We start from the raw sequence: 113932 nt of genomic DNA on the forward strand, positions 1-113932 counted from the left end.
TCAGACCACTAGTGGATTGAATTTGACGTTTGAATCCCGACTGAATGAGATGCCGTTTCAAACGTCAAATTCGAAAAATCCACTAGATACATAAAGTTGCTAGTGGTCTTTTTGATTCCGACATTTGCTCGCCGCCTGTATCAGAGGGATGCAAATGTCGGAATCAGACCACTAGTGGATTGAATTTGACGTTTGAATCCCGACTGAATGAGATGCCGTTTCAAACGTCAAATTCGAAAAATCCACTAGATACATAAAAATCCACTAGATACATAAAGTTGCTAGTGGTCTTTTTGATTCCGACATTTGCCCGGCGCCCGTATCAGAGGGATGCAAATGTCGGAATCAGACCACTAGGATCGACAAAGGTGTTCCGGTTCGCTCATCCTTGACCAGTTTGGTCACGATGTAGGTGAAATAGCGTTCGATACCGATATTCTGGTCGAGAAGACGATCTATCAGCCGCTGATAGGCATCGATGTCACGGGCCATGATCATCAGGAAATAATCGACGCCGCCGCCGACCGACCAGCACGACACGATTTCGGGAACGGCCGCAATCGCGCGCTCAAAACGCTCGAAATCGCTCTGGCGATGGTTGCCGAGCGTGATCTGCACCATCACATGCGCGATGGGCGCGATTTTGCGATAGGCAATGCCCGCATGGTAACCCGTGACAATGCCCGCTTCCTCAAGCTTGCGCAGCCGCAGCCAGCAAGGTGTGGGTGACAGCCCGACCTTTTCCGCCAGCGCGATCTTGGTGATCCGCGCATTTCCCTGCACCGCTTCAAGAATGCGAAGATCAACAGCGTCGAGCTTGAGGGCGGGTTTCATTCTACCGGTCCAATATGAGTGCGCATCTACTCCATTCTCCTTGGCACGGCCATAAACTCTATTCAAGGCCAGGTCGCAAAAAGTCGTTACAAGCCATGATTGTAATGATCCAATATAATCATTGACATGATCTATTTGGTCTTTCACACATAGTAGCAACGATAAAAATCAAACATATGGGGAACGAGGATGCGGCCTTATGGTTTCGCAAGGGGTGCGTTATTGCGCCTTGTTTCGGCTCGTCTGTCACGTCGCCCGGTCATGGGGCCATGGGGTCATGGGGCGCAACGTTTTCCCATGTGTTTCAGAGCATTTCCAGCAAAAGCGGAAACCGGTTTTGCGTTCGGAAATGCGTAAAAACAAATAGATAGCGCAGTAAGAGGCAGGCGACGTGTCCGATATTGTTGGTCTGGGTGACATAGAAAAAGCGCGCGATCGGCTGCGAGGCCATATCGAGCGGACGCCGCTTGTGCGCTCCAAAAGCCTGAGCGACCATTCAGGCGCGCCTGTCTTTCTCAAGCTCGAAAATCTACAGCCGACTGGCAGCTTCAAACTGCGCGGTGCGACCAACGCTATTCTCGGCATGTCGCCGGACGAGCGGAAGAACGGGCTTGTGACCGCTTCCACCGGCAATCACGGACGGGCGCTGGCTCATGCCGCATCCGCTCAAGGGCTGACGGCCACGATCTGCCTGTCATCGCTTGTGCCGCGCAACAAGGTCGAGGCCATTCGCGATCTTGGCGCTGACATCCGCATCGTTGGAAAATCGCAGGACGATGCCATGGAGGAAGTCGCGCGCCTTGTCGCAGACGAAGGCATGAATGCCGTTCCGCCTTTTGACGACCCGCGCGTGATCGCCGGTCAGGGAACCATCGGGCTGGAAATTATCGATGATCTTCCCGACGTGGAAAACGTTCTTATTCCGCTTTCTGGCGGCGGTTTGGCGGCAGGCATCGCGGCGGCGGTCAAGGCGAAGCGCCCGCAGACCCGGATTATCGGCATTTCCATGCGAAGGGGCGCTGCGATGGATGCCAGCCTGAAGGCAGGCACGCCGGTCAATGTGGAGGAACTGGATACGCTTGCGGATTCCCTTGGCGGCGGCATCGGGCTTCAAAACCGCTGGACCTTTGCCATGTGCAGGGCGCTGCTGGACGATGTTGTCCTTCTCGATGAAGAAGAAATCGCCGCGGGCATAAGACATGCCGCATTGCAGGAAGGCCAGATTATCGAGGGCGCTGCGGCGGTCGGCATCGGCGCTCTGCTCGGCGGGAAAATCCGCCCGACCGGGCCAGCCGCCATCATCATGTCCGGCGGCAATATCGACCCGGAACAACATCGTGCAATCATGGAAGAACGCTATCGGAGGGCAGGCTGATGGCCGAAATGCGAATCCTGACCGAAGCCGATCTGCGCGCGATCATATCGCTCGATCTCGAAAGCATTGCCTGTGTTGAAGATGCGTTTCGCGCGCTTGCGGGCGGCGGCGTCAGTATGCCGCCCATCCTGCGGCTCGATATCCCGGCCGAACGCGGGGAAGTGGATGTCAAAACCGCCTATATTCCCGGCCTCGACAGCTTCGCCATCAAGGTAAGCCCCGGATTTTTCAACAACCCATCCATCGGCCTGCCGTCCACCAACGGGCTGATGATCCAGTTTTCCGCAAAAACCGGGCTGATCGAGGCGCTGTTGCTGGACAATGGTTATCTGACCGATGTGCGCACGGCTGCGGCAGGCGCAGTCGCCGCAAAATATCTGGCCCGCGATAATGCAAGCGTGGCTACGATTTTCGGTGCCGGAATGCAGGCGAAATTACAGTTGCAGGCGCTCGCGCTGGTGCGTCCGATCACCGAAGCCCGCATCTGGGCGCGCGATCATGATAAGGCGGAACATGTAGCGCGAGAGCTGACGGAAAAGCTCGGCTTCCCGGTCAAAGCGATCGAGGATGCACGAGATGCCTGTCGCGGCTCCGATATCGTCGTCACGACGACACCTTCGGAAAGCCCGCTCATCAAAGCCGATTGGCTGGAGGCGGGACAGCATATTACGGCCATGGGCTCGGACGCCGAGCACAAGAACGAACTTGATCCGGCGATTTTCGGACTTCCGGTCATCTATGTCGCGGACAGTCTGAACCAGACCCGCAGGCTTGGGGAACTGCATCACGCCATAACGACCGGCGTCGTCAAGGCCGATGCGCCTTTCCCCGAACTTGGCCGGATCATCCTGGATGCAGATACGGTGCAACGCGACCCCGATGCCATCACAGTGTGCGATCTGACGGGGACCGGCGTTCAGGACACGGCCATCGCCCGCCTCGCCACACAACGCGCTAGCCTTCGCGATGCCGGGGCAAAGATTGATTCAAGCAAAAACGCAGGAGCCAGCCGATGAGTGGGGAACTCAATTTCACCCGCGCGGAATATGATCAGCGAATTGCCCGGACACGCCGCGCCATGGAGAAAGCGGGTTTTGACGTCATCATCGTCACCGACCCTTCCAACATGCATTGGCTGACGGGTTATGACGGCTGGTCCTTTTATGTCCATCAGTGCGTCGTGCTGGCCATGGACGGCGAGCCGATCTGGTATGGTCGCGGGCAGGACGGCAATGGCGCAAAACGCACGGCGTGGATCAGTCATGACAGCATCGTCGGCTATCCCGATCATTATGTGCAGTCGCTTGAACGGCACCCGATGGATCTGCTGGCTTCCATTCTCGAAGAGAAGGGCTGGGGCAACAAGACCATTGCCGTCGAATTCGATAATTACTGGTACACCGCAGCCGCCCATCACGCTTTGCAGAAGCATCTGCCGAATGCGCGGTTCAAGGATGCGCAAGGGCTCGTCAACTGGCAGCGGGCTGTCAAAAGCCCGACCGAAATAGATTATATGCGCAAGGCTGGCCGCATCGTGGAAGCCATGCACCGGCGTATCGTCGAAAAGATTGAGCCGGGTATGCGCAAATGCGATCTCGTGGCCGAAATCTACGATGCCGGAACGCGCGGCGTTGATGATTTTGGCGGCGATTATCCGGCAATCGTTCCGCTTTTGCCATCGGGCGCCGATGCTTCGGCACCGCATCTCACCTGGAACGACCTGCCGATGAAATCGGGCGAGGGTACGTTCTTCGAGATCGCCGGGTGCTATAAACGATATCACTGCCCGTTGTCGCGCACCGTATTTCTCGGCAAGCCGACACAGGCCTTCCTCGATGCCGAAAAAGCGACGCTGGAGGGGATGGAAGCCGGGCTTGCGGCAGCGCGTCCGGGCAATACATGCGAGGACATTGCCAATGGTTTCTTCGCGGTGCTGAAGAAATACGGGATCGTCAAGGACAACCGCACCGGCTATTCGATCGGTTTGTCTTACCCGCCGGATTGGGGCGAGCGCACGATGAGCCTGCGTCCCGGCGATCGCACGGAACTGCAACCGGGCATGACTTTCCACTTCATGACAGGTCTCTGGCTGGAGACGATGGGCCTCGAAATTACCGAGAGCATCGTCATTACGCAAACCGGCGTCGAATGCCTGTCGAACGTGCCGCGCAAGCTGGTCGTAAAGGATTAGAGCATGATCCCAAAAAGTGGGAACCGGTTTTTGGAAAAGATCATGCTCAAACAAAAGGTTAGAGCGGGATTGTGTTTCAACTTAAATGCATACCACTCTAGGACGGCAACATGATGCACGCTTCGCCTCCTTCCCGTCCTTCACCGATCACGCCGACCGTCGATCTCAATCGCGACGGCGTGCAGCATGGCCATCTGCGTCTGCCATGGTCGCGGGATGATTCCGCCTGGGGATCGTTGATGTTGCCAATTTGCGTGATCCGCAATGGTGACGGCCCTACCGCTCTTCTGACAGGCGGCAATCACGGCGACGAATATGAAGGTCCGGTGGCGCTTTACGATCTTGCCGCCAATCTCAGGCCCGAGCAGATCAATGGCCGCGTCATTATCGTGCCTGCGATGAATTTCCCCGCTTTTCTGGCGGGAACGCGGACCTCTCCCATCGACAAGGGCAATCTCAACCGCAGCTTTCCGGGACGCCCGGATGGTTCGGTCACGGAAAAGATCGCGGACTATTTCACCCGCTATCTCTTGCCCGCCGCCGACATCGTGATGGATTTCCATTCAGGCGGGCGGACACTGGATTTTATTCCCTATGCCGCAGCCCATGCATTGCCGGATACGGCGCAGGAAACCCGCTGCTTCGCCGCCGTCAAAGCCTTTTCCGCACCGTTTTCCATGCGGATGATGGAGATCGATGCCGTTGGCATGTACGATACCACCGCCGAAGAAGCCGGAAAGGTCTTCGTGACCACCGAGCTTTCCGGTGGCGGCACGATTTCGGCCCGCACGGCTGGAATTGCCAAGCGCGGCATTCGCAATCTTTTGCGACATGCGGGGATTCTGGAAGGTGCGGTCGAGTTGTCGCCGACCACCTGGCTCGATATGCCGTCGCAGGAATGTTTCGGCTTTGCCGATGCGGACGGCCTTTTGGAGCCTCTGGTTGATTTGGGCGCTAAGCTTCGCAAAGGTGATCTCATCGCCCGCGTTCATCCCGTGACGCGCACGGGAGCCGCGCCGCAGGAATATCGTGCGGCACTCGACGGCATACTCGCTGCCCGTCATTTCCCGGGCCTGATCAAAATGGGCGATTGCCTGTCAGTCATCGCGACAATCAGCGAGGAGCCAACGTCGCAATAAGCCGACAATACCACCGAATTGACAAGCCGGAGCAACAGACAACCGGCATTCATACAGAGGAGTGAACACCATGCGCATGAAACTGAACTCAATCTCGACACTGCTTTCCGCCGCAGCCTTCCTGGCACTGGCCGTCCCGTCACAGGCCGTCACGATCGATGACCTGAAAAGCGCCGGATTTGTCCGGGGGGCAACCGCAAACGAAGTGCCCTATGGCTATATGGACGCAAGCGGAGCGGCCAAGGGGATCGGTCCCGATGTCGCCCTGGCCATTTTCAAGAAGCTCGGCATTGAGGAAGTCGACTGGACCGTCACGCCATTCGGCTCGCTCATCCCCGGCCTGAAGGCAAAACGCTTTGAATTCGTTGCCGCGGAACAGAATGTCCTGCCGGACCGCTGCAAGCAGGTCCAGTTCACGGTCGCAAATTCCAGCTATGGCGAAGGTCTTCTGGTGCCGAAAGGCAATCCGAAGAACATCCATTCCTATGATGACATCAAGAAAGATCCATCGCTGAAAGTGGCCATCGTCTCGGGTGCGGACCAGATCGATTTCCTGCATGGAATGGGGATCGATGAATCCCAGATCGTCATGATCCAGGGCAATGCCGATGCGCCTTCGACGGTGCAGACGGGCCGCGCCGACGCCTATGCGGCGACAGAATTGACCGTTGCCAAGCTCGTTGAAAATTCGCCCCAGCTCGAACAAGCGAGCCCTTTCACCGACCCGGTCGTGGATGGAAAATCCGCGCGCAGTTTCGGTGCCTTCAGCTTCCGCCCGGAAGACAAGGAATTCTATGAGGCCTTCAACAACGAACTGATCGCGTTCAAGAAGACCGACGACTACAAGAAAATCCTGATGACCTACGGGCTAAGCGAAGAAAGTGTTGAAGCCGCGCGCACCGTCGATACGGCGAGCCTCTGCAACGCAAAGTAATGCACCTTGCCGTCTGCCGGGCCTGAGAGCCTGTTCCAAAAGTCGCCATGAGCGGCTGCAAATGGCAATTTCTTGCGTTCCGGTGCTCATGTACCCAAAAGTACATTGCGCTCCGGTACTCGGAAATCACCATTTTCGCGCGCGCATGTCGCTTTTTGATTCAGTCTCTGAGGACGGCCCGGCAGGTTTATCTCAGACGGGAGAGGACCATATGCACTGGACGGAATATCTTCCCGCCCTTTTCAAAGGGGCCCAAGTCACGGTTGTCCTTGCACTCAGTTCGATGGCCATCGGTGCGATGCTGGCATTCGCGGCGGGCATTGCCCGATTTGCCGGCGGGCCGATCCTGTCTGCGATTGCGGTGATCTATATCGAGATTTTTCGCGGGACATCGCTGCTGGTACAGCTTTTCTGGCTTTACTACGCCTTGCCCCTGATCGGCATTTCCTTCGATCCGATCACCACCGGCATTATGGGGCTTGGCCTCAATATCGGCGCCTACGGCGCGGAAGTGGTGCGCGGCGCATTGCAGGCAGTGCCGGAGGCGCAGCATGAAGCGGCGCGCGCGCTCAATTTCAGCAAGGTCCACACCCTGTTTCATATCGTGCTGCCGCAGGCTGTTGTCGAAATGATGCCTGCTTTCGGCAATCTCGCCATACACAATCTCAAGGACACTGCCCTTGCATCCCTGATCGCGATCAGCGACCTGACGTTCCAGGCGCAGCGCCTGCGCAATCTGACGCTCGACAATGTGACGATCTACTCACTGACATTGCTTGGCTATTTCGCCATGGCGCTTGTCCTTGCCGCAGCCATTCGCTGGATCGAACGACGTCTTCGTCGCGGAACAATGGCCGGAGGTTTCGCATGATTTACGGTTACGCCTGGGACACCTCGTCCACGCTATCCTTCGCCATTTCCATACTGCCGATTCTGGCAATCGGCCTGACGGTTACCCTCAAGGCGGCTGCGACCGGCTTTGCCATCGCGCTGGTGCTTGGCCTTGTCTTTGCGCTGCTGCGCCGCAGCCCATACGCGATCATCTCATGGCCGACGGTTGTCGTCGTCGAGTTTCTTCGCGACACGCCGCTGCTGGTCCAGCTGTTTTTCCTCTATTACGTCTTGCCGGTCTACGGGATCGTGCTGCCCGCATTCCTGACCGGCGCTCTGGCGCTCGGCCTGCAATATTCGGCCTACACATCCGAGGTCTATCGCGGTGGCATCGACGCCATTCCACGCGGCCAGTGGGAAGCGGCGCGCGCGCTGAACCTCACCGCCTGGCGCACCTACCGCGATATCGTCATCCCGCAGGCCGTGCCCCGCATCATCCCTGCGATGGGGAACTATCTTGTCTCCATGTTGAAAGAAACGCCGGTCCTGTCGGTCGTCAGCATCGTTGACATGCTCAATCTTGCCAATCTGATCGGCGACCGCACCTTTGAATATCTGGTGCCGCTATCGATGGTCGGTTTGATCTTCCTCGTCCTGACGCTCATCTGCTCGGCGCTCATACGCCTGCTCGAACGCACACTTCCAAAGAACGGGATCGCTCTCAAATGACCCAGGAAATTATCCGCTTTCAGGACGTAACCAAGCGCTTCGGCGCGCTGACGGTGCTGGATCGCTTCAATTTCTCGGTCGAGACGGGCGAGAAAGTCACGCTGATCGGCCCATCCGGCTCTGGAAAATCGACGGTTCTGCGCATCCTGATGACGCTGGAACCATTTCAGGAAGGCACGCTGGAACTTGCTGGAATGTCCTATCACGAACCAAACGGCAAAGGATATTTTCAGGCGAGCGAAGCGCATTTGCGCAAGATCAGATCGCATGTCGGCATGGTCTTCCAGAGCTTCAATCTGTTCCCGCATATGTCGGTTCTGCGCAACATCGTCGAAGCGCCGATTCATGTCCTTGGCATGAAGCGGGCAGAGGCCGAAGCGCGGGCGCTCGATCTGCTATCCCTCGTCGGGCTTGCGGACAAGAAGGATCACTATCCCTCACAGCTTTCCGGCGGGCAGCAGCAACGTGTCGCGATTGCGCGCTCGCTGGCAATGCGTCCGCGCGTCTTGCTGTTCGATGAGCCGACATCGGCGCTCGATCCGCAGCTTGTGGGCGAAGTCCTGTCGGTCATTCGCAGTCTGGCGCAGGAGCACGACCTGACAATGCTCCTCGTCACGCATGAAATGCGTTTCGCGCGCGAAGTCTCCGACCGCGTCTGCTTCTTTGACAAGGGACGCATCTGCGAGCAGGGCAGGCCGGAAGAAATATTCCAGTCTCCGAAAGAAGAACGGACCAAGGAGTTTCTCCAGTCCGTCCTCTGAGAGCCTTCTCTGATTTCAGGCGATGGAACTCACATCATAAACCGGCGGCAATTGCGCGAAGGTTTCGCGGATTGTTTCCAGCGTGGTCTGCAGGGCGGGGCGCGAAAGCCGTCCGCCAAGACAGATGCGGACGCCGCCATTGCCATGGTCGCCGCCCGCGACAAACGGATCGGAAGGCGTGACGGCCACCCCCTTGCCGGCCAGCGCCCGGACCAGCCCGTCCTCCGACCAGTTGCGGGGGATTTTCAGCCAGGCGCACAGAGACAGCGAATTGCTTCCGGCGACATGCGAACCGAGAATATCGGTTACCTGTGCCTGACGCGAACGCAACTCGTTGCGCTGGATTTCGATAAGTTGCGCGACCGTGCCGTCCTCTATCCAGCGGCTGGCCATCTCGCTCACGAGATTTACACCGCTCCAGCTCGTGACACGCAGGATGGAGGTCACGCGGATGGAATATTGCGTCGGAACGACGAGATAGCCGGTCCGCAGGCCTGTCATGACCGATTTGGTGAAACTCGTTACGAAGAAACCCAGTTCCGGCAGCAGTTCCGGCATCGAGGGCAGTTTTTCTTCGAGAATGGGTTTGTAAACTTCATCTTCGATGACACAGACATCGTATCGTCGCGCAATGTCGGCAATGGCAATGCGACGCTCCGCTCCCATGAGATGGCTGGTCGGGTTGCCCAATGACGGTATCATGACCAGCGCCCGAACATCGCCCGCCTTGCAGGAAGCTTCAAAAGCATCGGGGAGGATGCCCTGATCGTCGGTCGGAAGGCCACGCAGCGTGAAACCGAGCACATTTGCCAGCCCGATTATGCCGTGGTCGGTCAGGCTCTCCGTCAAGACGACCTCACCGGGCTGAACCACCGCCGCGACGGCGAGAAACAGCCCGTGCGCCGCGCCGTTCGTAATGATGATCCGGCCCGGATCGACATCCACCGACAGGCCGCGCAACCAGTCCCGCGCCACGGCCCGGTGCCGGTCCAGCCCGGCTATGGGGCGACAGGGACGCATGAAGCTCGCATTGTCGGACTGGCTCATTTCCTCAAACAGCCGACGCGACGCACGCTCATGCGCCTCGGTATAGACGGCGCGAATGATGGAAAGATCCGCGGCTCCGTTCGGGTCACGATCGAGCATGAAACGATCGGCCTTTTCCGTCACCCGATTGCAGACATAGGTTCCACGCCCGACCTCACCGCGCAGATAACCGCGCCGCTCGGCTTCCTTGTAGCTGATGCTGACGGTTTGCACGGACAGCCCGAGCTTGTGGGCGAGATCGCGATGGGTCGGCATACGGGTTGCGGGCCGGAGCAGGCCTTTCTCGATATCGTCGACGATTTTCTCCGTCAAAAGCCGGTGCTTGGTCACTCCCTTGCGCATTTCCAACACGGGTTCCCACATGCGTTCGCCAGCTCCATCATAACAAATCCTGATTGACCTGTTATATCGGAAAAAGATCATGACAATCTATAGCGTCAAGCCGAAAAGCGTGAAACGGCTTTGGGATAAGGCGCGTAAAGACAGAAGGCTGGAACGGCTCCAATGACACCCCTTTAACCGGAACCGCTCGAACCCTGACATCGGGATTTATTTTTTGCGGCTGAGAAATGCCATGACCGCTTCGCGGGTTTCATCCGAGGTGAGGCGCTCCCTAAAATATTTCGCTTCGCGGGCGATACGCTCGGAAACCTTCTCGGCAGGCATACGCATCAGGGCACGGGCGATCTGCATGGCCTGCGGCGGCTTTGCGGCGATTTCCGCCGCCGCCTTCAATACTTCCGCCTCCAGCGCGTCCTCGTCCACGATCTGGTAGACGATGCCCGCTTCCTGCGCCGCTTCCGCCGTAAAGCCATGGCCGAGCGCCAGAAGCGCGAAGGCTTTCTGGCGTCCCATCAGCGCTGGCGCAAGCAGGCTGGATGCGGCTTCCGGAACAAGTCCCAGATCGACAAAGGGTGTGCGAAACAATGCGCGCGACGTGGCGAATGTCAGATCGCAATGAAGATGGATGGTGGTGCCGATGCCGATGGCAAGTCCGTCCACGCCCGAAACGATCGGTTTTCCGGTTTCCGCCAGCGGAATGAGAAAGTCCAGAATTTCGCCGCCGAAGCTGCTGTCGCCTGTGGCAGCTGCCATGAAATCCTGCATGTCATTGCCGGATGAGAACGCACCCGGCGTGCCGAGAAACACATGCGCGCGCACCGCGTCATCGGCATCGCCGTCCTTCAGGGCCTTTGCCATGGCCGCATACATGGCGCGGGTGATGGCGTTCTTCTTTTCGGGCCGGTTGAGGCGGATGATCTGCACCGCACCTATGCGCTCGATCAGGATATGCTCGTTCATGCTCACGCCTCCAGCGCGGATTTGGCGGCGGCGAGGCTGGCGGCGCCGGTGATGACGGTATCCTTCAGCGACGAAACTTCGGCCAGCATGTTTTCCGCAAAGAAGCGGCAAAGCACGGCGCGCCCGGCATCTTCACCGGCGAGAGCGGCGCGGGCGAGATAGGCCCCGCCGGAAACGAGCGACAGGAGGCGCTGATAGGGTGTCGCACCGGCGAGCGCTTCTTCGGCGCGGCCTTCGCCTGCCGCTTTTTGCAACCAGTCGGTCGCCTCGCGCGCTTCCATGATGGCCCTCGAAAGACGCGCACCGGTTTCACCCAGTTCGGGACGGTTGGAAGCGGTTGCCTTGTCGGCGTCCTGCTGCAATTCCGAGAGGAAGCCCTTGATGTGCTCGCCATTGCCGAGCGGCAGCTTGCGCATCACCAGATCGATGGCCTGAATGCCGTTGGTGCCTTCATAGATCGGCGTGATGCGCGCATCGCGCAGCAATTGCGCCGCGCCCGTTTCCTCGATGAAGCCCATGCCGCCATGAATCTGGACGCCGAGCGAGGCGACATCCACACCGGTATCGGTGGCGAAGCTTTTGGCGAGCGGGGTCAGCAACCCGGCGCGGTCCGACCAGAACTGTGCGTCCGCACCGTCCGTCGCATGGCTCATGTCGATGGCGTGGGCGCAAGCATAGGTGATGGAACGGGCAACCTGCGTCAGCGCCTTCATGGTCAGCAACATGCGCTGCACGTCCGGGTGTTCGATGATCGGGCTCATGCCGTCTTTCGGGTTCGCGCCGAGCGCACGACCCTGCTTGCGTTCCCTGGCATAGTCGAGCGCCTGCTGATAGGCCGCTTCCGCCACGCCGACGCCCTGAATGCCGACCAGAAGGCGAGCATTGTTCATCATGGTGAACATGCAGGCCAGCCCGCGATTTTCCTCGCCGATCAGATAGCCGACCGCACCCTGTTCCTCGCCCTTCGCGAAGCCGTCTCCATAGATCATGGTGCAGGTGGGGGAGGCGTGGATACCCATCTTGTGTTCAAGGCCTGAGCAGAAGAGATCGTTGCGGCGACCGAGCGAACCATCCGCGTTGACGAGGAATTTCGGTACGAGAAACAGCGAAATGCCCCTGGTTCCGGCGGGAGCATCGGGCAGGCGCGCCAGCACCAGATGCACGATATTGTCGGTCAGGTCATGCTCGCCATAGGTAATGAAAATCTTTTGCCCGAAGATGCGATAGCTGCCGTCGTCGCGGCGCTCCGCACGGGTGCGCAGCGCGCCCAGATCGGACCCTGCCTGCGGCTCGGTCAGGTTCATCGTGCCCATCCATTCGCCGGAGATGAGCTTTTCGAGATAAATGTCCTTCAGTTCCTTCGAAGCGTGCTTTTCCAGCGCCTCGACCGCACCCATGGTCAGCGTCGGCGCAATGGCGAAGGCCAGCGTGCCGGAATTCCACATTTCGCTCACCGCCACCGACATCATGGTCGGCAGCCCCTGACCACCATATTCCGGTGTGCCGGTCAGCGAGTTCCAGCCGCCTTCGATCCAGTCGCGATAAAGCTCCTTCCAGCCCGGCGTGGTGGTGACGACGCCGTCCTTGACGGTGGCGCCATGCCTGTCGCCGGTGATGCGCAGCGGTTCGATGCGCTCAGCGGCGAACTTGCCTGCCTCTTCCAGAATGGCGTCTGCAAGATCGGCGGAAAATTCGGGAAAACGATTGTCTGCAAGCGCCTTTTCAAGGCCCGCGACTTTCATCAGCGTATGGGAAATTTCAGAAACCGGCGCGCGATACATCTTTCCTCCAACTATGGTTTGTCAGCCTCTCCTCAGAGGCCCTCCCTGCATCGGCGCTGATCGCATTCCGGCAGGCGCCAAACGGCTGTCCGACATAAGAGCTATCGGCTTATTACGTAAACGTCAATATTCACACGCTGATGTTACTGGAATAGGTTTTGTTTGGGCAATCCGTGTCGGGAACGCTGTTGAACTTCGGGCGGAAACTTGATTTTTCGATGGAGGGGTAATATTTTCATGGAGTGGCTGGCAGGGCGGCAACCCCACCAGCCTGGCGCTTAGCTAAAGAATATGACCCGCACCGTCGCTGACCAGCCGGTGCGGGTTTTTCTCATGGTAAGCGTGATACTCACAGGTAAAATACCCATTCGTCTCACTCCATTTCGAGAGCAAAGCCCTTACCAAGGTCGAGGTGGCTTATCCTCCTCGACGCGCCTGCTGGTCCTGACGCTTTCTGCTGTTGCCCCCGAAGCGAACGATTAGAGCATCATCCCTATTTCAGGAGTGTCGTCAACTTTTACGTGCAACGGCGCGCCATCCAATATCCGAACGGTAGAAACCTTCCGGCCAGTCGATCTTTTTCACGGCATCATAGGCCTTGGCCTGTGCTTCCGCGACGGTTCCGGCAATGGCCGTGACATTCAGCACGCGACCGCCATTGGCGACGAGGTTGCCATCTTTTTCTGCCGTGCCCGCGTGGAAAACCTTCAAGTCTTCAATGCCCTCAAGCTTTTCAAGGCCGCGAATGGTGCTGCCCTTCTTGACGTTCGTTGGATAGCCTTCCGCGGCCATGACCACGGTCAGCGCCGGCTCGTCCTTCCAGTCGAGCGAAACCTGATCGAGTTTGCCGTCGACGGCTGCATCGATCAGAGCGAGCAAGTCGCTTTCGAGACGCATCATCAGCACCTGACATTCCGGGTCGCCGAAACGCGTATTATATTCAATGAGCTTCGGGCCATCCTTGCCGATCATCAGCCCCGCGAACAGGATGCCGGAAAAGGGCGCGCCGATTTCCGCCATGCCGCGCATGGTCGGCTCGATCAGTTCGCGCATGGTGCGCTCGACGATCTCGGGCGTCATGACCGGGGCCGGGGCATAGGCGCCCATGCCGCCCGTATTGGGGCCGGTATCGCCATCGCCGACGCGCTTGTGATCCTGTGCCGAGCCGAGCGGCAGCGCCGTCTTGCCGTCGCAGATGCAGAAGAAGCTCGCTTCTTCGCCTTCGAGAAATTCTTCGACCACGACTTCCGCGCCGGCCGAACCGAAAGCGCCTTCGAAGCAGGCATCGACGGCCTCCAGCGCCTCGTCCAGCGTCATGGCGACGACGACGCCCTTGCCCGCCGCCAGGCCGTCGGCCTTGACGACGATCGGCGCGCCCTGCTGGCGGATATAGGCTTTCGCCTTCGGAGCATTGTTGAACCGTCCGTAGGCGCCGGTCGGGGTGTCGAAGCGGGCGCAGAGGTCCTTGGTGAAGCCTTTCGAGCCTTCAAGCTGTGCGGCTGCCCTTGATGGACCGAAGACGCGGATGCCTTCCGCGCGCATTTCATCGGCAAGCCCCGCGACCAGCGGCGCTTCCGGTCCCACAACCACGAGGTCGATCTTCCTGTCCTTGACGAAGGCGATCAGCGCGGCATGGTCGTCCACGCCGATATCGGTCAGTTCCGCGACGGCCGCGATGCCCGGATTGCCCGGCGCACAATAAAGCTTTTCGAGCAGGGGAGAGGCAGCAAGCTTCCATGCCAGAGCGTGCTCGCGACCACCGGAACCGATCAACAGAACTTTCATGCCTTGCTCCCTGCGTTTAAGATCAGTAAGTCAGTAATGACTTATTCCGGCTGTCTATTGCTCCCGCCTTCGGGGAGCAAGGCCAAAGCGCCAGATTTTGGCCGATAATGCTGGAAATGACGGATTTTTTGAACGGATTTGACGATGCAGCAACCACAGGCAAATTCCGGTATCCAGTCGCGCGCCACGCGCGGGCGGGTCAAGGATGCTCCCTCCGGCCACTGGGTCTATCGCGTTCTGCCGCAATCGCTCTGGCCCTATGCGCAGCTTGCCCGCTGGGATCGCCCGATCGGCTGGCAGCTTCTGCTATGGCCATGCTGGTGGTCGGCGGCACTTGTTGCCGGAGCGGGCGCAAGGCCGGGCGACGGCGCGTGGTCCGTCATGCCTTCGTTGTGGCACCTCGTCCTGTTCCTGATCGGCGCCATCGCCATGCGCGGCGCTGGCTGCACTTATAACGATCTGGTCGATCAGGACATCGACGACCAGGTGGATCGTACCCGTTCGCGTCCGCTGCCTTCGGGGCAGGTGACGCGTCGTCAGGCGAGGCTGTTTCTCGTCTTGCAGGCGCTGGTTGGTCTCGCGGTGGTCTTGCAGTTCAACTGGTTTTCCATCGGGCTCGGCATTTTCTCGCTTCTGATCGTCGCAGCCTATCCCTTCATGAAGCGCATTACCGACTGGCCCCAATTCGTGCTGGGCCTCGCCTTCTCGTGGGGCGCGCTCATGGGGTGGGCGGCGGTAGAAGGCTCGCTCAGCCTCGCGCCGGTGCTGCTTTATATCGGCGCGATCCTCTGGACCATCGGCTATGACACCATCTATGCCCATCAGGACAAGGAAGACGATGCTCTGGTCGGCGTGCGTTCCACGGCGCGGCTGTTCGGCAAACATACGAAAACGGCCTTGATGGTGCTCTATGGCGGGGCAATCGGCTTTTTCGCGGCGGCTTTCGCCGTGGCGCAGGTGCCGATGCCCGCGCTTGCCGGCCTGCTCGCGGCGGGTGTGCATCTTTATCGCCAGATCACCGTGCTCGACATCGATAATCCGGACCAGTGCCTGCGGCTCTTCAAGTCCAACAATATCGTTGGCTGGCTGGTCTTTCTCGGCCTCGTGCTGGGCAGCCTCTGGGTCGCGATCAAGCCGATTGTCTAACGACCCGGCGCCTCGGGATGAGGCGCGCGGGCAGTTTTCCACGGTTACGGATAGAGCCGTTCCTTGTTCCAGTCGCCTTCCGGTGCCGGACGCGTGAAGAGCACGCGGTCATGCAGGCGGAAGGGCCGGTCGTGCCAGAACTCTATCGAGACCGGACGGATGCGGAAGCCCGACCAGTAGGACGGGCGGGGAATGTCGCCGATGGCATATTTCGCGGTATATTCGGCCACCGCCTTTTCCAGCGCGAAGCGGCTTTCCAGCGGGCGGGATTGTTTCGAGGCCCAGGCGCCGATGCGGCTGCCGCGCGGCCGCGAGGCATAATAGGCGTCGGCTTCGGCGTCGCTGACCTTTTCCACGGGGCCGCGCACGCGCACCTGACGGCGCAGTGTCTTCCAGTGAAAGCACATCGCGGCCTTCCGGGTCGACAGGATTTCCTGCCCCTTCATGCTTTCGTAATTGGTATAGAAAACGAACCCCCTCTCGTCGAAATCCTTGAGCAGCACCATGCGCACATTCGGCAGGCCGTCAGGATCGACGGTCGCAAGCGCCACCCCGTTCGGATCGTTCGGCTCGCTTTTGGTCGCGTCGGCCAGCCATTCTGCGAAGAGCTGGAACGGCTGGGAGGATTCGGTGAAATCGTCGCTTGGGTTTGTCATGGTCCTGGTTCTTTGAACGGGGCTTGTGGAATGCTTCGCCCGCCAGCCGTTGAAGGAATCTTCGCTCCGGCACGATGCGGCGCGAGCTTCTTCCATAATCGCCGCTTTGTCCATGGCTTTGCCGGGATGTGTGGTCGCAGGCGAAGCGGAATATAAAAAGCCGGGAACATCGTCTCATGGATAACCAGACTACGATGTTGGGCGTTGTGCTCCGATTCCGATTTGTTTACCTTTCCGGCGAACCGCTTGTTAACTCAGCTTCATCCATAATCCCGGCATTTATAGCGTGTAAGAATAAGGGAATAGCGTTGGCCGTCGAAACTGCCCGCCGTCACACACTTGTCGGAACCTCTGGCCGCGGCCTGACGGCTTTGCGCAATGCCGCTCTGGGTATCTGCATTCTCTCGCTCGGCGGCTGCGCCATGGGCGGGGTGAGCATTGAAAAGGCCGTGCCCGATTCTTCCACCATCACCGGTTCGATACAGCAGTCGCAGCCCGTAGAGACCGACACGGGACAGCTTTCCGATCAGTCGGCGATCAGAAATGTGGTTTCCGCGCTCAATTTCACGGAATGGGGCAAGAAACCGGTTCCATGGGCCAATCCCGACACGGGTAGTCAGGGCACGATCACGGCGATTGCGGAGAACAACCGGGACGACCGGATTTGCCGTGAATTCGAAACCTCGCGTGAAGCCTTCGATGGCGTTTCGATCTATCGCGGCGAAACCTGTATGCAGCGCGGCGGTCAGTGGACGGTGACGTCCTTCGCGCCGATCTGAAAAGAAACGGGCTGCCAGACTGGAACTTTGCCCGCCATATGCGCATATTATGGGTAACGAGTCATGCTCACCTCACAGACTTTTTCCTGAAAGAGGAACTATATGCGCGATCCCTATAGCGTGCTGGGCGTCGCCAAAACGGCGAAGCCCGAAGAGATAAAATCGGCCTTTCGCAAGCTGGCCAAAAAGCACCACCCGGATCAGAACAAGGATGATCCGAAAGCGCAGGAGCGCTTCGCAGAACTGAACCAGGCCTATGAAATCGTGGGCGACAAGGACAAGCGCGGTCAGTTCGACCGCGGCGAGATCGATGCGGAAGGCAAGCCCGCCTTCCAGGGTTTTTCCGGCGGGCAGGGCTTTGGCGGCGCGCATGGCGACCCGTTCGCGGGTTTCAGGCAGGGTGGCGGCGGCAGTAGCCACTTTGAATTTCGTTCCGGTCCGGGCGGTTTCCAGCAAGGCGGTGCGGAAGACATTCTGAACGATCTTTTCGGCGGCGCTTTCGGTGGAGGCGCCCGCGCCGGTGGCGCGCGCCAGCGCGGCCCGGTCAAGGGGGCGGACCTTTCGGCCTCCATCGAGATCACGCTGGAACAGGCTGCCGGTGCGGAGAAGGTCGAAGCCATTTTTCCGAATGGCAGGCATCTGAAAATCAAGCTGCCGCGATATGTCGAAGACGGCCAGACCATCCGCCTCAAGGGGCAGGGTGAGCCGATGATGGGTGGTACGGCTGGCGATGCGCTGGTGACGATCCGTTTCAAGCCGCATTCGCGCTTCCGTCTGGAGGGGCGTGACGTTCATGTGGATCTGCCGGTGGATCTCGCCGACGCGGTTCTGGGCGGCAAGCAGGAAATCGAAACGCTTGACGGCCGCATTGCGGTGCGGGTCCCGGCCTGGTCGAGTTCGGACCGCGTGCTCCGGCTGAAGGAAAAGGGCCTTCCGCTCAAGACGAGCGGGCGCGGCGATATTTATGTCCATGTGCGCATCATGCTGCCCGAAGGCGGCGACACGGAACTGGAAGAGTTCCTGCAAAAGCGCAAACAGGCCTGAGAGCGTCTTCAACCGTTTGAAGCCGGATGTTGTCTCTTTGCGTCAGTAAAGTGACAATGCCCGGCTTTTTCGCTGCAATTGCTTGAAGGTAAGGCGAGCCTGTGCGATAGGGCAACAAGTTAATTGTTTTCAATGAGGACCCTTAATGACCGCACAGTCAGGTTTGTTGCAGGGCAAGCGTGGATTGATTCTGGGCGTCGCCAACAACCGCTCCATCGCATGGGGTATTGCCAAGGCCGCTCGCGATGCAGGCGCAGAGCTCGCATTCACCTATCAGGGCGATGCATTGAAGAAGCGCGTCGAGCCGCTGGCCGAAGAGCTTGGCGCCTTCGTTGCCGGACATTGCGACGTGGCGGACGCCGCCAGCATCGACGCGGTTTTCGAAACGCTTGAGAAGAAGTGGGGCAAGCTGGACTTCGTCGTTCACGCCATCGGTTTTTCCGACAAGGACGAACTGACGGGCCGTTATGTCGATACGTCCGAAGCCAACTTCTCCAACACCATGCTGATTTCGGTCTATTCGCTGACGGCGATTTCCCGCCGCGCGGAAAAGCTGATGAGCGATGGCGGCTCGATCCTGACGCTGACCTATTACGGCGCCGAGAAGGTCATGCCGAATTACAACGTCATGGGCGTGGCCAAGGCCGCGCTTGAAGCCAGCGTGAAATATCTGGCCGTCGACCTCGGTCCGCAGAATATCCGCGTCAATGCGATTTCCGCCGGCCCGATCAAGACGCTTGCCGCTTCGGGCATCGGCGATTTCCGCTACATTCTCAAGTGGAACGAATATAACGCGCCGCTGCGCCGTACCGTCACCATCGATGAAGTGGGCGATGTCGGGCTTTATTTCCTCTCCGACCTGTCGCGCTCGGTGACCGGCGAGGTGCACCACGCCGATAGCGGCTACCATGTCATCGGCATGAAGGCCGTGGACGCGCCCGACATTTCGGTCGTGAAGGACTGAAGCGAGGAATATGAAATCCCGAAAAGTTGACCGGCTTTTCGGGATTTTTCTTTGTCTTTCCCCATGTGGGGAAGCTATCCAGCTATGATTGACGGCAGATGGGGTAGGGCAGTGGCTCGGGAGATCATCTATTTTTCGCGCCACGGCGAGACGGACTGGAATGTCTCGCAGCGCATTCAGGGACAGCTCGATATCGATATCAATGCGCATGGGCGCGCACAGGCCGACCGGAATGGCGATCTTCTGAAATCGCTGCTCGGGGATGGCGCCGGTTTCGATTTCGTCGCAAGCCCACTGCGCCGCACACGCGAAACCATGGAACGTATCCGCCTGCGCATGGGGCTCGACCCTTATGATTACCGCACCGACCCGCAACTGATGGAAGTCAATTTCGGCGACTGGCAGGGCTTCATGATGGAAGACATTGCCAGGGAGCGCGAGGATCTTCTGGAGAGCCGTGCCCGCGACAAGTGGAACTTCGTGCCGCCGGGCGCAACCGCCGAAAGCTACATGGAACTGTCGCGTCGGATCGGGCGCTGGGTCGAGGCCGTGGAATGGCCGACCGTCTGCGTCACGCATGGCGGCTGCATCCGCACGCTGTTCTATCTTTACGGTGATATGGACGGCCACGCCGCCGCCAACCTCTCGATCCCGCAGGACAGGATCTTGAAGTTCGAAAGCGGCAAGCTTGAATGGCTATAGAGCATTTCCGACCAAGGCCGAAACCGCTGCCGTGACGCTCAGGCGGTCTTTCCGCGAGCGACCTTTTCTCCAGCTTCCTTGGTGAAGGAAGCAACGGGATTTTCCAGAAGATCGAGAACCAGTTCCGACGGGCGGCAAAGCTTCGTTCCGCGCGGTGTCTCCACGATGGGCCGGTTGATGAGGATCGGGTGCTCCATCATGAAATCGACAAGCTCGCTGTCGGTCCATTTCGGATCGGCCAGGCCAAGCTCGGCATAGGGCGTGCCTTTTTCGCGCAGCAACTGCCGGGGCGTCATCTTCATGGCTGACAGCAATTGCAGGAGCTTTTCGCGAGACGGCGGATTGTGCAGATATTCGATGACGACGGGTTCCTCACCGCTCTCCCGGATCATCGCGAGCGTGTTGCGCGAGGTGCCGCATTTCGGGTTATGGTAGATTGTGATGGTCATCTGGCTTTTCCCGTTCGAGCGCTTTGCCGTGACCGCGTGAGGCCGACCCCTTTCAGAATCGGAATCTCGAAATCGCAGATTACGGCGCTTCCTGAATATCGGTGATAAAGCGCGTACTGTCGACCACATCATAGATGATGATGACCTTCATGCCCTGGTTGATCGCGCTGTAATCGAATTCGCCGGGCAGCTTGTAGGTCTCGCCGTCATCCAGCGTAATGGTTTCGCTATCCTTGTTGATGCCGGTGATCTTGCCTTCGGCATCGTCGGCCATGGCTACCGTCGAGAAAAGCGAAGCTATGATGAGGATTAATCCGACCAGATAATGCATGACTTCCGTTCCTTTGGTTGTGCCTCGGGTTGGGTTGTCGCCTGACCGATTCGACACGATTGCCGCGGATTGATACTTCAGCACACCGCGCCTGATATCCCACAGTGTAGCGTGGGGAATGTGTCAAAAAAAATGCCGGATATTGATCTCCATGAGGAAAATTCACGTTCTGAGGGAGCTTGATTTGACCGGACCCGAAAAGCCCAATAAAACCGCGTCGTAAAGTAGCTGCTATCGGGTTGCGGATTCATGTCCCGGCCGGATCATCGTAATCAGGCGCCCGCGCATGTCTCATAATAGTTTCGGTCATCTGTTCCGCGTTACCACCTGGGGCGAAAGCCACGGTCTGGCGCTTGGCTGCGTCGTTGACGGCTGCCCGCCCGGCATCACCTTTACGGAAGCCGAAATCCAGTCTTATCTGGACAAGCGCAAGCCCGGCCAGTCGAAATATACAACCCAGCGCCGCGAACCCGATCAGGTGCGTGTCCTGTCCGGCGTGCTTCTCGGCGAAGACGGCGTGACCATGACGACCACCGGCACGCCGATTTCCATGATGATCGAGAATACCGATCAGCGCTCCAAGGATTATGGCGACATTGCCCGCCAGTACCGCCCGGGCCATGCCGATTATACCTATGACGTCAAATACGGCATCCGCGACTATCGCGGCGGCGGACGCTCTTCCGCGCGAGAAACGGCAGCCCGCGTGGCGGCGGGCGCCATCGCGCGCAAGATCGTGCCGGGACTTGAGGTCAAGGGCGCGCTGGTATCCATGGGCGTGCACGGTATCGACCGCCGTCGCTGGAACTGGGCGGAAGTGGACAACAATTCCTTCTTCTCGCCGGATGCCGGTTCGGTTGAGCTGTTCGCGGACTATCTCGATGGCATTCGCAAGCAAGGCTCGTCGGTCGGCGCGGTCATCGAGATCGTGGCCGAGGGCGTTCCTGCTGGTATAGGCGCGCCGATCTATGGCAAGCTCGATCAGGATATTGCGAGCCTTCTTATGTCCATCAACGCCGTCAAGGGCGTGGAAATCGGCAATGGTTTTGAGGCATCGCGGCTGACCGGCGAGGAAAATGCCGACGAGATGCGCATGGGCAATGACGGCGAGCCACTGTTCCTGTCCAATCATGCGGGCGGTATTCTGGGCGGCATCGCCACGGGCGCGCCGGTGGTGGCGCGCTTTGCCGTGAAGCCGACTTCGTCCATCCTGACCCCGCGCCGTTCCATCGACAAGGACGGCAAGGAGGTGGATGTGATGACGAAAGGCCGGCACGACCCTTGCGTGGGTATCCGCGCCGTGCCGATCGGCGAAGCTATGGTGGCTTGCGCCATTGCCGATCATTATCTGCGTCACCGCGGCCAGACAGGCCGCGTCTAATCAAGATGGGGCCAGACAGGCCGCGTTTGAAACCATACGGCCGGACTGGCCGAACCCGACCGACGATTGGGCCCGTTGGTTATCTGTAATATCGAGGTCGAAATGAGCTATAATCAAAAACAGGTCGTGGATGCGCTTCGCGCGTTCGAGCGTGGCGAAATCGTCGTCGTGATGGACGATGACGGGCGTGAAAACGAGGGCGACCTGATCGTCGCGGCCGTGCATTGCACACCGGAAAAGATGGCCTTCATCGTGCGCCATACCTCCGGCATCGTCTGCACCCCGATGACCCGCGAGGAAGCGAGGCGCCTCAACCTGGCGCCGATGGTCGCGGAAAACGAATCCGCACACACGACCGCCTTCACGGTTACGGTCGATTACCGCCATGGCACCACGACCGGCATCTCCGCCGAAGACCGTACCCTGACCGTGCGCAACCTGGCCAATCCGAACGCCGGCGCCTCGGATTTCGTGCGCCCCGGCCATATTTTCCCGCTTGTCGCGCGCGAAGGCGGCGTCCTGATGCGTTCCGGCCATACGGAAGCCGCGGTCGATCTGTGCAAGCTCGCCAACCTGCCGCCCATCGGCGTGATCTGCGAGTTGGTCAATGATGATGGCACGGTCAAGCGCGGCCCGGATGTGAAGGCCTTTGCCGAAGAGCACAAGCTGCACCGCGTTACCGTTGCCGATCTCATCGCCTACCGCCAGCGCAAGGAAACGCTGATCAGGCGCGTCGGCGATGCGTCGGTCTCGACCTGTGCGGGAGCGGCCCATGCCTATACTTACGAACTGCCGTGGGAGCCGATGCAGCATGTTGCCGTGGTGTTCGGAGACATTCGCGATGGTGAGGACGTGCCGGTCCGCCTGCATCGCGAGGATGTGCTGAACGACGTGTTCGGGAAGGGCGGCAGCAATCTCGACGAGATCATGACGCGCATGAGCAAGGAAGGCCGCGGCGTGCTGGTTTATCTGCGCGAAGGTTCGGTCGGCGTGCGTGCCGATCACCACGACGCTCGCGCCCGCGACACGATCCAGAGCGACCATGAAAGCCACGCGGAAGCGATTGCACGCGAGGAAGAATGGCGCCAGATCGGCCTCGGAGCCCAGATTCTCAAGGACCTTGGCATCACCTCCATCGTGCTGCTGGCATCGCGTGAGCGTCACTATGTCGGTCTGGAAGGCTTCGGCATCAACATTGCCCGTACCGAGATTATCTGAAGTATCTTTAACGCTGGCGCATTGGATGTCATGCTTATGCGCCAGTCAGATGCTATAGTGAGCATATGACGACAAGGCTTTACTGGCATCCCATCTATCTCGAACATCTGACCCCGCCCGGCCATCCCGAGCGCCCGGATCGAATCCGGGCCTTGATGAGCGAGCTGGAAGGGCCGGATTTCTATCGGCTCGACCGGGTTGAAGCCCCGCGTGCCGACGAAGCCGCTATTCTGCTTGCCCATCCGGAAGAGCATCTGGAGGCCGTGCGGGGGAATATACCGGAACCCGTCGGGGATGAGGAAGCGAAAGAGCCTGTCGTCCGGCTGGATGGCGACACCTATGTCAGCCCCAGGAGCATGGATGCCGCGCTGACGGCCATCGGCGCGGCCACGGCGGCGGTGGATGACGTGTTTTCAGGCGCGGCGAACAATGTCTTCGTGGCGGCGCGTCCGCCCGGCCATCACGCCGAACGCACGACGGCCATGGGTTTCTGTCTGTTCAACAATATTGCAATCGCCGCCCGTCACGCGCAGCGTCGTCACGGCGCGGAGCGTATCGCCATCGTGGACTGGGATGTTCATCACGGCAACGGCACGCAGGATATTTTCAAGGACGATTCGACGGTTCTTTTCTGTTCGACGCATCAGTTTCCGCTCTATCCCGGCACCGGTGCGAAGGACGAAACCGGCGTCGGAAACATTTTCAATGCGCCGCTGTCGCCCAATAGCGGCAGCCGGGAATTTCGCGAGGCCTTCAATAGTCGTGTATTGCCTGCCTTGGACAATTTCCGGCCAGATTTGATCCTTATTTCGGCGGGCTTCGATGCGCATTTTCGCGACCCGCTGGCTGAGATCAACCTCGATGAGTCGGATTTCGACTGGGCCACAGGCAAACTCATGGAACGGGCGGAAAGGTTCTGCGATCACCGACTGGTGAGTGTGCTTGAAGGTGGATATGATCTAGAAGGCTTGTCGCAGTCCGCGTCTGCGCATATGACGCGGCTGTTGAAAGGATAAATTATGGTAACCGAAACTTCTAACGCCGACATTGCAGTCATGAGCTTCGAGGATGCGCTCAAGCAGCTTGAAAAGATCGTCGACGATCTGGAACGGGGCGATGTGGCGCTGGAAGAATCCATTCGCATCTATGAACGCGGCGAAGCCTTGAAGAAGCATTGCGACATGCTTTTGAAATCCGCTGAGGACAAGGTCGAAAAAATCCGTATCGGCCGCGATGGCCAGCCGGTTGGAACCGAGCCGCTCGATCCTGAATAACCCTGTCAGAACAGAGCCTTGAGCTGGGCGACATAAGGCGCGAGAACGCCGCTCAGCATATAGGGGCCAAGGCCCCAGACAAGCGTCCACCCCACCGCGCCAACCACATTGGCGGCCAGGAAATGCAGCGGGTTCATCTTCATCGAACCCGCGACGATACCGTTCAACTGGCGCAGAAGCACGACGAAACGGGCAGTCGCAACGACATAGATTCCCTTCGCGTCGAAATGTTTCTCGAACTGCTCAAGCCGTTCCGGCGTGAGCTTCACCAGATGGCCGTAGCGCAGGAGCAGGCGGCGTCCTCCGAATCGCCCGATCAGGTAGCCGGTGCTGTCGCCGAGTACCGCGCCGACGAAAACCGCAATCAGGACAGTTTCGATGTGCAAGGTCCCTTGCAGGGCCAGAAGCGAGCTTGCGATGAGCGCGCTTTCGCCGGGAAGCGGCGCGCCGAAAGATTCGAAATAGACGATAAGGAACAGCGCCAGCGCACCATAGGCGGCGATAGACGATTGCAGAAAACTCATTGATTTGCGGGTCTTTCGGCAAACGGAAACAGAAAGGCCAAGATACGCCGACCTGATTCAAATCAGGGCGGCGCTCTAACAAAGCCCGAAATTTACCATTATTCCATCAGCCGATGGAACGCTTGCCGGTAATTGCATGGTAGGCCCACAACACGATGATTGAGCCGACAATCGCAATGACAATGCTGATCGGGTCGAAAGCGCCAGTGACGCCACGTCCAAAAAGCTGAGACGAAATCACACCGCCGACGATTGCGCCGACAATGCCCAAGGCGATGTCCAGGAACAGGCCCTGGCCACTTTTATTGACGATCTTGCTGCCGATGAAGCCGGCAATCAGGCCGAGTATTATCCAGCTTATAACAGACATCTAATATCTCCCAAGCGCATTTACACTTTTTGCAACGCGTATTCGGGAAATTTTCACAATGCTTCAAAATTTGCAAGGTATAATGCTTGTCAAAAGATTTGGTCTGTTTAGGGTCAGGACTTATTAATTTGGTGGAAATGGTGTGAGGCCATCCGCCTGGATACGAGGAGAAAAGGCGAAGGAAATGTGGTTCATTTTCGAGACTTTACGACAAAGTAGCCGGGCGGATGGACCACATCCTTCGGACACCGAAATGCCAAGGCCGGAAATTGGTGATCTGCGGCGTCAAGCCGCTCAACCGGGGGAATTACCCCGTTTTTCGCGTCTTTCCTTGCAGTTCTTGTCATTTCAGGTGCCATTTTCATCAAATTAATAAGTCCTGACCCTAACTTTAACTTACCGAATGCCCGCTGGCATCGGACAATAGGGAGTATCGTGTGATGGGAAGCTATGACGACAATTCCGGCAATTCGCCAATCCCCGGCGGAAGTCTTGCCAAGCCGGTGATGATTGCGCTGGGCGCTCTGCTGATCGGCAAGATGCTGAAGGGAAACAGCGACGAGCCCGCGGAAACCCAGGCTCAACCGGTGCCGGATCATTCGCAGGCGGGCGGCGGTCTGCTCGGTGGAATTCTCGGCGGCCTTGGCGGTCTGCTTGGCGGCGCGGCCGCGGGCAATGCATCTGCCGCGCCCGCGCCGGGACCTCTGGGCGGTGGCCTTGGCGGTCTTCTCGACCAGTTGAAGCAGGCCGGGCTTGGTGAAAAGGTCGATTCATGGGTCGGGCAGGGCGAAAATCATTCGATCGAACCCGGTCAGCTCGGCGATGCCCTCGGCCAGAAGACACTCGGCGAAATTGCAGCCCATGCCGGTATCGATCAGCAGGATCTGCTCAATCAGCTCTCGCAGGTCCTGCCTGGCCTCGTAGACAAGCTGACGGCCAATGGTCAGGTTCCCGATACCAACGCACTTTCCAAGCTGCTCCAGGGCCGCTGAAGGCTCGCCACTGGCAAACACAGGAACCGCACCGCTTGCCGGTGCGGTTTTGTTTTGGCCGATACGTGTCAAACATCTTCGTTTGATTTGGCAGATCGCCTATATTGAGGGCGCAAACAGCGACAGGAGTGCGTTTCATGAGCTTCTTCCCATGCCCCGATCCGATATTGGGCGACACGACGACAGTGGATGCGATTGAGACGCTGGTCATACCGCGCACGAGCGACATTGGCGGGCTGGAAGTGCGCCGTGCCCTGCCCACCGTCCGGCGCAGGTTGGTCGGGCCGTTCATCTTCTTCGACAGGATGGGGCCTGCGGTCCTTCGCGATGGCGATGCGCTCGACGTGCGTCCCCATCCGCATATCGGTCTTTCGACCGTGACATATCTTTTCGATGGCCATATCCGGCATCGCGACAGCCTGGGTACCGAGATGGTCATCAAGCCCGGCGATGCGAACCTGATGACGGCGGGCAGGGGCATCGTCCATTCCGAGCGTTCGCCGGAAGAGGAGCGCAACGGCCCCTTGTCGATTTCCGGCATTCAGACATGGCTGGCCCTGCCGGAAAAATTCGAGGAAACCGATCCGCGCTTCCATCATACCAATGCGCCCGACCTGCCGCTGATGGAAGATCGTGAATTCAGGGGGCGTCTCGTCATCGGTGCGATGCACGGCCTGTCCTCTCCGGTCATCCAACATGCCGAAACGCTTTATGCTGACATCGAAGTGCTGCCCGGCGGCCGCTTTCACATTCCGCCGACGACCGAGGAACGCGCGATCTATACGCTGAGAGGCAATGTCGGGATCGGCGGCGAAGTGTTCCCGCCCGACCGGCTTCTGGCTTTCCGTCCGGGGGACGATATTGTCGTTCAGGCGGGGCCTGAAGGCGCTCATTTCATGTTGTTCGGCGGTGCGGCGCTGGGTTCGAAACGCTATGTCTGGTGGAATTTCGTATCGTCTTCGAAGGAGCGCATCGAACAGGCGAAGGAGGAATGGCGCAGCGGCCGTTTCGATATCGTGCCGGGCGACGAGAAAGAATTCATACCTTTGCCCGAATGATATGCCCCGATTGATATGCCCCGGTTGATATACCCCAGTTTGATATACATTGACGATGTGAACGAACTGGGCCGTGCCTTTGGCTTGATCCGGGCGCGCTGCTGCTATACCCGTCAGTTGAGAGAAACCAATAACAGGTTGTTTTGATGCCTCGACCCACCACCCCGTTGCTCGATAAGGCCCCGACGCCGCAGGCCCTTCGCGCGCTGCCGGAACAGGACCTGCCGCAACTGGCGGATGAACTGCGCGCCGAACTGATCGACGCGGTTTCCACGACGGGTGGGCATCTGGGCGCGGGGCTTGGCGTCGTCGAACTGACGGTTGCCCTTCATCACGTCTTCAACACGCCGCATGATCGCATTATCTGGGATGTCGGGCATCAGGCCTATCCGCACAAAATCCTGACCGGGCGGCGTGACCGCATTCGCACGCTTCGTCAGGAAGGCGGGCTTTCCGGCTTCACCAAACGTGCCGAAAGCGAATATGATCCGTTTGGAGCCGCCCATTCCTCGACATCGATTTCAGCCGGTCTGGGTATGGCTGTCGCGTCGGAGCTTTCGGGTGAGAAACGCAATGTCATTGCCGTCATCGGCGACGGTTCCATGTCGGCAGGCATGGCCTATGAGGCGATGAACAATGCCGGTGCGCTCGATGCGCGGCTCATCGTCATCCTCAACGACAACGATATGTCCATTGCCCCGCCGACCGGCGCGATGAGCGCCTATCTGGCGCGTCTCGTTTCCGGCCGCACCTATCGCAGCGTGCGCGAGGCGGCGAAGCAGATCGCGAAGAAGCTGCCGAAGTTTCTGCAGGACAAGGCGCGCAAGTCGGAAGAATTTACGCGTGCCTTCTTCACCGGCGGCACGCTTTTCGAGGAACTGGGCTTCTATTATGTCGGCCCGATCGACGGTCATAATCTCGACCATCTGCTGCCGATCCTGAAAAACGTGCGCGACACGCAGGAAGGTCCGGTCCTGATCCATGTGGTGACGCAGAAGGGCAAGGGCTATGCGCCCGCCGAAGCCGCCGCTGATAAATATCACGGCGTCAACAAGTTCGATGTCATCACCGGCAAGCAGGCAAAGCCGCCCGCGAATGCGCCGAGCTATACCAAGATTTTCGGCACCAGCCTGATCGAAGAGGCGCGCCACGACGACAGGATCGTCGCGATCACCGCCGCCATGCCGTCCGGCACGGGACTCGATCTCTTCGGCGAGGTCTTCCCGAAGCGCACTTTCGATGTCGGCATTGCCGAGCAGCACGCGGTTACTTTCGCGGCGGGGCTGGCAAGCGAAGGCTACAAACCGTTCTGCGCCATCTACTCGACCTTCCTCCAGCGCGGTTACGATCAGGTCGTGCATGACGTGTCGATCCAGAACCTGCCCGTGCGCTTTCCCATCGACCGCGCCGGTCTGGTCGGCGCGGACGGCCCGACCCATGCGGGTTCGTTCGATACCGGCTTTCTTGCCGCCCTTCCGGGTTTCGTGGTGATGGCCGCTTCCGATGAGGCGGAACTGCGCCATATGGTGCGCACCGCCGCCGAATATGACGAAGGCCCGATTTCCTTCCGCTATCCGCGCGGCGACGGTGTCGGTGTCGATCTGCCGGAGCGCGGCTCGGTGCTTGAAATCGGCAAGGGCCGGATCGTGCGCGAAGGCAACAAGGTTGCACTTCTGTCCTTCGGTACACGTTTGCAGGAATGCCTCGCCGCCGCCGACGAACTGGTAGCCGCCGGTCTTTCGACCACGGTTGCCGATGCGCGCTTCGCCAAGCCGCTCGACCACGATCTGATCCGCCGCCTCGCGCGCGAGCATGAAGTGCTCGTCACGATCGAAGAAGGGGCTGTTGGCGGTTTCAGTAGCCATGTGCTGCAATTCCTTGCCAGGGACGGTCTTCTGGATCGCGGCCTCAAGGTGCGTGCGCTGACCTTGCCCGACATCTATCAGGACCACGGCAAGCCGGACGCCATGTATGCCAGCGCCGGTCTGGACCGTGCGGGCATCGTGCATACGGTCTTCGCGGCTTTGGGCCGCGAGGAAATCGTGACGCCATTTCGCGCCTGACAGATGAACGACCAGCCTGTCGACAGCCGTCCGCGCCTCGATCAGTTGCTGGTCGAGCTTGGGCTTTTTACAACGCGTTCGCGAGCCCGCGACGCGATCCAGCGCGGAACGGTCAAGGTGGAGGGCAACCCCGTCACCAAGCCCGGCCAGACGGTTGCACGTAGCGCACGGATCGCGGTGGACGACCCTGCGAGCAATTACGTGTCACGCGCAGCGCTGAAGCTGGTCGCCGCGCTCGATCGTTTCAGCCTCGACGTGAAGGGCCTGATCGCGCTCGATATCGGCGCATCGACGGGCGGCTTTACGCAGGTTCTGCTGGAGCGCGGCGCGGAGCATGTGCTTGCCGTCGATGTGGGCCACGATCAGCTTCATGAGAGCCTGCGCGGCGATGCCCGCGTCACCAGCATGGAAGGGGTGAACGCTCGCGCTTTGGAAGCATCCCAACTCGGCGGGCGCGACATTGGCTGCGTGGTGTCGGATGTGAGTTTCATTTCGCTGAAACTGGCCTTGCCCCCGGCATTGGCCTTTGCGCAAAAAGGTGCTATCTGCGCGCTTCTCGTGAAGCCGCAATTCGAAGCCGGTCGCGAGGCTATCGGCAAGGGCGGTATCCTGCGCAATTCGGCGGACGGCGAACGCATTGCGGAAGAACTGAAATCATGGCTGGAAACGCAGGCCGGATGGCGTGCGCTCGGCCTCTGTCCGTCGCCCATCGAAGGCGGTGACGGCAACCGTGAATATCTCCTGGCGGGAAAGAAAGATCGATGACAATGATGGGCCAGATTACAATCCGCTCTATGGGTGCGGGTGGCGATGGCGTTGCCAATCTTCCCGACGGTCAGGTCTATGTGCCTTTCACGCTGCCGGGCGAGGTGGCCAATGTGGCGCGCGACAGGAACCGGGCGACGCTCATGGCGCTGCTTCAGCCCTCGCCGGAGCGTCAGGCGCCGGCCTGCCAGCATTTCGAATCCTGCGGCGGCTGCGCGTTGCAGCATTGGCAGGACGAGCCTTACAGGCTCTGGAAGCGCGAGCTTGTAGCCTCCGCGCTCCGGGGCAGGGGGCTTGAGGTCGAGCTTGATCCGCTCGTTGCCTGTGCGCCGCATTCGCGGCGGCGTGCGGTTTTCGCCCTTCGCAAGACCGAGCGCGGCGTATTGCTCGGCTTCAATCGTCATCTGAGCCACGAAATCATCGACATCGCCGAATGTCCGGTAACGGTGCCGGAAATCACCGCACGTCTCGATGATCTGCGTGAGGTGGGAAACCTGCTTGCGCCCGGCTCCAGGCCGTTTCGGCTGGCGGCGACGCTGACCGCATCGGGTCTCGACCTTGCGGCGAGCGATTGCGGCAGGCTGGACGACGACCAGCGCCGCGCGCTGACTGCGCTCGTGATCCGAAAAGGTTTTGCGCGCCTGTCGCATGAGGGCGAAATCATCGTCGAGCCGAAAAAGCCGGTCGTTCATTTCGGCAAGGTGCCCGTGCCGGTGCCGCCCGGCTGTTTCCTGCAGGCAACTGCGGAAGCGGAAGAAGCCATGGCTTCGCTGGTGCTCGCCCATGTCGGCAAGGCCAAGCGTGTCGCCGACCTTTTCTGCGGTGTCGGCACATTCGCGCTCAGACTGGCCGAGAAAAGCGCGGTCCACGCGGTTGAAAACGACGCGGCGGCTCTGGCTGCGCTCGACCGTGGTGTACGCCATGTTCAGGGACTGAAACCCGTCTCGGTGGAGCGCCGCGATCTGTTCCGCCGTCCGCTGATGCCGAAGGAGCTTCTGCCTTATAACGCCGTGGTTTTCGATCCACCGCGTGCTGGCGCTGAAGAACAGGCGCTGGAACTTGCCAAATCGAAGGTGGAGAGGGTGGTCGCGGTTTCGTGCAACCCGGTGACGCTGGCCCGCGATCTCGCTATTCTGGTGAAGGGCGGTTATCGCATCACCCACGTCACGCCCATCGACCAGTTTCTGTGGTCACCGCATGTGGAAGCGGTGGCGACATTGGTGAAGAGATAAGGGAATAGGGGAATATGTTTTGAGGAAGAGCGCGGGTTTGCGCGAAGCAAACATACTGCCTTGCTCCCCTATTCCCTTACTCCCCTAAACTCACATCTTCTCGATGATCTTCTGATCGCCCTCGCGGGGCCTGCCATTGGCGGCGAGAATGGCGGGAACGATATCTTCCGCCTTGTCGATCACCAGCGGCTGGACCTGATGGGCGGTATGAAGGAAACCTTCCGCGCGCATGTGGTCGAGCAGGGAAAGCATTGGCTGCCAGAAATTATTGATATTGGCGAAGACCATCGGCTTGCGGTGCTTGCCGAGCTGACCCCAGGTCATCATTTCCACGATTTCCTCGACCGTGCCGATGCCGCCGGGAAGCGTGACGAAGGCGTCCGACTTCTGGAACATCAGATGCTTGCGCTCGTGCATGTCGCCGACGACGATCAGTTCGGTCAGCGTCTGCGCCTTTTCAAGACTGGCTTCCTTGTCGAGCAGAAAGGTCGGGATGATGCCGGTGACTTCGCCGCCAGCTTCCATCACGCCTTGCGAGACCGCGCCCATGATGCCGCGCGTGCCGCCGCCATAGACGAGGCGGATGCCGTGTTCGGCAAGCGAACGGCCAAGCGTCAGACCAGCTTCGCGATAGATGGGGTTCAGGCCCGTGGAAGAGCCGCAATAAACACAAATGGATCGAATCTCGGACATGGAGTTTCTTGTGCGCTTTTGGCCGTTCAGCGTCAAGCGTTCGTAACCCTGCGCTGCCTGTCTGGACATCCGGGGCGATTATTATATCTCAACGCCTGTGTACTCCAATTGAGAAAGTGGATTGGCATGAAGAAATGGATTGTTTTTCCGGTTCTGGCACTGGTCGCTTCGACGGCGTCGGCGGGCGAGATCAACATCGGGTTGCCGGACGATACCGAAGTGACCACCAATTCCGTCCTCTATAAATGCGGCGAGAAAAATGTCTCGGTAACCGAGGGTCAGGACCTGATAATTTGATGGAAATGGCACCTGAAATGACAAGAACTGCAAGGAAAGACGCGAAAAACGGGGTGGTTCCCCCGGTTGAGCGGCTTGACGCAGCAGATCACCAGTCATTTCGGTGTCCGAAGGATGTGGTCCATCCGCCCGGCTACAGCGTTGAAAAGTCTCGAAAATGAACCACATTTCCTTCGCCTTTTCTCCTCGTATCCAGACGGATGGCCTCACACCATTTCCACCAAATTAACAGGTCCTGACCCTATTACAATGCGGGTGAAATTTCGCTTGCTGAACTGGAATTCGAGGACGAAACGGTCGTTGCCTCCAACGTCATTTCCGGGTCGGGGGCGAAATATGCGGGCGGCGTCTATATCTGGTGGACGAAGGGCGATACGGCCGATCTCTATAACCTCATGGACGATCCGGACCAGTCTAAGCCGACAAACTGTGTAGAACAGTAATCCTGTCGATAAAATGCCTCGTACCTTTTGCTGTTTCGGTGCAGATTTCTTGTGGGGGGAAGCCAAAAGCTATAAACCCGTTATTATAGTCTCTGGCGTGGATTTCGAAACGAAATGCAAAAGAACAGGTATGGATTGCTCGGCATCGGGCTCGTCGCAATTGCTGTCGGGCTGGGCCTCTACTGGAATGCAGCACGATTCCGGATCGATCTGCCGCAGTCGGATGTTGCCGCGCCGGTAACGAGTGATGCGCCGTCGGCATCGTTGCCAGTCGAAACTGCCGGCACGCCCGAAGCGGCCAAGCCTGCCGGGAATGCCGTCCTAAACGAGGCGAAGCCGCAGGAAGCTGCGCCTGTGGAACCGGCCGGACAGGCTGAGGCCGTTCCAGCCGAGGCGCAGAACAAGACGCCGGTTTTCGACATCCTGCGGGTCGAGCCGGATGGTTCTGTCGTGATAGCGGGCAAAGCGCTACCCAATGCGGATATCGAGGTCGTGGCGGGCGCGACGGTTGTCGGCAAGGCCAGAGCCGGAGCCAACGGCGATTTCGCGGTCGTGCTCGACCAGCCTTTGAAACCCGGCGACCATCAACTCGTCCTGCGCTCCACCGGTGCGGACAACGATGTCGCCACCTCGGCCCAGACGGCGATCGTATCCGTGCCGGAGGCAAAATCGGGGCAGGTTCTGGCGCTGGTCGAAGAGCCGGGCGAGGCGAGCCGCCTCATCACCAAGCCGGAAACGGCGCCCCAGCCTCAGCAAAATGGCCAAGCCGCGCCCGATGCCGCACCAGGGGCCGCACCCGGGGCTGCCGCCAAGGCCGACAGGCCGCAAGCCAAACCGGCGCAGGATCTGCCCATATCCATCGAGGCGGTCGAGATTGAAGGCCAGTCCGTGTTCGTTGCGGGTCAGGCGAAGGGCGGCAATCGCGTGATCGTACACGCCAACGATATATTGCTCGGCGCAAGCCCCGTTTCGCCGGACAGCCGCTTCCTCGTGCAGAGCAAGCAGCCGCTGAAGGTTGGCGACTATATCATTCGCGCCGACCTGCTCGATAATGACGACCGGGTTCTGGCGACCGCCCGCGTTCCGTTCCGCCGCGAGGCGGGTGAGAATATTTCTGCCGTGGCTTCCGATACGGACGGCCAGACAGCGGCTCCGGCGGATACCGGGGCCGGGGAAGATGCTTCATCGGCAACGCCGCTTCAGAAAGTCGAGGGATCGGTCATCATACGCCGCGGAGACAATCTCTGGACCATCTCCAAGCGGACCTATGGCAGGGGCACGCGCTATACGACGATCTATCTCGCCAACCGCGACCAGATTCGCAACCCGGACCTCATCTGGCCGGGGCAGGTGTTCAACATGCCGAAGGAACCGCTGGGAGATGACGAGGTCAAGCGGCAGATGGAAAAACGCTGACTTGAGAGCCTGAATCGACGGCAGATTGTTTTCATGTTTTGCTGCGTCTTTGGAAAGAATGCCGCAAAATCTTGAAATGTTGAGAATAATCGTATATCGTCGATATACGATGAAAGTTTCCACCGGAAAGCAATCCGCAATAAAGCCCGATCTGCGGGAATTGGGCGAGGGAGATGAAGACGCGGCGCGCATCTATGCGGCGCTGGGTCATCCCGTTCGTATAACCATTCTCCGTCAGCTTGTTCTCGAGGATGCGTGTTGCTGCAAGGATATCGTCGGCAAGCTGGATCTTGCCCAGTCCACCGTCTCACAGCATCTGAAGGTTCTCGTGCAGTCTGGGCTGGTCGACTACCGGCCCGAGCGCCAGACGTCGCGCTACAGTATCAACTGGCCGCAACTGGCCGTTATTCGGACGCATCTTGCCGCTTTTGCCGGTGACTGCTGCGTCAGTTCTACGTGATTTGAAAGATATTATCATGAGCTCCCCCAAAACGGTTTCCGCCGACTCTGGCGAAACGCTCAAGACGCTGCAAAATCTGTGGCCCTATATGTGGCCGTCCGACAGACCCGATCTGCGGATGCGCGTGGTCTGGGCTACCTTCTATCTGGTGATTTCCAAGATCGTTCTCATTCTTGTCCCCTATTTCTTCAAATGGGTGACGAATGCGCTCAACGGCCAGCTTGATGCGCCGGACTACATCCCGCTCTTTCTGGTCGGCGCGGTCATGCTGGTGCTGGCCTATAATGCCGCCAAGATCGTGCAGGCCGGTCTTAATCAGCTTCGCGACGCGCTCTTTGCCAGCGTCGGCCAATATGCCGTCCGCCAGCTTGCCTACCGGACGTTCGTGCATATGCATCAGCTCTCGTTGCGCTTTCACCTGGAGCGGCGCACGGGTGGGCTTTCGCGTGTTATCGAGCGCGGCACAAAGGGCATCGAGACCATTGTTCGTTTCACGATCCTGAACACCCTGCCGACCATTCTGGAATTCGCACTCACTGCGGTGATCTTTGCCGCCGTCTATGGATTTTCCTATCTGGCGGTGGTGGCCGCGACGGTGTGGCTCTACACGTGGTTCACGATCAAGGCCAGCGACTGGCGCATCAGCATTCGCCGCGAGATGAACGATTCCGATACCGACGCCAACACGAAGGCCATCGACTCGCTTTTGAATTTCGAGACAGTCAAATATTTTGGCAATGAAGCGATGGAAGCGAAGCGCTTCGATGCCTCCATGGCGCGCTATGAGAAGGCGGCGACGCAGACCTGGACCTCGCTCGGCTGGCTGAACTTCGGCCAGGCTGTTATTTTCGGCGCCGGCATGGCGGTCGTGATGGTCATGTCCGCACTGGAAGTGCAGGCCGGCACGCAATCCATAGGCGATTTCGTTTTCATCAACGCCATGCTGATGCAGCTTTCAATTCCCCTCAACTTCATCGGCTTCATCTATCGTGAAATCCGTCAGGGACTGACCGATATCGAGCAGATGTTCGATCTTCTGGATGTGAAGCAGGAAGTAAGCGACAGGCCGAACGCTCCGGCGCTCGACGTCGACAAGGGGGCAATTCGTTTCGAGGATGTGCATTTCGCCTATGATTCAAACCGCCCGATCCTCAAGGGGATCAGCTTTGAAGTACCGGCGGGCAAAACGGTGGCGATTGTCGGCCCGTCGGGTGCGGGCAAGTCCACCATCTCGCGTCTCCTGTTCCGTTTTTACGATATTCAATCCGGTTCCGTGACGATTGACGGTCAGGATGTGCGCGATGTCACGCAGGAGAGCCTGCGCAAGGTCATCGGCATGGTTCCTCAGGATACGGTGCTGTTCAACGACTCCATTGCCTACAATATTCGCTACGGCCGCACCGATGCGAGCGATGAAGAGGTGCAGAAGGCTGCGGAACTGGCGCAGATCGCGGGCTTCATCCAGCAATTGCCGGAAGGCTACCAGTCGATGGTTGGGGAACGCGGCCTGAAGCTTTCCGGTGGTGAGAAACAGCGCGTGGCCATCGCGCGCACCATTCTCAAGGCGCCGCCGATCCTGATTCTCGATGAGGCGACTTCGGCGCTCGATACGGCCACCGAGCAGGAAATCCAGTCGGCGCTCGACGTCGTCAGCCGTGGCCGCACGACGCTGGTCATCGCGCACCGTCTTTCGACGGTCATCGGCGCGGATGAAATCATCGTGCTCAAGGATGGTCTTATCGCGGAACGCGGCACCCACCGGGTGCTTCTCAAACACAAGGGGCTTTACGCGTCGATGTGGGATCGCCAGCGCGAGGCGGATGCGGCGGAGGAACGCCTGCGTCAGGTGCGCGAAAACGACAATATGGGCGTGGTCGTACGGGGAGCGCCGGCGGCGGAGTAGTGGGTGCATTGACGGTTTTGTATATCAGGGCATGATCACATACCCTGACAGCCGTGAATAATTTGCGAAATAGATTTCGATTCCGGATAGGATGAGGTAAATAACGGCCAAACTCAAGGAAAGAGCGATGAGCCTGACTGACACTATCCGTAACACATTCGTACCGATCCATCGGGAAGGCTATCCGTTCATAGCGGGCTTCTTTGTGGTTTCGCTTATTCTGGGCTGGCTCTGGGACCCGTTGTTCTGGATCGGTCTGGTGCTCACCGTCTGGTGCATCTATTTCTACCGCGATCCCGAGCGCGTGACGCCGATGGATAACGATCTGGTCATCAGCCCGGCGGACGGCAAGGTCTCTTTCGTCGGTCCGGCTGTACCGCCCGCCGAACTGGACCTCGGCTCCGAGCCGCGTATGCGGGTATCGGTGTTCATGAATGTGTTTTCCGTGCACATCAACCGCTCTCCTGTTCGCGGCAAGATCGAGAAGGTCGTGCATCGCCCCGGCAAGTTCCTCAATGCCGAACTGGACAAGGCCAGCACCGAAAACGAGCGCAACAGCGTCCTGATCGAAAGCCCGCACGGGAAGATCGGCACCGTTCAGATTGCCGGTCTGGTGGCGCGCCGCATCGTTTGCTGGTCGAACGAGGACGATGACCTGTCGGTGGGCGAACGGTTCGGCCTTATCCGCTTCGGCTCGCGGGTCGATGTCTATCTCCCCGACGAGGCGAAAGTGCGCGTTGCGGTTGGCCAGACCGCTATTGCCGGTGAAACCGTGCTGGCCGATTACGGCAGCGAGCGCGGCGAGCCTGTGGTGCGGATCAGCTAGGCCGGGCCGATGGAAACGCCTTTTCCGCCTTTCGAGCCCAACGGCCGCGTGGATGCTTCACGCGGCCCGAAGCTTTCGCAGATACCGCTGCGTATCGTCGTTCCCAATGTCATCACGGTTCTCGCGATCTGCGCCGGACTGACCGGCATTCGCCTGGCATTCGAAAACCGTTTCGAACTTGCCGTGTCGATGGTGCTGCTCGCCGCTTTCCTCGACGGTATCGATGGGCGTATCGCCCGCATGATCAAGGGATCGTCGAAATTCGGCGCGCAGATGGATTCTCTCGCCGACATCGTGAATTTCGGCGTGGCGCCTGCCCTTGTGCTTTATGCGTTCATGCTGGATCAGGCGCGATCCTTCGGCTGGATCGCAGCATTGCTTTATGCGATTGCCTGCTGCCTGCGTCTTGCCCGCTTCAATGTCATGCTGGAAGACCCCAACCGGCCCGCATGGCAAAGCAACTATTTCATCGGCGTGCCCGCGCCCGCAGGCGCTATGCTGGTGCTGCTGCCGGTCTATCTGGGGTTTCTTGGCCTCACGCCGACACGGGCGCTCGCTTTCGGCGTGGCGGTCTATACAGTTGCCATCGCCTTCCTGCTGGTAAGCCGCCTGCCGGTCTATAACGGTAAATCCGGCGGAAGCCTCGTGCGGCGCGATTTCGTGATGCCGCTTATCCTCTGCGTGGTGATCTATGTTGCTTTCCTGATGAGCTTTACCTGGCAGACATTGAGCCTCACGGCGCTTGCCTATCTGGCTTTCCTGCCGTTCAGCCTTGCCGCGTGGAACCGCCACGAAGCCGCGGATCGCGAGGCGGCGGAGCAAACGCCATCAGCGCAGGACTGACGGCAGCTTTCCGCGAATGAAATCAATGCGCTCCCGAACCGAAGCTTTCGGCAGGAGCGCAATTTCATATCCGAGCCTGCGATACGTCGCTTCCATCGCCTCGAACGTGCTTACGGCTTCATCGAAATCCTGTTTGCGTTCGGCATCCTGACCGAAAATTTCCCGCCATGGCGGGGCGAGGAAAACCGTTTCGCCATATCGAAACAGACGGGCTGCCTCTTCCATATGAGCAGGCATCGGCAAACGACACAGGGTAAGATAGCCAATGATATCGGGCACGCCCCGGTCGAAAAAGACTGTTCCCGACAGTGCCCGCGCCATTTTGTGCGAGCGCATCTCCCATGACAGCATCAGTTCCGCAAACAGCGCGCGGCTATCCCAAGGCAGGGCCTTTCCGCCAATAGCCGCCTGATCCTGAATAATCGCGCGTCCGGCCTCTACCGTACGCGCATAGCCTTGCTGCTCAAGTGCGTCGATCAGCGTGCTTTTGCCCGATCCGGGCCCGCCGCTGATGACGATGAAACGTTGATGATCGTCGGCCATTTTATCCTCTGGTTGAAAAGAAATTGCCCGGCTGTCGCAGCCGGTTTATCAGTTTTTGGGGGAGTGAAAGCAGAAGGCGCCAAGCCAGCGGGCGTGTCGGGGAGGATGAGCCGCCCCGACCCAGAGCATTTCCAGCAAAAGTGCGAAGCGATTTTGCGTTCGGAAATGCGGCGACCAGACCGGGGGCTTTGCCCTCTCTTCGGAGGAGAACTAAGTGGTTCATTCCCATCCGGTTCACGCTTAGAGCGCGTTTCGATCTGATTGGATCAGATCGGCGCTCTAATCATTTGTTTTTACACGCATCTTATCCGAAAACCGTTTCACACTTTTCGGGATGCGCTCTAGAATAAAGAAAACCCGCACAGGCTGGCAAGCATATGTGCGGGTGTCAATCTTTAGCTAAGCACATGGCGGCTGGAGTTAGCGCTTCAGTCGCCACCCAAATTATAACTATTCCGGGCCGTTTTTTCAATCCGGCATATGATAGTCGAGGAAACGGTTCTGGCGAACGTCGAACAGTTTGCCGGTAACGTCCAGTTCAGGGTCGGCGAGCTTGACGATCTTCTCGGCCACCGATTGCGGTGTGGGCAGGGTTTCCGGGTCTTCGCCGGGCATGGCCTGCGCGCGCATGGCGGTGCGGGTTGCACCTGGATTGACCGAATTGATCTTCAGCTTCATCTGTCTGGTTTCTTCGGCCCAACTGCGCCCCATGACCTCGACCGCCGCCTTCGATGCCGCATAGGGTCCCCAGAAGGCCCGGCATGTATGGGCAACGCCCGATGAAAGCAGGATGGCGCGACCGGCATCCGAAGCACGCAGCAGCGGATCGGTTGAGCGAATGAGACGCCACACACTGGTGACATTGACGTTCATGACCTTCTCGAAGGTCTTCGCCTCGACATGGCCGATGGGCGAAATGGTACCCAGAATGCCCGCATTGGCGACCATGATATCCAGCTTGCCCCAGCGCTCATGGATGGAGCCGCCCAGACGGTCGACTGCTTCCATATCGGTAATATCGAGCGGAACCAGGGTCGCGCTGCCGCCGAGCTCGCGGATGTTGTCGTCCAGTTCTTCCAGACCGCCGACCGTGCGCGCAACCGCGATCACATGCGCACCGCGTTTTGCCAGTTCAAGCGAAAGAAAATAGCCGATGCCGCGCGATGCGCCCGTTACCAGCGCGATGCGGCCCGTAAGGTCGATACTCATCTAGTCCCCATAATTCTGCGTGCAATAACATGAAACAGGCGGCCCGAAAGCCGCCTGCGTGAAAGATCGGTCGATCAACCGTTGCTGGCAAGCAACGATAGCGTATGCACGTTGCTCTCGCCTTCCTGATCGATCAGACGGGTTGGATATTCGCCGGTGAAGTAGTGATCGGTGAAGGCGGGCGCCTTCGGATCGCGTGGCTTTCCGCCAACGGCCTTGTAAAGCCCGTCAAGGGAAAGGAAGGCCAGCGAATCCGCGCCGATATAACGGCACATGGATTCCAGATTTTCATGCTGGTTTGCCAGGAGCTTGTCGGCATGGGGGGTGTCGATGCCGTAGAAGTCCGGGTGGTAGATCATCGGGCTTGCCACGCGGACATGCACTTCTTTCGCACCCGCATCGCGGATCATCTGAACGATCTTGACCGAGGTGGTGCCGCGCACGATGGAATCGTCCACCAGAACGACGCGTTTGCCTTCGATCATGGCGCGGTTGGCCGAATGTTTGAGCTTCACGCCGAGCGCGCGAATCTGCTGCGTCGGTTCGATGAAGGTGCGGCCCACATAATGATTGCGGATAATGCCATATTCGAACGGAATGCCGCTCGCCTGCGCGAAACCAAGGGCGGCAGGTGTGCCGCCATCGGGGACTGGCACGACCACATCGGCCTCGACGCCCGCTTCGGCGGCGAGATTCATGCCCATGTTCTTGCGCGCCACATAGACGCTACGCCCGCCCACAACCGAATCCGGGCGGGCGAAATAGACATACTCGAACAGGCAGAGGCGTTCCGGCCGCGGATTTTCCGGCTTGATCGATTCGGTGGTGATGGAGCCGTCCTTCTGGATCTCACAGATCACCACTTCGCCGTTTTCGACGTCGCGGATATATTTTGCGCCGATAATGTCGAGCGCGCAGGTTTCCGAACAGAAGATCGGCTTGCCGTCCAGTTCGCCCATGACGAGCGGGCGAATGCCGATGGCGTCGCGCGCGGCGATCAGCTTGGTGCGCGTCAGCGCCAGCATGGCGTAGCCGCCCTCGACCTGGCGGATGGCCTCGACGAAACGGTCGGTGGAGGATGAATGCCGCGAACGGGCGATCATGTGCAGGACCACTTCCGTATCGGAAGTAGCCTGGAAGATCGCGCCGGACGCGATGAGCTGCTTGCGCAGCGTAATGCCGTTGGTGAAGTTGCCGTTATGGGCAATGGCGATGCCACCGACTTCCAGTTCCGCGAAAAGCGGCTGCACATTGCGCAGGATCGTTTCGCCTGTCGTGGAATAGCGCACATGGCCGATGGCCCGGTCGCCCGGCAGGCGGTTCAGCGTGGCGGCATCGGTGAAGTGGTCGCCGACGAGGCCCATATGGCGCTCGGAATGGAAACGGCGGTTGTGATAGGAAACGATACCGGCGGCTTCCTGCCCGCGATGCTGGAGGGCGTGCAGGCCAAGCGCTGTCAGCGCAGCTGCGTCTTCATGGCCAAGAATGCCAAATACACCGCACTCTTCATGCAGGGTGTCTTCGTCCAGCATAAAGGAGGCATTTTCAGAAGAATGGCTGGTCATTGCCACAAGGCCTTTCGATTGCAGAGGCAACTAAAGCGCCTCTCTATCACAAGATGGCTTTTGGTTAAAAGCGGAGAGTTAGCCACTGCGTCGATATCGTCTCCCTGACGGCAGTATCGCACGGTACGAGCAAATAATCCCGCAAATTCCCGCCTCAAATATGATCGTGACGCCCAAATGACAATGTCTGGGCGCCATTTTGTTTGTTTTGCATTGTCCGGCTTTGCGGAGCATCCGTGGAATCGGAAAAGCCGCCAGCGGAGCTGACGGCTTTTCGACATTCGAAAACTGCTTACTGCTGTGCAGGCGTATCGTCCGGCACCGGCGCCTCTTCCGGCTCGCCGGAAGCTGGAGCATTCTGCTGCGGCTTGAATTTGTCGATCATCTGGTCCGGGTTGGCGGGCAGAAGTTCGATGAGCTGCTGGCCGAAGGAATCGAGCATCGGCTTGGATTTTGCGTTCGTTACCCAGGCTGGCTGGTTGGTCGGAACAAGCCAGTTGAAGAAGAGCATCGCAACGACTACGAGAAGCACACCGCGCACCCCGCCGAACAGGAAGCCGAGCGTGCGGTCGAGAGCGCCGATACGGCTGTCGATAATGAAGTCGGCGATCTTCATGGTGATCAGCGAAACGACGATCAGCACGACAAGGAAGACAGCGCCGGCGGCGGCAATCTTCGCAATGGTTTCATTGTTGATATAGGGCTGCACAAAAGGCAGCACGGGCTGGTAAAAGAGATAGGCGGCGGCTGCTGCCGCTGCCCAGGATACCAGCGACAGCACTTCGCGGGAGAAGCCGCGAACCATCGCAAGAACGGCCGAAACCAGCGTTATTCCAAGTAGAATTCCATCAAGCAGAGTGATCGGCATTCTGGCCTGTCCTCAATTATTCTTGCGGCCGGACCATTCCCGTGCCGCAGGGCAGTCAAAGATGCTGGAGCGTAACACCGGAAAGTTGACAGAATCTTCCGGTTCTCGATCCGCGATAATTAGTTTTTTCCGGTGCCGGAGGCCGCGATGCGCGCAACGAGATCCGGCAGCGCCGAAGTTTCCATCAGGCGGAAACTGCGATCTTTCCAAAGCTCGCCGCTACCGCCAGGGACTTCGGCCTGCCGGAAACCGAGCTTTTCGGCCTCTTTTAGCCTCTGTACGGCATGTGTAACAGCACGAACCGCACCGGAAAGACTGATTTCGCCGAAATAAACGCAATCGGGCGGAAGGGCAATACCGGCCATGGAGGAAACGAGCGCGGCAGCCACGGCAATATCGGCCGCAGGCTCGCTGATACGATAACCGCCCGCGACATTGAGATAAACGTCATGCTGGCCGAAGCGCACGCCGCAATGTGATTCGAGAACGGCGAGGATCATGGCAAGCCGTCCGCCGTCCCAACCGACCACGGCGCGGCGCGGCGTGCCGAGCGAGGAGGGGGCGACCAGCGCCTGAATTTCCACCAGCACGGGTCTGGTGCCTTCCATACCGGCGAAAACGGCGGCTCCCGGCGCTTTTTCGTTGCGTTCGCCGAGAAACAGTTCGGACGGGTTGGAGACTTCGCGCAAGCCACCGTCCGACATTTCAAACACACCGATCTCATCGGTCGGGCCGAAACGATTCTTTACGGTGCGCAGGATGCGATAGTGATGTCCGCCTTCGCCCTCGAAATAGAGAACGCCGTCGACCATATGCTCAACCACGCGGGGGCCGGCGATCTGGCCTTCCTTGGTGACGTGGCCGACCAGAACCACGGCAGCACCGGTCTGTTTGGCATAGCGGATCAGCGCCTGCGCGGAGGAGCGCACCTGCGTGACCGTGCCGGGCGCGGAATCGGCCATATCGGTCCACAAGGTCTGGATCGAATCGATAATGACCAGATCGGGCCGTTTGCCGTCGGAAATCGTGGCGATGATGTCTTCGACATTGGTTTCGGCGGCAAGTTCCACCGCCGACGACGCTACACCGAGCCGTTGTGCCCTTAGACGTATCTGCGCAACCGCTTCTTCGCCCGACACATAGACGATGCGATGGCCGCGATTGGCGAGCGCGGCGGCTGCCTGCGTCAGAAGCGTGGATTTGCCGATGCCCGGATCGCCGCCGATCAAAAGCGCCGAACCGCGTACAAAACCGCCGCCCGTCACGCGGTCGAGTTCGCTGATGCCCGAAATGATGCGCGGCGCATCCTCGATCTCGCCGGAAAGCGAGGTCAGCGCCACGGCGCGGCCCTTGCGCTTCGACAGCATTGCGCCGGGGCCGGAACCGATACCGCTATTGGTGCCTTCCTCGACAAGTGTGTTCCACTCGCCGCACGAGTCGCATTTACCCGCCCAGCGCGAATGCACCGAGCCGCAATTCTGGCAGATGAACTGCACGCGCGCCTTGGCCATCAGGCGCGTCCACCGTCAAAGAAAATCTTATTCATATTGATCCGGGAGATAGGAACCCTCGGCCAGATCTGCAAACCGCGTGAATTCGGACTGGAAGGCGAGCTTCACTGTGCCGGTCGGTCCGTGACGCTGCTTGGCGATGATTACGTCCGCCGTGCCACGCACCTTCTCGAAATGTTGCTTCCATTCCTCGTATTTCGGATCGAATTCGTCGCGCGGTTCGAGGTTCTTGACGTAATATTCCTCGCGGAACACGAACAGCACCACGTCGGCGTCCTGCTCGATGGAACCAGATTCGCGAAGGTCGGAGAGCTGCGGACGCTTGTCGTCGCGGCTTTCCACCTGACGCGAAAGCTGTGAGAGCGCAATGATGGGAACGTTGAGTTCCTTGCCCAATGCTTTCAGGCCGGTGGTGATTTCGGTGATTTCCTGCACGCGGTTCTGCGCCGAGGCCTTTGATGAGCCGGTCATGAGCTGCACGTAGTCGATGACGAGGACGTCAAGGCCGCGCTGGCGCTTGAGACGACGCGCGCGGGCAGCAAGCTGGGCAATGGAAATACCACCGGTCTGGTCGATGAACAGCGGAATTTTCTGCATGACCTGCGAGCAGGCGACCAGCTTTTCAAAATCGGTTTCGGTGATATCGCCGCGGCGGATTTTCGACGACGACACTTCCGTTTGCTCGGAAATGATACGGGTGGCGAGCTGTTCGGCCGACATTTCGAGCGAGAAGAAGCCGACCACGCCGCCATTCTTGGCTTTCACCGTGCCATCGGCCTGCTGTTCGCCCTCGTAGGAATTGGCGATATTGAAGGCGATATTGGTCGCAAGCGAAGTCTTGCCCATGCCCGGACGACCGGCGAGGATGATCAAGTCGGAAGGCTGCAAGCCGCCCATCTTGCCGTCGAGCGTGTGAATGCCGGTGGAAATGCCGGAAAGATGCCCGTCGCGCATGAAGGCGGCATTGGCCATGTCCACGGCGGTTGTCACCGCATCCTTGAACGGCTGGAAACCGCCGTCATAGCGGCCCGTTTCCGCCAGTTCGAACAGGCGGCGCTCGGCATCCTCGATCTGTTCCTGCGGAGCATTATCGACCGGCGCGTCATAGGCGACATTGACCATGTCCTCGCCAATGCCGATCAGCGCGCGACGTGTCGCGAGGTCATAGATGGCCCGACCGTAATCCTCTGCATTGATGATGGTCACGGCCTCGGTGGCCAGGCGGGTCACATATTGGAAGATCGTGAGATCGCCGACCTTTCCTTCGGTCGGCAGGAAGGTCTTCATCGTGACCGGGTTGGCCATCTTGCCGACGCGGATGAGATCGGTGGTGATTTCGTAGATGCGCCGATGCAGCGGCTCGAAGAAATGGGTCGGCTTCAGGAAGTCCGATACCCGGTAAAAAGCATCGTTATTGATCAGAATAGCGCCGAGCAGCGCCTGTTCCGCTTCGATATTGTGGGGTGCTTCGCGATAGAGCGCGTCTTTCTGCTCCCGCGCATCGTCGAGTTTGCGTATCGCCGCTTCCGCCATGATTCTCTTTTCCGTTCCTGATGCAACCAGCTAGCCGCTAAACGAAACCAAACGCAACGCGGCTTCGGCTGATTCCTGCTGGAAGCAACAAGCTATACCATGATTCACAGCGATCCACAGGCAGGGATCGTTCTCCTCCCCTTGGAACTTGACGCAGATTTAAAGAATATTGCGGTCGTCAATGGGCTATTAGCCGTTCAAGTCTTTCGGAGACCAAGCCGATTCTTCATTCTCAAACCGTCACGCATGTTGAGTCCAAGAAGAGTGATATTTACGGCTCCCGATGCGAGTTCGAGTGCCTGCACTGCATAAAAAACAACATCGAACTCGGCAATTCTGGCTTTGGAAGAGAGAAAAAGTGCGGCGGGGATGAGTATGAGCAGACCATTGGCCGCGATCAGTGGCATTCGCCTGATCTTTGTATCGACCAGTCCAGTGCGGCCCTTCGCCAGGGTAAACCCTGTCGCGCCTGTGAGCGCCAGGACCGGGACAAGCAGGAGAAAACCCCAGGGGATGGATGTCTTGACCGCGATGATTGCCGCTTTGGAACCGAACAATTCGCTTGAGACAGTCGAGAGCCAGAACGTAATGATTGTGAGGAGCGTGAGTGCACCTGCAAACGGATGGAGATTTCTAATCATGTTTGGCTGCCTATTATGACATCATATTGTCGATCCGGTATGATACCAATATAATAATTGACATCATTATGTCAATATAGCTCTATGGTGACATATGAATGAAGCGCAGCGAACGAAGGGTGCGGACGCCCTGACCGAAATTATTCTGACTCTCTTCCGGGTCAACAATCTGACGATAAACTGGGGGGATAAGCTTGTTGCGCCACTGGGGCTCACAAGCGCGCGCTGGCAGGTTCTGGGAAGCATTGTTGCCGCGGAGCGTCCGCAGCCGGTCGCTTGGCTTGCACGTGACCTGGGCGCCAATCGCCAGAATGTCCAGCGCATCGTCAATGATCTGCATAAGGAAGGATTTGTGGCTTTCCAGCCCAATCCGCATCATCGGCGGGCGCAACTGGTTGTGTTGACCGATAAAGGTAGACAGACATTCGATACCGCGATCAGGTTTTATAATCCCAGGGTTAATACGCTCGCGGACGGTTTTTCAGCCGAAGATTTGGAAATCGTCAATCGGGTGCTGACAGTCTTGCGGAGCAGGCTGGAAGGAGAGGAAGAAACCGAAAAGGGCAACTGATCTGCCTATAGGTGTGAATCGCACTCGATTGCTACCTGCAAATGAAAAGGCCGTAGGATGCTCGGCCTTTTCTGATTCAAGACGGTCGTCAGGCGTTCATGCTCTTTTTCACCGGCCTTGGCTCGCTATTGGCTCCTTTCGGTGCGCTATCGAGGCGCCTGAGGCGCTTTTCCTCCGCCTCGATATAGTTGCGCGTCAGCGGAACGGCGTCCTGCCTGTGCGTGATCTGGATGTGGAACACCATCATGTTCTGCCAGCGAAATGCGCTTTCGGAAGCGGCGAGATAGAACTCCCACATGCGGCAGAAACGCTCGTCATAGAGTGCCTTCGCCTTGTCGCGATTTGCCAGGAAGGCATACCGCCATTCCTTGAGCGTTTCGGCATAATGAAGCCGCAAGATCTCGACGTCGGTGACATAGAGTCCGGCTTTTTCGATATGCGGCAGCACTTCCGACAGGGCCGGGATATAGCCGCCGGGGAAGATATATTTGCGGATGAACGGGTTGGTCGCACCGGGACCGTCGGCGCGCCCGATGGCATGTAACAGGAACACGCCGTCGGGCTTCATCAACCGCGCCACATGCTGGAAATATTCGGCAAAATGGCCAACGCCCACATGCTCGAACATGCCGACCGAGACAAGCCGGTCGAATTTGTCATCGATGTTGCGATAGTCGGTCAACTGGAATTTCGCCCGGTCGGCGAGCCCCTGGTCGGCGGCGCGCTGGTTGGCGATGCCATGCTGTTCTTCCGACAGTGTCACGCCCGTGACACTGGCTTTGAGATAGCGCGCGAGATAAAGCCCCATGCCGCCCCAGCCGCAGCCGATATCCAGCACCTTGTCGCCTTCCCTGACCAGCATCTTCGCCGCTATGTGGCGCTTCTTGGCAAGCTGTGCCTCGGCCAGTGTCGCATTGGGCGGATCGAAATAGGCACAGGAATACTGCTTGTCCGGGTCGAGAAACAGATCGTACAGCTCGCCGGAAAGGTCGTAATGGCTTTTGATATTGCTGGATGAGCGGGTAATCGTGTTCATTTGCTGGAAGCGGCGGAACAGAATGCGCAGCTTGCTGACGGCCTTCATCCAGGGTTCGGTCGCCGCCGTCGGTCCCGTATTCTCGAAAACCATCTGAAGCAGCATGTAGATATCGCCTTCCAGGAAGTCGACTTCGCCGTCCATGAAACATTCGGCGAGCTTCAGTTCCGGGTCGAACGCAACGGCGCGCTCCGCATGTCTTGTCTTGAACTGCACATGAACCGGCGCACCGGTCTTGTCGCCATATCGAAAACGCGAACCTTCGGAATCTGTGACCATCAGATCACCGACTTTGATCATATGCGAAAGAACGGTACGCAACATTCCATACATCGGCCCCATCTCCCTTTCCGGGATCGAAGCAGGCGCACGTCAATGCGTTTGCAGGGCAGGCGGCGGAATAGATCGTCCAAACCGCTCTGTCATCAGATTTTCAGGCAATATTCCCTTCGGTCTACCGGCCTCGGGAGTAATGCCCAAGCAACGCGGACGTCTCCGTCAGCACCTCTCCAATCCAATACTGATAAACAGAATAGGGAGTTTTCTCGATCTGAAAAGAGAAAATGCCCGGCGAAGGTCGCCGGGCACGATCATATAAAGTTTACCACCATGGGAAAGCGTGCCGTTCGGCATGGCATCCCGGCGGAGAACAGGCGGCTAATCAAGCCTCGGCTTCTGCTTCGTCCTCTTCGTCGAAGACTTCTTCCGACAGAGGCTGTTCTTCGATGCCATAGATGGCCTCGATCGAGGTCAGGTCTTCGCCCTTTGCCTGGCGTTCGGCTTCTTCGGTCGAACGGGCGATATTGACGGTCACCTTGACCTGGACTTCCGGGTGCAGCGAAATTTCAACTTCGTGCAGGCCGATGGTCTTGATCGGGTGCTTCAGTTCAACCTGATTGCGGTGCAGGGTGAAGCCGTCCGAGGTGATGATTTCCGCGATATCGCGGGTCGAGACGGAGCCGTAGAGCTGGCCGGTTTCACCTGCCGAACGCACGACGATGAAGCTTTCGCCATTGAGCTTGTCGGCAACGGCCTGGGCTTCGTTCTTGCGTTCCAGGTTCTGGGCTTCGAGCTGGGCGCGCTGGCCTTCGAACTTCTTCTTGTTGGCTTCATTGGCACGAAGAGCCTTGCCCTGCGGGAGCAGGAAGTTACGGGCATAGCCGTCCTTGACCTTGACGATTTCGCCCATCTGGCCGAGGCGGCCGATGCGTTCCAGAAGAATGACGTCCATTGGGGTTTCCTTTCGAGTTTCCGATTGGGTTACTGATTGTCGGCGCCCGGTATTTTCGAGACTGGCGCACCGCGCGAAGTATCGAAAAGTCCGAGAACCATGACGATGAAAAGCAGGAATGCGAACAGAACGATCGCAACATAGGCAAGCCATAGCGCTACCGGGCGCCACACCTTGCCGCGCGTGCGGAAATGCATGATGGCGAGGCCCGCCATCGCAAAGCCGGCGCTGAGCACACCTGCAACGACGGTCGCGACCAGACCGATGCCGCCGGGCAGGAAAGCCGCCGCCAGAGCGACAGCGAAGACGATGAGGGCGGGGCGCGGCATACGAAGCGTCGCGGGCCAGTCGTCACGGGGGCGGCGCACACGGCCCGAGATCGAAATCAGGCGCTGCGCCAGATAGAGGTTGCCCACGAGAACGGCAAGGCACATCGCAGGCTGGATTGCCGGAAGGGCAATCATAAGCAGCGCCGTTACATTGTCACGTATATCGTCGCCGGCCGTAAACTGGGGATCGGCTTCCGCCACGCGATCGATGATCGTGTTGGCAAGCTCCCGGGCCATGTCCGGGCCGAAGCCAAGGATCGCGCCGATAATGACGAAGCTGATCGCCACCATGAGAGCGAGCCGGAACACGATGTCCGAAAGCGGATACCAGACCAATATGCCCTTCGGTCCGCCGAGTTCTTCGGCAGGACGCGCAAGACCGGAAAGATAGGCGCCCGTTGCAGCCGGAATAAAGCTGGTCAGCGCCATGAGAAGCGCCACCATCGGGCTGGCGGCAGCGCCCATCGCAATCGTGGCTGCGGCGGCGGCAACGATACCGGCGCTCGAACCCCAGCCGAGTGCGACAACGAAAATGGGAAGCGGCGTCAGGAAATACAGAACCATCGCCACGCCCGCCATGGCGCCTGTCTGCGCGATGACGCCGGCCGACATCAAGGCCGAGGCAAGCCCCGCCAATATGCCGATACCGATGATGGTTCCATTGAATTTCATGATTTGCGCTGTCCTGCTCCGGCCGTTCCGGTTTGGCAGTTAGAGACGGCCATAAAGGCTTACGTCTCAACTCGGGGTTTTCGATACATCCGCCGCGCCCATCGCAACGGAGCAATCCCAGCAAAAGTTCGCGCAGCGGTTTTGCGTTCGGAATTGCGTGGTGAATAACCGGAGCATTTATAATGCTTCGGAGCAATACGGAAGGCGGTTTCCCGCCTTCCGTAAAAGTCTTACTTCACAACGTAAGGCAGCAGGCCGAGGAAACGGGCGCGCTTGATCGCCTTGGCGAGTTCGCGCTGCTTCTTCTGGCTGACAGCCGTGATACGGGAAGGAACGATCTTGCCGCGTTCGGAAATGTAACGCTGCAGGAGCTTGACGTCCTTGTAGTCGATCTTCGGAGCATTGGCGCCGGAGAACGGGCACGTCTTGCGACGGCGATGGAAAGGACGACGGGTCGGGATCTGATTGATATCAACCATGATTATGCTCCTTCACCAGCTTCGTTGTCACGTGGACGGCGCGGGCCGCGATCACCACGGTCGAAACCGCCTTCACGGCGGCGCGGACGGTCGTCGCCATCGCGATCGCGACGGTCGTCACGGCGCGTCAGCATGGCCGACTGGCCTTCTTCGTGTTCTTCAACGCGAATGGTGAGGAAACGCAGAACGTCTTCGTTGATACGCATCTGGCGTTCCATTTCGGCAACGGCGGCAGCCGGAGCGTCGATGTTCACGAGCGTATAATAAGCCTTGCGATTCTTCTTGATACGGTAGGTCAGGGGACGCAGACCCCAGCTTTCGACCTTGCCGAATTTGCCGCCATTAGCTTCGAGGACACCCTTGAACTGTTCGACGAGAGCGTCGACCTGCTGCTGGGAGATGTCCTGGCGGGCAAGAAGCACATGTTCATAAAGAGCCATTGGCTTTGCCTTTCTTCGTTACATCCTGCCGGGCACCAGCGGCTAAGCCTCTGCGACTTCTCTTGATCCGGCAAAGCGGAGAAGAAAGGACGCGCAAACTTGAGACGGTCGAGAGCGGAGACACGGGAGGCAGAAGCACTTATGACTTCCAACGTTTTCCGCACTAAATAATTAGTCAGGAGAACGGCCCTCCGTTCAGCCCCCAGCTGGTGCCGAGCATTGAACGGGCGGCTATTACGTGTTTTTCCCCCGCTTTGCAAGCTGCAAATGGGTCGAAAACCGGGAAATACTTGACTTTACGGTGCTCGCTGGGGCACACCGCGCCAAAGTGCGCATTTAATTGCAAAAAATGAAAGAGGCTTTCATGGCGATAGCATTCACTTTTCCGGGGCAGGGCAGTCAGGCGGTCGGTATGGGCAAGGCTCTGGCAGAGCAGTTTGCGGAGGCGCGCGCTGTTTTCGAGGAAGTGGACGCGGCATTGGGCGAAAAGCTCTCGGCCACCATGTTCGAAGGCCCGGAAGATGTCCTGACGCTCACCGCCAATGCCCAGCCCGCGCTGATGGCTGTTTCGATGGCGGTGTTGCGCGTTATGGAATCGCAAGGGTTTTCGCTGAAGGACAAGGTTGCCTACGTCGCCGGTCATTCGCTGGGCGAATATTCCGCGCTTTGCGCCGCCGGAACCTTCTCTTTGGCCGATACGGCGCGTCTTCTGCGCATTCGCGGCAATGCCATGCAAAAAGCCGTGCCGGTCGGCGAAGGCGCTATGGCTGCGATCATCGGTCTGGAACATGGCGATGTGGAAGCCGTTTGCGCGGAAGCCGGCTCCTCCGGTTCGGTTCAGATCGCCAATGACAATGGCGGCGGGCAGCTGGTCATTTCCGGTTCGAAGGCGGCTGTCGAGCTGGCTGCGAAGCTTGCATCCGAAAAGGGCGCCAAGCGCGCCATCATGCTTCCGGTTTCGGCCCCCTTCCATTCGACGCTGATGGGGCCTGCCGCAGATGCCATGCGCGAGGCGCTGGCCTCGGTCGAAAAGCACAATCCGGTCGCGCCGCTGATCGCCAATGTGCGTGCGGCACCTGTGACGGATGCCAATGAAATCGCCGATCTTCTGGTTGAGCAGGTCACCGGTCAGGTGCGCTGGCGCGAAACGGTGGAATGGTTTGCGAAGAATGGCGTGACCTCGCTTTATGAAGTAGGCTCCGGCAAGGTTCTGACCGGCCTGGCTCGCCGCATCTCCAAGGATGTGGCAGGTGCCGCGGTCGGCTCTGCCGATGAAATCGATGCGGCGCTGGCTGCCCTTAACGCTTAAAAGGATCTCGGACATGTTTGATCTGACTGGCCGCAAGGCTCTCATCACTGGTGCAACCGGCGGTCTTGGCGAAGCGATTGCCCGCGCTCTGCACGCACAGGGCGCGATTGTCGGTCTGCACGGCACGCGTGAAGAAAAGCTGAAGGAACTTGCCGCCGAGCTTGGCGAGCGCACCTTCGTCTTCCCGGCCAATCTTTCCGACCGCGAAGCCGTCAAGGCGCTCGGCCAGAAGGCCGAGGAGGAAATGGGCGGCGTCGATATTCTGGTCAATAATGCCGGCATCACCCGCGACGGTCTTTTCGTGCGCATGAGCGACGAGGACTGGGATGCGGTGCTCAATGTCAATCTGACGTCGGTGTTCAACCTGACCCGCGAGCTGACCCATCCGATGATGCGTCGCCGCAATGGCCGTATCATCAATATCACCTCCATCGTGGGCGTGACCGGCAATCCGGGGCAGGCGAATTACTGCGCCTCCAAGGCTGGCCTCATTGGCTTTTCCAAGTCGCTGGCGCAGGAAATCGCAAGCCGCAATGTGACGGTCAACTGCATCGCGCCGGGCTTCATCGAATCGGCCATGACCGACAAGCTGAACGACAAGCAGAAGGAAGCGATCATGGGCAATATCCCCATGAAACGCATGGGCGTCGGTGCCGATATTGCGGCTGCGGTCGTCTATCTGGCGAGCGATGAAGCGGCTTATGTGACTGGCCAGACACTGCATATCAATGGCGGCATGGCCATGATCTAAGTCTCCTTCGGTCCCGAATTATGGTATAAAATCCCTTAATACGGGGTCTGGAGAAGGAAAAGGCGCTTTGCCTCGCCGGAGAAGCGTGGTAATGCGCCCAACGAGAATTGCGGCATTGTGAATAGAAACGCCGCGATCCTGTTCCGAAAGGAATATCCACAGGATGGCTGTCCGGGCGGCTTCGCTCGAAACTTGGCAGGCATCTTATAACTTGATTACAATCCTGCATGCCGCTAACCAAGGCAGAGCAACAAACACACAGGTCGAGGTTCCGACATGAGCGATACCGCAGAGCGCGTCAAGAAAATCGTTGTTGAACATCTGGGCGTAGATGCCGACAAGGTCACGGAAGGCGCAAGCTTCATCGATGATCTCGGCGCAGACAGCCTCGACACCGTCGAGCTGGTCATGGCTTTCGAAGAAGAATTCGGTGTTGAAATTCCTGACGACGCTGCCGAAACGATCCTCACGGTCGGCGACGCTGTGAAGTTCATCGACAAGGCATCTGCCTAATCTGAACTTGGGCAAGGGCTGGGGTTCGTCATGAATCCCGGCCCTGCTTGTCTTCGGTCGGCCGGTTCGTAAGCGTCTGGATCGGTTGAAGAAGCCTCAGGCGTTCGTTCGGCGACCGGTTTGAGATTTGCGGGAATGTCGAGCGATTTTGCATTCCGGCCAGAGCGTTTCCAGCAAAGGTGCAAGGCAGTTTTGCACGGGAAATGCATAGACAGACAGATTTGGAACGTTACCCCTTGAAGTCGGTCCGGGCATTTGATTTGCCGGTTGACGGTGGCGGGGTGATGCTCGTGACATAACAGAATTTAAGGGGTGGATATGAGGCGTGTCGTCATCACCGGTCTTGGTCTGGTGTCACCGCTTGCAAGCGGTGTCGAAGAGACCTGGAAGCGTCTTGTTGCCGGTGAAAGCGGTGCTCGCCGCGTCACGGAATTCGAAGTGGATGATCTGGCCTGCCAGATCGCCTGCCGCGTTCCTGTTGGCGATGGCACGAACGGTACGTTCAACGCCGATCTCCATATGGAGCCCAAGGAGCAGCGCAAGGTTGATCCGTTTATCGTTTACGCCGTCGGCGCAGCCGATCAGGCTCTGGACGATGCAAACTGGCATCCCGAAAGCGATGAGGATCAGGTTCGTACCGGCGTTCTGATCGGCTCGGGCATCGGCGGCATCGAAGGCATTGTCGAGGCGGGCTATACGCTGCGCGACAAGGGGCCGCGCCGCATCTCTCCATTCTTCATTCCGGGACGCCTGATCAATCTGGCTTCCGGTCATGTGTCGATCAAGCACAAGTTGCGCGGTCCGAACCATGCGGTTGTCACCGCCTGTTCGACTGGCGCTCATGCTATCGGCGACGCCTCCCGTCTGATCGCGTTCGGCGATGCGGATGTGATGGTCGCGGGTGGCACGGAATCGCCGGTCAGCCGCATTTCGCTCGCGGGCTTTGCCGCCTGCAAGGCGCTTTCCACCAAACGCAACGACGATCCGACGGCTGCGTCGCGCCCATATGATGAAGACCGTGACGGCTTCGTCATGGGCGAGGGCGCTGGCGTCGTGGTTCTGGAAGAGCTGGAACACGCTTTGGCGCGCGGCGCAAAGATTTATGCCGAAGTGATCGGCTATGGCCTGTCGGGCGACGCTTATCATATTACCGCGCCGACCGAAAACGGCGAGGGCGCGCAGCGTTGCATGGAAATGGCGATCAAGCGCGCGGGTATTACGCCCGACCAGATCGATTACATCAATGCACATGGCACTTCGACCATGGCCGATACGATTGAGCTTGGTGCGGTCGAACGAGTTGTGGGTGATGCAGCCTCGACGGTTTCCATGTCCTCAACCAAGTCGTCCATCGGTCACCTTTTGGGTGCAGCCGGCGCGGCCGAGGCAATTTTCTCGACATTGGCGATCCGCGACAATATCGCGCCCGCAACGCTCAATCTCGACAATCCGGCGGTCTCCACGAAGATCGATCTGGTTCCCCATAAGGCCCGCGAACGCAAGATCGACGTAGCCCTGTCGAACTCGTTCGGTTTCGGTGGAACCAACGCTTCGCTGATCCTGCGCCGATACTCCTGATTGCCGCTTCGCGAATAAAAGGTTGAACTGAAAAAACGCGGGGATTTCTCCGCGTTTTTGCCAAAATATAACCGGATGTGATGTTTAATATCGTCAACAGCGGTTAGGGTAGGCACGCGTCCTGGAGTATTTCCAGCTAAAAAGTGCGAAGGCCGCTCTGCCTGTATGGTGCGCGCTGGCGCCGGATACGGGCCAAGGCTACAGACCGAGGTGATTGAGTGAATTCTGAGGCAGAACCGGGAGCGAATCCTGCAGAAGAGCAGGCCAAGGCCGCCACGCCGGAAACGAGCGAGGCTTCCAAGCCGTTTGTGCCGAAGTCCGCATCGGAAGCCCTGCGCCCCGAACCGGGCACGCCGCCGCCGCGCAAGCGCTCGCGCCATGCCCGCAGCCAGATCGTCGTCTTCATGAATTTCATGCTGTCGCTGATCGTGCTGGTTCTGCTCGGCGCGTCTGCCTTGTTCTATTTCGGCAAGCTACAGTTCGACGCCAAGGGGCCGCTTACGGCGGAAACGACTTTTCTCGTCAAGCGCGGGGCCGGCATCGCCGAGGTATCCAACAGCCTGGAAAGCCGCGAGATCGTCACCGATGCGCGCATTTTCCGTTACGGTATGCGTACTTTGGGGCACGAAAACGATCTGAAGGCGGGCGAATATGCCATCCCTGCCGGTGCGACGATGCGCGACGTGATGAATATTCTCATCAGCGGCAAGTCGATCATGTATCCGCTGACCATTCCTGAAGGCCTGACGGTCAAGCAGATATTCGACCGTATTTCCGCTGACCCGACGCTCGTTGGCGACATGCCGAAAAATATACCGCCGGAAGGCTCGCTGTTCACCGATACGCTCAATTTCACGCGCGGAACGTCCCGTTCGGAAATCATCGATCGCATGATCGCTTCGCAGAAGAAGCTGGTGGACGAGGCCTGGTCAAAGCGCAACCCGGACCTGCCGATCAAGGACAGGAACGAATTCGTGACGCTTGCCTCCATCGTGGAGAAGGAAACCGGGGTTGCTTCGGAGCGGCCCCACGTGGCTTCTGTTTTCGTCAACCGATTGAAGAAGGGGATGCGCATCCAGTCCGATCCGACCATTATTTACGGTCTGTTCGGCGGAGCCGGGAAGCCTTCCGACCGTCCGATCTTCAAGTCCGACATCGAAAAGCCGACGCCTTACAACACTTATATCATCAACGGCCTGCCGCCGACGCCAATTGCCAATCCGGGCAAGGCCGCGCTGGAGGCCGTCGCAAATCCGCTCGATACGGAAGACCTTTATTTCGTCGCGGACGGCACCGGCGGGCACGTCTTCGCCAAAACGCTACAGGAACACAACGCCAATGTCCGCAAATGGCGTTCCGTCGAACAGCAGAAGAATGTCGAGCAACAGAAGAATAGTTCGAACGCGAGTGCCGGACAGTAGGCATTGCCGTCATCCGGTGGCGATGCGCAGGTTATGCCGAAACCGGTCGCGGACAAGCACCGGCTTCGGTCTGGTTTTCGGGTAAATTCGCGGATGTCGCGAATGCGAGTAAGGGGACGGACGCATGGCGCTCCAAAGCATGACCGGATTTGCACGCCATGCCGTGCAGCACGCCATGAAGGGCGGAGAAGCGCGCATCGTCTGGGAAGTACGGTCCGTCAACGGCAAGGGGCTGGATCTGCGGCTGCGTCTTCCGCAGGGGTTGGAAGCGGCTGAACATCCTGTCCGTTCCGTGCTGGCGCGTCACTTTTCGCGCGGTAATTTCCAGGCGAGCCTCAGCGTGGAACGTAGCGACATGCAAATGGGCTTTTCCATCAATCAGCCCATGCTGGCGGAAATCCTGAAGCTTGGCGCGGATTTGCAGGCCAGCCATGGTCTGGCGCCTGCCAGTGTGGATGGTATTCTGTCGCTTCGCGGCATTATCGACCAGACGCAGTTAGCTGACGATGAGGAAGAGCGCGGCGGGCTTGAAGCGGCAATCGTTTCCGGCTTCGAGGAAACTCTCAAGGCAATCGCCGATGCGCGCAGGCAGGAGGGAGCGGCCCTCTTTGGCATTCTGTCGGGCCATGTCGATGCGATCGAGCGGCTCACCGACAGTGCACGCCGCAACCCGGCGCGTGGCGTGGACGCCATCAAGGCGCGTCTTGCCGGGCAGGTAGCTTTGCTCATGGATGTGGCCCGCGAACTTGACGAGGCGCGGCTTTATCAGGAAGCGGCCTTCCTCGCGACGAAGGCCGATATCCAGGAAGAACTAGACCGGCTGGAAACGCATGTGGCGTCGGCGCGCAAACTGCTGTCGGATGGCGGCCCCGTTGGGCGCAAGCTCGATTTTCTTTCACAGGAATTTAATCGTGAGGCCAATACACTGTGTTCCAAATCGAACGCAGCGTCGATCACGGCTATCGGTCTGGAGCTGAAGGCGGTCGTGGATCAGTTTCGCGAACAGGTACAAAATCTGGAGTAACAGGTATCATGGCCATCTCTTCGGTTGAAAATGGCATCGCACGCAGAGGCCTGATGGTGGTGATCTCGTCGCCGTCCGGCGCGGGGAAATCCACGATAGCGCGGCAATTGCTCAACGATCCTGAAATGAAGCTGTCGCTATCGATCTCGGTTACCACGCGTGAACGCCGTCCGAGCGAGATCAACGGCGTACATTACCATTTTATCACCAAACGCGAATTCGAGCGCCTGCGCGATAACGACCAGCTGATCGAATGGGCTGAAGTCCACGGCAACTTCTATGGCACGCTGCGTGAGACGGCGGAGGAGGCGCTGGCGGACGGTCAGGACATGCTGTTCGATATCGACTGGCAGGGCGCCGAACAGTTGCAGGCCAAGATGCCTGCCGATGTGGTCTCGATCTTTATTCTGCCGCCGACCATGCATGAACTGCAGAACCGCCTCAACCGACGTGCGGAAGACACGGCGGATGTCATCGAGACACGGCTCCAGAATGCCCGCTTTGAAATCCAGAAATGGGTGAAATACGATTATATCGTCATCAACGAAGATCTGGAACGCTCCTATTCGGGCATCAAGGGAATCATCGTTGCCGAACGTCTGCGTCGCGATCGCCGTCCGGGCCTCTTCGATTTCGTCGAAGGGCTTCTGGAAGAAAATCCCGGCGCATAATCCGCCGATATGGTCAAGCCTGTCGCAAAGGATCGCTGCCAGGCATGTCAGCCAAGCAGGATCAGCAGGCCGTCCACCATGCCGAGGACAAGAATAAGTGCGCCCATGGTTATGGCCGTCACCACCAGCATACGCTTTTGCCGGTCACGCTTTTCCGTTCGTTTCCCTGTCCAGTCGTAACGCGATTCAGGCATTCCTCTCTCCAGATCGGCCCGGCATTGAAGATTGCCGGGCGGGATCGCAATTCCCACAGCCTGCACGTTACAGCCGGTATCTGCAAGCCGGATGACGTCGATAAACGCGTATCCGCGCCGAACGGAGGGCTGTTACACAGCCGTGCCGCCGACGGTCATCTGATCCATGCGCAGATGCGGCTGGCCCACGCCTACCGGCACCCATTGTCCGCCCTTGCCGCAATTGCCGCTGCCGGTATCGAGCTTCATGTCGTTGCCGATCATCGAGATGCGTTTCATGGCGTCCGGTCCGTTGCCGATCAGCATCGCGCCCTTGATTGGCGCGCCGACTTTGCCATCCTCAATCATATAGGCTTCCGTGCAGCCGAACACGAATTTGCCGGAGGTGATGTCCACCTGTCCGCCGCCGAAGGAAACGGCATAAATACCCTTCTTCATCGAGGCGATGATTTCTTCCGGGGATTTGTCACCCGACAGCATATAGGTGTTGGTCATGCGCGGCATGGGCGCGTGGGCGTAGGATTCGCGGCGTCCGTTGCCCGTCGCCTCCATGCCCATCAGGCGCGCATTCTGCCGGTCCTGCATATAGTTGACGAGCTTGCCGTCTTCGATCAGCACGGTGCGGCCGGTCGGCGTCCCTTCATCGTCTATCGTGAGCGAGCCGCGCCGTTCCGCAATCGTGCCGTCATCGATGACGGTAACGCCCCTGGCCGCGACCTGTTCGCCCATCAACCCGGCAAAGGCGGAAGTCTTCTTGCGATTGAAGTCACCTTCGAGCCCATGTCCGACAGCCTCATGCAGCATCACGCCCGGCCAGCCATTTGCGAGAACCACGTCGAACGTGCCTGCCGGGGCAGGGATGGCATCGAGATTGACGAGCGCCTGACGCAATGCTTCGTCGGCCACATGCTGCCAGCTTTCGCTTGTGATGAATTCGCCGAACCCCTTGCGTCCGCCAACCGTGTAGGACCCGGACTCCTGCCGATCGCCATTGCCCGCCACCACCGATACGGTAAGGCGTACCATGGGCCGTATGTCGCGCACGAAATTGCCGTCGGCGCGCAGGATTTCCACTTGCTGCCACGATCCAGCCAGCGAGACGGAAACCTGCCGCACTTTCGGGTCCCTGGCGCGCAGATAGGCGTCGATCTGTTGCAGCAATTGCACTTTGGCTTCGAAGGCGGGTGAACCTATGGGGTTCTCGTCGGTGTAAAGATGGCGATTTGTGCCCGCGGGTGCTGCGGAATACGTCCCGCCATAGCCCCTCAGCGTGGCGGTTACGGCATCGGATGCACGTTTGAGAGCTGCGACTGAAAGATCGCCAGCATGGGCGTAGCCGATGGCTTCACCCGCGACGGAGCGCAGGCCAAATCCCTGATCCTGATTGAATGAACCGGTCTTGAGACGGCCATTGTCGAAAACGAGCGCTTCCGCCTCGCGATACTCCACGAAGAGTTCGCCGTCGTCGCTGCCTTTCAGGCTTTGGGCGACAAGGCGCTCGATATCGTCGCGGCTGGCGTCGAAACTGTCGATCAGGCTTTTCATAAAACAAATCCCGCAGCATGTGTCTGCTGCAGGATGTAAGCCTTAAATCGGTTGAGGACAACCGCGTGCGGAATAGGAGCTGCGCGATTCACGATATAGCGTGCCGAAAATGGTGATTTCCGAGAACCGGAGCGGAGTATACTTAAAAGTACATGAGCACCGGAAGCGCAGGAAAGCGCCATTTGCAGGCCGCTAGAGCGTGAATCAGGGAAGGGCGTCGAAACCCTCGCCAAAACCTTTGAGATCCACCGGTATGCCAACGCCTTCTTCCGGCGTCTGGAATACGATGAAGGTCGCGGCCTTGCCCGAACGGAGCGTTTTCAGAAGATCGTCCTCAAGGATGACTTCCGCATAGCAGCCGTCTTCGAAGCAGCGGACGAAATAGGCGCGGCCGATATCCTTGCCGTCGACATTGAGGCCAAGGCCGTTGGGCAGCAAGACGCCGAGCGGCGCAAGCACGCGCAGAATACGGGCCTTGTTGTCAGCTGTCTTCAGAACAACGACCGAAAGGCCGAGTTCAGGACGCTTGGCGGCAACCACGTTCTGGATCAGTGCGCACTGCTCGGTTTTCGCACCTGCCGGCGTGTCGCAAAGGATGGACCATGCGCCATGCTGTGACTTGAGCTTCCCGCTCTGCTGCGGGTTCGACGGCACGGCCTGGGGCTGTGCGGCGGGGGCCTGCTGCGGGGCGGGTAATTGTGGCGATGTATCCTGTGCGGCCGAAGAGAAGGCTCCGGCGGCAAGCGCCAGGCTGACACCCGTTGCGAGGATTGCGAGGCGTTGGCCGATCATACGGCAGGCAAGCATGCGAAAAGTCATGAAATCTCCAGATCGAATCACCGGGACGTTAACGCGCTGCATTGGCCATGAAAAGCGCCTTGAGGGGCGATTGGCAGTCCTGGCCATCATTGCAACGGTGATACCGTCTGTTGCATCGATTGTCACGCGGCACGTTGTCGAAACGTCATTTCAAATCATGGCTTCATTATGGGATTCTCGGGTTTTCCCAAGTTTTGCAGGAAAATTGAGCCGTCTTCGATGGTTGGGCGAACGCAAGACCTTGCTTCCGGCTAACCGGGCTGCGCGCAAAAATGCCGCACAGGAACATATTCGCCTTCCTTGCGGTGTGCGCTAAGGTGTGGTTTGAACGCCGACGGGGGATGCGGCCGTCTCTGGCGTCCGGCGTCCAGCTCGAAAGGGCGAATAGGGAGAGAGTTCTGGTGGATAAGATTGTTGCCACAACGAAGGGCGCCTTCGGCGGCGCTCTTGCAGTGCTGTGGACGGCTGGTGCCGCTTTTGCGGATCAGCCCCGTCCGTGGGAATGGAGATTTCAGGATGCTGCTACGGGCATAGCCGAGCAGATTCATTGGTTTGAGCGTTATACACTCTGGTTTATCGTTCCAATTACCTTGCTGGTTCTGGCTTTGCTGATCGCGGTCGTGCTTCGCTTCCGGGCGGGCGCCAACCCCGAGCCTTCGAAGACCAGCCACAATACCGCGATCGAAGTGGTCTGGACTGTCGGGCCGGTGATTGTTCTGCTGTTTCTGGCAGTTCCGTCCTTCCAGCTTCTGACGGCGCAATATTCGCCGAAAGATCCGACGCTGACGGTCAAGGCCACGGGTTATCAGTGGTACTGGGGCTATGAATACCAGGTCGACAATCCGGTCAGCTTCGATTCGCTTCTCCTGAAGGACGGTGATCGCGCCGAGGTCGGCAAGGAAGACAAGTCCCGCTATCCGCGTCTTCTGGCCGTGGATAATGAAGTGGTCGTACCGGTCGGCGAAACCGTTCGTCTCCTGGTGACGGCTGCCGACGTCATTCACTCCTGGACCATTCCGGCCTTCGGCGTGAAAATGGATGCGGTTCCGGGGCGCGTTAACGAGGCCTGGTTCAAGGCGGACAAGGAAGGCCTTTATTACGGCCAGTGCTCTGAGCTTTGCGGCAAGGATCATGGCTTCATGCCGATCGCCGTGCGCGTTGTCTCCAAGGAGCAGTATCAGACCTGGATCGCCGCAGCGGGATCGGATCTGACTGGCGCGAACAAGGCGCTTCAGGCTGCCGTCGAAGGCGGTGCAAACGATAAGGTGGCTGCGGCGGGTCTCTGATCCCGAACGCCAAGACTGTTGAAAAACGGGAGCGAATTCCATGGCTGGCACAGCAGCTCACGAGCATGGTGCCCATGACGACCACAAGCCGCACGGCTGGGTCCGTTGGGTATACTCGACCAATCATAAAGACATCGGTACCCTGTACCTGATTTTTGCAATCATCGCCGGCATCATCGGCGGCGCCCTGTCCATTGCGATGCGCGCCGAGCTTCAGGAGCCGGGCATCCAGATTTTCCATGGTCTGGCGCAGATGGTTTACGGCGTTGAGGGCGATGCGGCTCTCGATGCCGGCAAGCATATGTTCAACGTGTTCACCTCGGCGCACGCGCTGATCATGATCTTCTTCATGGTCATGCCGGCGCTGATCGGTGGTTTCGCCAACTGGATGGTGCCGCTGATGATCGGTGCGCCGGACATGGCGTTCCCGCGCATGAACAACATTTCCTTCTGGCTTCTGCCGCCTTCGATCATGCTGCTCCTGATCTCGCTGTTCATGCCGGGTCCGGCAGGCGGCTGGGGGCCTGGTGGCGGCTGGACGCTTTATCCGCCGCTTTCGACTTCGGGTCAGCCCGGACCGGCCGTGGACTTCGCAATTCTCGCGATCCACATTTCCGGCGCCTCCTCGATTCTCGGTGCGATCAATTTCATCACGACGATCCTCAACATGCGTGCTCCCGGCATGACGCTGCACAAGATGCCGCTTTTCGCCTGGGCCGTGCTGGTGACCGCATTCCTGCTTCTGCTTTCGCTGCCGGTTCTGGCAGGCGGCATCACGATGTTGCTCACCGACCGCAATTTCGGCACGACCTTCTTCGCGCCTGATGGCGGTGGTGACCCGATCCTCTACCAGCATCTGTTCTGGTTCTTCGGTCACCCGGAAGTGTACATCCTGATCCTGCCGGGCTTCGGTATCGTCAGCCACATCATCTCGACCTTCTCGCGCAAGCCGATCTTCGGTTATCTCGGCATGGCCTACGCCATGGTCGCAATCGGTGTCGTCGGCTTCGTCGTGTGGGCGCACCATATGTATACGGTCGGCCTGTCGCTCGACACGCAGCGCTACTTCGTGTTCGCCACGATGGTTATCGCGGTGCCCACCGGCATCAAGATCTTCTCGTGGATCGCGACCATGTGGGGCGGCTCGATCACCTTCCGCGCGCCGATGCTCTGGGCGGTCGGTTTCATCTTCCTGTTCACCATCGGTGGCGTGACGGGCGTTCAGCTCGCCAATGCCGGTCTCGACCGCGCGCTGCATGACACCTATTACGTGGTGGCGCACTTCCATTACGTTCTGTCGCTGGGCGCCGTTTTCGCAATCTTCGCGGGCTGGTACTACTGGTTCCCGAAGATGACCGGCTACATGTATAACGAGTTCACCGCGAAGCTGCATTTCTGGGTCACCTTCATTGGCGTGAACCTGATCTTCTTCCCGCAGCACTTCCTCGGTCTCGCCGGTATGCCGCGCCGCTACATCGACTATCCGGACGCTTATGCCGGCTGGAACATGGTGTCGTCCTACGGTTCCTATATTTCGGGCTTCGCCGTGCTGATCTTCCTCTACAATGTCTTCGAGGCATTCGCGAAGAAGCGTGAAGCCGGTGCGAATCCGTGGGGCGAGGGTGCAACCACGCTGGAATGGCAGCTTTCTTCGCCGCCTCCGTTCCACCAGTGGGAACAGCTGCCGCGCATCAAGTAATCGTGCGAAGGGCGGAGTCGGGAAAAGGCTTCGCCCTTCTTTGCAAAACGTGCTATGGGCGGGATGCATTCTGTTCCGCCCGTCGCCGGTAGACGAAAAAGTCGGCATTTGAGCACGGCATTTTCCGGCGGGAACAGACCGTTTCCGGGAGGTGATTGTTGTGGTTGTCCGATCCGTGCTGTAGGGGCGCGGCGTCCGGGTTCGGCGAGTTTGAGGTTTTTGTAGTTAAATGTCTCTGGTGGAAAAAAACTCTGGTAACGACGACGCGTTCGCTCTTTCGGAAGCGACGGCGCGGGATTACCTCGTTCTTTTGAAGCCCCGGGTGATGTCCCTCGTGGTTTTCACCGGGCTGGTCGGTCTCGTGGTCGCACCGGGACATATGAATCCCGTTCTCGCGGCGATCAGCATATTGTGTATCGCGGTTGGCGCCGGAGCATCCGGCGCATTGAATATGTGGTACGACGCCGATATCGACGCGGTGATGAAGCGTACGCGCAACCGCCCGATTCCGGCTGGCGTCATCACACCCAATCAGGTTCTGGCGTTCGGCCTGACGCTTTCGGTATTTTCGGTCGTGACGCTCGGTCTGATGGTAAACTGGCTGGCCGGGGCGCTGCTGGCCTTCACCATCTTCTTCTATGCCGTCGTCTACACGATGTGGCTCAAGCGCTCGACGCCGCAGAACATCGTGATCGGCGGTGCCGCAGGTGCCTTCCCGCCGATGATCGGCTGGGCTGCCGCCACGGGTGAAATCACCTGGGACAGTGTCGTCCTGTTCATGATCATCTTCCTGTGGACGCCGCCGCATTTCTGGGCGCTGTCGCTCTTTTCAGCCAACGATTACGAAGCAGCGCGCATTCCGATGATGCCGAACGTGAAGGGCGAGCTTTCGACCCGTCGTCAGGCGCTTTTCTATTCGATCATCATGGTTCCCGTTGGCGTTCTGCCGTGGGTGCTGGGTTTCGCCGGGCCTGTTTATGGCGCGATCTCGACGCTGCTTGGGCTGGCATTTCTTTATTATGCATGGCGTCTGTGGGGCGCCGGTTCGCAGCCGGCGATGCTGGCTGCTGCCCGCAAGCTGTTCCGCTTCTCGCTGCTCTATCTGTCGGGGCTCTTCGCGGTACTGCTGGTCGAGGCGCTGGCGATGAAGGCGTTCGCCGCCTTTGGAGTGTTCTGATGCAAAATACCATACACAAGCCGGTCAAGGATGAGCTGGAGCTGGTCGTTCCGACCGAGCAGCAGAAGCGCGCGCAGCGCAATCGCTCTTGGGGGCTGGCCATCGCTTTGGCATTGTTCGTGCTGCTCGTTTACGTTGGAACGATAGCGAAGCTCGGTGCCAACATTCTGGCAAGACCGCTCTAGATCGGATCTGGGAGGAGAGAATGGCGGATCAGCAGGAAAAGAACCAAAAGCAGAAAAAGCAGCAGCGTTCCAACGCGACGATTGCTTTTGCGTGCCTGTCTTTCTTTGTCTGCATGATCGGTGCGGCCTATGCCTCCGTACCGCTATATCGCATTTTCTGTCAGGTGACGGGTTATGGCGGCACGACGCAGCGCGTGGAGCAGTATTCCGATACCATCCTCGACAAGACGATCAAGGTGCGCTTCGACGCGAATATTGCCAACGGCCTGCCGTGGGATTTCAAGCCGGTGCAGCGTGAAGTGACGGTTCGCATCGGCGAAACGACGATGATCAAATACGAAGCGCGCAATCTGTTCGATCAAGAGAACTACGGTCGCGCCAGCTTCAATGTCGCGCCGGGGCGTGCCGGAGCTTATTTCAACAAGGTCGAATGCTTCTGTTTCACGGATACGACGCTGAAGCCGGGGGAAGACATGGAGATGCCGGTGGTTTTCTTCGTCGATCCGGAGATCGTCAACGATCCCGATCTGAAGGATGTGAAAACCATCACGCTTTCCTACACGTTTTTCCCGATTGAAAAGCCCAAGCCCGTCGCGGCGGCCGGGAACGGAGAACAGACAAAGCTTTGAGGCACGACGGATTTTTACGCATTTCCAACGCAAAACCGGTTCTCACTTTCGCTGGAAATGCTTTAATGCCGCAAAGACAAATGCATGAAGTGGTTTTATTGTTTCAATAGAATCGCTCCGGACTACAGCACCGGCACCAAGATCGATTCCGGTTTTTGGAAAGCATGATGTGTTGATTCACTATTGAGGGACGCGGTTTCCGGTGAGGGAAGCGTCCGGTCGAAAACGAGAGAGACGCACCCGCCCGACGTTCCGTTTGGAGCAGGCCGGGAGGCATGAGAGAGGAGCCCCTAAGGGGATTTACGGGGAGAGACATGGCGGACGTACATCAGAAGAACCACGACTATCATATCATAGCGCCGAGCCCCTGGCCGTTCCTGAGTTCGATGGGCGCTTTCGTGCTCGCAATCGGCGGGATTGCCTGGATGCGTTACATCAATTCCGGTGAACTGCCGTTCTTCGGCCTGAATGTCGTGACCCCGTGGATTTTCTTCATCGGCCTCGCGATCATACTTTACTGCATGTACGGCTGGTGGTCGGACACGATCAAGGAAGGGCATGAGGGGCATCACACCCGCGTCGTGTCGCTGCATCTGCGCTACGGCATGATCATGTTCATCGCCTCGGAAGTCATGTTCTTCGCGGCATGGTTCTGGGCTTTCTTCGATGCCAGCCTCTTCCCGAACGAGGTGCATCAGGTCGCGCGTGCCACCTTCACCGGCGGCGTCTGGCCTCCGAAGGGCATCGAGGTTCTCGATCCGCTCCATCTGCCGCTCTACAACACCGTGATCCTGCTTCTGTCGGGCACGACGCTGACCTGGTCGCATCATGCGCTGCTGCACAATGACCGCAAGGGCATGATCACCGGTCTTGCGATTACCGTGGCTCTCGGTGTGCTGTTCTCCTGTGTGCAGGCATATGAGTACATTCATGCACCGTTCGGGTTCAAGGACTCGATCTACGGCGCCACCTTCTTCATGGCGACCGGCTTCCACGGTTTCCATGTGCTCGTTGGAACGATCTTCCTTCTGGTCTGCCTGTTCCGTGCCATTGGCGGCGATTTTACGCCGAAGCAGCATTTCGGGTTTGAAGCCGCTGCCTGGTACTGGCACTTCGTTGACGTGGTCTGGCTGTTTCTCTTCTTTGCCGTCTACGTCTGGGGCGGCTGGGGTGCGCCGATGCACGCCGGCTGATCTGTAGGATCATCTGTCTGGAAGGCGGCCCTGGCAACATGGCCGCCTTTTGTTTGCTGGATAAGGGAAAAGGGGAAGTGCGATGCCGGACCAGAATATCTATCCCACGGTCGATCCGATCAAGAGCGGCGTTGCCGGACGCTGTCCGCGTTGCGGTGAAGGAAAACTGTTCGACGGCTTTTTGAAAGTTGCCCCCCGGTGCAATGCCTGTGGGCTGGATTATTCCTTTGCCGATTCCGGCGATGGTCCCGCTGCCTTCGTGATCCTGATCATCGGCTTCATCGTGGTCGGACTGGCCTTGTGGATGGAGGTGAATGTCGGCCCCCCGCTCTGGGTACATTTCATCCTTTGGGTACCGCTTGCGATTATTCTGAGCCTTGTCGCAATGCGGCTCATCAAGGGCATTCTCATCAACATGCAATATCGCAACAAGGCAGCGCCAGGTCGTATAGACGGCGGGCAGGATGACGGTAAATGACCACGGACCGGCAATCGCGCCGCTTTCCCTGGGGTGTGGTTGTTGCATCCGGTGTGGCGCTCGCCATTTTGCTGGCGTTGGGTACCTGGCAGGTGGAGCGCCTGCAATGGAAGGAAGCGCTGATCGCCTCGACCGAACAGCGCATACATGAACCACCGCTGCCATTGTCGGAAATGGAGAAGATCTACGAGAGCGGCGGGACGGTCGAATATCGCCCGGTGACGGTTTCCGGTACTTTCATGCATCAGGGAGAGCGCCATTTTCTGGCCACCCACAACGGCGCAGCCGGTTACTATGTCTATACGCCGCTCATGCTGGAGGACGGGCGCTTTGCGCTCGTCAATCGCGGTTTCGTCCCCTATGAAAAGAAAGACCCTGCAACCCGTACCGACGGACAGATCGATGGTCCCGTGACCGTGACCGGTCTGGCGCGCGACCCGTTGTCTGGAAAGCCATCCTTCCTTGTACCGGACAACGATATCGCCAAGAATATTTTCTATTGGAAGGATTGGACCGCGATGGCGGAAAGCGCCGATCTGCCCAACCTCGACGAGGTCGTGCCGTTCTTCGTCGATGCCAACGACAAGGCCAATCCTGGCGGGTTGCCGATCGGCGGCGTGACGATCATCGATTTTCCCAATAATCATCTGCAATATGCGGTAACGTGGTATGGCCTCGCTCTGGCGCTGGCGGGAGTTGTCGGGACGTGGCTTTGGCGCTATCGAAAGCAGGCTGCGGAAAACGGCGGGACTTGACATTGGTCCCGTTGCGGCCCAACTCCGGGCATGATTTTCGAGTAATGCCCAGCAGCCCCATGAACGAGTGTAGCGAATGACCGATCAACGTTCCCCTCTGGAAATCCGTCTTTGCGGCCCGCGCGGTTTTTGCGCCGGTGTCGACAGGGCGATCCAGATCGTCGTGCTGGCGCTGAAAAAATACGGAGCGCCGGTCTATGTGCGCCACGAGATCGTGCATAACCGCTATGTGGTGGAAGGGCTGCAATCGCGCGGCGCGATCTTCGTCGAGGAACTGGACGAGATTCCGGCCGAGCATCGTGATCAGCCCGTGGTGTTTTCCGCCCACGGCGTGCCGAAATCCGTGCCGGCCGATGCGGAAGCCAAGAACCTGTTCTATCTCGACGCTACCTGTCCGCTTGTTTCCAAGGTGCACAAGCAGGCGATGCGCCATCAGCGCCTTGGCCGCCATGTCATCCTGATCGGCCATTCCGGTCATCCCGAAGTCATTGGCACCATGGGGCAATTGCCGGATGGTGCGGTAACGCTGATCGAGACTGTCGAGGACGCTCGAAACTGTCATTTCGAGGATGAGGAGAAGCTGGGTTTCGTGACGCAGACCACGCTTTCGGTGGACGATACGGCCGGTATCATCGAGGAATTGCAGGCGCGCTTCCCCAATCTTGCGGCCCCGGCGGCGGAATCCATCTGCTACGCCACGACCAACCGGCAGGATGCGGTGCGTGCTGCGGCTCCCGGCTGCGATCTGTTCCTGATCGTCGGTGCACCCAATTCGTCCAACTCCAAGCGTCTTGTCGAAGTGGCGGAAAAGGCGGGTGCAGGCATGTCGATGCTCGTGCAGCGCGCTGCCGATATCGAGTGGGACAGGATTGGAGACATATCCGTTGTCGGTCTTTCGGCGGGCGCATCGGCACCTGAAATCATCGTCGACGAAATCATGGAAGCCTTCAAGGTGCGTTTCGATGTGAAGATCGAACTGGCGGAGACGATTGTCGAAACTGAGAACTTCCTCGTGAACCGTGCGATTCGCGATGTGGAACTGACCGTGCGGGACATGGCTTTCGTTAATGGGGAGCACCGGGTGGTCGGTATCCCGAAACAGACGCAGGGGAAATAAGCGGCATGGCCGTCTATACCGATATCAACGAAATCGAACTTGGCGCTTTTCTACAGCAGTACGACATCGGCACGCTGACTTCCTATAAGGGGATTGCCGAAGGGGTGGAGAATTCCAATTACCTTCTGCACACGACCGCAGGCTCCTTCATTCTCACGCTTTATGAAAAGCGTACCAACCGGGAAGACCTGCCGTTCTTCCTCGGCCTGATGCGGCATCTGGCGAAGAGGGGGCTGGAATGCCCGCAGCCCGTTGTGCGCCGCGACGGGGCGATGATGGGCGACCTCGCCGGTCGGCCTGCGGCGATCGTTACCTTTCTCGAAGGCATGTGGATGCGCCGCCCCACCGTGGAGCACTGTGAAGCGGTCGGTGTAGGTCTGGCGCAGATGCATCTGGCGGGGGCGGATTTTGCCATGCATCGTCGTAATGGCCTGACGCTTCCCGACTGGCGCCCGTTGTGGAACCTCTCGCGTGAGCGCGCAGATTCGGTTGAACCGGGTCTGGTTGCCGAAGCCGAAGCCGACCTCGATTTCCTCGAGAAGAACTGGCCCACCGATCTGCCGCAGGGCGTCATCCATGCCGATCTTTTCCCGGACAACGTTTTCTTTCTGGGCGACAGGCTGTCGGGTTTCATCGACTTCTATTTCGCCTGCACGGACATCTTGGCTTACGATGTCGCCGTCTGCCTGAATGCCTGGTGCTTCGAGAAGGATTTTTCCTACAATCGCACCAAGGGTGCGGCGCTGTTGCGTGGTTACACATCAGTGCGCCCGCTCTCGATGGCGGAAGCCGACGCATTGCCGATTCTCGCACGCGGCGCGGCCATTCGTTTCATGCTGACCCGGCTCTACGATTGGCTGAACGTTCCCGAAGGCAGTTTCGTGGTGAAGAAAGATCCGATGGAATATGTGCGCAAGCAGCGCTTCCATCGCCAGATCGAAACCGCCGCCGAGTATGGTCTTGAGCGCCGGGGAGTGGCTGCGTGAAACGGATCGAAGCCTTTACGGACGGCGCGTGTTCCGGCAATCCCGGCCCCGGCGGCTGGGGCGCAATCCTGCGTTGGAACGACAATGTCAAGGAATTGAAGGGCGGCGAGGCGGAAACGACCAACAACCGCATGGAACTGATGGCGGCGATCTCGGCGCTTTCTGCGCTGAAAGAACCCTGTGAGGTCGATCTCTACACGGACTCCGTCTATGTCCGCGACGGTATTTCAGGCTGGATCGAGGGCTGGAAGCGTAACGGATGGAAAACTGCGGCCAGAAAACCGGTCAAGAATGCGGAACTCTGGCAGGCGCTCGATGAGGCGCGCAAGCCACATAAGGTCAACTGGCACTGGGTCAAGGGCCATGCCGGTCACCCGGAAAACGAACGCGCCGACGAATTGGCTCGCGAAGGGATGGAGCCGTTCAAATATAACGGTCATAAATCATTGAAGGTAAGATAAGGGGCGGCATTTGCCGCCCCATTTGTTTTCAAAGCTGTTCAAGGAGTGCAGCGGCTGCGGAAGTCACAGCCTGTCCCGGCTGATCTTCGATATTGAGCGTCTTGACTGCACCGTCTTCGACAATGGCGGAATAACGCTTGGAACGGATGCCGAGGCCACCGGCAGTGGCGTCGAGTTCAAGGCCCGCAGCCTTGGTGAAGGCGGCCGAACCGTCGGCAAGGAACAGAATCTTGTCTTCGCCGCCCGTGCTTTTTGCCCACGCATCCATGACGAATGCGTCATTGACGGCGACAACGGCGATCTGGTCGACGCCCTTTGCCAGAATCGCGTCGCGATTTTCGAGATAGCCCGGCAGATGGTTCATGCTGCAGGTGGGCGTAAACGCGCCCGGAACGGCGAACAAAACGACCTTCTTGCCCTTGAAGACTTCATCGGTTGTCATCTCCTTGACGCCGTCCGCGGTCTTCACCTTGAAAGTCGCTGCAGGCAGTTTGTCGCCAACTTTGATCGTCATCTGATTTCTCCTGAGGGCAGGGGGATGGGTTGCCGTCTGTTCCGCTGCCGATTGTCAAAATTCCAGTCTCCCCGCGAAGCGCGGGCGGCACAGTTAACCCGATAACGGGCTGCGGGACAATTTCAAAACGCCGATACCGCCACCGGATGCGACAGAAAAAACGCTGTGCCTTCAGTCGAGTTTCACTTGGCCGGAGACAGCCTTCCCGTTTTGAACGATCGTATAATCGATAACGGTATTCGTCGCTTGTCCCCGCAATTGCGCGACAAAGCGCCTGCCGGATTCGCCGCCATCGACGGCAACCACATCGGAGAGTCCGATCGTGTCGCTGGCGACGAACAGCTCTGCGGGGGCGGTCGGGTCGGGAAGGGTGAGGTCGAAGATCGCCTTGTCCTGTTCGCGTTTTGCCTCGCTGATGCCGAATGCCGAAGAGGCCTTCGTCGGGAGCCGGTCGAATGCGGTTTCGATGATGGTCCGCGCGGCAGTGGCCTGTGACGGCGATTGTGATCTCTCGCCGTCGAGCGGAAAATCGAAGGCCGCCTGTACGGGAACGCAGATCTTTTCGCAGACACCGAGGAAAACATGACCTTTCAAACGCTTGTCGTCCGGTGTCAGGCGAAACGTCACCGGTAGCGAGACCGGATGCTTGTAACCGATGCCGCCTTCATCTTCGCCGTCGAACCGGACAGGGGCGGGAAAGGCGATCTGTGCCTTCGCCTCGCCCTCGATATTGATCTGGGGAGGGACACCCGCATCGCCGGGGTTGCGCCAATAGGTTTTCCAGCCCGGCTGAAGCTCTATCTGCAAAGCGCCTCGCAATTCGCGATCCCCGATTTTTCCCGCGCCATTATCCTCAATGATGACACGAACACGCCCGCCAGGTGTCTTCGTCCAGTCGGAGGTCGATGCCTGGGCTGGAAGCACCGGAACGGTGAGCAGAATGGAGGCGAGGGCGAGGATGCGAATAGTCATGGAGGAAGGATGGAACGAAAAAATGGCCGCTTCAAGCCCAATTATGCCGCCAGATAATGTCGCAATGATTGCGGGCATTTAGAGCCATTGCGATTGCCGTTTCATATAAACGCTTCCCGCGTCGAAGCCTGCCTTTGACATAAATGACCATTGTTATTTTATGCAGTCTTGCTACCTTCATACTTATGTCGAATATCAAAACGCCGACCAGAGAGCAGGGCTTTCTAAACGGGCAATTCCTGCTTGCCATGCCCGGAATGAGCGATGAGCGTTTTACGCGGTCGGTGGTTTATATCTGCGCCCACTCGGACGAGGGGGCCATGGGCTTCATCATCAACCAGTTGCAGCCGGTGGAGTTTCCGGACCTGCTGCGCCAGATTGGCGTCGTCGATGAGGATGAACTGATTGTCCTGCCGGAAAAGGCGCAGAATATGTTGGTGCGTAATGGCGGGCCGGTCGACCGCACGCGCGGTTTCGTGCTGCATTCGGACGACTATATGGTAGATTCGACAATGCCCGTTGCCGAAGAAGTCTGTCTGACCGCGACCGTCGATATTCTGCGCGCTATCTATGGCGGCAGGGGGCCTTCACGCGCCTTGATGGCACTTGGCTATTCCGGCTGGGCACCGGGGCAGATTGAAGCGGAACTGGCCGAAAACGGCTGGCTTACCTGCGATGCACCGCTGGATATGCTGTTTGATAGCGACATCGAAGACAAATATTCCCGCCTCATGCTTCACATGGGCATCTATATGTCCAGGCTCGTATCCGATGCGGGCCATGCTTGATGAGGGAGTAAGGGAGTAAGGGAGTAAGCTAAAAATAACTTGTTTTAGCTTATCCGCTTCTTTTTCATTCCGCTATCAAGCCGCTGCCGCATCCAGTTGCTCGCGGATCATCCGGGTCGCTTCATCACGGCTGGTCGGCTGGCCGAACATGAAGCTCTGCACATATTCACAGCCCATCTGGCGTAACTGGAGCGCATCGCTTTCGCTCTCCACACCTTCAGTGACGACTGCCAGACCGAGATCATGCGCCATGCTGACGATGGAGCGCAGCAAGGTCGCCTTCTGCGGCTGGTCGCCTTTCACGAAGGAGCGGTCGATCTTGATGATATCGAACGGGAAGCGCGTCAGATAGGCAAGCGACGAATAGCCGGTGCCGAAATCATCGAGTGAGAGGCCGATACCCATGGTCTTCAGACGGGCGAGCACGTAGGCGGACTGTTCCGGGTTTTCCATCAGGACGGATTCGGTCAGTTCCAGTTTCAGGCTGCCCGGATTGAGATGAATGCGCGACAGCACCGAGCGGACATCGTTGATGAGGTCCTGACGAATGAGTTGCGTTGAGGAGAGATTGACCGAAACGAAGAGTTCCAGTTTCGGGAAAAGTTCCTGCCAGGCGAACAGGTCTTCCGCCGCGCGTTGCATCGCGAAAAGTCCGAGCTGGATGATCAGTCCGGAATTTTCGGCAATCGGGATGAATTCCGATGGCGAGATTGCACCGCGTCGCGGATGTTCCCAGCGCATGAGGGCTTCGAAACCGGCTATGGTGCCTTCATCGAGTTTGACGATGGGCTGGTAGACGAGGCTGATCTCGTCGCGCTCGAGCGCGCGGCGCAGATCGGATTCGAGCTGGAGCTTGTCGCTGCCGATAGCGCGGAACGCCGGGCGGAACGGTTCGATACGGTCGCCGCCGAAGCGCTTTGCCTGATACATGGCAAGCTCTGCGTCCTTCACGAAATCTTCCGCCGTCGTGGCCGTTTTCGTCCAGGTGATGAGGCCGACGGAAGCCGTCAGCACGATTTCACGTTTCGCATAGGAAATCGGTGCGCGCACGGCTTGACGCAGCGCTTCGGCAAAGGATGCGATACGTCCCGGATCGCTTTCGGATGCGAGCAGCAGACCGAACTGGTCGGAAGAAAGGCGCGACAGCGTGTCCTGCGGCTTCATGAGACGCGCAAGGCGGCGTGAAACCGTGAGCAGGATCGTGTCGCCCGCCGACATGCCCAGACTGTCGTTGACCTGTTTGAAGCGGTCGATATCGATGATGAACACCGTTGGATGCAGGGTGCTTTCCCCGCGCGCCATATTCATGATGTTGCTGAGACGGTCGAGGAAAAGCTCGCGATTGGGCAGGCCGGTCAGATTGTCGTGCACGGCATCGTGCAGCAGGCGCTCCTCGGCCTTCTTCTGCTCGGTGACGTTGACCAGCGTGCCGACGCAGCGGACCACTTCGCCGTCCGAACCGATAACCGGTCGCGCGCGCAGCGCATACCAGTGATAATGCCCGTCATTGGCGCGCAGGCGGAATATCTGTCCGATGCGGCCGCGCCGGTTTTCCAGAATGGCATCGAGCGTCGAGCGAAACCGGTCGCGGTCGTCCGTATGCATGGCAGGCAGCCAGTTGCGGACGGGACCTTGCAGGCTGCTGGCGGTGCTGCCGAGATAGTTGGTGATGTCGGGCGTCGTTACCACGCGATCACGCGGTACGTCCCAGTCCCACACGATGTCGCCCGCGCCGATGACGGCAAGCGCCTGCCGCTCCATGTCGGACAGAAGTCCCTGTTGCAGCGCTCCGCCCGCAAAGGCGTGCTGCATGACGGTGAAACCGATCAGCAGGACGATGAGGACGAGGCCGCCACCAAGGGCGGGTTGCACGATATCGTTGTCGAGTTGGCCGGAAACGGTCATCCACGCGCCAAGGAGCCATATCAGCGTGAGAAGCCATGCCGGTATGAGCATGACGGCGCGGTCGTATCCCTTGACGGCCAGATAGCCGATGATCGCAACGCCGGATAGAACCGTGAGCGCCAGCGATATGCGCGCAATGCCGGAGGCAATCGGCGGATCAAACACGGCCACGCCTGCAAGCGCCAGCAGACCCAGAACCCACGTCACCGCGCCATAGCTGAAATGATCGTGCCAGCGATTGAGGTTGAGATAGGTGAAAAGGAAGATCACAAGCGAGGCGGCAAGCGCCACTTCCGTGCCCGCGCGCCAGATCTGCTCATTGCCCGGCGTGATCTCCATCAGCTTGTTCCAGAAGCCGAAATCGACGCAGATATAGGCCAGAACAGCCCAGGCGAGCGCTGCCGTTGCCGGAAACAGTGAAGTCCCCTTGACGACGAAAAGAATGGTCAGGAACAGGGCCAGAAGACCCGAAATGCCAAGCAGGATGCCGCGATACAGCGTGTAGGAATTTACGGCGTCCTTGTAGGCTTCCGGCTCCCACAGATAAAGCTGCGGCAGATTGTGCGAGGAAAGCTCGGCAACGAAGGTGATCACACTGCCCGGATTGAGCGTGATGCGGAAAACGTCGGCGTCGGTGCTTGGCTGGCGATCCAGCGCAAAGCCTTCGCTCGGCGTGATCGATGCGATGCGCGGAGAACCGAGATCGGGCCAGATAACGCCCGAACCGACGAGCCGGAAATGTGGCGCGACGATCAGGCGGTCGATCTGTTCGTCGGTGGGATTTGCGATCGAAAAAGCGGCCCAGTCTCCCGAGGCCTTGCTGTTCTGATCCGCCTGCACCTCGATGCGGCGAACAATACCGTCAGGGCCGGGCACGGTCGAGACCTGCACGCTTTCGCCCTTGTTGCGCAACAGTTCGACAGCGCGTGACAGATCGAGGGCCGTGTCTTCCTTCGAAATCTTGATGGGTTCGATGGCCGATGCATGGACGATTGAAAAAGTCAGAAAGACCATAAGCGCCAGAATGCGGACGCCAGCTTCAGACAATTTTTCTGCAAAACTCTTCACGAGCGTTCAACCTTGCCATTGATCACGCGGCCATTCGTCATACGTTTGTCGCTTTCTATCAGGGCGAAAAGCAGGTGATCCTGCCAGAAGCCGTTTATCTTGAGATAGGAGCGCAATAGTCCTTCTCTCTGAAATCCGGCTTTTTCGAGAAGCCGTATCGAACGTACATTATGGGGAATACAGGCTGCTTCGAGCCTGTGCAACCGCAGTTGATCGAATGCGAAGGGGATAATGAGCGATAGCGCTTCCGTCATGTATCCCTTGCCTGCAAATGGCGCACCGCTCCAATAGCCGATCATGCCGTTTTGCCCGACACCACGCCGGATGTTGCCCAGCGTGATGCCGCCAACCAGCTTGTTCTCGCCATTGCGGAAAATGAAGAACGGATAACCGGTCCCGGCAGAAATTTCGTCCTGAAAACGGCGTATACGATGGCGGAAGGCGCTCTTTGTGAGATCGTCCTCGGGCCATGTCGGTTCCCAGGGAGTGAGAAAAGCCCGGCTCTGTTCGCGCAGGCTGGCCCAGCTCGCATAATCGCTCATCAGCGGCTCGCGCAGATAGATGCGCTGCCCACGCAAAACAGTCGGATTGTTTCGGCGGAACGGCAGGCTGATCATGACGGGTTAGGGGAGTATGCGAATAGGGGAGTAGGGGAATAGGAAAAACAAAATGTTCAACATCACATACTCCCCTAATCACTTATTCCCTTAAACAGCAATCTTCCTCGTATGCGCATTCGTCGAAAGCGCATCCGACAATCCTTCGAAGTTCATCAGCCGGCCGACAGGGCCAACTCCTGCGATCGTCGGCTTGCTGTCCAGGAACAGACGTCCGGCGAGGTCGGTCAGCCGTTGCGGCGTAATCAGGGACAGGCGGTCCATCAATTCGCTGTTTTCGACCGGCCGGCCATAAAGCAGGAATTGCCGTGCGATCTGTCCGGCACGGCTCGCAGCGCTTTCCTGCGACATGAGAAGGCTCGCTCGATATTGCGCGCGGGCACGATCCACTTCCTCCAGACTGATGGAGTCGCTGGCCTTGTGAAGTTCATTGATGAGAACCGGAACGAGTTCAACCAGTTCGTCGCGCCCGGTAGCGGCGTGAATGCCGAACAGGCCGGTGTCCGAAAAGCCCCAATGGAAGGCATAGACCGAATAGCAAAGGCCGCGCTTTTCGCGCACTTCCTGGAAAAGGCGGGAGGACATGCCTCCGCCCAGCACCATGGAAAGGAGCTGCGACGCGTAAAAATCGCGCACATGGTAGGCGCGTCCCTCGAAGCCGATCAGCACCTGCGCGTCCATGAGCTCGCGGTTCTCGCGGAAGTCGCCCCCAACATAGTGAGCAAGATCGAGCGCCGGCGCCGTATTGTGGGCGCGGAAACCGCCGAGGCGCTTTTCGACCTCTTTCACGAAGGCATCGTGATCGACACCGCCGGCAGCCGTCACGACCATGCGGTCGGCGCTGTACTGTTCGTCCATATATTGGCGCAGATCGGCGGAGGTGAAGGCCATGACCGTATCCGGCTCGCCGAGAATGGCGCGCCCGATGGGCTGATGACGGTAAGCCGTTTCGGTGAAACGGTCGAAAACAATATCGTCGGGCGTATCGTGCGCCGCGCCGATCTCCTGCATGATGACGTGTTTTTCGCGTTCCAGTTCCGCTTCGTCGAACCTGGAAGCGGTCAGGATGTCCGACAGGATATCGATGGCCAGCGGCACGTCATTACGCAATACACGGGCATAATAGGACGTGGTTTCGACACTGGTGGCGGCATTGATCTCGCCACCGACATTCTCGATATCCGATGCGATCTGCCATGCAGAACGATTTTCCGTGCCCTTGAAGGCCATATGCTCAAGCAGATGCGCAATGCCGTGCCTGTCGGCGGCTTCGTTTCGCGCTCCGGCTTTTACCCATATTCCAAGCGCCACGCTTTCCACGTGAGGCATCGTATCGGTGGCTATCGTCAACCCGTTGGGAAGACGCGTTACTTCAACACCCATAAGCAAACTGCTCCCTGCATTCCCGCTCTGTTCTCGTCTCGGGGGCCGGTTCCTCAGGCTCTCGAATGGCGGCGAACGTATTCTTCCACGATTTTCAGCTCGTTGTGAAGAACTGTGAAGCTTTCTTTTCGCTGCATCAAGTCGGAAAGCCATGCCGGGAGCTTCGGCTCGACGCCGCTGGCCGCCTTTACGGCGTCGGGGAATTTGGCCGGATGAGCCGTTGCGAGCACGACCATCGGAGCATTGCCGGACACTTTTTCGCGAGCGACCTTCACGCCGATCGCCGAATGCGGGTCGAGCAGATATCCGTCCGCTTCAAGAACGGACTTGATGATCCCGGCGGTTTCTTCAACGCTGGATCGTCCGGCGGAAAACTCGCTGCGAATTGTCGAAAGCGGTTTTTCAGAAAGCGAGAAGCCGCCCGACTGCTTCAGGCTTTCCATCAGGCCGCGTACTGTCGCTGCGTCGCGCTCGTGCGCTTCGAACAAAAGCCGCTCGAAGTTGGAGGATATCTGGATATCCATCGAAGGCGAGGTGGTCTGCTCGACGCCGCGCATTTCATACGCGCCGCTTTCGAGGGTGCGCGAGAGAATGTCGTTATCGTTGGTGGCGATGACAAGCTGTTCGATGGGCAAGCCCATGCGCTTGGCGACATAGCCCGCGAAAATGTCGCCGAAATTGCCGGTCGGGACCGTGAAGGATACTGCGCGGTCCGGCGCGCCGAGGCTGAGCGCTGCCGTGAAATAATAGACCACCTGCGGCATGATGCGCGCCCAGTTGATCGAGTTCACGCCCGAAAGCGACATCGCATCGCGAAAGGCGAGATCGTTGAACATGCCCTTCACCAGGTTCTGGCAGTCGTCGAAATTGCCTTCGATGGAAAGGGCATGGACGTTTGCAAAGCCCGATGAGGTCATCTGGCGCTGCTGCACCGGCGATACGCGACCGTTCGGAAAGAGAATGAAGATATCCACGTTGTCGCGTCCGCCGAACGCTTCGATTGCCGCGCCGCCGGTATCGCCCGAAGTCGCGCCCACGATGGTCGCGCGTTTGCCGCGCTGCGCCAGGACATGATCCATCATGCGCGCGAGGAGCTGCATGGCGACATCCTTGAAGGCAAGCGTCGGGCCGTGGAAAAGCTCCAGCACGAATTCGTTCGCGCGGGTCTGAACAAGAGGGCAAACCGCATCATGGCGGAAAGTGCCATAGGCTTCATGCACCATCTGGCGGAAGTCCGCGTGCGGGATTTCTCCGTCGACGAATGGTGTCAGCACGGCCAGCGCGATATCCACGTAGGATTTTCCGCGCAGGGCGCGGATCTGTTCCGGTGAAAACCGGGGATATTCCTGCGGCAGATAAAGTCCACCGTCCCGGGCGAGACCTGCGAGCAATGCATCGCTGAACCCCAGAGCCGGTGCTTCCCCACGCGTGCTTATATATTTCATTTCTTGGGCCTTCGTTTCAGATCGGCGCGGTTTTGAGCCGCGTAATGCAATAGAGTGTCCCTAAAAAAGCCGCAAGGTTTTAAAGCATGTCGGTATGGATGGGGTTGCTCTCGGGAGCAAAAAACGGGAAAAACGTGATCGCATTGCACGTGTGTGTGGTGTAAAGACAGGTTGATCAGTGCAGGGAAGCCCGGTTTATGCAAACAGCATCACAGAATCGTTCATCGTTGTTTCCAGTCTTTGCAACGGTTTTGCTCGCAGCCCTCGCAGGCTGCACGACCAGCGGCACTGACAAGGCTGCGGATTCGTCGCTGGCCACGCCCGCCGCGTCAGGCGACCAGCGTATCAAGGAATCGGAACTGCGCGCTTACTGCCCGCCGGTATCGCTGCGCGACGGTACGGCCTTCTTCAGCACCTACGAAAAGGGTGGCGACAAGGACCCGGCCAGCGTGATCTATCAGGCCGCTCTGACCGATGTGACCCGTGCCTGCCAGTATGGCGCCGGCACCATGACCATCGACGTCGCCGCGGCAGGCAAGGTCGTGCCCGGTCCGAAATACAAGAGCGGCTCGATCACGATGCCGATCCGTGTGGCGATCCGTCAGGGCGATCAGGTGGTCTATTCGAAGCTTCACAAGCAGAGCGTTACGATCTCCAACGGTGATACGGCAACGCAGTTTATCTTCAACGACAAGGCGATATCCTTGCCGATGCCGGATAAGCAGAACATCCAGATTTTCATCGGTTTCGATGAAGGTCCCTACAAGTAATTTACATCTGGCTGAATAATGCCGAGGTTCGATAGTAGCGTAATAGCTGCGTTTGAGCCTGAAAGCATGTGGCGACTTTTGGAACCGGTTCTCAGGCGTCGATGAATGGGGACAATGCGCAAGATGCAAATCTTGCGCATTGTTTTTTATTTAAATTGCTAATTTATCGCTAGTGGATTGAATTTGACGTTTGGATCCCGACTGAATGAGATGCTGTTTCAAACGTCAAATTCGAAAAATCCACTAGATACATAAACTTACTAGTGGTCTTTTCGATTCCGACATTTGCTCGGCGCCTGTATCAGAGGGATGCAAATGTCGGAATCGAACCACTAGCTTATCCTATCTGTTCTTTGCACTTTGAGTTTAATTCGCTATTAATACCAATGATGCTACAATTTATATGATTAATCTTAATATTAGCGGTTGGGTTTTTAATATTTGAACTGTTGCTTGCGTCGAGGTGGTAATCGTTTTCGCAAGGGCTCTTCCAATGCCGCGATATTTTAAGGCGTTGCCGGATGCGATTTGAGCGCACGAAATTTTTGAAGCCCGCTTCTCTCTTGTTGCTGTTGTTGCTGCTCCTTGGGGCTGCCTCCGGGCAATGGATCGGGACAAGGTTCTGGATCATGGACGAACAGCGGCACATGAATATCTACATGTCCGCTTTGCTTACGCACGCAAATCGCCTTGTCGCCTCGGCGCATGAAACGCTGGATGCAGCAAATCTTTCTCCGTCCGCGCCATGTTCGGTGGATGATCAGGCTTATCTGCGGAAGCTTGTCTTTTCTGCCTATCACATCAAGGATATCGGTCGTTTTCAGAACAACCGTCTCGCTTGCTCTACGCTTCTGGGCAATTTGGCGGAGCCGCTCCTTCGGTCTGCGGCCGACGTCGATCTGAGCGACGGCACCTATGTTCATCGCGATCTGCCATTAAAGACGCCTGGCAGTCATGGCGTTGTGATGGAAAACGGGGCTGCCAATGTGGTCCTGAGTTCGTCGGCTTTCGATCTGCTTCATACGCCGCATTATAATTTTTCCATATATATGACCGGCGAGCGCGGGCAACTCGCCCGGTTATACAGCTATCCGCAGAATGAACGGCCCGCGCCGGATTTCTCAAATCTCGTGCGCCAATATGATGTGCTGGGCGATATTGCCAGAGAGCGCCGTTGCGACCGGAAAACGGGAATTTGCATTGTGCTGGACGCCGTGCTCGATCGCACCAGCCAGTCTGCCCGGAGAAAACTGTTCATTGCAATCAGTCTGGGGCTGCTCGGTGGCGCGACGCTTGGTCTGGGCTGGTTTGCCTATTTCAATCGGGAGCGCCCTCTGGTTTCCATGCTCAACAAGGCGCTGAAGGCATCGGACCTCTATATCGTGTATCAGCCGGTCGTCAGGGTTGCGGATAGCCGGGTTACCGGTTTCGAGGCTCTGCTTCGCTGGCGTCTGAAAACAGGAGACATGATCCCTCCGGATGTCTTCATTGCCGAGGCGGAAGGAAATGGCATGGCGTGCCGGGTCACTCTTTATGCGGTGGATCGCGTCATCGAGGAGATGGGCGATCTGCTGCGCCGCAACCGGAATATCCAGATCAATATCAATATCACCGCCAGTGACGTTCAGTCCCCCGCATTTCCCGAGAAAATGGAGGCGGAGCTTGCTCGTGCCGGTATAGATCCTCGCCAGATCGGCCTCGAACTGACCGAGCGCACGGCGGTGGATTTCTCGGCAGCTTCCGATGGTATCCGAAAGCTTCGGGAGCAGGGGCACCGTATCTATATCGACGATTTCGGCACCGGCTATTCAAGCCTGGCCTATCTGGACGAACTGCATATCGACGCCATCAAGATCGACAAGGCTTTCACCCGCACGGTTTGCGCCGAGGGGTCAACGGTATCGATCGTGCCGCAGATCATCTCCATGGCGCGCCAGCACAATCTCGATATTGTCGTTGAAGGCATCGAAACGGAAGCGCAAGCCAACTATTTCCGCAAAATGAAGGTGCCGATCACCGGGCAAGGGTGGTTTTATGGCAAGCCGGTAAGGGCAGGAAGCGCGAAGGCCCTGCTCGTGTCCGGCTCTTCAAAGGCAAAACCGAAGCCGAAACCGAAACAAGCCAAAGTGGCTTCGGGTTTTTGACCTGTGGATTACCGGCGGTCGATAAAATTCGAATTAAATTCAACAGCGCGCGTGAAATCTATGGCAACAGGTTTGCGCTAGAGTGCCCCTATGAAACAGAAATATGAACGAATTCTCGAACCGACGGACACCTGGGCAATCTTCGAGACGTCCACCGGTGAACCTGTCATCATGGGAACCCGCCTGCTGATCGGTCTCTCGCAAGAGGAAGCCGAGCAGTTGCTGGCAATTCTCAACGAACCGCCCAAGGGGCGCAGCAAACGCTCCGCCGCCTGACGAAAGCCAGGCGACGGATAATTCTTTCACTTACGCATCTGCCCAGATGGACAGTGCCTCGATGACGCTTGGCAGGTCCTTGTGGCGATGAATGACCGTTTCCGCACCGGCATCGGTCAGCTTGTCGGCATGGCCGGGATAGGTATGCGCGCCTCCCGTAAAGCCGATCACGCGCATGCCCGCGTCCCGCGCGCCGTGAATGCCGTGCGCGGAATCTTCGATCACGATCACATCCTTCGGATTCACATCGAAATGTCTGGCCGCGTGGAGAAAGACGTCCGGCGCGGGTTTCGGCTTCTTTGCGCCGACTTCCTTTGCCGAAAAGATATTCGGTGCGAACAGCTCGTAAAGACCGGTGCGCTGCAGCATGTTTTCCAGGCGTCGGCTGGTCGAGTTCGAGCAGATGCATTTGGGCAGTGTCAGTGCCGAAACGACTTCAACGATATCGTCCACGGCCTGGACTTCGTTTTTCAGTTTTTCGTCCAGAATTTTTTCGGATTTTTCCAGAAGCGAGGCGGAAAGCGGGATGCCGGCTTCGCGCTCCACTGTCAGAAGAATGTCCTGCCACGTCAGCCCGGCGAAACGTTCCGCCATTTCGTCGGCGGCAATCTGATAACCGGCTTCGGTGAGAAGAGCGGATTCGACTTCCGCCGCGATGATTTCGGAATCCACCAGAACGCCATCGCAATCGAAAATAATGAGGGACGGTGCCGCCATGATCGTAGCCTTTTATTGGGAGGAGAAGGCCGGCCCGTGCCGGAAATTCGGTGCATGAGCTACACCTTTATGGCGAAACCGTCAAATGCCGGCGGTAATCGGTCCCTGTTTATACTTCGCCTGAAACCTCGCGCCGCCGCCGGTCAAGCTCTTCGCTGTAACGCCGCAATGTGTGGGCTTCGCTGAGGAGACCGAGCACTTTGCGCTCCTGCGCGTTGTTGACCACCGCCAGCGCTTCGCTTTCCGCCCTGTCAAAACGGGCAACCGCTTCCTTGGCATTCATCTGCGGGAGAAGGAACTGATCCTGATATTTGAGCAGGTCGCGAATGCTCCGTTCGCTGTCGGATGTATCGAAACTGTCGGCATAGACTTCGGGGACCGGGATCATGCCGACATAATGCCCTTCGGTGTCCACCGCTATGACACGCTGGGTCGAGCCGAGAGGAAAATCGTGCCGGAACGTTTCTATGTCCGTATCGATCGGCACCGTGCGAACGTCGTGGCGCATCATGCGGTTGACGGTGAGGCTGCGTATCCAGCCTATATCGTGGGCGGAACGAATGGATTCGCCGCGCAGATGGAACCGCCATGTCGCGAAGGAGTAGCCGAAGGTTTTTCTTACCATCAGGGAGGACGAAACGACCGCGCCCAGCACGAGCATGGAAATCGGAAAGTCCCCGGTCAGTTCCAGCGCGAGGAATGTCATCGTCATCGGACCGCCCACCACGGCGACGGCAAGCGAACTCATGCCGATGACGGCATAGACTTCCGGTGCCAGGGCGAGGCCTGCGGGCAGTGTCGCCCCGGCTACCGCTGCAAACAGCTTGCCCGTCAACGCTCCCAGAAACAGCGATGCGAAGAAAAGCCCCCCGCGGAAACCTGCCCCGATGGAAACGGCCGAGGCCAGCGACTTGGTGAAGATCAGAAGCAGAAGCGCCGGGATAGTGATATTCGCATTGAGATCGAGATGCAGCGCCCCGTGGCCGGAGGCCAGGACCTGCGGTGAAAAGAACGCAATCATCCCGACGATCGTTCCGCCGATGGCAGGAGCCAGCACATTCGGCACGATACTGTGGCGCGCGATCTTTTCCACCAGCGTCACACCGCGCATGATAAGGATGGCGATGCCCGCTGAAGTGAACCCCAGCACGAGCGCCGGAACGTAATCGCGCGGTGTGATGTCATCGATCTGGCCGACATCTATGATGAAAGGCGGGCCGCCGATGGTCTGTGTCACCAGCGTTCCGACGATTGCGGCCACGACCACCGGAGCCAGCGTGGCAATCGAATAGACGCCGATAATGAGTTCGAAAGCGTAGAATGCGCCGGTCAGGGGTGCGTTGAACGCGCTGGCGATTGCCGCTGCCGCGCCGCAACCGACCAGTGTGCGCAAATCCGCCCGCCGCATCTTCAGCGCCCGTCCGATGCGCGACGCAAAACCGCTCGCGAGCTGGGTATAGGCGGCTTCGAGACCAACGGAAGCGCCGAAGCCGTTGGAGATCAGATTTTGCCCGACGAGAATGAAGCTGTCGGTCAGGGACAGACGCCCGCCGTGAAGCGCATTCGCCTCGATGGGATCGACGATGGGGCGTTTGCGCCAACGCGCGAGAACCCATATCACGATCCCCATCAATATGCCGCCCGCAAGGGGCGCGATATAGGCGCTGGCTTGCAGCTCTGCCGCCGAACTCAGCTTTTCTCCGGGCTGAAGCAGGAAGATTGCCTGATGCATCCATTGCGAGAGACGGCCTACAGCCGCGACCGCAAGTCCGGAAATCACGCCGATGATCGTACCCGCTATGACGAGGCCGATTTCACTGCCTCGCACCAATGCACGCATACGAAAGGGTACAAAGAGAACCCGCAGGTACCGATTGTGTCGCAGCTCAGCAATATTCATCGTCAAAATACACCGAAGAAGCGGGATCGCCTTGCGGTCCCGTCATGCAATTCCAAACGTTGAGCGCCAACCATAGGCAAAAAGGAATAACCAAGCCTTATCGTCGGCACGAACTCGAAGTGACCTTTGCATGATGATCGCGGCGGCAGGATGACAGACTGCAAAATGTCGACGGATGGCGGCAGCCAAAAAGCCCGGAACTGTGGCCTTTGGTGATCTTTTAAGAAAAGGTTTACGATTTCAATACCTTGGCGTTAACGGCATATTTACCCTGTCCGGTAACCATAAGGACAAGTTTTTCGCGTCCACAGGTAATCGAGTATCCCATGTCCCTAGTACGTCTTGCTCATGAGTTGCCCATCGAGGCCCCGCGTACCGCCTGGCTCGACTCCATCATCAAAGGTGATTGCGTCTCCGCGCTGGAGCGCCTGCCGGACAATTCCGTGGACGTTATTTTCGCCGATCCTCCCTATAATCTCCAGCTTGGCGGCGATCTTCACCGTCCCGACCAGTCGATGGTCAGCGCTGTTGACGATCATTGGGACCAGTTCGAGAGTTTTCAGGCCTATGATGCCTTTACGCGTGCCTGGCTGATGGCGTGCCGCCGCGTTCTGAAGCCGAACGGAACGATCTGGGTCATCGGTTCCTATCACAATATTTTCCGCGTCGGTTCGCAGTTGCAGGATCTCGGCTTCTGGCTGCTGAACGACGTTATCTGGCGCAAGACCAACCCTATGCCCAACTTCCGCGGCCGACGCTTCCAGAACGCGCATGAAACGCTGATCTGGGCTTCCCGCGACCAGAAGGGCAAGGGCTACACCTTCAATTACGAGGCCATGAAAGCGGCCAATGACGATGTGCAGATGCGTTCGGACTGGCTGTTCCCGATCTGCACGGGCGCCGAGCGCCTGAAGGACGAAAACGGCGACAAGGTACATCCGACCCAGAAGCCGGAAGCGTTGCTGGCCCGAATTCTGATGGCTTCCAGCAAGCCGGGCGACGTCATTCTCGACCCGTTTTTCGGTTCGGGCACTACCGGTGCCGTTGCCAAGCGCCTCGGTCGCCATTTTGTCGGTATCGAGCGCGAACAGAGCTATATCGACGCCGCTACCGCACGTATCGACGCGGTCGAGACGCTCGGCAAGGCCGAACTGACGGTCATGACCGGCAAACGGGCGGAACCGCGCGTCGCATTTACCAGCGTTCTTGAGGCAGGTCTTTTGCGGCCCGGAACGGTTCTTTGCGACGAGCGTCGCCGTTTTGCTGCCATTGTTCGGGCCGATGGTACGCTGGCTGCCAACGGCGAAGCTGGTTCCATCCATCGCATGGGCGCCAAGGTTCAGGGTTTTGACGCCTGCAATGGCTGGACCTTCTGGCACTATGAGGAAGATGGCGCCCTGAAGCCGATCGACGCCCTGCGCAAGGTCATTCGCGAACAGATGGCGGCCGCAGGCGCATAATTTCCTTATCGGACGGCCTCCAGCATGGTCTGATAGTGAGGCGCCCGAAGCATCGGCTTCGGGCGCCTTCGCTATTTATGCTCAGAAGGCAAGCCCGAGCGCTTTCAGATCGGCATCCAGTTGGGAAGCGCCGGTAAAATGAACGGCCTGCCAGCCGGCAAGCTTTGCGCCTTCGACATTGTGCAGCGTATCGTCGATGAAGAGTGTTGCCCGGGGATCGAGATCGAAGGAGGTGACGTGGTGTTCGTAGATTTCGCGGTCGGGCTTGAGCAAGTGGATGTCGCCCGAGACTGTGACGCCCCGGCTTTCCGTTAGAAACGGAAACCGCTTCTGTGCTTCGCGGAACGTGTCCGATGCGAAATTGGTCAGCATGGTAACGTCGTGACCGTTGCCGATAAGTGCGCGGAGAATGGCGACGCTATCCTCATAGGCATGGGGCACCATCCGGTTCCAGTTCTGCCTGAAGGCCCGGATTTCCTCGCTGCGTTCGGGATGAGCCTCGATAAGAAGGGTTTCCGCGTCGCTCCAGCTTCGCCCGCGATCCTGTTCGATATTCCACGCGCCGGTGCAGATGTTTTCAAGAAACCAGCGCCGCTCGGCGGCATCGGGAATGACATCGAGATAGGCAAGTTCAGGATCGTAATGGATGAGAACCTTGCCGATATCGAAGACGACATGCTTGATCGGGCTGTTCAACGCGCTTTCCTTCCCTGTTTGAATGCGTCGGGCATAGCGGCCGCGATCGCCTTTTTCATGACGGTGGGCAAAGCCTCGCCGGAAAGCTCTTGTGGCGAGGACCACCAGCCGTCATCTGCGACAGCCTTGCCGACGTTTTCCGCCCGGTACACCGAAAGCCGCAGTTCGAAATGCGTGAAAATATGCGTGATCGACCCGCAAGCGTGCCATTGTGAGGGGAAAGGCGCCGCATCGGCCGTCGGGTCACCATCGATCCTGGCTGTCCAGTCGCTGCCGGGAACCTCGGTCATGCCTGCCAGAAGCCCCTTGCCCCTGCGTTTGCGCAACAAAATCGTGCCGTCGCTGGCGAATGCCACAAAGGCCGCCCCGACGCGGATCGGCTTTTCCGCTTTCGGGGGCTTGACCGGAAATTCCTCCGGGTCGCGTGATGCAAGGGCCATGCAGTCGTCGTTGAGCGGGCAGAGGGCACATGAAGGCCGACGCGGCGTACAGATGGTCGCTCCGAGATCCATCATGGCCTGCGCGAAGTCGCCGGGCCTGCCATCGGGCGTGAGCCGCCCCATAAGTGTGCGGATTTCGGCTTTCGCCGCAGGCAGGGGCGTATCGATCGTGTAGAGGCGCGAAATGACGCGCTCCACATTACCGTCGACCACGGCGGCGGGTTCGCCGAACGCAATCGCGGCGATTGCCGCCGATGTGTAGTCGCCGATGCCGGGCAGCTTTTTCAGTTCGGCCGCATTGTCGGGAAACTTGCCGTCATGGTGCGCGTCAATCATGTTGGCGCATTTCTTGAGATTGCGGGCGCGCGAATAATAGCCCAGGCCGGCCCAGGCGCGAAGAATGTCGTCCTCGCTGGCTTGCGCCATCGATTGCACGGTTGGCCAACGTTCGACAAACTTGGTGAAATAGGCTTTAACCGCTTCGACGGTCGTTTGTTGAAGCATGATCTCGGACAGCCAGACACGGTAGGGATCCGGTCTGATGCCGCGAACCTGTTCCGCAGGCGTGAGACGCCACGGCAGAATCCGATGGTAGCGATCATACCAGGTCAGAAGCTTTGAACTTCGATCGGAGTCGGTAATATCGAGCATACAGGGAATGTCATTCAATAATGGGACCGAATTCTGATTAAAGCCTTATTTTCAAAATTGATAGAAACAATGCTGTGCATATCGGTTGCGAAGGTTTACTGAAGTTCGATATGCGCTCTCCAATACGCATCGGTGTTTTGCCGCGGAAAGAGACCAAGTGGATCGTCCCGTATCTGTACCAGTTTATGTCATCAACCTTGCCCGCTCACGAGATCGCTGGGACAGGCTGAAGGCCAGCGCCGACGAATTTTCCATCGATTTGCGCCGTGTCGACGCCGTCGAAGGCAAGCTTCTTGCTCCAGACGAGCTTGCGGATTTCGATGAGGCCGGCTTCCGCCGATGCCACGGTAAAATAGCGATGCCAGCGGAAATCGGCTGTTATTTCAGCCACATCCGCGCGCTGGAGGCGATAGTGCAAGCAGCTGAGCCTTTCGCCGTCATCGTGGAAGATGACGTTCTGTTCACATCCGCTTTTCAGCCGCTCGTTTCGCAACTCGCCGGGCTGAACGGTTGGGATGCCGTCAAACTGGTCAATCATCGCACTGCCGCTTTCCGCCCGTTCCGCGCCCTGAACGGTCGGTTTTCTGTCGGCCGCTGTATGCACGGCCCGTTGGGCAGTTCCGCCGCCTATGTCGTCACACGCGAAGGCGCGGCGAAATTGCTTGTGGCGATACGGCCCATGCGCGTGCCATACGATGTCGCTTTGGAACGCGGCTGGGCAGGCGATTACGAGATATTTACTCTTGATAAACCGGCGGTGGCCTTCTCGGATATGGCGATATCGACGATTGCGGCCGGGCGTTCGACTTACGCCAAGAGCCGCCTGCCGGCATACAAAAGGATAAGCACGCTTTTCTTTCGCTCAACTGACTACGTCAGGCGAATCGCCTACGCTTTGAGCAGGAAAAGCCTTAAAGAGGATAAAATGTGAGCCGTTTAAAAAAGTCTTTTCTATTTCGGCGCAAGGTGGATAGCTGGGTTCTGGGCCTGGCGTCTGCTGCGATGCCGCTACGTATTGGTCTTGGTCCTGTTTTGCTTTTCGCATTCTCATGCGTCGGTATCTATCTGGCCTGCGGTCGTCATGCCACGGCGCGGATGTTTGCGAAAAAATTCTATATTTTCATACTTCTCTATGCGGCATGGTCTTTGGGTTTGATTCTGTTCCGGGGAGAACCGTTTCAGGATAACCGGCAGATCGGTTATACGCTGCTGATCGCCGTTTTCGCTTTTGCCGGGTCGGGAATGGTACTCGTGCACGATCCATTGCGCGCCTATGTTCTCGGTGCGCGCGCCGGGACACTACTCGCTCTGATCACTGCGCTGTTTCTGTCGGTGACCGATGGCGGGCGCATCGGCGTCGGCGGCAATCAGGCCGTCTTTGCCTTTGTGGCGGCAGTCGCGGCAATATCCGCTGCGATCCCGCTTCACGGTGCTCCGCGTTATCTGCCGAACGGCCCGCATTGGCTGGTTCTGGGGCTTGCTGCGGTTCTGACCTCGCAAACGCGGGCCGTCATTGTCGTCCTTCCGTTTTTTGCGGTGATTGAGATCGCGCTTTTCCTGAGACGATACAGCTTCAAGCAGCAGAGCGTCGTTTATGCCGCCCTGTTGGCGGCGCTGACCGCGCTTGTTGTCGTCGGACCGGTCGGACATATTATTTCAAAGCGTTTTGCGGGCATGGTCGAATATTATGACACCGGCGACAGTTCGCAATGGGAAGACAAGATGTCGGCCGATATTCGCGCCGTCATGTGGAAAAGCGCATCTGACGTGATAACGGCGCATCCGATTGCGGGCGTCGGTTCCTATTCGAAAATGGACTTTGTGAAAGCCGAAGCGGGCGACAAGGCATCGATGATCGAGGGCTTTCGTCACGTGCATAATACCGTTCTCGATGAACTGCTGAACGACGGCATTATCGGGCTGATTTTCATGGCTGGCGCGTTCATATCGATCTTCATCTATTTGTGGCGTACAGCCGACAGCTGGGCCATGCGGCGGGCATTGATCTACTTCGCCATCGTGTGCGGCAGCTACGGTATGCTGCATAATCCGCTCCTGCACGAAGTGACGATCTCCTCGACCATGTTCTTCCTCGCCGCATTGAACGCGGCCGCTTCCCGACGGGTCATGGCGGCGCGGCGCGCAGGCCTCACCTCATATATGTTCGGAAAGAGATCGATTGCATGAAAGCGATTGTAACGGGCGCTGCCGGGTTCATCGGGTTCCACACGGCGCAACGTCTGCTGGATGAGGGCTGGCAGGTCATAGGCATCGACAATGTGAACGACTATTACCCTGTGGCCCTCAAGGAAACCCGCCTCGCCAGGCTTCATGCGCGGGCCGGATTTCGCTTTGCAAAGGCGGATATTTCCGACGCGGACGCATTCAATGCGGCAATAGGCTCCGACCGTGACGCCGATATTATCGTGCATCTCGCGGCACAGGCCGGCGTACGCTATTCCATCGAGAACCCGGCAGCCTATGTTTCGGCCAATGTGCAGGGGCAGGTTACGGTATTCGAAACCGCGTTGCGGCTGGAAAAGCGCCCGCCCGTCGTCTATGCAAGCTCGTCCTCGGTCTATGGCGCCAACGAGAAGATACCGTTCTGCGAAAGCGATCCGGTCGATCATCCGGTTTCGATCTATGCCGCAACAAAGCGCTCAGGCGAACTGCTGGCTTATTCTTACCGGCACGTCCACAAGCTTCCCTCCACGGGCTTGCGCTTTTTCACCGTCTACGGGCCTTACGGGCGACCGGATATGGCGCCCTGGCTGTTTACGTCCGCGATCCTGAAGGGCGAACCGATCCGTGTGTTCAACAATGGCGAAATGCAACGCGACTTCACCTTTGTGGAAGACATTGTCAGCGGCGTTCTGGGGGCGGTACGTCGAATTCTGGAAAAGCCGCAAGATACGGAACCCGTCTATAATCTCGGCAACAACCGGCCGGTAATGCTCAACGACTTCATTGCGGCTATCGAAAAGGCCACGGGCAAGCAAGCGATCCGCAAGTTGGAGCCCATGCCCGCAGCCGACGTGCCGCGCACCTATGCCGATATTACACTCGCCGCACGCGATCTCGGTTTCAATCCGAAAACCGCGCTCGATCAGGGGATTCCTTTGTTCGTCGAATGGTTTCGGGGTTATAATGGAGCGCGATGAGCGAACCTAAATCCAGGCGTGGCTTCAGGCCACTGGCAGATATGGCGTCGGGTCTTGTGGATCCGATGCTGCAAAAGCGCGCCGGTATCAATCTTGCCCTGCTGCAATCCTGGGAAGACATTGTCGGTCCCGCCATCGGCGCGACATCGCGGCCGCTGCGCATCCTCTGGCCCCGTCGCTTGCGCGAGGATGATCCGTTTTCTCCCGCGACGCTGATTATTGCCTGCGAAGGCTTCGCGGCCTTGCAGGTCCAGCATGAAACGGGTGAGATCATCAACCGTATCAACGGGTTTCTGGGTTTCTCCGCTATCGGTCGCATTCGCATCGAACAGAAGCCGCCGGTCCTTCCAGTCAAACGTCGGGTAAAAAAACTGCCGCCGCTGGGGCCTGCGGACGAGCGCCGGATCGACAAGGCGACAGACGGCATCGAGGACGACGCGCTTCGCGCGGCCCTTGCACGGCTTGGAAAAAATATACTGGCCGAGAAGCACTCCGCTGGCCGGAAGCGCGAAGAGGATCGCTGAAATCGCCTGCTGCCACAAAATTGATGCAAGCATTCCTCATGTTTCCGAAGAGCGTCTGCTTATTGTCGTGGATTTGGAGACAAAAAACGCAAGGTGCTGACTTTCATGTGAACGCCGCAGGTCTAGCGAAGTGCGATCTGCCGCTTTAGATTGTATGTCGAAGTCAACTATTGAAACAGGACTGGATGATTCGGATGCCTGCAGTGCTTAATCGCAGACACGTTATTTCTCTCGCTGGAGCGGCCGCTGCCGGGCTGGCCTTTGCCGGTAGCGCGAATGCGCAGCAGCGCGATGCGGAAGGTACCGTCGATGCCGCCAAGGTTGCCGAAGCCGGCAAGCTGAAGGACATGGTCTATGGCAAGGCCGACGCGCCTGTAACCATCGTTGAATATGCTTCGCTGACCTGCCCGCATTGCGCGGATTTCACGATCAACACTTTCCCGGAAATCAAGGAAAAATATATCGATACGGGCAAGGCGCGGCTTATCTTCCGCGAGTTTCCGTTCGATCCGCGCGCGACCGCCGCTTTCATGCTGGCACGCTGTGCCCCGGAAGACCGTTATTTCCCGATGGTCGATGTTTTCTTCAAGCAGCAGCAGCAGTGGGCGACGGCCGAAGACGGTGAAGCCGCCCTGCTGCAAATCGCGAAACTTGCCGGTTTTACACAGGAGTCCTTCAAGGCTTGCTTGACGAACCAGCAACTTCTCGATGATGTGAGAGCAACGATGGAGCGTGGATCGAAGGATTTCGGTGTGAGTGCGACGCCGACTTTCTTCATTAACGGACAAAAATACGCTGGAGCCCTTTCGGTTGACGAAATGTCGGCAATCATCGACAAGCTTCTCTGATCCGTTTTTCAGGTCGAAAAGCGGGCGCCGGACTGCGCCCGCTTTTTGCATTTCCGGTCGAGCTGTGGGAGGGGCGAACTGATGCGTTTCTCCAAGCTGCGTCTTGTCGGTTTCAAATCCTTCGTCGAACCCATGGAGTTCGTGATCGAGGGCGGCCTGACAGGCGTGGTTGGGCCGAACGGCTGCGGCAAGTCCAATCTGGTCGAAGCCCTGCGCTGGGTGATGGGCGAAAATTCCTACAAGAACATGCGCGCTTCCGGCATGGACGACGTGATCTTCTCCGGCTCCGCCACGCGGCCCGCGCGCAATACGGCGGAAGTGACACTCTTTCTCGACAATTCGGACCGAACGGCGCCCGCCAGCTATAACGATGCGGACGAGTTGCAGGTTTCTCGCCGCATCGAGCGCGAGTCCGGTTCCGTCTACCGCATCAATGGCAAGGAAGCCCGTGCGAAGGACGTGCAACTTCTTTTCGCGGACCAGTCCACCGGCGCGCGGTCGCCGTCGATGGTCGGGCAGGGGCGGATCGGCGAACTCATTCAGGCCAAGCCGCAGGCGCGCCGCGCGCTTCTGGAAGAGGCCGCCGGTATTTCCGGCCTTCATACCCGCCGCCACGAGGCGGAACTGCGCCTGCGCGCCGCCGAAACCAATCTTGAGAGGCTTGACGATGTGGTGGGCGAACTGGCCAGCCAGATCGACAGCCTGAAGCGTCAGGCGCGTCAGGCCAACCGTTTCAAGGCGCTTTCCGCCGATATACGCCGCGCTGAAGCCGCGCTCCTGCATTTGCGCTGGTCGCAGGCCAAGATGCAGGAAGCGGAAGCGCAGAGCACGCTGGCACAGGCAACCTCCGCCGTCGGCGCGATGGCACAGGCGCAAATGGATGCGGCCAAGGCGCAGGCGGTCGGTGCCCACAAGCTGCCCGAATTGCGAGAGGCAGAAGCACGGGCCGCAGCCGCGTTGCAGCGGCTTTCGATTGCCAGAACCCAGCTAGACGAGGAGGGGGAGCGTCTTCGTGCGCGTCGCGCCGAACTGGTAAAGCGGCTGGAGCAGCTTTCTGCCGACATATCCCGTGAAGAGCAGATGGTGCGCGAGAATGCCGATATTCTGGCGCGGCTCGACGATGAAGAGCAGGAATTGCTTGTTTCGGCAGAGGCTTCCGGTGTGCGTAACGAAGAACTGCGCGCCCTGTTCGAGGAAGCGGAAATTCGCTTGCAGGATAGTGAAAATGCGCTGTCCCGCGTTACGGCCGAGCGCGCCGAAGCCGCCGCCGAGCGGGCGCAGATCGAGCGGGCGTTGAAGGAAGCGAGCGACCGTCGCGACCGACTGGCCGTTCAGATGGAGACAATCGAACGCGACATCGCCGCCGTCGCGGAGCAGATTGGCGGTCTGTTCGATCCGGCGGAAAAACGCATCGTCGTCGATAGCTGCACGGAAGCGCTTGCTTCTGCCGAAGAGGCGGTCGCCGTTGCGGAGGAACTGGTCGCCAGCGCTCGCGAAGCGGAGGCCGCGTGCCGACAGCCGCTCAGTGAAGCGCGCACGGAACTGAACCGCATCGAAACCGAAGCGCAGACCCTGGCCAGAATTCTCAATGCCGGTGAAACGGGTCAATTCCCGCCGGTGGTGGAGGAGTTACGTGTCGAGAAAGGCTATGAAGTCGCTCTCGGCGCTGCCCTTGGCGAAGATCTGGACGCGGCAAGCGACGAAAATGCGCCCGTCTTTTGGGCTTATAATCCCGCTGCCAGCGCCGATCCGGTTTTGCCGGAAGGCGCGACGCCTCTGGATCGTCTGGTCGACGGTCCGCAGCAGTTGCGTCGCCGGCTGGCGCAGGTCGGCGTGGTTGCGGACAGCGATGGCAGGCGTTTGCAGGTAATGCTGCGGCCCGGCCAGCGGCTGGTCAGCAAGGCAGGTGCGCTGTGGCGCTGGGATGGTTATACGGCCAGCGCCGACGCGCCGACACCGGCGGCACAGCGTCTGGCGCAGAAGAACCGTCTGGCGGAACTCGAACAGGAAGCTGTCGCGGCACGCAGTCGGGCCGGTCAGGCCGAGCAGGCCGTGCAGCGCGCAGAAATGGCTGTACGCGAAGCCTTCGAACAGGAGCGCGTCACCCGCGACCAGTGGCGCGCGAACCAGCGCAGGCTCGACGAGGCGCGCGAGGCGCTGGCCGCTGCCGAGCGCGCCGCGGGTCAGCTTGCAACACGTCGTGCGGGTCTTGAGGACAGCAAGGCGCGCCTTGAAGAAAATCTGGAAGAGGCGCAGATTCGCGTAGCTGAGGCTGAGGACCGGCTCAATGAGATGCCGGATATCGACTCGATCGGCGAGCGTCTTTCGGCACTCAATAGCGAAGTAATGTCGGACCGCACGGCTTTGGCCGAGGCGCGGGCTGCCTATGAAGGGCTGCGCCGGGAGGCCGATGCACGACAGCGTCGGCTTGAGATGATCGCGCTGGAGCGCCGTAACTGGAAATCCCGCGCCGAGAATGCCGACCGTCATATCGCCGCGCTGAACGACCGCCGGGCGGAGACCACGGAAGAGGCGGAGGCGCTTGCCGAGGCGCCGGACGAAATCGAAAGCCGTCGCCGCGCCCTGCTGAATGAACTTTCGCAGGCCGAGGAGGTGCGAAAACGGGCAGCGGATATTCTGGCCGAGGCCGAGACCGCACAGGCTGAACTCGACAAGGTTGCGACGCTTGCGATCCAGCAGCTTGCCTCCAGCCGTGAGAGCCGCGCGCGCGCGGAGGAGCGGCTGGCCGCAGCCGAAGAACGCCGCGGTGACGCGGAAGCCCGCATCGCGGAAGCCCTCAATTGTCCGCCGCACGAGGCAATCCGCCAGACCGGGCTGAGACCCGATGAAGCCTTGCCTGATCCAGACCAGCTCGAGCGTCAGTTGGAGCGCTTGAAGATCGAGCGCGAGCGCCTTGGCGCGGTCAACCTGCGGGCAGATGAGGAACAACAGGAACTGTCCGCCCGTCTCGATACGATCGTGTCGGAACGCGAGGACGTGATCGAGGCGATCAAGAAGCTGCGTCAGGCAATCCAGAGCCTCAATCGTGAAGGACGCGAACGCCTGCTTGCCGCCTTCGACGTGGTGAATGCGCAGTTCCAGCGCCTGTTCACGCATCTTTTCGGAGGCGGAACGGCGGAACTGCAACTGATCGAAAGTGACGACCCGCTGGAAGCGGGGCTGGAAATCCTCGCCCGCCCACCGGGCAAGAAGCCGCAGACCATGACGCTGCTTTCCGGCGGTGAGCAGGCGTTGACGGCCATGGCGCTGATTTTCGCGGTGTTTCTTACCAACCCCGCGCCGATCTGCGTGCTGGACGAAGTGGATGCGCCGCTCGACGATCACAATGTCGAACGCTACTGCAACCTGATGGACGAAATGGCGGCTTCCACCGAAACGCGCTTCGTGGTCATCACGCATAATCCGATTACCATGGCGCGCATGAACCGTCTTTTCGGTGTGACCATGGGCGAGCAGGGTGTGAGCCAGCTTGTTTCCGTCGATCTTCAGACGGCGGAGCAGCTGCGCGAGGCAAGCTGATTTCGGTATATTCGGGAGGGGCAACATGGGGGGCGACCACGATCATGCGGACGTCAAGAATACGCCGATCTCCCGGTTGTGGGTCGCTTTTGGCCTGACCGGCCTTTTCATGATCGCCGAAGCTATCGGCAGTTTCATCACCGGCAGTCTCGCGCTTCTTTCCGATGCCATGCATATGGCAACGGACACATTTGCGCTTTTGCTGGCGCTCATTGCCGTCTATCTCGGTCGCCGTCCCGCCGACATCTTCCGCACTTATGGCTATGCGCGTCTCGAAATACTGGCGGCGGCGTTCAACGCGCTTCTGCTTCTGGGCGTTGCTTTCTACATTCTCTACGAGGCCTATGAACGCCTGTCGGAACCGGCTGACGTCCAGTCGCTCGGCATGATGGCGGTGGCTGTTGTCGGACTGGCGGTCAACTTCATTTCGATGCGGGTGCTGACCGGACACAAGGATGAAAACCTGAATGTGAAGGGCGCCTATCTGGAGGTCTGGGCGGATATGCTCGGCTCGGTAGGCGTGATCGCTGCCGCTCTCATCATTTACCTGACCGGATGGGAATGGGTCGATTCCCTGATCGCGGTTGGCATAGGCTTCATGGTCTTTCCGCGCACCTGGGTTTTGCTCAAGGAATGCATCAATATTCTGCTGGAGGGCGTCCCGGTCGGGCTTGATGTGAGGCAGGTCGAGGCGGCAATTCTTGCGGTGCCCGGCGTGACGTCCATCCACGACCTTCATGTCTGGTCACTGACAAAGAACCAGCATTCGCTGACGGCTCATATCGTTCTGACGGAAAAGGCCGATGGCGAGACCGTGCGCCGCGCCGTCGAGCAGATATTGCAGGAACAATACGATCTGCATCACACGACATTGCAGACCGAAACGGAGAGCTGTGCCCCGAAGGAATTCATTCACTGAGTGTCTGAATCAAAAAACGTCATCTGAGGCCGCAATGGCAATTCCCAGGCTCGAACGGCTCGCCGCAGTTGACCCGCGGCGAGCCGCCATCCTGTCCCGCAACAAACCGGCGGAACGGATGCGGGGGTGCAAATCTACCGGTCGCTCCAGACGGCGAGCTCATTTCCCGCCGGATCGATGAAATGGAAGCGCCGCCCGCCGGGAAAGGAAAAGACAGGCTTGACGATGGTGCCGCCTGCTTCCGTGACTGCCAGCAAAGTATCTTCCAGCCCGGCGGAATAAAGTACGGGGAGCGGCTTTGCGATTGCATCGCCATCCGCATCGAAGCCACCGTCCAGCCCTTCGGCGAAGGCCGAATAGGTGGGGCCATAATCCGTAAAACTCCACCCGAAGGCCCGCGCATAGAAGCTCTTGGTCGTATCGAGCGAGCCGTTGGCGGCAGGCATTTCCAGATAATCGAGCTTTCCCGTGACACGCATGATACAACATCCAGATGTTCTTTATTTGTTCTTATTTTTGCGACATAAGCCCAATAGAGTCAATCCCTGGAGCATTTCCAGCAAAAGTGCGAAGCGTCTTCGCAGGGAAATCAGTCCACTGGACTGATTTCTAATCCTGCTACGATGCGTAGGATAATGCGTAAAAACAAATAGTTAGAGCGGTTCCAATGATTCAGTCAAAACAGGAACCGCTCTAGGTTTTGTCTGCATCCACAGCAACCAGATCATAGTGCATGCAAGATGTACGAATCCCATGAACGCGACACGCTTTAATCGGGCCGATTTCGCGTCTAATCGATTCTATTGTCGCGGCTTCTCTTTTTTGGTTGGCAGCGGCCTCGCCGATCGCATAAGCAACGAGGGCAGGTTCAGGAAATGCTTGCAATTGTTGCGAGTCTTTCTTGAGCCATCCTGCATTAAGGGAGGCCATAATGGCGAAGTGGGTGTACACGTTCGGCGACGGTAAGGCAGAAGGTGCGGCAAGCGACCGCAATCTTCTCGGCGGCAAGGGGGCCAATCTGGCTGAGATGAGCAGTCTCGGTCTGCCCGTACCGCCCGGCTTTACGATCACGACCGAGGTCTGCACCTATTATTACGACCATGACAGGACCTATCCTTCCGAACTCACCGAGCAGGTTCAGGCAGCGCTCGCGCATATCGCGGCGCTGACCGGCCGCAATTTTGGCGATGCCGAAAAGCCGCTTCTGGTTTCGGTGCGCTCCGGTGCCCGTGCTTCCATGCCCGGCATGATGGACACGGTGCTCAATCTCGGCCTTAACGACGAGACAGTGCAGGCCATCGCCCGTGAATCGGGCGACGAGCGCTTTGCCTATGACAGCTATCGCCGCTTCATCCAGATGTATTCCGACGTGGTGCTGGGGGTTGATCACGGTTTCTTCGAGGAAATTCTGGAAGACAGGAAGGCCGCTCTCGGCGTCGATGTCGACACGGCGCTCACTGCCGACGACTGGAAGGACGTGATTGCGCTCTATAAAGCCAAGGTCGAGGAAGAACTGGGTCAGCCTTTCCCGCAGGACCCGCGTGAACAGCTCTGGGGCGCCATCGGTGCTGTATTTTCAAGCTGGATGAATGCCCGCGCCATCACCTATCGCCGCCTGCACAATATTCCGGCGGCCTGGGGCACGGCGGTCAATGTGCAGGCCATGGTGTTCGGTAATATGGGTGAAACATCTGCGACTGGCGTTGCCTTCACGCGCAATCCTTCAACGGGCGAAAACAAGCTTTACGGCGAATTTCTCGTCAATGCGCAGGGTGAAGACGTGGTGGCCGGTATCCGCACGCCGCAGAACATCACCGAGGAAGCGCGCATCGCCGCCGGTTCGGACAAGCCGTCGCTGGAAAAGGTGATGCCGGAAGCCTTTGCCGAATTCCTGAAGGTGGCGGATCGACTGGAACAGCACTATCGCGACATGCAGGATCTGGAATTCACCATCGAACGCGGCAAGCTGTGGATGCTCCAGACCCGTTCGGGCAAACGCACGGCCAAGGCCGCTCTGAAAATGGCCGTCGAAATGGCGGGCGAGGGCCTTATATCTGAGGAAGAAGCGGTGTTACGCGTCGATCCGGCAGCGCTCGACCAGCTCCTGCACCCGACCATCGATCCGCGCGCGGAACGTCAGGTGATCGGTCAGGGACTGCCCGCGTCGCCCGGCGCCGCCACCGGCGAGATTGTCTTCTCGTCGGAGGAGGCTGAACAGGCCAGGTCCGAAGGCCGCAAGGTCATTCTGGTCCGTATCGAAACAAGTCCTGAAGATATTCACGGGATGCACGCGGCGGAAGGCATTCTGACCACGCGCGGCGGCATGACCAGCCATGCGGCGGTCGTGGCGCGCGGCATGGGCAAGCCCTGCGTTTCCGGCGCCGGATCGCTGCGCGTCGACTATCGCAACGGCGTCATGCTCGCGGCAGGCCAGACCTTCGGCAAGGGCGATGTCATCACCGTCGATGGCGGTACGGGGCAGGTGCTGAAAGGCGCGGTTGCCATGTTGCAGCCGGAACTTTCCGGCGATTTCGGCAAACTGATGGAATGGGCGGACAAGTCGCGCCGCATGAAGGTGCGAGCCAATGCCGAAACCCCCGCCGATGCCCGCACGGCGCGCTCGTTTGGCGCGGAAGGCATCGGTCTGTGCCGCACCGAGCATATGTTCTTCGAGGGAAGCCGCATCGTTGCGATGCGCGAGATGATCCTTTCCGACAATGAGGAAGGCCGTCGCGCCGCTCTGGCAAAACTTCTGCCGATGCAGCGTTCGGATTTCGTCGAACTTTTCGAAATCATGAAGGGCCTGCCGGTCACGATCCGTCTGCTCGACCCGCCCTTGCACGAGTTCCTGCCGCATACGGACGAGGAAGTCGCGGAAGTGGCGGCCTCCATGGGGGTCGATGCGGCCAGGCTGCGCGAACGCGCCGATGCCTTGCACGAATTCAATCCCATGCTCGGCCATCGCGGTTGCCGTCTGGCAGTGTCCTACCCGGAAATCGCCGAGATGCAGGCCCGTGCCATTTTCGAGGCAGCCGTCGTCGCGGGCAAGGAAACCGGCGAACCGGTCGTGCCCGAAGTCATGGTGCCGCTGGTGGGCCTGAAGGCCGAACTCGATTTCGTCAAGGCGCGTATCGATGCGGTGGCAAAGGAAGTGATGAATGAGGCCGGCGTCCAGATCGACTATATGGTCGGCACGATGATCGAACTGCCGCGCGCGGCGCTTCGCGCCGGAGAAATCGCCGAAACGGCGGAATTCTTCTCGTTCGGAACCAACGATCTTACCCAGACCACATTCGGCATCTCGCGTGACGACGCATCGGCTTTCCTGACGTCCTATCAGAGCCGCGGCGTGATCGAGCAGGACCCGTTCGTCTCGCTCGATGTGGATGGCGTGGGCGAACTGGTGCAGATCGCCGCGGAGCGCGGACGCAAGACACGCGAGAAGATCAAGCTTGGCATCTGCGGCGAACACGGCGGCGATCCGTCCTCGATCGCGTTTTGTGAAAAGACCGGCCTCGACTATGTGTCCTGCTCGCCTTTCCGTGTGCCGATAGCCCGGCTTGCGGCGGCGCAGGCCGCTGTCCGCGAGGGCTGATAGGCCGCCATAATTTGGCTCGACTGCCGGAGTAGCCCTCCGGCAGTCATTTTTCTAAAAAAGATATTGCCATGTTTCGTTTGATTGCAGCGGCGACCGCCGCATTCACGTTCACGACCGGTATCGCCAGCGCCTATGATGTCGCCCCGCAAGAGCGGTTGCCGGATACGATCAGGATCGTCGAGCCGCAACTGCATATAGCGCGCGGAGGTCCTGCATCGCCGCAAGTGGCTCTGACGCTCGATGCCTGCATGGGCAGGACCGATCATCGTATCCTCGATATGCTGGTGCATAACCGTATTCCCGCTACGATTTTCGTGACGGGCCGCTGGGTAAGACAAAATCCCGAAGCCATCGTCGTCCTGAAGGCCAATCCCGATCTGTTCGACATCGAAAACCATGGCGCGATGCATGTTCCCGCCATCACGAATGAATCGAAAATGTATGGGATCAAGACAGCCGGATCGCTCGATAGGGTTCGTTTGGAGATCGACGGTGGAGCATCGGCCATCGCAGGTGTCGGGGCACCGAAGCCGCTCTGGTATCGCGATGCGACCGCCCGCTATTCGACGGACGCGATAAAGCTGGCGACGGGCATGGGTTACAGGATTGGCGGCTATTCATTGAATGGCGATCAGGGGGCATCCCTGCTTGCGCCGACGGTCGCGCGCCGTATAGCGGCCGCGCGCGACGGTGATGTCATCATTTCGCATATCAACCAGCCGACCCGGTCTGCCGGGGAGGGCGTTGCCAAGGGCATTCTGGCCTTGAAGGCGAAAGGTATGAATTTCGTACGTCTCAAGGATGTTGAGACGGAGATGGTGCTCAATCCGGTCGCTTCGCGCAATCTCCAGGCAGGCACACGAAAGCTGCGGAAACCCGCAGCGTCGAAATGACCGGAGCCGCGATGTCAGGCGCCGTTGACCTTTTCTTTCGGCGAAAGGCTTTTCATGACGGCGGCATAGTTGCGTCCGAGGCTCTCGAAAACCGCGTTCTCGCCGGTTAGCGGTTCTATGGACAAGGTCGTGCCGTCATTGCGCAGCGTAACGAAAATGACCTGATCTTCCGGCTCGCCTTCGATAGCGATTGCGCCGATACGTTGCGCTTCACTTGTATCGAGAGCAGGCATGTTGAAGAGAACTTCGCCGCCAACCCGTTCGGCAGCCTTGGCGAGAGCGGAGTCGAAGCCTTCGACCAGTACGTCGATCGTTCCGAGCGCGAATTCCAGTTCCACAGCTTCCAGTGTGGTCGCATCGTCTGCGGTGTCATCGCCTTTTGACTGGTTGCCATTTTGACGGGCGCGATCCATCCGGTCCTCTCCGACGATTCCGAAATTAACCCCCATTTCAACGATCATGCCCTCTGTTAGCAGTTGCTGCAACGCCTTTTTATTTGATTTACCTGGCTTTTTTCTCACTTATTCTTAAAGCCGGTGACGTTTGCAGGCTAACTGATCGCTGCCCCTAATGCGATTTGCCTGATCTATCAAGCACGCCAAACGTGTGTTGGTACTCTATTTTATAGGTCCCAGAATATTGGTGGTGTGGCTGAGGTGTCGCTTAGCGCACACAAGCCTTTTGCAGAAAACGATTCATGCTTCAGGATTTTGCCGAGTGAGAATCTCTCTGCTATTCATAGGTCCTGACCCTGGATGCCATAATGGGCAGGCGTTCAATGCCGAAATCGGATCGTCGGATACTGGCTGGGAAACTGTATGAGAAAATTTCGCTACCAGCGGCGTCAGTCGCGTTCTGCGGTCTGGGCACTTCGCCTCGGCGTTTTCGCGGTCATCCTGCTCGCTCTGGCATTCGTTCTGCACCGGTTCTGGACACTCGAAACGCCCGATCTCGTTCTGGTCGCTGGATTGAGCGCCGCCATTGCCATTCTTGCGCTCGTCTGTGCGGCCAAGGGGTTCCGAAATCTTTGGACCAATGGCGACAAGGGTGGCGCACGGTCGTTCTGGGGCGGAATTTTTGCCTTTGCCGTGTTGCTGCCGATCGGACTTGTGGCCGCGCTCTGGTATGCGTCGCCGCCGCTTTACGACCTGTCCACGGATTTCGAGACGCCGCCGCAGTTTCCAGCCAATATGCCGCCGCGCCTGCAATGGATGAACCCGCTTACGCTGGCGGTAAGCGGTGATGCGCTGGCGCAACTGACTGCCTATCCCGATGTCGTCGGACGCCGTTATGAAGCTGCGCCGGACCGCGTGGCGCAAGGTGTCGGGACTGTTCTCAAGGCTTTCGGGTGGCAGGAAAGCGCGCGAAACGCATCGCCATCGGAACAGAACGCGACGCGATTTGCCGTAACGGCGCATAGTTTCGTTCTGGGCCTGAAAAGCGATATCGTCATCCGCTTGCTGGACGAGGGCGAGGCGACCTATGTCGATGTGCGCTCGCTGTCGCGTTACGGCAAGCGCGATATGGGGCTGAACGCCGGTTTCATTACCGATTTTCTGGGTGCGCTGGAAAGCGAAGTCAACAAGGCTCCGGCGGACGTGGAATAATCAGCCGGGAAAATAAATGCTGTCGAGCGATGGATGGCCATCGGTCTTGACCTCGCCGCGCCCGACCAGATCTTCAAGATGCGCCAGAACGGATAAGGCCGCGGCGCCGTGCAGCCTTGGATCCGTTTCGCGATAGATCACTTTGACCATATCGGGGATCGTCCGGTCTCCCTGAAGGACGCGCTCGAGGACCGCACGCTCGCGCATTTTGCGATGCGCTCGCAGGCCGCGCACGAAAGCGGCCGGTTTGGTGACGGCGCCGCCATGGCCCGGCAGATAAACCGCATCGTCACGCGTCAGGAGCTTTTCAAGCGAAACCATATAATCGCTCATGGAACCGTCGGGCGGAGCGACGATGGATGTGGCCCAGGCCATCACATGATCGGCGGAAAACAGCACGCCCGTATCCTTCAGGCCGAACGCCATGTGGTTGGCGGCATGTCCCGGCGTATGGATGCCTTCGATCACCCAGCCGTCACCCTGGATTGCGGAGCCGTCGCCAAGCGCGATATCCGGGGTGAAATCCGTGTCGGCGCTTGCTTCGAGCATGTTGACTTCGCCCGCGTAATAGGCACGGGCAGGGCGATGCGGGCCTTCCGCGACCGTCAGCGCGCCGAGATTTTCCTTGAGACGTCGGGCAAGCGGCGAATGATCGCGATGGGTGTGGCTGACGAAGATATGGCTGACGGGGCGGCCGGCAATGGCCGCGATCAGCGCCTCGTAATGGGCCTCGTCTTCCGGGCCGGGATCGATGACCGCCAGTGTATTCGTGCCGATAATGTAGCTGTTGGTGCCATGGAAGGTGAAAGCGCTCGGATTATTGACGGTGAGGCGCAAAATGCCTTTACTCAGCTCAACTGCCTGCCCATACTGGGGAGTGAAACTGCTGTCGAAAACAAGCGCCATGGGAACGGCTTCCAGTTCTTCTTTGGTTCGATTGATGAAACGGCACAGGCCTTATATAGTCGGGTTTCGGACGTGAACAGTCACCATGCGATGACAATTGCGCCCATATCGGGATTAATGGTCAGCTTCCGATGTCAGGATGCCGCCAAAAGTGGAGTTGGATATGTCTCATAGAGCAAAGTCTCGCATTGCTACCGCCTCTCTCGCCGCAGGATATCTGCCCGCCAGTCAATTGGCGCGAGCGTTCTGGTTCGTCGGACTTGCGCTGATCGGGACAGCCGTTCTCGCCATTTCCGCCAAGATCAAGGTCGATCTCGTTTATGTCAACGTGACGATGCAGACCTTCGCCCTCTTTGCGATTTCGGCTCTTTACGGTTCGCGGCTTGCCGTTGCGACGGTGGCGCTCTACCTGCTCGAAGGCGCGCTCGGTATGCCGGTCTTCACCGGAACGCCTGAAAAAGGCATCGGCCTTGCCTATATGGTCGGTCCGACGGGCGGCTATCTGCTTTCCTATCTTGCCGCTGCGTGGATCGTCGGTCGCGCTGCCGACAAGGGACTGGCGCGCAATCCGTTCGCCCTCGGCGGCGCGATGCTTCTGGCCGAAGCCGTCATTCTCCTCATGGGAGCAGGCTGGATGGCCTATCTCTTCGGTCTGGAAAAGGGCATCGCCTTCGGCTTCGGTGTCTTCATCGTCGGCGATCTGGTAAAACTGGCGCTTGCCGCCTGCGGCGTGCCAGCAGTGACGTCGCTGCTGAAGCGCTGATCTGTTCGAAGTTTTTGTTTTTCGAAAGCCGGGCCTGTGCCCGGCTTTTTCTTGTTTCGGTTGAAACTGCTTCGCGATTGACAGGAGGCCCGTCGTCAAGCTTTGTCGTTGCGATATTCCATTTTCCGGGGAGGTTGATTTGCAAGTCGAGATTCTGGCGGTCGAGCGGCTGACGAAAGAGGCTTTTGCACCGTTTGGCGATGTGATCGAGGTGGAAGGGGCGGAGCTTCGCCTGATCAATAATGGCACGACGGAGCGCTTTCACGATCTTGCCCGTGTCGAAGCGGCGGGTACCGAAGCGCGGGTTCTCATCAATATTTTCAGGGGACAGTCGTTTGAGGCGCCGATCGATATCGTCATGATGGAGCGCCACCCCTTCGGTTCGCAGGCTTTCATTCCATTGAACGGTCGGCCCTTTCTCGTGGTCGTTGCGGAAGATGTCGATGACCGGCCGGTTCGTCCGCGCGTTTTTCTCGCGCGGGGCGATCAGGGCGTCAACTATCTGCGCAATGTCTGGCACCATCCGCTTCTGGCTCTGGAACGCAAATCGGATTTTCTGGTTGTCGACAGAGAGGGCAGGGAAGACAATCTGGAGGAATTCTTCCTCTCCGATGCGATCTACCGCATCGAAACGGTGAGCCCGGTTTGAGCATAGCGGGGGAAATTATGGCAAAGCTCTCCACGCATGTTCTCGACACTGCACAGGGTGTGCCGGCCGCAGCCATGCGCATCGAACTTTATCGCATGGCCGCAAACGGCACGCCGGAACTCATCAAGCGCGTCGTGACCAATCTCGATGGCCGGACCGATGCGCCTTTGCTTACGGGCGATGAGATGCGGACCGGCATTTACGAGTTGCAGTTTCATGTCGCCGAATATTTTGATGGTCGCGGGGCGGAACAGGCCAATCCGCCCTTTCTCGACCTTGTTCCGATCCGTTTCGCGATTGCCGATCCCGAAGGTCATTACCATGTGCCGCTCCTCGTCAGCCCGTGGTCATATTCGACCTATCGCGGCAGCTGAGCCGGACTTATCCCCTTCGCGGACAGATGAATTACACTCCTCGCATCATCCATTGCGAGGAGTTCTTCATGGACCAGACCCCAAATCTTGAACTACCCTATATTCTGCCAAGCCAGGCGCAAAAGCACGTTACCCACAATGAGGCCCTGCGCCTGCTCGACGCCATCGTGCATCTGAGCGTCAGGTCGCGCGGCCAGACCGACGCTCCCGCCACTCCCGATAGCGGCGCACGCTATATCGTAGCCACACCGGCTGCGGGACTTTGGCTGGGCAAGGATGGCATGATCGCCTTCTTCGTGGACGGCGGCTGGCTGTTTATCTCACCGGCCGCAGGCTGGCAGGCCTATGTCGAGGACGAGGCGCAGCTGCTCGTGTTCGACGGCGCTGTCTGGAATGGCGTGTCATCGATCCCGGAAAGCATGACCCTGTCCATGCTCGGCGTTCAGGCGACTGCCGATGCGGTCAACCGTCTGGTGATCTCGTCCGAGGCGAGCCTTTTCAACAATGCCGGTGCGGGCCATCAGATAAAGGTGAATAAGCAGGCATTGGCGGACACGGCAAGCCTTCTTTATCAGACCAACTGGACGGGCTTTGCCGAAATGGGCCTGAACGGCAGCAACGATTTCAGCGTAAAGGTCAGCGACGATGCGGGCCAATGGCGGGAGGCGGTCAAGGTTGACCATTCGACCGGCAATGTGGCCATCGGCTCGGTCTGGCCGCAGACCCGGCTTCAGGTCGATGGCCCCATCCGGCCGGCTTCCTATACGGTCGCGGCGTTGCCTCCGGCGGGCAGCCATGGTGCGGGGGCGCTGGTTTTCGTCTCCGACGGTTCTTCGGGCACGGAACTGGTCTATTCCGATGGCACAGGCTGGCGCAGCGTGCGTACCGGAACGGCAATCGCCTGATGACGTGTGCAGCGGTCTGGTCTGCACGGTCGCCCAAGGTCTGTTAACTCCATGCAATAGCAATTGATATGGCTCTGCCGGAGGACTCGTGTTAACGGTGGCGGGAAACTGAAACGGATCGTAACCGCAATAGTAGCATGAATAGCCTTATGGCGCTGGAATCGTTCCGGTATTTCTCTCCGATGGAGAGCGGGATAACACGCGTATGAGTTTGAAATATCCATGGCAAAGATTGGCGCTGCTGCCCCGCGCCAGTAAACAGGTCATATTGGTGCTGAGCGACTGCGTCCTGCTTTTGCTCAGTGCCTATCTGGCCTTTGTCATTCGTCTGGGGTTCGTTTTCGCGCCGAACAGAGCGCAGACATTCCTGATCTTCATCGCGCCCATTCTCGCCATCCCCGTGTTTATCCGTTTCGGGCTCTATCGGGCGATCATCCGCTACCTTGCCGAACGTGCGATCTGGCCGATCTTCCAGGCGACTGCCGTCGCATCCCTTTTCTGGGTCGCGCTGGTGTTCCTGACGGAGCTTTATGGCGGCACCGGCTTGCCGCGTTCGGTTCCCTTGCTGTACTGGCTCCTGAGCACGGTCCTGATAGCCGCGAGCCGGTTCGGCGCGAAATGGCTGTTGCGCAGTTCGGAAACGGGCAAGCATTATACCAGCTCCGCGCTCATCATTGGCGTCGGGGAGCCGGCGCGCCAGCTTGCGACGGCGCTGCGCAGTCACAGCGATACCCTTGTTGTCGGCTTTGTGGACCCCAGCGACCAGTTGAATGGCATGGACGTCATCGGCCTGCGTGTTTATGGCGTCGGAAGTATTCCGACACTGGTGGAAAATTACGGCATCAAGCAGGTGGTCGTCTCCGAGCCGGGGCTCGATCAAAAGCAAAGGCAGGACTTCGCGCGTCTTCTGGGTCGCCTGCCGGTCAATACGCGCATTCTTCCGCCCATCGCAGACCTGACGACAGGCAAATACCTTGTCAGTTCGCTGCGCAATGTGGAGATCGACGATCTGCTCGGGCGTTCGCCCGTTCCGCCGGATGTGGCTTTGCTGAACGACGTCGTGCAGGGACGACGCATCATGGTCACGGGGGCGGGCGGCTCCATCGGAAGCCAGTTGTGCCGCACGATCGCCCAATGGAACCCGGCCTGCATCCTGTTGTTTGAATCGAGCGAATTCGCGCTTTACAATATCGACAGGCAGTTGAGGCAGATTGCCAGTTGCGAAATCGTGCCGATTCTCGGTTCGGTGCGTGACCGCTCCTGCGTCGAGAAGGCCCTGCGCGATTACAATATAGATACAGTCTACCATTGCGCGGCCTACAAGCATGTGCCGCTGGTCGAGAAGAATTCGCTGATCGGCATCCATAACAACGTTTTTGGCACGCTGGAGGTCGCAGAAGCTGCTCTCCAGACCGATGTGGAACGTTTTGTCCTGATTTCCTCCGATAAGGCTGTGCGTCCGACCAATGTGATGGGCGCGACCAAGCGCTGGGCCGAACTGGTCGTCTACTATTACGGTATGCTGGCGGAGCAGGTCGGAAAGAAGAAAGCTTTTTATTCCGTCCGTTTCGGCAATGTGTTGGGGTCCAACGGTTCTGTTGTCCCGCTTTTCCGCGAGCAGATCGGAAATGGTGGACCGATCACCCTGACGCATGAGGACATGACGCGTTATTTCATGTCGATCAAGGAAGCTGCGGAACTCATCGTGCAATCGGGCGGTATTGCCGAATCCGGCGACACGGTTCTGCTGGAAATGGGGGAGCCGGTTAAAATCCGCGACCTGGCCGAGAATATGGTTCTTCTGGCGGGACTGACTGTCCGCAACGAGGAAAACCCCCAGGGCGACATTGCCATCGAGATCACGGGAATTCGTGAAGGTGAGAAAATGTACGAAGAGCTCTTCTATGAGCCTTCAATGGCGCAGCCGACACGCCACCCGAAGATCATGCGCGCGCCGCAGGGCAACAAGGCGGCGGTGGACGTGCCTGCCAGCCTGACAGCGCTTCGTGCGGCGATGGAGAGCGGCGACGTAGCGGCTGTGCGCAAAGTGCTTTTCGACGTCATAGCTTCCTGAAACGGCCCCGGAAGTCCAGAAGCAGGACCAGCGTCGCCACAACGGCGACCAGCAGGAACGCGATCCGGGCAAGCATATGGTCCAGCGCCAGCATGGCGACTGCGCAAACGATAAGGATCAGGTTCAAAAACGCGACATGGCCGACCACCTTGGGGACGCTCCAGCCCGAGCGTTTAGCGGCCTGATAGGCGTGTTTCGAATGCGCTTTCAGAATGTTCTCGCCCTGGCTCAAACGCATCGCGATCGTCGTCCCGGCATCGAGAACGTAATAAAGCGGCAGGATCAGCGCGGCAGCCAGATTTGTCTCGCGAGCAAGCAGGAGCAGCGCTGTCCCGGCGATAAGGCCGAGCGGCAGACTGCCGGAATCACCGAGAAACACTTTTGCCGGTGGGCGGTTGAAGAAGGCGAAGCCCAGCAAACCGCCCGCTGCGACAGTGCCGATGCCTCCGCTTTCCAATCCGGCCAGCCCGACTGCGGCCAGAATGCCCACACCCAGCAAAGGCAGGCCGATGCCTGCGGCGGTCATCAGGTCGAGGCCGTCCATGAAATTGGTGACATTGATCGCAACCAGCAGCGCGAAGACGATCAGAACGCCTTCCAGCCAATGGGGCAGGAGGCCGGGCAGTAACCGGAATTCAGGCCCCAGGCCGTAGAAGACCAGCCCGGCGGCAAGGATTTGCGAGCCGAGCCTGATGGCTTCGGACAACTCATAGCGGTCGTCCAGTCCGCCGACGATCCATAACAGAAGCGATGCCGCCGAAAGGCAAAGGACGAGAAGCGCGTTCACCTCCAGATCGGGAGCGAAGATCAGCAGCGTTATGATGATCGCGGGAATTAGGGCCAGTCCGCCGATCTGCCGCGCTGCGACGCTGTGATTTGATCGCGACGTGATGCGCGCGCCAAGAAAGCTCGATGGCAGCAGCCGGTTCAGCAAATAAAGGCCGATGGCACACAGGACGGCGCTAACAAGGAACGAAATCAGCAAAAACAGCATAGCGAACACCAGAAACCAGTTTGTATCAGGAAGTAACAGCTTTGCGGCGGGACGCAAATCGCCGGTTCTGCTTTTGGCCGCATAGCGGTGGATAGACGGTCGGAAAGCGTGTGAGCCGCGCCCTGTAAACCCGTGTTGGATTCCGTCATTAGATGATTGCACTTGATTATCGAAGCGGTTATAAGGCCGCGCAACCAAGTGCTTCGGCACGATTTGTTGGGGCGTAGCCAAGTGGTAAGGCAGCGGTTTTTGGTACCGCCATTCCCTGGTTCGAATCCAGGCGCCCCAGCCATTCAAAATTATCCAATAAAAACAATGATGTTTTAATACACCGGAACACCAAACCGGAACACTTTACCGACTCATAAAACCGGAACACTGCCTGTGGATAACCAATAAGATATATAACACGTCTGGATTGAAGCGTTCTCGATTCTCTACCATTATGACCAATTGGGGTTATTGCTAACTAGGGGGTACGGTGCGTAAAACAATCCACTACAGACGAGTAGAGTGGTTTAATCAGCAGCCAAATGATGACGTGGTTGTGTTTCTGACTGAAGCACTAGCTGGCCGACCTCATGTTGATGCAACCCGCTTCCCCATTGCTGGAGAGACTTGCGAAGTTCGTCATCGAGATAATCGCGATGGTAAACTTTGTATCCACCTTTCGACATATGTGAATGGTTCTAGAAAGGGCGTAACGCCACAAGTCCTAGGTCTGGAAAATGCTGACTTAGATGACGCTCCTGCGCCAGACGGTGCTGAGTTTACGGAACGTGAGATTGTTATTGTGCTTACTCAGGATGCCGTTGCATTCGTCACGCAAGGGCACGTTCATCCAAAGTTTGTCGAGCGGGCGATACGTGGTTTGCTATTGTTGGAACATGGTGCCGAGGTCAGCAATCGATTTTCATTAGCGGCCAGAGCTGATCCAGCGGTTGTTCAGCGCTTGCTGGATGAAGGTGTTCAACTCCTAGATATGGGTTTATCCCTAAATCAGGCAGAAGCTGATCAAATAATTGAAGGGCAACCGGAGTCTATTACCGAAAGTATAGGTAGAACTATCAAGGATGCGCTATCGGCAAGGTTTCACGCAGAATTGTCGGATGATGATATCGATTCATTGGCCAGTGCAAACGCGCACTTAGTTCTTAATTTTAAGAAAAGTGCGCCTTTAAACCAAATTGAAAGCTTAACCACCTTAGCCGAAAGTGTGATAGAGGGTGATGAGCAATTTAAGATTAAGACGGTCCGAGGAAATTATTTTACACGAGATCAACTCCTATTAAAGAATACGTACACTCAACCCGGAGGCGCCGCTTATCTCAGTTTCGTTCTAGCGTGGGATAATGCGATCCAGTTTCTGAATGACGTTGATGAATAAGAAAAAGCGAGAAATTGAATATGGAAGAATCGCGTATGCTGCGAGCGGCGTACTGATTTCGCTTGGGCTTTCATATTTATTTTCTGACCGATTAAAGAATACCGCTGACATAATTTCTTATGTCGCAACCGTATTCTCTATTCTAGCTGGCGTCGTTATAGCAATTGTTTCAATACTTGGTGAGCCGAGTATGATTGCAGAGAGTTCGTGGCGTAAGGATTTTTACGCTGCGAAAGAAATACAAAGAAAAATCCATCGTCACACGGATGTATTTGTTCTTTATATCGTTCTTCTTTCTGCGTTATTTGTATTTTCGCTATTGAGTCCTAGTGATTCAATATTCAAATACATACAGTCATCCTGCTTTTTCTTGATTTCTTTATCTTTCTGGATGTCTCTTAGTTTACCATTTTCATTGAAGGCCATTCAGCAGAAGAGAATGAATAAGGCGATAGCCTCCCGACAAAAATCACAAGGTGAATCCAAGTAAGAATTGTGCAGAACTATCGCCTATCGATCAAGCAGCGCTCTGGCGCTCTGCCTCATCACCGGGAACAACATTCAGGTGCTTCACAAGCGCCAAGCCAATCTCACTCATCGGATCGTAGCCAAGTCCAGCGCCATCATTGTAGGGCGCTAGAATAATATCTCGTATTTCCGCCATGGCGGCTTGCCAACGCGTTTCATCAATCAAAATGGGTTGAGGGACTCCAGAATCAGAAACGCTCTCAGTGACTCGCTGTGTGGATTCTGGAATCGGTGCGGTATTCTGTGTTTCGTTAGCCGCTTCTGTCAGGAAGTTCGCCAGCCCTTCATTGTATCCGCATAGGTGCTGAATACACGCATCAAGGACGGCGGTGCGTTGTGCATCTGCGAAGATCGCCTTGAACGTGTCCGGGTGCGCACCGAGCGGGATAATGCCCGCAACTTTAATGATTGCCGAGGTTGCAGCCATCATCAGGCCGGTGATCTCGTTCGTCTGGTCTTGGGTAAGGAAAGGTACGACGGTCATAAATTCTACTCCTAGTGTTGCATGGTGCGCGTCGGCGCTGTGTGCATATGGATAGGAATAGACTTCTGTCTAATCAAGCATAAAATGCAAAACTAACGAAAAGATACTTTTTAATAACTAATTGATTAGTTAGTTTTACTTTGCATTTGTCCGGTTGTTATCGTGGAGCGCCTTGATTAATTGCTTCAATTCGCCGGATATAGCTGTAATTCCCTTTAGGTTGTGCTCCATTTTGCTACGCGTCTCTTTTGCCGACTTCTCTAGGTAATAGAAATATCGCAAAGGATCATAAAGCGGCGCTACGTGGCTTTGTGTGCCTGTTCCTGTGGAGCCGCCAGCTTTGTTTAAAACACTGTGCAATCGCTGCTCTATGCCTGTGCGCTCCATTTCCGGGATTATGATAGCGCCGTGAATGTGAAGCGTACCTTCCTTAGAAAACTCAAACCGGAAGCTGTAGGGTAAAACTTTCCCGAACTCCTGTTTGAGTGCCGGACGCAAGTGATCCCTGCAAAAAACTGTTGCCGGATCGCTGGCCGCTAAAAGCTTCCACGCTAATTGTGCCGAGAACGTAAGCCGGAAGCTGTAGCCCCCATGGCGCTCAGTTTCGATAAAACTTAGTGCAAGCTTGTCATTGAGATTAAGATCGTGCCAGCGCCTTCTGAATGGGTCTGGCAGTTCTTCTATGGTGCGACTGGTTATTGCAGGACGCGGTTTAATGCCGTCAGGTGTGTGAAGCGGCTCGTTCTTGGCAAGTGTGAATAATGTAGGTTTTGGCGTGATTTTTTGGTTTTTGGTTTTTAGGCCTGTTTTTGGATGATTTGTGAATGGTGTTTTTAGGGTGTTTTGCGTGGTATTGTTATTAGTATTAATTATTTTAAGTGAGGCACCATTCTGCGGCACATGCTGAATAACCTGCATTTCCGGGGTTTTTGGTGCATTTTGGGTTCTAGCCGTTTCCCAAAATTCGCTAGTTTCGTCACTGGCCTGCCCCTATGATGTGGTCCGGTTTCAATCTTAATGCATGATCGGCTTCTGAGCCATCATCTGGGCAGATGATGGCGCTGACCCGCGTGAC

112 protein-coding genes, 1 tRNA gene and 2 pseudogenes are annotated in these 113932 nt (G+C 58.3%); 73 read left to right on the forward strand and 42 right to left on the reverse strand.

The annotated features are described in order from the left end of the window. Positions 1 to 345: 345 nt before the first annotated feature. Positions 346 to 834, reverse strand: coding sequence for an Lrp/AsnC family transcriptional regulator (locus FHS76_RS15850; RefSeq protein ID WP_183654778.1), 489 nt, complete (start codon positions 832 to 834; stop codon positions 346 to 348). Between the two features lie 391 nt (positions 835 to 1225). Between FHS76_RS15850 and eutB the strand changes: the two genes are divergently transcribed. From eutB to ehuA, 9 genes and pseudogenes are all read left to right on the forward strand, one after another. Beyond that, a complete protein-coding gene (gene eutB, locus FHS76_RS15855; RefSeq protein WP_374828631.1) occupies positions 1226 to 2209 on the forward strand; it encodes a hydroxyectoine utilization dehydratase EutB in 984 nt (327 codons plus the stop codon). Continuing rightward, the gene (locus FHS76_RS15860; protein ID WP_183654781.1) at positions 2209 to 3225 is read left to right on the forward strand and encodes a cyclodeaminase; all 1017 of its coding nucleotides are present in this window, start codon (positions 2209 to 2211) and stop codon (positions 3223 to 3225) included. The genes eutB and FHS76_RS15860 overlap by 1 nt, the downstream gene beginning before the upstream one ends. Continuing rightward, entirely contained in the window at positions 3222 to 4400 is a 1179-nt protein-coding gene (gene doeA / locus FHS76_RS15865) for an ectoine hydrolase DoeA (RefSeq protein ID WP_183654784.1), read from the forward strand. The genes FHS76_RS15860 and doeA overlap by 4 nt, the downstream gene beginning before the upstream one ends. Before the next feature lie 110 nt (positions 4401 to 4510). Beyond that, a complete protein-coding gene (gene doeB / locus FHS76_RS15870; RefSeq protein ID WP_183654787.1) occupies positions 4511 to 5539 on the forward strand; it encodes a N(2)-acetyl-L-2,4-diaminobutanoate deacetylase DoeB in 1029 nt (342 codons plus the stop codon). 70 nt (positions 5540 to 5609) lie between these two features. Beyond that, positions 5610 to 6473, forward strand: coding sequence for an ectoine/hydroxyectoine ABC transporter substrate-binding protein EhuB (ehuB, locus tag FHS76_RS15875; protein WP_183654790.1), 864 nt, complete (start codon positions 5610 to 5612; stop codon positions 6471 to 6473). Between the two features lie 61 nt (positions 6474 to 6534). Next, positions 6535 to 6646, forward strand: a pseudogene (locus FHS76_RS15880) (flagellar basal body P-ring protein FlgI); the annotation flags it as partial. A gap of 38 nt (positions 6647 to 6684) precedes the next feature. Next, the gene (ehuC, locus tag FHS76_RS15885; protein ID WP_183654793.1) at positions 6685 to 7344 is read left to right on the forward strand and encodes an ectoine/hydroxyectoine ABC transporter permease subunit EhuC; all 660 of its coding nucleotides are present in this window, start codon (positions 6685 to 6687) and stop codon (positions 7342 to 7344) included. Next, complete coding sequence (ehuD, locus tag FHS76_RS15890) at positions 7341 to 8033, forward strand: ectoine/hydroxyectoine ABC transporter permease subunit EhuD (protein ID WP_183654796.1); 693 nt, start codon at positions 7341 to 7343, stop codon at positions 8031 to 8033. The genes ehuC and ehuD overlap by 4 nt, the downstream gene beginning before the upstream one ends. Next, on the forward strand, positions 8030 to 8794 hold the full coding sequence (gene ehuA / locus FHS76_RS15895) for an ectoine/hydroxyectoine ABC transporter ATP-binding protein EhuA (RefSeq protein ID WP_183654799.1): 765 nt from the start codon (positions 8030 to 8032) through the stop codon (positions 8792 to 8794). The genes ehuD and ehuA overlap by 4 nt, the downstream gene beginning before the upstream one ends. A gap of 15 nt (positions 8795 to 8809) precedes the next feature. Here ehuA and ehuR read toward each other — a convergent pair whose 3' ends face one another. The 4 genes from ehuR to purD form a co-directional block, all read right to left on the reverse strand. Then, complete coding sequence (gene ehuR / locus FHS76_RS15900; RefSeq protein ID WP_183654801.1) at positions 8810 to 10204, reverse strand: MocR-like ectoine utilization transcription factor EhuR; 1395 nt, start codon at positions 10202 to 10204, stop codon at positions 8810 to 8812. A 186-nt stretch (positions 10205 to 10390) separates the two neighbouring features. Further along, positions 10391 to 11143, reverse strand: a complete 753-nt coding sequence (locus FHS76_RS15905; protein WP_183654804.1) for a crotonase/enoyl-CoA hydratase family protein — start codon at positions 11141 to 11143, stop codon at positions 10391 to 10393. 2 nt (positions 11144 to 11145) lie between these two features. Continuing rightward, a complete protein-coding gene (locus FHS76_RS15910) occupies positions 11146 to 12924 on the reverse strand; it encodes an acyl-CoA dehydrogenase (protein WP_183654807.1) in 1779 nt (592 codons plus the stop codon). Between the two features lie 510 nt (positions 12925 to 13434). Then, complete coding sequence (gene purD, locus FHS76_RS15915; RefSeq protein ID WP_183654810.1) at positions 13435 to 14709, reverse strand: phosphoribosylamine--glycine ligase; 1275 nt, start codon at positions 14707 to 14709, stop codon at positions 13435 to 13437. 144 nt (positions 14710 to 14853) lie between these two features. On the opposite strand from purD, the gene ubiA reads away from it, so the two are divergent. Beyond that, on the forward strand, positions 14854 to 15855 hold the full coding sequence (ubiA, locus tag FHS76_RS15920) for a 4-hydroxybenzoate octaprenyltransferase (protein WP_183654813.1): 1002 nt from the start codon (positions 14854 to 14856) through the stop codon (positions 15853 to 15855). 44 nt (positions 15856 to 15899) lie between these two features. Here the strand turns inward: ubiA and pdxH are convergent, their stop codons facing one another. After that, the gene (gene pdxH / locus FHS76_RS15925) at positions 15900 to 16511 is read right to left on the reverse strand and encodes a pyridoxamine 5'-phosphate oxidase (protein WP_183654816.1); all 612 of its coding nucleotides are present in this window, start codon (positions 16509 to 16511) and stop codon (positions 15900 to 15902) included. Between the two features lie 362 nt (positions 16512 to 16873). On the opposite strand from pdxH, the gene FHS76_RS15930 reads away from it, so the two are divergent. The 4 genes from FHS76_RS15930 to FHS76_RS15945 all read left to right on the forward strand — a co-directional run bounded on the left by FHS76_RS15930 (position 16874) and on the right by FHS76_RS15945 (position 20000). Continuing rightward, positions 16874 to 17290, forward strand: coding sequence for an RT0821/Lpp0805 family surface protein (locus tag FHS76_RS15930; RefSeq protein WP_328700512.1), 417 nt, complete (start codon positions 16874 to 16876; stop codon positions 17288 to 17290). A gap of 102 nt (positions 17291 to 17392) precedes the next feature. Further along, positions 17393 to 18334, forward strand: coding sequence for a DnaJ C-terminal domain-containing protein (locus tag FHS76_RS15935; protein ID WP_183654819.1), 942 nt, complete (start codon positions 17393 to 17395; stop codon positions 18332 to 18334). Between the two features lie 145 nt (positions 18335 to 18479). After that, positions 18480 to 19298 (forward strand): enoyl-ACP reductase FabI, encoded by an 819-nt coding sequence (gene fabI / locus FHS76_RS15940; RefSeq protein ID WP_183654822.1) that lies wholly within the window; start codon positions 18480 to 18482, stop codon positions 19296 to 19298. Between the two features lie 111 nt (positions 19299 to 19409). Then, positions 19410 to 20000 carry a histidine phosphatase family protein gene (locus FHS76_RS15945; protein ID WP_183655131.1) on the forward strand — a complete coding sequence of 197 codons (591 nt, stop codon included), beginning with the start codon at positions 19410 to 19412 and terminating at the stop codon, positions 19998 to 20000. 38 nt (positions 20001 to 20038) lie between these two features. On the opposite strand, the gene arsC is transcribed toward FHS76_RS15945, so the two are convergent. Next, positions 20039 to 20449 (reverse strand): arsenate reductase (glutaredoxin), encoded by a 411-nt coding sequence (arsC, locus tag FHS76_RS15950; RefSeq protein ID WP_183654825.1) that lies wholly within the window; start codon positions 20447 to 20449, stop codon positions 20039 to 20041. Between the two features lie 79 nt (positions 20450 to 20528). Next, entirely contained in the window at positions 20529 to 20780 is a 252-nt protein-coding gene (locus tag FHS76_RS15955) for a DUF1344 domain-containing protein (RefSeq protein ID WP_183654828.1), read from the reverse strand. Between the two features lie 286 nt (positions 20781 to 21066). On the opposite strand from FHS76_RS15955, the gene aroC reads away from it, so the two are divergent. From aroC to FHS76_RS15975, 4 genes are all read left to right on the forward strand, one after another. After that, positions 21067 to 22161, forward strand: coding sequence for a chorismate synthase (gene aroC, locus FHS76_RS15960; protein WP_183654843.1), 1095 nt, complete (start codon positions 21067 to 21069; stop codon positions 22159 to 22161). 102 nt (positions 22162 to 22263) lie between these two features. Beyond that, positions 22264 to 23379 (forward strand): 3,4-dihydroxy-2-butanone-4-phosphate synthase, encoded by a 1116-nt coding sequence (ribB, locus tag FHS76_RS15965; protein WP_183654846.1) that lies wholly within the window; start codon positions 22264 to 22266, stop codon positions 23377 to 23379. A 65-nt stretch (positions 23380 to 23444) separates the two neighbouring features. Then, positions 23445 to 24395 (forward strand): histone deacetylase family protein, encoded by a 951-nt coding sequence (locus FHS76_RS15970; protein WP_183654849.1) that lies wholly within the window; start codon positions 23445 to 23447, stop codon positions 24393 to 24395. A gap of 3 nt (positions 24396 to 24398) precedes the next feature. Continuing rightward, a complete protein-coding gene (locus FHS76_RS15975) occupies positions 24399 to 24653 on the forward strand; it encodes an exodeoxyribonuclease VII small subunit (protein WP_183654851.1) in 255 nt (84 codons plus the stop codon). Between the two features lie 5 nt (positions 24654 to 24658). On the opposite strand, the gene FHS76_RS15980 is transcribed toward FHS76_RS15975, so the two are convergent. Both FHS76_RS15980 and FHS76_RS15985 read right to left on the reverse strand, forming a co-directional pair. Continuing rightward, positions 24659 to 25177 (reverse strand): DedA family protein, encoded by a 519-nt coding sequence (locus FHS76_RS15980; RefSeq protein ID WP_183654854.1) that lies wholly within the window; start codon positions 25175 to 25177, stop codon positions 24659 to 24661. Between the two features lie 106 nt (positions 25178 to 25283). Next, positions 25284 to 25547, reverse strand: a complete 264-nt coding sequence (locus FHS76_RS15985; RefSeq protein ID WP_183654857.1) for a GlsB/YeaQ/YmgE family stress response membrane protein — start codon at positions 25545 to 25547, stop codon at positions 25284 to 25286. Positions 25548 to 25987: 440 nt separating this feature from the next. On the opposite strand from FHS76_RS15985, the gene FHS76_RS15990 reads away from it, so the two are divergent. The 5 genes from FHS76_RS15990 (at position 25988) to FHS76_RS16010 (ending at position 31657) form a co-directional block, all read left to right on the forward strand. Beyond that, positions 25988 to 26539: a YidB family protein gene (locus FHS76_RS15990; RefSeq protein WP_183654860.1), complete on the forward strand. Its 552-nt coding sequence runs from the start codon at positions 25988 to 25990 to the stop codon at positions 26537 to 26539. A gap of 137 nt (positions 26540 to 26676) precedes the next feature. Continuing rightward, entirely contained in the window at positions 26677 to 27597 is a 921-nt protein-coding gene (locus FHS76_RS15995; protein ID WP_183654863.1) for a pirin family protein, read from the forward strand. Positions 27598 to 27743: 146 nt separating this feature from the next. Further along, positions 27744 to 29660 (forward strand): 1-deoxy-D-xylulose-5-phosphate synthase, encoded by a 1917-nt coding sequence (gene dxs, locus FHS76_RS16000; protein ID WP_183654866.1) that lies wholly within the window; start codon positions 27744 to 27746, stop codon positions 29658 to 29660. Between the two features lie 3 nt (positions 29661 to 29663). Continuing rightward, positions 29664 to 30425, forward strand: a complete 762-nt coding sequence (locus tag FHS76_RS16005) for a TlyA family RNA methyltransferase (protein WP_183654869.1) — start codon at positions 29664 to 29666, stop codon at positions 30423 to 30425. Between the two features lie 2 nt (positions 30426 to 30427). Continuing rightward, positions 30428 to 31657 carry a class I SAM-dependent RNA methyltransferase gene (locus FHS76_RS16010; RefSeq protein ID WP_183655134.1) on the forward strand — a complete coding sequence of 410 codons (1230 nt, stop codon included), beginning with the start codon at positions 30428 to 30430 and terminating at the stop codon, positions 31655 to 31657. A 90-nt stretch (positions 31658 to 31747) separates the two neighbouring features. Here the strand turns inward: FHS76_RS16010 and FHS76_RS16015 are convergent, their stop codons facing one another. After that, the gene (locus tag FHS76_RS16015; RefSeq protein ID WP_183654871.1) at positions 31748 to 32350 is read right to left on the reverse strand and encodes an LOG family protein; all 603 of its coding nucleotides are present in this window, start codon (positions 32348 to 32350) and stop codon (positions 31748 to 31750) included. 126 nt (positions 32351 to 32476) lie between these two features. Between FHS76_RS16015 and FHS76_RS16020 the strand changes: the two genes are divergently transcribed. The 7 genes and pseudogenes from FHS76_RS16020 to pssA all read left to right on the forward strand — a co-directional run bounded on the left by FHS76_RS16020 (position 32477) and on the right by pssA (position 38538). Then, entirely contained in the window at positions 32477 to 32647 is a 171-nt protein-coding gene (locus FHS76_RS16020; RefSeq protein WP_183655138.1) for a hypothetical protein, read from the forward strand. Between the two features lie 242 nt (positions 32648 to 32889). Beyond that, positions 32890 to 33090, forward strand: a pseudogene (locus tag FHS76_RS16025) (MliC family protein); the annotation flags it as partial. A gap of 114 nt (positions 33091 to 33204) precedes the next feature. Then, the gene (locus tag FHS76_RS16030) at positions 33205 to 34506 is read left to right on the forward strand and encodes an Ig-like domain-containing protein (RefSeq protein ID WP_183654875.1); all 1302 of its coding nucleotides are present in this window, start codon (positions 33205 to 33207) and stop codon (positions 34504 to 34506) included. A 109-nt stretch (positions 34507 to 34615) separates the two neighbouring features. After that, positions 34616 to 34966 carry an ArsR/SmtB family transcription factor gene (locus FHS76_RS16035; RefSeq protein ID WP_235992714.1) on the forward strand — a complete coding sequence of 117 codons (351 nt, stop codon included), beginning with the start codon at positions 34616 to 34618 and terminating at the stop codon, positions 34964 to 34966. Between the two features lie 16 nt (positions 34967 to 34982). Then, a complete protein-coding gene (locus FHS76_RS16040) occupies positions 34983 to 36869 on the forward strand; it encodes an ABCB family ABC transporter ATP-binding protein/permease (protein ID WP_183654880.1) in 1887 nt (628 codons plus the stop codon). Between the two features lie 100 nt (positions 36870 to 36969). Next, complete coding sequence (locus FHS76_RS16045) at positions 36970 to 37695, forward strand: phosphatidylserine decarboxylase (protein ID WP_328700513.1); 726 nt, start codon at positions 36970 to 36972, stop codon at positions 37693 to 37695. A gap of 9 nt (positions 37696 to 37704) precedes the next feature. Continuing rightward, positions 37705 to 38538 carry a CDP-diacylglycerol--serine O-phosphatidyltransferase gene (pssA, locus tag FHS76_RS16050; RefSeq protein WP_183654887.1) on the forward strand — a complete coding sequence of 278 codons (834 nt, stop codon included), beginning with the start codon at positions 37705 to 37707 and terminating at the stop codon, positions 38536 to 38538. Here the strand turns inward: pssA and FHS76_RS16055 are convergent. The 7 genes from FHS76_RS16055 to FHS76_RS16085 form a co-directional block, all read right to left on the reverse strand. Further along, a complete protein-coding gene (locus tag FHS76_RS16055; protein WP_183654890.1) occupies positions 38524 to 39081 on the reverse strand; it encodes an AAA family ATPase in 558 nt (185 codons plus the stop codon). The two genes, pssA and FHS76_RS16055, sit on opposite strands and share 15 nt — an antisense overlap. 468 nt (positions 39082 to 39549) lie before the next feature. After that, a complete protein-coding gene (locus FHS76_RS16060; protein ID WP_183654893.1) occupies positions 39550 to 40290 on the reverse strand; it encodes an SDR family NAD(P)-dependent oxidoreductase in 741 nt (246 codons plus the stop codon). Between the two features lie 74 nt (positions 40291 to 40364). After that, positions 40365 to 41855 carry an amidophosphoribosyltransferase gene (gene purF, locus FHS76_RS16065; RefSeq protein ID WP_183654896.1) on the reverse strand — a complete coding sequence of 497 codons (1491 nt, stop codon included), beginning with the start codon at positions 41853 to 41855 and terminating at the stop codon, positions 40365 to 40367. 292 nt (positions 41856 to 42147) lie between these two features. Beyond that, complete coding sequence (locus FHS76_RS16070) at positions 42148 to 42723, reverse strand: CvpA family protein (protein WP_183654899.1); 576 nt, start codon at positions 42721 to 42723, stop codon at positions 42148 to 42150. A gap of 119 nt (positions 42724 to 42842) precedes the next feature. Further along, on the reverse strand, positions 42843 to 44234 hold the full coding sequence (gene radA, locus FHS76_RS16075) for a DNA repair protein RadA (protein ID WP_183654903.1): 1392 nt from the start codon (positions 44232 to 44234) through the stop codon (positions 42843 to 42845). A gap of 27 nt (positions 44235 to 44261) precedes the next feature. After that, entirely contained in the window at positions 44262 to 45767 is a 1506-nt protein-coding gene (locus tag FHS76_RS16080; RefSeq protein ID WP_183654906.1) for a replicative DNA helicase, read from the reverse strand. Between the two features lie 197 nt (positions 45768 to 45964). Beyond that, positions 45965 to 46408 (reverse strand): hypothetical protein, encoded by a 444-nt coding sequence (locus FHS76_RS16085; protein WP_183654909.1) that lies wholly within the window; start codon positions 46406 to 46408, stop codon positions 45965 to 45967. Between the two features lie 94 nt (positions 46409 to 46502). On the opposite strand from FHS76_RS16085, the gene FHS76_RS16090 reads away from it, so the two are divergent. After that, on the forward strand, positions 46503 to 46979 hold the full coding sequence (locus tag FHS76_RS16090; RefSeq protein ID WP_183654912.1) for a MarR family winged helix-turn-helix transcriptional regulator: 477 nt from the start codon (positions 46503 to 46505) through the stop codon (positions 46977 to 46979). A gap of 88 nt (positions 46980 to 47067) precedes the next feature. On the opposite strand, the gene FHS76_RS16095 is transcribed toward FHS76_RS16090, so the two are convergent. The 5 genes from FHS76_RS16095 to rpsF all read right to left on the reverse strand — a co-directional run bounded on the left by FHS76_RS16095 (position 47068) and on the right by rpsF (position 51166). Next, on the reverse strand, positions 47068 to 48348 hold the full coding sequence (locus tag FHS76_RS16095) for an SAM-dependent methyltransferase (RefSeq protein ID WP_183654915.1): 1281 nt from the start codon (positions 48346 to 48348) through the stop codon (positions 47068 to 47070). A gap of 328 nt (positions 48349 to 48676) precedes the next feature. Further along, positions 48677 to 49246, reverse strand: a complete 570-nt coding sequence (gene rplI, locus FHS76_RS16100) for a 50S ribosomal protein L9 (RefSeq protein ID WP_183654918.1) — start codon at positions 49244 to 49246, stop codon at positions 48677 to 48679. A 29-nt stretch (positions 49247 to 49275) separates the two neighbouring features. Continuing rightward, positions 49276 to 50247, reverse strand: a complete 972-nt coding sequence (locus FHS76_RS16105) for a DUF2232 domain-containing protein (RefSeq protein WP_183654921.1) — start codon at positions 50245 to 50247, stop codon at positions 49276 to 49278. A gap of 230 nt (positions 50248 to 50477) precedes the next feature. Beyond that, positions 50478 to 50726, reverse strand: a complete 249-nt coding sequence (rpsR, locus tag FHS76_RS16110) for a 30S ribosomal protein S18 (protein ID WP_002963610.1) — start codon at positions 50724 to 50726, stop codon at positions 50478 to 50480. Between the two features lie 2 nt (positions 50727 to 50728). Further along, positions 50729 to 51166 (reverse strand): 30S ribosomal protein S6, encoded by a 438-nt coding sequence (gene rpsF / locus FHS76_RS16115; RefSeq protein ID WP_183654924.1) that lies wholly within the window; start codon positions 51164 to 51166, stop codon positions 50729 to 50731. 364 nt (positions 51167 to 51530) lie between these two features. On the opposite strand from rpsF, the gene fabD reads away from it, so the two are divergent. The 7 genes from fabD to gmk all read left to right on the forward strand — a co-directional run bounded on the left by fabD (position 51531) and on the right by gmk (position 58433). After that, positions 51531 to 52475, forward strand: a complete 945-nt coding sequence (fabD, locus tag FHS76_RS16120) for an ACP S-malonyltransferase (RefSeq protein WP_183654927.1) — start codon at positions 51531 to 51533, stop codon at positions 52473 to 52475. A gap of 13 nt (positions 52476 to 52488) precedes the next feature. Continuing rightward, positions 52489 to 53226: a 3-oxoacyl-[acyl-carrier-protein] reductase gene (gene fabG / locus FHS76_RS16125; protein ID WP_183654930.1), complete on the forward strand. Its 738-nt coding sequence runs from the start codon at positions 52489 to 52491 to the stop codon at positions 53224 to 53226. A 276-nt stretch (positions 53227 to 53502) separates the two neighbouring features. Continuing rightward, entirely contained in the window at positions 53503 to 53739 is a 237-nt protein-coding gene (locus FHS76_RS16130) for an acyl carrier protein (RefSeq protein ID WP_002963616.1), read from the forward strand. A 318-nt stretch (positions 53740 to 54057) separates the two neighbouring features. Continuing rightward, on the forward strand, positions 54058 to 55317 hold the full coding sequence (gene fabF / locus FHS76_RS16135) for a beta-ketoacyl-ACP synthase II (RefSeq protein ID WP_183654933.1): 1260 nt from the start codon (positions 54058 to 54060) through the stop codon (positions 55315 to 55317). 218 nt (positions 55318 to 55535) lie between these two features. After that, positions 55536 to 56738, forward strand: a complete 1203-nt coding sequence (mltG, locus tag FHS76_RS16140; protein WP_183654936.1) for an endolytic transglycosylase MltG — start codon at positions 55536 to 55538, stop codon at positions 56736 to 56738. A gap of 124 nt (positions 56739 to 56862) precedes the next feature. Beyond that, positions 56863 to 57762 carry a YicC/YloC family endoribonuclease gene (locus FHS76_RS16145; protein WP_183654938.1) on the forward strand — a complete coding sequence of 300 codons (900 nt, stop codon included), beginning with the start codon at positions 56863 to 56865 and terminating at the stop codon, positions 57760 to 57762. An 8-nt stretch (positions 57763 to 57770) separates the two neighbouring features. Then, on the forward strand, positions 57771 to 58433 hold the full coding sequence (gene gmk, locus FHS76_RS16150; protein ID WP_183654941.1) for a guanylate kinase: 663 nt from the start codon (positions 57771 to 57773) through the stop codon (positions 58431 to 58433). 47 nt (positions 58434 to 58480) lie between these two features. Here the strand turns inward: gmk and FHS76_RS16155 are convergent, their stop codons facing one another. The 3 genes from FHS76_RS16155 to FHS76_RS16165 form a co-directional block, all read right to left on the reverse strand. Then, positions 58481 to 58627, reverse strand: coding sequence for a hypothetical protein (locus FHS76_RS16155; RefSeq protein WP_183654944.1), 147 nt, complete (start codon positions 58625 to 58627; stop codon positions 58481 to 58483). 132 nt (positions 58628 to 58759) lie between these two features. Then, the gene (gene tldD / locus FHS76_RS16160) at positions 58760 to 60172 is read right to left on the reverse strand and encodes a metalloprotease TldD (RefSeq protein ID WP_183654947.1); all 1413 of its coding nucleotides are present in this window, start codon (positions 60170 to 60172) and stop codon (positions 58760 to 58762) included. A 204-nt stretch (positions 60173 to 60376) separates the two neighbouring features. Beyond that, a complete protein-coding gene (locus FHS76_RS16165) occupies positions 60377 to 60991 on the reverse strand; it encodes an invasion associated locus B family protein (RefSeq protein WP_183654949.1) in 615 nt (204 codons plus the stop codon). Between FHS76_RS16165 and FHS76_RS16170 the strand changes: the two genes are divergently transcribed. The 12 genes from FHS76_RS16170 to rnhA all read left to right on the forward strand — a co-directional run bounded on the left by FHS76_RS16170 (position 60990) and on the right by rnhA (position 70957). Then, positions 60990 to 61307: a hypothetical protein gene (locus FHS76_RS16170; RefSeq protein ID WP_183654952.1), complete on the forward strand. Its 318-nt coding sequence runs from the start codon at positions 60990 to 60992 to the stop codon at positions 61305 to 61307. The two genes, FHS76_RS16165 and FHS76_RS16170, sit on opposite strands and share 2 nt — an antisense overlap. 85 nt (positions 61308 to 61392) lie before the next feature. Continuing rightward, on the forward strand, positions 61393 to 62277 hold the full coding sequence (gene coxB / locus FHS76_RS16175) for a cytochrome c oxidase subunit II (protein WP_183654955.1): 885 nt from the start codon (positions 61393 to 61395) through the stop codon (positions 62275 to 62277). A 40-nt stretch (positions 62278 to 62317) separates the two neighbouring features. Then, a complete protein-coding gene (ctaD, locus tag FHS76_RS16180) occupies positions 62318 to 63976 on the forward strand; it encodes a cytochrome c oxidase subunit I (protein ID WP_183654958.1) in 1659 nt (552 codons plus the stop codon). 229 nt (positions 63977 to 64205) lie between these two features. Next, a complete protein-coding gene (locus FHS76_RS16185; protein ID WP_183654961.1) occupies positions 64206 to 65153 on the forward strand; it encodes a heme o synthase in 948 nt (315 codons plus the stop codon). Next, positions 65153 to 65338, forward strand: coding sequence for a hypothetical protein (locus tag FHS76_RS16190; protein WP_183654965.1), 186 nt, complete (start codon positions 65153 to 65155; stop codon positions 65336 to 65338). Before FHS76_RS16185 ends, FHS76_RS16190 begins: the two co-directional genes overlap by 1 nt. Before the next feature lie 20 nt (positions 65339 to 65358). Then, positions 65359 to 65967: a cytochrome c oxidase assembly protein gene (locus FHS76_RS16195; protein WP_183654968.1), complete on the forward strand. Its 609-nt coding sequence runs from the start codon at positions 65359 to 65361 to the stop codon at positions 65965 to 65967. A gap of 314 nt (positions 65968 to 66281) precedes the next feature. Further along, a complete protein-coding gene (locus tag FHS76_RS16200; RefSeq protein ID WP_183654971.1) occupies positions 66282 to 67160 on the forward strand; it encodes a cytochrome c oxidase subunit 3 in 879 nt (292 codons plus the stop codon). A gap of 82 nt (positions 67161 to 67242) precedes the next feature. Beyond that, positions 67243 to 67638, forward strand: a complete 396-nt coding sequence (locus tag FHS76_RS16205) for a DUF983 domain-containing protein (protein WP_183654974.1) — start codon at positions 67243 to 67245, stop codon at positions 67636 to 67638. Beyond that, complete coding sequence (locus FHS76_RS16210; protein ID WP_183654978.1) at positions 67635 to 68393, forward strand: SURF1 family protein; 759 nt, start codon at positions 67635 to 67637, stop codon at positions 68391 to 68393. The genes FHS76_RS16205 and FHS76_RS16210 overlap by 4 nt, the downstream gene beginning before the upstream one ends. A gap of 76 nt (positions 68394 to 68469) precedes the next feature. Then, a complete protein-coding gene (ispH, locus tag FHS76_RS16215; protein ID WP_183654995.1) occupies positions 68470 to 69510 on the forward strand; it encodes a 4-hydroxy-3-methylbut-2-enyl diphosphate reductase in 1041 nt (346 codons plus the stop codon). Positions 69511 to 69515: 5 nt separating this feature from the next. Further along, positions 69516 to 70496: a homoserine kinase gene (locus FHS76_RS16220; protein ID WP_183654998.1), complete on the forward strand. Its 981-nt coding sequence runs from the start codon at positions 69516 to 69518 to the stop codon at positions 70494 to 70496. Next, positions 70493 to 70957: a ribonuclease HI gene (gene rnhA, locus FHS76_RS16225; RefSeq protein ID WP_183655001.1), complete on the forward strand. Its 465-nt coding sequence runs from the start codon at positions 70493 to 70495 to the stop codon at positions 70955 to 70957. Before FHS76_RS16220 ends, rnhA begins: the two co-directional genes overlap by 4 nt. A 28-nt stretch (positions 70958 to 70985) precedes the next feature. On the opposite strand, the gene FHS76_RS16230 is transcribed toward rnhA, so the two are convergent. Together FHS76_RS16230 and FHS76_RS16235 are read right to left on the reverse strand one after the other, a co-directional pair. Next, positions 70986 to 71471 carry a peroxiredoxin gene (locus FHS76_RS16230; RefSeq protein ID WP_183655004.1) on the reverse strand — a complete coding sequence of 162 codons (486 nt, stop codon included), beginning with the start codon at positions 71469 to 71471 and terminating at the stop codon, positions 70986 to 70988. Positions 71472 to 71642: 171 nt separating this feature from the next. Next, positions 71643 to 72443: a protein-disulfide reductase DsbD domain-containing protein gene (locus tag FHS76_RS16235; protein ID WP_183655007.1), complete on the reverse strand. Its 801-nt coding sequence runs from the start codon at positions 72441 to 72443 to the stop codon at positions 71643 to 71645. A 185-nt stretch (positions 72444 to 72628) separates the two neighbouring features. Here FHS76_RS16235 and FHS76_RS16240 point away from each other — a divergent pair, with 185 nt between their 5' ends. Next, on the forward strand, positions 72629 to 73231 hold the full coding sequence (locus FHS76_RS16240) for a YqgE/AlgH family protein (protein ID WP_183655010.1): 603 nt from the start codon (positions 72629 to 72631) through the stop codon (positions 73229 to 73231). Between the two features lie 75 nt (positions 73232 to 73306). Here the strand turns inward: FHS76_RS16240 and pdeA are convergent, their stop codons facing one another. The 4 genes from pdeA to thrC form a co-directional block, all read right to left on the reverse strand. After that, positions 73307 to 76150, reverse strand: coding sequence for a phosphodiesterase PdeA (gene pdeA, locus FHS76_RS16245; RefSeq protein WP_210306142.1), 2844 nt, complete (start codon positions 76148 to 76150; stop codon positions 73307 to 73309). Positions 76151 to 76200: 50 nt separating this feature from the next. Beyond that, positions 76201 to 76821 carry a GNAT family N-acetyltransferase gene (locus tag FHS76_RS16250; protein ID WP_183655016.1) on the reverse strand — a complete coding sequence of 207 codons (621 nt, stop codon included), beginning with the start codon at positions 76819 to 76821 and terminating at the stop codon, positions 76201 to 76203. Between the two features lie 90 nt (positions 76822 to 76911). After that, positions 76912 to 78204: a M16 family metallopeptidase gene (locus FHS76_RS16255; protein ID WP_183655019.1), complete on the reverse strand. Its 1293-nt coding sequence runs from the start codon at positions 78202 to 78204 to the stop codon at positions 76912 to 76914. Between the two features lie 53 nt (positions 78205 to 78257). Beyond that, positions 78258 to 79649 (reverse strand): threonine synthase, encoded by a 1392-nt coding sequence (thrC, locus tag FHS76_RS16260; protein ID WP_183655021.1) that lies wholly within the window; start codon positions 79647 to 79649, stop codon positions 78258 to 78260. Between the two features lie 197 nt (positions 79650 to 79846). Between thrC and FHS76_RS16265 the strand changes: the two genes are divergently transcribed. From FHS76_RS16265 to FHS76_RS16275, 3 genes are all read left to right on the forward strand, one after another. Continuing rightward, a complete protein-coding gene (locus tag FHS76_RS16265; protein ID WP_183655023.1) occupies positions 79847 to 80419 on the forward strand; it encodes a hypothetical protein in 573 nt (190 codons plus the stop codon). 521 nt (positions 80420 to 80940) lie between these two features. Then, positions 80941 to 82563, forward strand: coding sequence for an EAL domain-containing protein (locus tag FHS76_RS16270; RefSeq protein ID WP_183655025.1), 1623 nt, complete (start codon positions 80941 to 80943; stop codon positions 82561 to 82563). A 90-nt stretch (positions 82564 to 82653) separates the two neighbouring features. Continuing rightward, complete coding sequence (locus tag FHS76_RS16275) at positions 82654 to 82839, forward strand: hypothetical protein (protein ID WP_183655027.1); 186 nt, start codon at positions 82654 to 82656, stop codon at positions 82837 to 82839. Between the two features lie 30 nt (positions 82840 to 82869). Here FHS76_RS16275 and FHS76_RS16280 read toward each other — a convergent pair whose 3' ends face one another. Both FHS76_RS16280 and FHS76_RS16285 read right to left on the reverse strand, forming a co-directional pair. Further along, positions 82870 to 83556 (reverse strand): HAD family hydrolase, encoded by a 687-nt coding sequence (locus tag FHS76_RS16280; protein WP_183655029.1) that lies wholly within the window; start codon positions 83554 to 83556, stop codon positions 82870 to 82872. A gap of 109 nt (positions 83557 to 83665) precedes the next feature. Then, positions 83666 to 85456 carry a chloride channel protein gene (locus FHS76_RS16285; RefSeq protein WP_183655032.1) on the reverse strand — a complete coding sequence of 597 codons (1791 nt, stop codon included), beginning with the start codon at positions 85454 to 85456 and terminating at the stop codon, positions 83666 to 83668. A gap of 326 nt (positions 85457 to 85782) precedes the next feature. Between FHS76_RS16285 and FHS76_RS16290 the strand changes: the two genes are divergently transcribed. Beyond that, positions 85783 to 86916, forward strand: a complete 1134-nt coding sequence (locus FHS76_RS16290) for a site-specific DNA-methyltransferase (protein ID WP_183655034.1) — start codon at positions 85783 to 85785, stop codon at positions 86914 to 86916. Positions 86917 to 86997: 81 nt separating this feature from the next. On the opposite strand, the gene FHS76_RS16295 is transcribed toward FHS76_RS16290, so the two are convergent. Then, positions 86998 to 87612, reverse strand: coding sequence for an HAD family hydrolase (locus FHS76_RS16295; protein ID WP_183655037.1), 615 nt, complete (start codon positions 87610 to 87612; stop codon positions 86998 to 87000). After that, positions 87609 to 88703 (reverse strand): A/G-specific adenine glycosylase, encoded by a 1095-nt coding sequence (mutY, locus tag FHS76_RS16300; protein WP_183655040.1) that lies wholly within the window; start codon positions 88701 to 88703, stop codon positions 87609 to 87611. The genes FHS76_RS16295 and mutY overlap by 4 nt, the downstream gene beginning before the upstream one ends. A gap of 157 nt (positions 88704 to 88860) precedes the next feature. Between mutY and FHS76_RS16305 the strand changes: the two genes are divergently transcribed. The 7 genes from FHS76_RS16305 (at position 88861) to FHS76_RS16335 (ending at position 97695) form a co-directional block, all read left to right on the forward strand. Then, positions 88861 to 89634: a glycosyltransferase family 25 protein gene (locus FHS76_RS16305; protein ID WP_183655041.1), complete on the forward strand. Its 774-nt coding sequence runs from the start codon at positions 88861 to 88863 to the stop codon at positions 89632 to 89634. Beyond that, positions 89631 to 90890 carry an O-antigen ligase family protein gene (locus tag FHS76_RS16310; protein WP_183655042.1) on the forward strand — a complete coding sequence of 420 codons (1260 nt, stop codon included), beginning with the start codon at positions 89631 to 89633 and terminating at the stop codon, positions 90888 to 90890. Before FHS76_RS16305 ends, FHS76_RS16310 begins: the two co-directional genes overlap by 4 nt. Further along, entirely contained in the window at positions 90887 to 91864 is a 978-nt protein-coding gene (locus FHS76_RS16315) for an SDR family NAD(P)-dependent oxidoreductase (protein ID WP_183655043.1), read from the forward strand. Before FHS76_RS16310 ends, FHS76_RS16315 begins: the two co-directional genes overlap by 4 nt. After that, positions 91861 to 92388 (forward strand): DUF721 domain-containing protein, encoded by a 528-nt coding sequence (locus tag FHS76_RS16320; RefSeq protein WP_183655044.1) that lies wholly within the window; start codon positions 91861 to 91863, stop codon positions 92386 to 92388. The genes FHS76_RS16315 and FHS76_RS16320 overlap by 4 nt, the downstream gene beginning before the upstream one ends. 194 nt (positions 92389 to 92582) lie before the next feature. Beyond that, a complete protein-coding gene (locus FHS76_RS16325) occupies positions 92583 to 93236 on the forward strand; it encodes a DsbA family protein (RefSeq protein WP_210306139.1) in 654 nt (217 codons plus the stop codon). 81 nt (positions 93237 to 93317) lie between these two features. After that, complete coding sequence (smc, locus tag FHS76_RS16330) at positions 93318 to 96776, forward strand: chromosome segregation protein SMC (protein ID WP_183655057.1); 3459 nt, start codon at positions 93318 to 93320, stop codon at positions 96774 to 96776. Positions 96777 to 96801: 25 nt separating this feature from the next. Further along, positions 96802 to 97695 (forward strand): cation diffusion facilitator family transporter, encoded by an 894-nt coding sequence (locus FHS76_RS16335; RefSeq protein ID WP_183655060.1) that lies wholly within the window; start codon positions 96802 to 96804, stop codon positions 97693 to 97695. A gap of 134 nt (positions 97696 to 97829) precedes the next feature. Here the strand turns inward: FHS76_RS16335 and FHS76_RS16340 are convergent, their stop codons facing one another. Then, positions 97830 to 98174 (reverse strand): VOC family protein, encoded by a 345-nt coding sequence (locus FHS76_RS16340; RefSeq protein WP_183655063.1) that lies wholly within the window; start codon positions 98172 to 98174, stop codon positions 97830 to 97832. A gap of 452 nt (positions 98175 to 98626) precedes the next feature. Here FHS76_RS16340 and ppdK point away from each other — a divergent pair, with 452 nt between their 5' ends. Together ppdK and FHS76_RS16350 are read left to right on the forward strand one after the other, a co-directional pair. Further along, the gene (gene ppdK, locus FHS76_RS16345) at positions 98627 to 101290 is read left to right on the forward strand and encodes a pyruvate, phosphate dikinase (protein ID WP_183655066.1); all 2664 of its coding nucleotides are present in this window, start codon (positions 98627 to 98629) and stop codon (positions 101288 to 101290) included. Positions 101291 to 101361: 71 nt separating this feature from the next. After that, positions 101362 to 102186: a polysaccharide deacetylase family protein gene (locus FHS76_RS16350; protein ID WP_183655068.1), complete on the forward strand. Its 825-nt coding sequence runs from the start codon at positions 101362 to 101364 to the stop codon at positions 102184 to 102186. 14 nt (positions 102187 to 102200) lie between these two features. Here the strand turns inward: FHS76_RS16350 and FHS76_RS16355 are convergent, their stop codons facing one another. Beyond that, entirely contained in the window at positions 102201 to 102599 is a 399-nt protein-coding gene (locus FHS76_RS16355; protein WP_183655071.1) for a hypothetical protein, read from the reverse strand. Between the two features lie 405 nt (positions 102600 to 103004). Between FHS76_RS16355 and FHS76_RS16360 the strand changes: the two genes are divergently transcribed. Then, on the forward strand, positions 103005 to 103793 hold the full coding sequence (locus FHS76_RS16360) for a DUF1499 domain-containing protein (RefSeq protein ID WP_183655074.1): 789 nt from the start codon (positions 103005 to 103007) through the stop codon (positions 103791 to 103793). Here FHS76_RS16360 and FHS76_RS16365 read toward each other — a convergent pair whose 3' ends face one another. Further along, positions 103794 to 104699, reverse strand: coding sequence for an MBL fold metallo-hydrolase (locus FHS76_RS16365; RefSeq protein WP_183655079.1), 906 nt, complete (start codon positions 104697 to 104699; stop codon positions 103794 to 103796). Positions 104700 to 104862: 163 nt separating this feature from the next. Here FHS76_RS16365 and FHS76_RS16370 point away from each other — a divergent pair, with 163 nt between their 5' ends. The 5 genes from FHS76_RS16370 (at position 104863) to FHS76_RS16390 (ending at position 109464) form a co-directional block, all read left to right on the forward strand. Continuing rightward, complete coding sequence (locus tag FHS76_RS16370; RefSeq protein WP_183655082.1) at positions 104863 to 105462, forward strand: biotin transporter BioY; 600 nt, start codon at positions 104863 to 104865, stop codon at positions 105460 to 105462. Between the two features lie 139 nt (positions 105463 to 105601). After that, complete coding sequence (locus FHS76_RS16375) at positions 105602 to 106111, forward strand: ureidoglycolate lyase (RefSeq protein WP_183655085.1); 510 nt, start codon at positions 105602 to 105604, stop codon at positions 106109 to 106111. A 17-nt stretch (positions 106112 to 106128) separates the two neighbouring features. Continuing rightward, positions 106129 to 106485 carry a hydroxyisourate hydrolase gene (uraH, locus tag FHS76_RS16380; protein ID WP_183655101.1) on the forward strand — a complete coding sequence of 119 codons (357 nt, stop codon included), beginning with the start codon at positions 106129 to 106131 and terminating at the stop codon, positions 106483 to 106485. Between the two features lie 68 nt (positions 106486 to 106553). Further along, entirely contained in the window at positions 106554 to 107390 is an 837-nt protein-coding gene (locus FHS76_RS16385; protein ID WP_183655104.1) for a DUF2793 domain-containing protein, read from the forward strand. 205 nt (positions 107391 to 107595) lie between these two features. Then, positions 107596 to 109464, forward strand: coding sequence for a polysaccharide biosynthesis protein (locus tag FHS76_RS16390; RefSeq protein ID WP_183655107.1), 1869 nt, complete (start codon positions 107596 to 107598; stop codon positions 109462 to 109464). Here the strand turns inward: FHS76_RS16390 and FHS76_RS16395 are convergent. Next, positions 109451 to 110458 carry an MraY family glycosyltransferase gene (locus FHS76_RS16395; protein ID WP_183655110.1) on the reverse strand — a complete coding sequence of 336 codons (1008 nt, stop codon included), beginning with the start codon at positions 110456 to 110458 and terminating at the stop codon, positions 109451 to 109453. The genes FHS76_RS16390 and FHS76_RS16395 overlap by 14 nt on opposite strands. A gap of 217 nt (positions 110459 to 110675) precedes the next feature. On the opposite strand from FHS76_RS16395, the gene FHS76_RS16400 reads away from it, so the two are divergent. The 3 genes from FHS76_RS16400 to FHS76_RS16410 all read left to right on the forward strand — a co-directional run bounded on the left by FHS76_RS16400 (position 110676) and on the right by FHS76_RS16410 (position 112335). After that, positions 110676 to 110750 (forward strand) — tRNA-Gln (locus tag FHS76_RS16400). Between the two features lie 189 nt (positions 110751 to 110939). Further along, complete coding sequence (locus FHS76_RS16405) at positions 110940 to 111845, forward strand: hypothetical protein (protein WP_183655113.1); 906 nt, start codon at positions 110940 to 110942, stop codon at positions 111843 to 111845. Next, positions 111838 to 112335: a hypothetical protein gene (locus FHS76_RS16410; protein ID WP_183655116.1), complete on the forward strand. Its 498-nt coding sequence runs from the start codon at positions 111838 to 111840 to the stop codon at positions 112333 to 112335. The genes FHS76_RS16405 and FHS76_RS16410 overlap by 8 nt, the downstream gene beginning before the upstream one ends. A gap of 27 nt (positions 112336 to 112362) precedes the next feature. On the opposite strand, the gene FHS76_RS16415 is transcribed toward FHS76_RS16410, so the two are convergent. Together FHS76_RS16415 and FHS76_RS16420 are read right to left on the reverse strand one after the other, a co-directional pair. Further along, positions 112363 to 112857: a hypothetical protein gene (locus tag FHS76_RS16415; RefSeq protein WP_183655119.1), complete on the reverse strand. Its 495-nt coding sequence runs from the start codon at positions 112855 to 112857 to the stop codon at positions 112363 to 112365. 135 nt (positions 112858 to 112992) lie between these two features. Continuing rightward, positions 112993 to 113775: a helitron helicase-like domain-containing protein gene (locus FHS76_RS16420; protein ID WP_183655122.1), complete on the reverse strand. Its 783-nt coding sequence runs from the start codon at positions 113773 to 113775 to the stop codon at positions 112993 to 112995. Positions 113776 to 113932: the final 157 nt, after the last annotated feature.

The sequence above is a fragment of the Brucella daejeonensis genome (assembly GCF_014199265.1).
Taxonomy (GTDB): Bacteria; Pseudomonadota; Alphaproteobacteria; order Rhizobiales; family Rhizobiaceae; genus Brucella; species Brucella daejeonensis.

Bases quoted from the DNA above. Each gene is read 5' to 3' on its own strand.
- FHS76_RS15850 (WP_183654778.1), bottom strand. From the start codon at position 834: ATGAAACCCGCCCTCAAGCTCGACGCTGTTGATCTTCGCATTCTTGAA.
- FHS76_RS15860 (WP_183654781.1), top strand. From the start codon at position 2,209: ATGGCCGAAATGCGAATCCTGACCGAAGCCGATCTGCGCGCGATCATA.
- doeA (WP_183654784.1), top strand. From the start codon at position 3,222: ATGAGTGGGGAACTCAATTTCACCCGCGCGGAATATGATCAGCGAATT.
- doeB (WP_183654787.1), top strand. From the start codon at position 4,511: ATGATGCACGCTTCGCCTCCTTCCCGTCCTTCACCGATCACGCCGACC.
- ehuB (WP_183654790.1), top strand. From the start codon at position 5,610: ATGCGCATGAAACTGAACTCAATCTCGACACTGCTTTCCGCCGCAGCC.
- ehuC (WP_183654793.1), top strand. From the start codon at position 6,685: ATGCACTGGACGGAATATCTTCCCGCCCTTTTCAAAGGGGCCCAAGTC.
- ehuD (WP_183654796.1), top strand. From the start codon at position 7,341: ATGATTTACGGTTACGCCTGGGACACCTCGTCCACGCTATCCTTCGCC.
- ehuA (WP_183654799.1), top strand. From the start codon at position 8,030: ATGACCCAGGAAATTATCCGCTTTCAGGACGTAACCAAGCGCTTCGGC.
- ehuR (WP_183654801.1), bottom strand. From the start codon at position 10,204: ATGTGGGAACCCGTGTTGGAAATGCGCAAGGGAGTGACCAAGCACCGG.
- FHS76_RS15905 (WP_183654804.1), bottom strand. From the start codon at position 11,143: ATGAACGAGCATATCCTGATCGAGCGCATAGGTGCGGTGCAGATCATC.
- FHS76_RS15910 (WP_183654807.1), bottom strand. From the start codon at position 12,924: ATGTATCGCGCGCCGGTTTCTGAAATTTCCCATACGCTGATGAAAGTC.
- purD (WP_183654810.1), bottom strand. From the start codon at position 14,709: ATGAAAGTTCTGTTGATCGGTTCCGGTGGTCGCGAGCACGCTCTGGCA.
- ubiA (WP_183654813.1), top strand. From the start codon at position 14,854: ATGCAGCAACCACAGGCAAATTCCGGTATCCAGTCGCGCGCCACGCGC.
- pdxH (WP_183654816.1), bottom strand. From the start codon at position 16,511: ATGACAAACCCAAGCGACGATTTCACCGAATCCTCCCAGCCGTTCCAG.
- FHS76_RS15935 (WP_183654819.1), top strand. From the start codon at position 17,393: ATGCGCGATCCCTATAGCGTGCTGGGCGTCGCCAAAACGGCGAAGCCC.
- fabI (WP_183654822.1), top strand. From the start codon at position 18,480: ATGACCGCACAGTCAGGTTTGTTGCAGGGCAAGCGTGGATTGATTCTG.
- arsC (WP_183654825.1), bottom strand. From the start codon at position 20,449: ATGACCATCACAATCTACCATAACCCGAAATGCGGCACCTCGCGCAAC.
- FHS76_RS15955 (WP_183654828.1), bottom strand. From the start codon at position 20,780: ATGCATTATCTGGTCGGATTAATCCTCATCATAGCTTCGCTTTTCTCG.
- aroC (WP_183654843.1), top strand. From the start codon at position 21,067: ATGTCTCATAATAGTTTCGGTCATCTGTTCCGCGTTACCACCTGGGGC.
- ribB (WP_183654846.1), top strand. From the start codon at position 22,264: ATGAGCTATAATCAAAAACAGGTCGTGGATGCGCTTCGCGCGTTCGAG.
- FHS76_RS15970 (WP_183654849.1), top strand. From the start codon at position 23,445: ATGACGACAAGGCTTTACTGGCATCCCATCTATCTCGAACATCTGACC.
- FHS76_RS15975 (WP_183654851.1), top strand. From the start codon at position 24,399: ATGGTAACCGAAACTTCTAACGCCGACATTGCAGTCATGAGCTTCGAG.
- FHS76_RS15980 (WP_183654854.1), bottom strand. From the start codon at position 25,177: ATGAGTTTTCTGCAATCGTCTATCGCCGCCTATGGTGCGCTGGCGCTG.
- FHS76_RS15985 (WP_183654857.1), bottom strand. From the start codon at position 25,547: ATGTCTGTTATAAGCTGGATAATACTCGGCCTGATTGCCGGCTTCATC.
- FHS76_RS15990 (WP_183654860.1), top strand. From the start codon at position 25,988: ATGGGAAGCTATGACGACAATTCCGGCAATTCGCCAATCCCCGGCGGA.
- FHS76_RS15995 (WP_183654863.1), top strand. From the start codon at position 26,677: ATGAGCTTCTTCCCATGCCCCGATCCGATATTGGGCGACACGACGACA.
- dxs (WP_183654866.1), top strand. From the start codon at position 27,744: ATGCCTCGACCCACCACCCCGTTGCTCGATAAGGCCCCGACGCCGCAG.
- FHS76_RS16005 (WP_183654869.1), top strand. From the start codon at position 29,664: ATGAACGACCAGCCTGTCGACAGCCGTCCGCGCCTCGATCAGTTGCTG.
- FHS76_RS16010 (WP_183655134.1), top strand. From the start codon at position 30,428: ATGATGGGCCAGATTACAATCCGCTCTATGGGTGCGGGTGGCGATGGC.
- FHS76_RS16015 (WP_183654871.1), bottom strand. From the start codon at position 32,350: ATGTCCGAGATTCGATCCATTTGTGTTTATTGCGGCTCTTCCACGGGC.
- FHS76_RS16020 (WP_183655138.1), top strand. From the start codon at position 32,477: ATGAAGAAATGGATTGTTTTTCCGGTTCTGGCACTGGTCGCTTCGACG.
- FHS76_RS16030 (WP_183654875.1), top strand. From the start codon at position 33,205: ATGCAAAAGAACAGGTATGGATTGCTCGGCATCGGGCTCGTCGCAATT.
- FHS76_RS16035 (WP_235992714.1), top strand. From the start codon at position 34,616: ATGAAAGTTTCCACCGGAAAGCAATCCGCAATAAAGCCCGATCTGCGG.
- FHS76_RS16040 (WP_183654880.1), top strand. From the start codon at position 34,983: ATGAGCTCCCCCAAAACGGTTTCCGCCGACTCTGGCGAAACGCTCAAG.
- pssA (WP_183654887.1), top strand. From the start codon at position 37,705: ATGGAAACGCCTTTTCCGCCTTTCGAGCCCAACGGCCGCGTGGATGCT.
- FHS76_RS16055 (WP_183654890.1), bottom strand. From the start codon at position 39,081: ATGGCCGACGATCATCAACGTTTCATCGTCATCAGCGGCGGGCCCGGA.
- FHS76_RS16060 (WP_183654893.1), bottom strand. From the start codon at position 40,290: ATGAGTATCGACCTTACGGGCCGCATCGCGCTGGTAACGGGCGCATCG.
- purF (WP_183654896.1), bottom strand. From the start codon at position 41,855: ATGACCAGCCATTCTTCTGAAAATGCCTCCTTTATGCTGGACGAAGAC.
- FHS76_RS16070 (WP_183654899.1), bottom strand. From the start codon at position 42,723: ATGCCGATCACTCTGCTTGATGGAATTCTACTTGGAATAACGCTGGTT.
- radA (WP_183654903.1), bottom strand. From the start codon at position 44,234: ATGGCCAAGGCGCGCGTGCAGTTCATCTGCCAGAATTGCGGCTCGGTG.
- FHS76_RS16080 (WP_183654906.1), bottom strand. From the start codon at position 45,767: ATGGCGGAAGCGGCGATACGCAAACTCGACGATGCGCGGGAGCAGAAA.
- FHS76_RS16085 (WP_183654909.1), bottom strand. From the start codon at position 46,408: ATGATTAGAAATCTCCATCCGTTTGCAGGTGCACTCACGCTCCTCACA.
- FHS76_RS16090 (WP_183654912.1), top strand. From the start codon at position 46,503: ATGAATGAAGCGCAGCGAACGAAGGGTGCGGACGCCCTGACCGAAATT.
- FHS76_RS16095 (WP_183654915.1), bottom strand. From the start codon at position 48,348: ATGTATGGAATGTTGCGTACCGTTCTTTCGCATATGATCAAAGTCGGT.
- rplI (WP_183654918.1), bottom strand. From the start codon at position 49,246: ATGGACGTCATTCTTCTGGAACGCATCGGCCGCCTCGGCCAGATGGGC.
- FHS76_RS16105 (WP_183654921.1), bottom strand. From the start codon at position 50,247: ATGAAATTCAATGGAACCATCATCGGTATCGGCATATTGGCGGGGCTT.
- rpsR (WP_002963610.1), bottom strand. From the start codon at position 50,726: ATGGTTGATATCAATCAGATCCCGACCCGTCGTCCTTTCCATCGCCGT.
- rpsF (WP_183654924.1), bottom strand. From the start codon at position 51,166: ATGGCTCTTTATGAACATGTGCTTCTTGCCCGCCAGGACATCTCCCAG.
- fabD (WP_183654927.1), top strand. From the start codon at position 51,531: ATGGCGATAGCATTCACTTTTCCGGGGCAGGGCAGTCAGGCGGTCGGT.
- fabG (WP_183654930.1), top strand. From the start codon at position 52,489: ATGTTTGATCTGACTGGCCGCAAGGCTCTCATCACTGGTGCAACCGGC.
- FHS76_RS16130 (WP_002963616.1), top strand. From the start codon at position 53,503: ATGAGCGATACCGCAGAGCGCGTCAAGAAAATCGTTGTTGAACATCTG.
- fabF (WP_183654933.1), top strand. From the start codon at position 54,058: ATGAGGCGTGTCGTCATCACCGGTCTTGGTCTGGTGTCACCGCTTGCA.
- FHS76_RS16145 (WP_183654938.1), top strand. From the start codon at position 56,863: ATGGCGCTCCAAAGCATGACCGGATTTGCACGCCATGCCGTGCAGCAC.
- gmk (WP_183654941.1), top strand. From the start codon at position 57,771: ATGGCCATCTCTTCGGTTGAAAATGGCATCGCACGCAGAGGCCTGATG.
- FHS76_RS16155 (WP_183654944.1), bottom strand. From the start codon at position 58,627: ATGCCTGAATCGCGTTACGACTGGACAGGGAAACGAACGGAAAAGCGT.
- tldD (WP_183654947.1), bottom strand. From the start codon at position 60,172: ATGAAAAGCCTGATCGACAGTTTCGACGCCAGCCGCGACGATATCGAG.
- FHS76_RS16170 (WP_183654952.1), top strand. From the start codon at position 60,990: ATGAAATCTCCAGATCGAATCACCGGGACGTTAACGCGCTGCATTGGC.
- FHS76_RS16165 (WP_183654949.1), bottom strand. From the start codon at position 60,991: ATGACTTTTCGCATGCTTGCCTGCCGTATGATCGGCCAACGCCTCGCA.
- ctaD (WP_183654958.1), top strand. From the start codon at position 62,318: ATGGCTGGCACAGCAGCTCACGAGCATGGTGCCCATGACGACCACAAG.
- FHS76_RS16185 (WP_183654961.1), top strand. From the start codon at position 64,206: ATGTCTCTGGTGGAAAAAAACTCTGGTAACGACGACGCGTTCGCTCTT.
- FHS76_RS16190 (WP_183654965.1), top strand. From the start codon at position 65,153: ATGCAAAATACCATACACAAGCCGGTCAAGGATGAGCTGGAGCTGGTC.
- FHS76_RS16195 (WP_183654968.1), top strand. From the start codon at position 65,359: ATGGCGGATCAGCAGGAAAAGAACCAAAAGCAGAAAAAGCAGCAGCGT.
- FHS76_RS16200 (WP_183654971.1), top strand. From the start codon at position 66,282: ATGGCGGACGTACATCAGAAGAACCACGACTATCATATCATAGCGCCG.
- FHS76_RS16205 (WP_183654974.1), top strand. From the start codon at position 67,243: ATGCCGGACCAGAATATCTATCCCACGGTCGATCCGATCAAGAGCGGC.
- FHS76_RS16210 (WP_183654978.1), top strand. From the start codon at position 67,635: ATGACCACGGACCGGCAATCGCGCCGCTTTCCCTGGGGTGTGGTTGTT.
- ispH (WP_183654995.1), top strand. From the start codon at position 68,470: ATGACCGATCAACGTTCCCCTCTGGAAATCCGTCTTTGCGGCCCGCGC.
- FHS76_RS16220 (WP_183654998.1), top strand. From the start codon at position 69,516: ATGGCCGTCTATACCGATATCAACGAAATCGAACTTGGCGCTTTTCTA.
- FHS76_RS16230 (WP_183655004.1), bottom strand. From the start codon at position 71,471: ATGACGATCAAAGTTGGCGACAAACTGCCTGCAGCGACTTTCAAGGTG.
- FHS76_RS16235 (WP_183655007.1), bottom strand. From the start codon at position 72,443: ATGACTATTCGCATCCTCGCCCTCGCCTCCATTCTGCTCACCGTTCCG.
- FHS76_RS16240 (WP_183655010.1), top strand. From the start codon at position 72,629: ATGTCGAATATCAAAACGCCGACCAGAGAGCAGGGCTTTCTAAACGGG.
- pdeA (WP_210306142.1), bottom strand. From the start codon at position 76,150: ATGGTCTTTCTGACTTTTTCAATCGTCCATGCATCGGCCATCGAACCC.
- FHS76_RS16250 (WP_183655016.1), bottom strand. From the start codon at position 76,821: ATGATCAGCCTGCCGTTCCGCCGAAACAATCCGACTGTTTTGCGTGGG.
- FHS76_RS16255 (WP_183655019.1), bottom strand. From the start codon at position 78,204: ATGGGTGTTGAAGTAACGCGTCTTCCCAACGGGTTGACGATAGCCACC.
- thrC (WP_183655021.1), bottom strand. From the start codon at position 79,649: ATGAAATATATAAGCACGCGTGGGGAAGCACCGGCTCTGGGGTTCAGC.
- FHS76_RS16265 (WP_183655023.1), top strand. From the start codon at position 79,847: ATGCAAACAGCATCACAGAATCGTTCATCGTTGTTTCCAGTCTTTGCA.
- FHS76_RS16270 (WP_183655025.1), top strand. From the start codon at position 80,941: ATGCGATTTGAGCGCACGAAATTTTTGAAGCCCGCTTCTCTCTTGTTG.
- FHS76_RS16275 (WP_183655027.1), top strand. From the start codon at position 82,654: ATGAAACAGAAATATGAACGAATTCTCGAACCGACGGACACCTGGGCA.
- FHS76_RS16280 (WP_183655029.1), bottom strand. From the start codon at position 83,556: ATGGCGGCACCGTCCCTCATTATTTTCGATTGCGATGGCGTTCTGGTG.
- FHS76_RS16285 (WP_183655032.1), bottom strand. From the start codon at position 85,456: ATGAATATTGCTGAGCTGCGACACAATCGGTACCTGCGGGTTCTCTTT.
- FHS76_RS16290 (WP_183655034.1), top strand. From the start codon at position 85,783: ATGTCCCTAGTACGTCTTGCTCATGAGTTGCCCATCGAGGCCCCGCGT.
- mutY (WP_183655040.1), bottom strand. From the start codon at position 88,703: ATGCTCGATATTACCGACTCCGATCGAAGTTCAAAGCTTCTGACCTGG.
- FHS76_RS16315 (WP_183655043.1), top strand. From the start codon at position 90,887: ATGAAAGCGATTGTAACGGGCGCTGCCGGGTTCATCGGGTTCCACACG.
- FHS76_RS16320 (WP_183655044.1), top strand. From the start codon at position 91,861: ATGAGCGAACCTAAATCCAGGCGTGGCTTCAGGCCACTGGCAGATATG.
- FHS76_RS16325 (WP_210306139.1), top strand. From the start codon at position 92,583: ATGCCTGCAGTGCTTAATCGCAGACACGTTATTTCTCTCGCTGGAGCG.
- smc (WP_183655057.1), top strand. From the start codon at position 93,318: ATGCGTTTCTCCAAGCTGCGTCTTGTCGGTTTCAAATCCTTCGTCGAA.
- FHS76_RS16335 (WP_183655060.1), top strand. From the start codon at position 96,802: ATGGGGGGCGACCACGATCATGCGGACGTCAAGAATACGCCGATCTCC.
- FHS76_RS16340 (WP_183655063.1), bottom strand. From the start codon at position 98,174: ATGCGTGTCACGGGAAAGCTCGATTATCTGGAAATGCCTGCCGCCAAC.
- ppdK (WP_183655066.1), top strand. From the start codon at position 98,627: ATGGCGAAGTGGGTGTACACGTTCGGCGACGGTAAGGCAGAAGGTGCG.
- FHS76_RS16350 (WP_183655068.1), top strand. From the start codon at position 101,362: ATGTTTCGTTTGATTGCAGCGGCGACCGCCGCATTCACGTTCACGACC.
- FHS76_RS16355 (WP_183655071.1), bottom strand. From the start codon at position 102,599: ATGGATCGCGCCCGTCAAAATGGCAACCAGTCAAAAGGCGATGACACC.
- FHS76_RS16360 (WP_183655074.1), top strand. From the start codon at position 103,005: ATGAGAAAATTTCGCTACCAGCGGCGTCAGTCGCGTTCTGCGGTCTGG.
- FHS76_RS16365 (WP_183655079.1), bottom strand. From the start codon at position 104,699: ATGGCGCTTGTTTTCGACAGCAGTTTCACTCCCCAGTATGGGCAGGCA.
- FHS76_RS16370 (WP_183655082.1), top strand. From the start codon at position 104,863: ATGTCTCATAGAGCAAAGTCTCGCATTGCTACCGCCTCTCTCGCCGCA.
- uraH (WP_183655101.1), top strand. From the start codon at position 106,129: ATGGCAAAGCTCTCCACGCATGTTCTCGACACTGCACAGGGTGTGCCG.
- FHS76_RS16385 (WP_183655104.1), top strand. From the start codon at position 106,554: ATGGACCAGACCCCAAATCTTGAACTACCCTATATTCTGCCAAGCCAG.
- FHS76_RS16390 (WP_183655107.1), top strand. From the start codon at position 107,596: ATGAGTTTGAAATATCCATGGCAAAGATTGGCGCTGCTGCCCCGCGCC.
- FHS76_RS16395 (WP_183655110.1), bottom strand. From the start codon at position 110,458: ATGCTGTTTTTGCTGATTTCGTTCCTTGTTAGCGCCGTCCTGTGTGCC.
- FHS76_RS16410 (WP_183655116.1), top strand. From the start codon at position 111,838: ATGAATAAGAAAAAGCGAGAAATTGAATATGGAAGAATCGCGTATGCT.
- FHS76_RS16415 (WP_183655119.1), bottom strand. From the start codon at position 112,857: ATGACCGTCGTACCTTTCCTTACCCAAGACCAGACGAACGAGATCACC.
- FHS76_RS16420 (WP_183655122.1), bottom strand. From the start codon at position 113,775: ATGCAGGTTATTCAGCATGTGCCGCAGAATGGTGCCTCACTTAAAATA.